Source organism: Citrobacter sp. 50677481 (assembly GCF_001463265.1).
GTDB lineage: Bacteria > Pseudomonadota > Gammaproteobacteria > Enterobacterales > Enterobacteriaceae > Citrobacter_A > Citrobacter_A sedlakii.
Genome location: NZ_LNHZ01000051.1, coordinates 1 through 115343, shown reverse-complemented (window position 1 = coordinate 115343; position 115343 = coordinate 1). Strand labels below are relative to the sequence as shown.

Annotated in this window: 101 protein-coding genes and 1 pseudogene (1 of these 102 running past the window's edge); 42 read left to right on the top strand and 60 right to left on the bottom strand. The window is 56.1% G+C overall.

The features are described from left to right. Window positions 1-686, top strand: the 3' portion of a protein-coding gene (gene dppD / locus APU02_RS13130) for a dipeptide ABC transporter ATP-binding protein (protein ID WP_042286777.1). It extends 298 nt beyond the left edge of the window; only the last 686 of its 984 coding nucleotides appear in the window; the start codon falls outside the window, past its left edge; its stop codon occupies window positions 684-686. After that, window positions 683-1696 carry a dipeptide ABC transporter ATP-binding subunit DppF gene (gene dppF / locus APU02_RS13125; RefSeq protein ID WP_042286774.1) on the top strand — a complete coding sequence of 338 codons (1014 nt, stop codon included), beginning with the start codon at window positions 683-685 and terminating at the stop codon, window positions 1694-1696. Before dppD ends, dppF begins: the two co-directional genes overlap by 4 nt. A 50-nt stretch (window positions 1697-1746) precedes the next feature. On the opposite strand, the gene APU02_RS13120 is transcribed toward dppF, so the two are convergent. Continuing rightward, window positions 1747-2934: an amino acid permease gene (locus APU02_RS13120; RefSeq protein WP_239692869.1), complete on the bottom strand. Its 1188-nt coding sequence runs from the start codon at window positions 2932-2934 to the stop codon at window positions 1747-1749. A gap of 459 nt (window positions 2935-3393) precedes the next feature. Between APU02_RS13120 and APU02_RS25830 the strand changes: the two genes are divergently transcribed. Continuing rightward, window positions 3394-3501 (top strand): type I toxin-antitoxin system toxin Ldr family protein, encoded by a 108-nt coding sequence (locus tag APU02_RS25830; protein ID WP_012908207.1) that lies wholly within the window; start codon window positions 3394-3396, stop codon window positions 3499-3501. A gap of 81 nt (window positions 3502-3582) precedes the next feature. Here APU02_RS25830 and bcsG read toward each other — a convergent pair whose 3' ends face one another. Genes bcsG through bcsE form a run of 3 tightly spaced genes read right to left on the bottom strand, consistent with a single transcriptional unit; the run spans window position 3583 to window position 7006 of the window. Further along, on the bottom strand, window positions 3583-5262 hold the full coding sequence (gene bcsG / locus APU02_RS13110) for a cellulose biosynthesis protein BcsG (protein WP_060570224.1): 1680 nt from the start codon (window positions 5260-5262) through the stop codon (window positions 3583-3585). Then, the gene (gene bcsF, locus APU02_RS13105) at window positions 5259-5450 is read right to left on the bottom strand and encodes a cellulose biosynthesis protein BcsF (RefSeq protein ID WP_042286766.1); all 192 of its coding nucleotides are present in this window, start codon (window positions 5448-5450) and stop codon (window positions 5259-5261) included. Before bcsF ends, bcsG begins: the two co-directional genes overlap by 4 nt. Beyond that, window positions 5447-7006 carry a cellulose biosynthesis c-di-GMP-binding protein BcsE gene (gene bcsE, locus APU02_RS13100; RefSeq protein WP_042286763.1) on the bottom strand — a complete coding sequence of 520 codons (1560 nt, stop codon included), beginning with the start codon at window positions 7004-7006 and terminating at the stop codon, window positions 5447-5449. Before bcsE ends, bcsF begins: the two co-directional genes overlap by 4 nt. A 287-nt stretch (window positions 7007-7293) precedes the next feature. Between bcsE and bcsR the strand changes: the two genes are divergently transcribed. From bcsR to APU02_RS13055, 9 genes are all read left to right on the top strand, one after another. Continuing rightward, window positions 7294-7482, top strand: coding sequence for a cellulose biosynthesis protein BcsR (gene bcsR, locus APU02_RS13095; RefSeq protein ID WP_042286759.1), 189 nt, complete (start codon window positions 7294-7296; stop codon window positions 7480-7482). A gap of 11 nt (window positions 7483-7493) precedes the next feature. After that, window positions 7494-8246, top strand: a complete 753-nt coding sequence (gene bcsQ / locus APU02_RS13090; protein WP_060570223.1) for a cellulose biosynthesis protein BcsQ — start codon at window positions 7494-7496, stop codon at window positions 8244-8246. After that, a complete protein-coding gene (gene bcsA, locus APU02_RS13085) occupies window positions 8243-10864 on the top strand; it encodes a UDP-forming cellulose synthase catalytic subunit (RefSeq protein WP_060570222.1) in 2622 nt (873 codons plus the stop codon). Before bcsQ ends, bcsA begins: the two co-directional genes overlap by 4 nt. A gap of 10 nt (window positions 10865-10874) precedes the next feature. After that, a complete protein-coding gene (bcsB, locus tag APU02_RS13080; RefSeq protein ID WP_060570221.1) occupies window positions 10875-13226 on the top strand; it encodes a cellulose biosynthesis cyclic di-GMP-binding regulatory protein BcsB in 2352 nt (783 codons plus the stop codon). Between the two features lie 6 nt (window positions 13227-13232). Continuing rightward, window positions 13233-14339, top strand: a complete 1107-nt coding sequence (gene bcsZ / locus APU02_RS13075) for a cellulose synthase complex periplasmic endoglucanase BcsZ (RefSeq protein WP_060570296.1) — start codon at window positions 13233-13235, stop codon at window positions 14337-14339. Then, window positions 14321-17818: a cellulose synthase complex outer membrane protein BcsC gene (bcsC, locus tag APU02_RS13070; protein ID WP_060570220.1), complete on the top strand. Its 3498-nt coding sequence runs from the start codon at window positions 14321-14323 to the stop codon at window positions 17816-17818. The genes bcsZ and bcsC overlap by 19 nt, the downstream gene beginning before the upstream one ends. A gap of 164 nt (window positions 17819-17982) precedes the next feature. Continuing rightward, a complete protein-coding gene (gene hmsP / locus APU02_RS13065; RefSeq protein WP_060570219.1) occupies window positions 17983-19971 on the top strand; it encodes a biofilm formation regulator HmsP in 1989 nt (662 codons plus the stop codon). A gap of 175 nt (window positions 19972-20146) precedes the next feature. Next, window positions 20147-21433: a C4-dicarboxylate transporter DctC gene (dctA, locus tag APU02_RS13060; RefSeq protein WP_042286745.1), complete on the top strand. Its 1287-nt coding sequence runs from the start codon at window positions 20147-20149 to the stop codon at window positions 21431-21433. Window positions 21434-21654: 221 nt separating this feature from the next. Continuing rightward, window positions 21655-23148 (top strand): pitrilysin family protein, encoded by a 1494-nt coding sequence (locus APU02_RS13055; RefSeq protein ID WP_060570218.1) that lies wholly within the window; start codon window positions 21655-21657, stop codon window positions 23146-23148. A gap of 54 nt (window positions 23149-23202) precedes the next feature. Here the strand turns inward: APU02_RS13055 and APU02_RS13050 are convergent, their stop codons facing one another. Further along, window positions 23203-24132 (bottom strand): sugar kinase, encoded by a 930-nt coding sequence (locus APU02_RS13050; protein WP_060570217.1) that lies wholly within the window; start codon window positions 24130-24132, stop codon window positions 23203-23205. 229 nt (window positions 24133-24361) lie between these two features. Here APU02_RS13050 and pdeH point away from each other — a divergent pair, with 229 nt between their 5' ends. Together pdeH and APU02_RS13040 are read left to right on the top strand one after the other, a co-directional pair. Continuing rightward, window positions 24362-25129, top strand: coding sequence for a cyclic-guanylate-specific phosphodiesterase (gene pdeH / locus APU02_RS13045; RefSeq protein WP_042286736.1), 768 nt, complete (start codon window positions 24362-24364; stop codon window positions 25127-25129). Window positions 25130-25205: 76 nt separating this feature from the next. Then, window positions 25206-27266, top strand: a complete 2061-nt coding sequence (locus APU02_RS13040; protein WP_060570216.1) for an AsmA family protein — start codon at window positions 25206-25208, stop codon at window positions 27264-27266. A 102-nt stretch (window positions 27267-27368) separates the two neighbouring features. Here APU02_RS13040 and APU02_RS13035 read toward each other — a convergent pair whose 3' ends face one another. The 3 genes from APU02_RS13035 to APU02_RS13025 form a co-directional block, all read right to left on the bottom strand. Beyond that, the gene (locus APU02_RS13035) at window positions 27369-28691 is read right to left on the bottom strand and encodes an MFS transporter (RefSeq protein WP_060570215.1); all 1323 of its coding nucleotides are present in this window, start codon (window positions 28689-28691) and stop codon (window positions 27369-27371) included. A 308-nt stretch (window positions 28692-28999) separates the two neighbouring features. After that, entirely contained in the window at window positions 29000-30028 is a 1029-nt protein-coding gene (gene yhjD / locus APU02_RS13030) for an inner membrane protein YhjD (RefSeq protein ID WP_042286727.1), read from the bottom strand. A 48-nt stretch (window positions 30029-30076) separates the two neighbouring features. Next, window positions 30077-30976, bottom strand: a complete 900-nt coding sequence (locus APU02_RS13025) for a LysR family transcriptional regulator (RefSeq protein WP_060570214.1) — start codon at window positions 30974-30976, stop codon at window positions 30077-30079. A 119-nt stretch (window positions 30977-31095) separates the two neighbouring features. Between APU02_RS13025 and APU02_RS13020 the strand changes: the two genes are divergently transcribed. After that, window positions 31096-31854, top strand: a complete 759-nt coding sequence (locus APU02_RS13020; protein ID WP_060570213.1) for an SDR family oxidoreductase — start codon at window positions 31096-31098, stop codon at window positions 31852-31854. Between the two features lie 358 nt (window positions 31855-32212). Then, window positions 32213-32812 (top strand): response regulator transcription factor, encoded by a 600-nt coding sequence (locus APU02_RS13015; protein WP_042286718.1) that lies wholly within the window; start codon window positions 32213-32215, stop codon window positions 32810-32812. 12 nt (window positions 32813-32824) lie between these two features. On the opposite strand, the gene APU02_RS13010 is transcribed toward APU02_RS13015, so the two are convergent. After that, complete coding sequence (locus APU02_RS13010) at window positions 32825-33379, bottom strand: GNAT family protein (RefSeq protein ID WP_060570212.1); 555 nt, start codon at window positions 33377-33379, stop codon at window positions 32825-32827. Between the two features lie 151 nt (window positions 33380-33530). Between APU02_RS13010 and APU02_RS13005 the strand changes: the two genes are divergently transcribed. Further along, window positions 33531-35114: an STY4199 family HEPN domain-containing protein gene (locus APU02_RS13005; protein WP_060570211.1), complete on the top strand. Its 1584-nt coding sequence runs from the start codon at window positions 33531-33533 to the stop codon at window positions 35112-35114. A 47-nt stretch (window positions 35115-35161) separates the two neighbouring features. On the opposite strand, the gene APU02_RS13000 is transcribed toward APU02_RS13005, so the two are convergent. Next, the gene (locus APU02_RS13000; RefSeq protein WP_042286711.1) at window positions 35162-36811 is read right to left on the bottom strand and encodes an alpha,alpha-trehalase; all 1650 of its coding nucleotides are present in this window, start codon (window positions 36809-36811) and stop codon (window positions 35162-35164) included. A 421-nt stretch (window positions 36812-37232) separates the two neighbouring features. On the opposite strand from APU02_RS13000, the gene APU02_RS12995 reads away from it, so the two are divergent. Next, the gene (locus APU02_RS12995) at window positions 37233-38627 is read left to right on the top strand and encodes a cytochrome-c peroxidase (protein ID WP_042286708.1); all 1395 of its coding nucleotides are present in this window, start codon (window positions 37233-37235) and stop codon (window positions 38625-38627) included. 34 nt (window positions 38628-38661) lie between these two features. On the opposite strand, the gene APU02_RS12990 is transcribed toward APU02_RS12995, so the two are convergent. The 7 genes from APU02_RS12990 to APU02_RS12960 all read right to left on the bottom strand — a co-directional run bounded on the left by APU02_RS12990 (window position 38662) and on the right by APU02_RS12960 (window position 47872). Continuing rightward, the gene (locus tag APU02_RS12990; RefSeq protein WP_131729043.1) at window positions 38662-39840 is read right to left on the bottom strand and encodes a fimbrial protein; all 1179 of its coding nucleotides are present in this window, start codon (window positions 39838-39840) and stop codon (window positions 38662-38664) included. Between the two features lie 68 nt (window positions 39841-39908). Then, window positions 39909-42446: a fimbria/pilus outer membrane usher protein gene (locus APU02_RS12985; protein ID WP_072197115.1), complete on the bottom strand. Its 2538-nt coding sequence runs from the start codon at window positions 42444-42446 to the stop codon at window positions 39909-39911. 112 nt (window positions 42447-42558) lie between these two features. Continuing rightward, window positions 42559-43263 carry a fimbria/pilus periplasmic chaperone gene (locus APU02_RS12980; protein ID WP_060570209.1) on the bottom strand — a complete coding sequence of 235 codons (705 nt, stop codon included), beginning with the start codon at window positions 43261-43263 and terminating at the stop codon, window positions 42559-42561. 81 nt (window positions 43264-43344) lie between these two features. Next, on the bottom strand, window positions 43345-43902 hold the full coding sequence (locus APU02_RS12975; RefSeq protein ID WP_060570208.1) for a fimbrial protein: 558 nt from the start codon (window positions 43900-43902) through the stop codon (window positions 43345-43347). Between the two features lie 321 nt (window positions 43903-44223). Beyond that, entirely contained in the window at window positions 44224-44838 is a 615-nt protein-coding gene (locus tag APU02_RS12970; protein ID WP_060570207.1) for a hypothetical protein, read from the bottom strand. A 767-nt stretch (window positions 44839-45605) separates the two neighbouring features. Then, on the bottom strand, window positions 45606-46958 hold the full coding sequence (gorA, locus tag APU02_RS12965) for a glutathione-disulfide reductase (protein ID WP_042286705.1): 1353 nt from the start codon (window positions 46956-46958) through the stop codon (window positions 45606-45608). Between the two features lie 71 nt (window positions 46959-47029). Then, window positions 47030-47872, bottom strand: coding sequence for a 23S rRNA (adenine(2030)-N(6))-methyltransferase RlmJ (locus APU02_RS12960; RefSeq protein ID WP_042286702.1), 843 nt, complete (start codon window positions 47870-47872; stop codon window positions 47030-47032). Between the two features lie 214 nt (window positions 47873-48086). Here APU02_RS12960 and prlC point away from each other — a divergent pair, with 214 nt between their 5' ends. Together prlC and rsmJ are read left to right on the top strand one after the other, a co-directional pair. Further along, entirely contained in the window at window positions 48087-50129 is a 2043-nt protein-coding gene (gene prlC, locus APU02_RS12955) for an oligopeptidase A (RefSeq protein WP_042286700.1), read from the top strand. Window positions 50130-50136: 7 nt separating this feature from the next. Further along, window positions 50137-50895, top strand: a complete 759-nt coding sequence (gene rsmJ, locus APU02_RS12950; RefSeq protein WP_042286698.1) for a 16S rRNA (guanine(1516)-N(2))-methyltransferase RsmJ — start codon at window positions 50137-50139, stop codon at window positions 50893-50895. A gap of 24 nt (window positions 50896-50919) precedes the next feature. On the opposite strand, the gene APU02_RS12945 is transcribed toward rsmJ, so the two are convergent. Then, complete coding sequence (locus tag APU02_RS12945) at window positions 50920-52122, bottom strand: NAD(P)/FAD-dependent oxidoreductase (protein WP_060570206.1); 1203 nt, start codon at window positions 52120-52122, stop codon at window positions 50920-50922. 219 nt (window positions 52123-52341) lie between these two features. On the opposite strand from APU02_RS12945, the gene APU02_RS12940 reads away from it, so the two are divergent. Next, window positions 52342-52845 (top strand): Rrf2 family transcriptional regulator, encoded by a 504-nt coding sequence (locus APU02_RS12940; RefSeq protein ID WP_042286691.1) that lies wholly within the window; start codon window positions 52342-52344, stop codon window positions 52843-52845. A gap of 87 nt (window positions 52846-52932) precedes the next feature. On the opposite strand, the gene dtpB is transcribed toward APU02_RS12940, so the two are convergent. Further along, window positions 52933-54405: a dipeptide/tripeptide permease DtpB gene (dtpB, locus tag APU02_RS12935; protein ID WP_060570205.1), complete on the bottom strand. Its 1473-nt coding sequence runs from the start codon at window positions 54403-54405 to the stop codon at window positions 52933-52935. 234 nt (window positions 54406-54639) lie between these two features. Beyond that, window positions 54640-55074, bottom strand: a complete 435-nt coding sequence (gene uspA, locus APU02_RS12930; RefSeq protein WP_000323571.1) for a universal stress protein UspA — start codon at window positions 55072-55074, stop codon at window positions 54640-54642. Between the two features lie 398 nt (window positions 55075-55472). On the opposite strand from uspA, the gene uspB reads away from it, so the two are divergent. After that, entirely contained in the window at window positions 55473-55808 is a 336-nt protein-coding gene (uspB, locus tag APU02_RS12920; RefSeq protein ID WP_042286682.1) for a universal stress protein UspB, read from the top strand. Between the two features lie 146 nt (window positions 55809-55954). On the opposite strand, the gene pitA is transcribed toward uspB, so the two are convergent. Next, entirely contained in the window at window positions 55955-57454 is a 1500-nt protein-coding gene (gene pitA / locus APU02_RS12915) for an inorganic phosphate transporter PitA (RefSeq protein ID WP_042286680.1), read from the bottom strand. Between the two features lie 230 nt (window positions 57455-57684). On the opposite strand from pitA, the gene APU02_RS12910 reads away from it, so the two are divergent. Then, window positions 57685-58893: an NAD(P)/FAD-dependent oxidoreductase gene (locus APU02_RS12910; RefSeq protein WP_060570204.1), complete on the top strand. Its 1209-nt coding sequence runs from the start codon at window positions 57685-57687 to the stop codon at window positions 58891-58893. Here APU02_RS12910 and APU02_RS12905 read toward each other — a convergent pair. From APU02_RS12905 to APU02_RS12885, 5 genes are all read right to left on the bottom strand, one after another. Then, a complete protein-coding gene (locus tag APU02_RS12905) occupies window positions 58883-60766 on the bottom strand; it encodes a sigma 54-interacting transcriptional regulator (protein WP_060570203.1) in 1884 nt (627 codons plus the stop codon). The genes APU02_RS12910 and APU02_RS12905 overlap by 11 nt on opposite strands. 81 nt (window positions 60767-60847) lie before the next feature. Next, window positions 60848-62011, bottom strand: coding sequence for a metallo-dependent hydrolase (locus APU02_RS12900; RefSeq protein WP_042286672.1), 1164 nt, complete (start codon window positions 62009-62011; stop codon window positions 60848-60850). 11 nt (window positions 62012-62022) lie between these two features. Further along, a complete protein-coding gene (locus APU02_RS12895) occupies window positions 62023-63417 on the bottom strand; it encodes a DASS family sodium-coupled anion symporter (protein ID WP_042286947.1) in 1395 nt (464 codons plus the stop codon). A gap of 65 nt (window positions 63418-63482) precedes the next feature. Next, on the bottom strand, window positions 63483-64181 hold the full coding sequence (locus APU02_RS12890; protein ID WP_042286670.1) for an RraA family protein: 699 nt from the start codon (window positions 64179-64181) through the stop codon (window positions 63483-63485). Window positions 64182-64191: 10 nt separating this feature from the next. After that, the gene (locus APU02_RS12885; RefSeq protein ID WP_042286667.1) at window positions 64192-65145 is read right to left on the bottom strand and encodes a hydroxyacid dehydrogenase; all 954 of its coding nucleotides are present in this window, start codon (window positions 65143-65145) and stop codon (window positions 64192-64194) included. Window positions 65146-65779: 634 nt separating this feature from the next. On the opposite strand from APU02_RS12885, the gene APU02_RS12880 reads away from it, so the two are divergent. From APU02_RS12880 to APU02_RS12860, 5 genes are all read left to right on the top strand, one after another. Continuing rightward, window positions 65780-66847 carry an HlyD family efflux transporter periplasmic adaptor subunit gene (locus tag APU02_RS12880; protein WP_060570202.1) on the top strand — a complete coding sequence of 356 codons (1068 nt, stop codon included), beginning with the start codon at window positions 65780-65782 and terminating at the stop codon, window positions 66845-66847. Continuing rightward, window positions 66844-69588: a ribosome-associated ATPase/putative transporter RbbA gene (gene rbbA / locus APU02_RS12875; RefSeq protein WP_060570201.1), complete on the top strand. Its 2745-nt coding sequence runs from the start codon at window positions 66844-66846 to the stop codon at window positions 69586-69588. Before APU02_RS12880 ends, rbbA begins: the two co-directional genes overlap by 4 nt. Continuing rightward, window positions 69588-70712 (top strand): ABC transporter permease, encoded by a 1125-nt coding sequence (locus APU02_RS12870; RefSeq protein ID WP_042286658.1) that lies wholly within the window; start codon window positions 69588-69590, stop codon window positions 70710-70712. Before rbbA ends, APU02_RS12870 begins: the two co-directional genes overlap by 1 nt. Window positions 70713-70836: 124 nt before the next feature. Then, complete coding sequence (locus APU02_RS12865) at window positions 70837-71112, top strand: type II toxin-antitoxin system HicA family toxin (protein WP_042286656.1); 276 nt, start codon at window positions 70837-70839, stop codon at window positions 71110-71112. Continuing rightward, window positions 71109-71468, top strand: a complete 360-nt coding sequence (locus APU02_RS12860; RefSeq protein ID WP_060570200.1) for a type II toxin-antitoxin system HicB family antitoxin — start codon at window positions 71109-71111, stop codon at window positions 71466-71468. Before APU02_RS12865 ends, APU02_RS12860 begins: the two co-directional genes overlap by 4 nt. An 81-nt stretch (window positions 71469-71549) precedes the next feature. Here APU02_RS12860 and nikR read toward each other — a convergent pair whose 3' ends face one another. The 7 genes from nikR to APU02_RS12825 form a co-directional block, all read right to left on the bottom strand. After that, window positions 71550-71951, bottom strand: a complete 402-nt coding sequence (nikR, locus tag APU02_RS12855; protein WP_042286649.1) for a nickel-responsive transcriptional regulator NikR — start codon at window positions 71949-71951, stop codon at window positions 71550-71552. A gap of 12 nt (window positions 71952-71963) precedes the next feature. Beyond that, window positions 71964-72764, bottom strand: a complete 801-nt coding sequence (nikE, locus tag APU02_RS12850; protein WP_060570199.1) for a nickel import ATP-binding protein NikE — start codon at window positions 72762-72764, stop codon at window positions 71964-71966. Next, the gene (nikD, locus tag APU02_RS12845) at window positions 72761-73525 is read right to left on the bottom strand and encodes a nickel import ATP-binding protein NikD (protein ID WP_042286643.1); all 765 of its coding nucleotides are present in this window, start codon (window positions 73523-73525) and stop codon (window positions 72761-72763) included. The genes nikE and nikD overlap by 4 nt, the downstream gene beginning before the upstream one ends. Then, entirely contained in the window at window positions 73525-74358 is an 834-nt protein-coding gene (nikC, locus tag APU02_RS12840; protein ID WP_042286641.1) for a nickel ABC transporter permease subunit NikC, read from the bottom strand. Before nikC ends, nikD begins: the two co-directional genes overlap by 1 nt. Continuing rightward, window positions 74355-75299: a nickel ABC transporter permease subunit NikB gene (gene nikB, locus APU02_RS12835; RefSeq protein WP_060570198.1), complete on the bottom strand. Its 945-nt coding sequence runs from the start codon at window positions 75297-75299 to the stop codon at window positions 74355-74357. The genes nikC and nikB overlap by 4 nt, the downstream gene beginning before the upstream one ends. Continuing rightward, window positions 75299-76873: a nickel ABC transporter substrate-binding protein gene (gene nikA, locus APU02_RS12830; RefSeq protein ID WP_060570197.1), complete on the bottom strand. Its 1575-nt coding sequence runs from the start codon at window positions 76871-76873 to the stop codon at window positions 75299-75301. The genes nikB and nikA overlap by 1 nt, the downstream gene beginning before the upstream one ends. Window positions 76874-77000: 127 nt before the next feature. Next, the gene (locus APU02_RS12825) at window positions 77001-77861 is read right to left on the bottom strand and encodes a LysR family transcriptional regulator (protein ID WP_060570196.1); all 861 of its coding nucleotides are present in this window, start codon (window positions 77859-77861) and stop codon (window positions 77001-77003) included. Window positions 77862-77960: 99 nt separating this feature from the next. On the opposite strand from APU02_RS12825, the gene APU02_RS12820 reads away from it, so the two are divergent. Continuing rightward, window positions 77961-78467, top strand: coding sequence for a phenolic acid decarboxylase (locus APU02_RS12820; protein WP_042286629.1), 507 nt, complete (start codon window positions 77961-77963; stop codon window positions 78465-78467). Here the strand turns inward: APU02_RS12820 and acpT are convergent. From acpT to APU02_RS12720, 20 genes are all read right to left on the bottom strand, one after another. Beyond that, window positions 78464-79048 carry a 4'-phosphopantetheinyl transferase AcpT gene (acpT, locus tag APU02_RS12815; RefSeq protein ID WP_042286624.1) on the bottom strand — a complete coding sequence of 195 codons (585 nt, stop codon included), beginning with the start codon at window positions 79046-79048 and terminating at the stop codon, window positions 78464-78466. The genes APU02_RS12820 and acpT overlap by 4 nt on opposite strands. A gap of 1 nt (window position 79049) precedes the next feature. Beyond that, window positions 79050-80279: a beta-ketoacyl-ACP synthase gene (locus APU02_RS12810; RefSeq protein WP_042286622.1), complete on the bottom strand. Its 1230-nt coding sequence runs from the start codon at window positions 80277-80279 to the stop codon at window positions 79050-79052. Beyond that, window positions 80276-81007: a 3-ketoacyl-ACP reductase FabG2 gene (locus APU02_RS12805; protein WP_060570195.1), complete on the bottom strand. Its 732-nt coding sequence runs from the start codon at window positions 81005-81007 to the stop codon at window positions 80276-80278. The genes APU02_RS12810 and APU02_RS12805 overlap by 4 nt, the downstream gene beginning before the upstream one ends. Beyond that, window positions 81004-81480: a 3-hydroxy-fatty acyl-ACP dehydratase gene (locus APU02_RS12800; protein WP_042286614.1), complete on the bottom strand. Its 477-nt coding sequence runs from the start codon at window positions 81478-81480 to the stop codon at window positions 81004-81006. Before APU02_RS12800 ends, APU02_RS12805 begins: the two co-directional genes overlap by 4 nt. After that, a complete protein-coding gene (locus tag APU02_RS12795; protein ID WP_060570194.1) occupies window positions 81477-82646 on the bottom strand; it encodes a beta-ketoacyl-[acyl-carrier-protein] synthase family protein in 1170 nt (389 codons plus the stop codon). The genes APU02_RS12800 and APU02_RS12795 overlap by 4 nt, the downstream gene beginning before the upstream one ends. Window position 82647: 1 nt before the next feature. After that, window positions 82648-83223, bottom strand: coding sequence for a DUF3261 domain-containing protein (locus APU02_RS12790; protein WP_060570193.1), 576 nt, complete (start codon window positions 83221-83223; stop codon window positions 82648-82650). Further along, window positions 83220-85538: an MMPL family transporter gene (locus tag APU02_RS12785; protein ID WP_060570192.1), complete on the bottom strand. Its 2319-nt coding sequence runs from the start codon at window positions 85536-85538 to the stop codon at window positions 83220-83222. The genes APU02_RS12790 and APU02_RS12785 overlap by 4 nt, the downstream gene beginning before the upstream one ends. Then, on the bottom strand, window positions 85507-86112 hold the full coding sequence (locus tag APU02_RS12780; protein WP_042286603.1) for an outer membrane lipoprotein carrier protein LolA: 606 nt from the start codon (window positions 86110-86112) through the stop codon (window positions 85507-85509). Before APU02_RS12780 ends, APU02_RS12785 begins: the two co-directional genes overlap by 32 nt. Continuing rightward, window positions 86109-86531 carry a thioesterase family protein gene (locus APU02_RS12775; protein WP_042286599.1) on the bottom strand — a complete coding sequence of 141 codons (423 nt, stop codon included), beginning with the start codon at window positions 86529-86531 and terminating at the stop codon, window positions 86109-86111. Before APU02_RS12775 ends, APU02_RS12780 begins: the two co-directional genes overlap by 4 nt. Before the next feature lie 3 nt (window positions 86532-86534). Then, window positions 86535-88226 (bottom strand): glycosyltransferase, encoded by a 1692-nt coding sequence (locus APU02_RS12770; RefSeq protein WP_060570191.1) that lies wholly within the window; start codon window positions 88224-88226, stop codon window positions 86535-86537. Beyond that, complete coding sequence (locus tag APU02_RS12765; RefSeq protein WP_042286593.1) at window positions 88217-88570, bottom strand: hydroxymyristoyl-ACP dehydratase; 354 nt, start codon at window positions 88568-88570, stop codon at window positions 88217-88219. Before APU02_RS12765 ends, APU02_RS12770 begins: the two co-directional genes overlap by 10 nt. Next, the gene (locus APU02_RS12760) at window positions 88557-89915 is read right to left on the bottom strand and encodes an AMP-binding protein (protein ID WP_060570190.1); all 1359 of its coding nucleotides are present in this window, start codon (window positions 89913-89915) and stop codon (window positions 88557-88559) included. The genes APU02_RS12765 and APU02_RS12760 overlap by 14 nt, the downstream gene beginning before the upstream one ends. Then, on the bottom strand, window positions 89912-90493 hold the full coding sequence (locus tag APU02_RS12755; protein ID WP_042286588.1) for a hypothetical protein: 582 nt from the start codon (window positions 90491-90493) through the stop codon (window positions 89912-89914). Before APU02_RS12755 ends, APU02_RS12760 begins: the two co-directional genes overlap by 4 nt. Window positions 90494-90498: 5 nt before the next feature. Beyond that, window positions 90499-90750: an acyl carrier protein gene (locus APU02_RS12750; protein ID WP_042286585.1), complete on the bottom strand. Its 252-nt coding sequence runs from the start codon at window positions 90748-90750 to the stop codon at window positions 90499-90501. An 11-nt stretch (window positions 90751-90761) separates the two neighbouring features. Continuing rightward, window positions 90762-91019 (bottom strand): phosphopantetheine-binding protein, encoded by a 258-nt coding sequence (locus APU02_RS12745; RefSeq protein ID WP_042286581.1) that lies wholly within the window; start codon window positions 91017-91019, stop codon window positions 90762-90764. Further along, entirely contained in the window at window positions 90994-91833 is an 840-nt protein-coding gene (locus APU02_RS12740) for a lysophospholipid acyltransferase family protein (protein WP_192841981.1), read from the bottom strand. Before APU02_RS12740 ends, APU02_RS12745 begins: the two co-directional genes overlap by 26 nt. Beyond that, entirely contained in the window at window positions 91812-92534 is a 723-nt protein-coding gene (locus tag APU02_RS12735; protein ID WP_042286575.1) for a beta-ketoacyl synthase chain length factor, read from the bottom strand. Before APU02_RS12735 ends, APU02_RS12740 begins: the two co-directional genes overlap by 22 nt. Before the next feature lie 54 nt (window positions 92535-92588). Further along, window positions 92589-93650, bottom strand: a complete 1062-nt coding sequence (locus tag APU02_RS12730) for a methyltransferase (protein WP_042286572.1) — start codon at window positions 93648-93650, stop codon at window positions 92589-92591. Window positions 93651-93723: 73 nt separating this feature from the next. Then, entirely contained in the window at window positions 93724-94101 is a 378-nt protein-coding gene (locus tag APU02_RS12725; RefSeq protein WP_131729044.1) for a hypothetical protein, read from the bottom strand. A 376-nt stretch (window positions 94102-94477) separates the two neighbouring features. Continuing rightward, window positions 94478-95527 (bottom strand): AI-2E family transporter, encoded by a 1050-nt coding sequence (locus APU02_RS12720; RefSeq protein WP_060570294.1) that lies wholly within the window; start codon window positions 95525-95527, stop codon window positions 94478-94480. 89 nt (window positions 95528-95616) lie between these two features. On the opposite strand from APU02_RS12720, the gene APU02_RS12715 reads away from it, so the two are divergent. Next, entirely contained in the window at window positions 95617-96876 is a 1260-nt protein-coding gene (locus tag APU02_RS12715; RefSeq protein WP_072014968.1) for an MFS transporter, read from the top strand. Between the two features lie 4 nt (window positions 96877-96880). Here the strand turns inward: APU02_RS12715 and APU02_RS12710 are convergent, their stop codons facing one another. Both APU02_RS12710 and APU02_RS12705 read right to left on the bottom strand, forming a co-directional pair. Then, a complete protein-coding gene (locus APU02_RS12710) occupies window positions 96881-97438 on the bottom strand; it encodes a DcrB family lipoprotein (protein WP_060570187.1) in 558 nt (185 codons plus the stop codon). A 72-nt stretch (window positions 97439-97510) separates the two neighbouring features. Beyond that, a complete protein-coding gene (locus APU02_RS12705) occupies window positions 97511-98176 on the bottom strand; it encodes a 7-cyano-7-deazaguanine/7-aminomethyl-7-deazaguanine transporter (protein WP_042286562.1) in 666 nt (221 codons plus the stop codon). Window positions 98177-98418: 242 nt separating this feature from the next. Here APU02_RS12705 and tusA point away from each other — a divergent pair, with 242 nt between their 5' ends. The 6 genes and pseudogenes from tusA to APU02_RS12675 all read left to right on the top strand — a co-directional run bounded on the left by tusA (window position 98419) and on the right by APU02_RS12675 (window position 103449). Next, window positions 98419-98661, top strand: coding sequence for a sulfurtransferase TusA (tusA, locus tag APU02_RS12700; RefSeq protein ID WP_042286560.1), 243 nt, complete (start codon window positions 98419-98421; stop codon window positions 98659-98661). Between the two features lie 412 nt (window positions 98662-99073). Next, window positions 99074-100221 (top strand): annotated as a pseudogene (gene tssD / locus APU02_RS12695) (type VI secretion system tube protein TssD). Then, on the top strand, window positions 100205-100456 hold the full coding sequence (locus tag APU02_RS12690) for a hypothetical protein (RefSeq protein WP_060570186.1): 252 nt from the start codon (window positions 100205-100207) through the stop codon (window positions 100454-100456). The pseudogene tssD and the gene APU02_RS12690 overlap by 17 nt, the downstream one beginning before the upstream one ends. 191 nt (window positions 100457-100647) lie before the next feature. Next, the gene (locus tag APU02_RS12685; protein WP_060570185.1) at window positions 100648-101619 is read left to right on the top strand and encodes a TRAP transporter substrate-binding protein; all 972 of its coding nucleotides are present in this window, start codon (window positions 100648-100650) and stop codon (window positions 101617-101619) included. 23 nt (window positions 101620-101642) lie between these two features. Beyond that, window positions 101643-102152 carry a TRAP transporter small permease gene (locus APU02_RS12680; protein WP_060570184.1) on the top strand — a complete coding sequence of 170 codons (510 nt, stop codon included), beginning with the start codon at window positions 101643-101645 and terminating at the stop codon, window positions 102150-102152. A gap of 10 nt (window positions 102153-102162) precedes the next feature. Next, on the top strand, window positions 102163-103449 hold the full coding sequence (locus APU02_RS12675; RefSeq protein WP_060570183.1) for a TRAP transporter large permease: 1287 nt from the start codon (window positions 102163-102165) through the stop codon (window positions 103447-103449). A 75-nt stretch (window positions 103450-103524) separates the two neighbouring features. Here the strand turns inward: APU02_RS12675 and zntA are convergent, their stop codons facing one another. Next, the gene (zntA, locus tag APU02_RS12670) at window positions 103525-105723 is read right to left on the bottom strand and encodes a Zn(II)/Cd(II)/Pb(II) translocating P-type ATPase ZntA (protein WP_060570182.1); all 2199 of its coding nucleotides are present in this window, start codon (window positions 105721-105723) and stop codon (window positions 103525-103527) included. Between the two features lie 76 nt (window positions 105724-105799). After that, window positions 105800-106426: a lysoplasmalogenase gene (locus APU02_RS12665; RefSeq protein WP_042286542.1), complete on the bottom strand. Its 627-nt coding sequence runs from the start codon at window positions 106424-106426 to the stop codon at window positions 105800-105802. Between the two features lie 141 nt (window positions 106427-106567). On the opposite strand from APU02_RS12665, the gene APU02_RS12660 reads away from it, so the two are divergent. Further along, window positions 106568-106933, top strand: coding sequence for a DUF2500 domain-containing protein (locus tag APU02_RS12660; protein WP_060570181.1), 366 nt, complete (start codon window positions 106568-106570; stop codon window positions 106931-106933). A 20-nt stretch (window positions 106934-106953) separates the two neighbouring features. Here the strand turns inward: APU02_RS12660 and APU02_RS12655 are convergent, their stop codons facing one another. Both APU02_RS12655 and rsmD read right to left on the bottom strand, forming a co-directional pair. Next, the gene (locus APU02_RS12655; RefSeq protein ID WP_042286536.1) at window positions 106954-107223 is read right to left on the bottom strand and encodes a DUF1145 family protein; all 270 of its coding nucleotides are present in this window, start codon (window positions 107221-107223) and stop codon (window positions 106954-106956) included. Beyond that, window positions 107213-107809, bottom strand: a complete 597-nt coding sequence (gene rsmD / locus APU02_RS12650; RefSeq protein WP_042286534.1) for a 16S rRNA (guanine(966)-N(2))-methyltransferase — start codon at window positions 107807-107809, stop codon at window positions 107213-107215. Before rsmD ends, APU02_RS12655 begins: the two co-directional genes overlap by 11 nt. A 125-nt stretch (window positions 107810-107934) precedes the next feature. Between rsmD and ftsY the strand changes: the two genes are divergently transcribed. The 4 genes from ftsY (at window position 107935) to rpoH (ending at window position 112255) form a co-directional block, all read left to right on the top strand. Further along, window positions 107935-109425 (top strand): signal recognition particle-docking protein FtsY, encoded by a 1491-nt coding sequence (gene ftsY, locus APU02_RS12645; protein ID WP_060570180.1) that lies wholly within the window; start codon window positions 107935-107937, stop codon window positions 109423-109425. Between the two features lie 2 nt (window positions 109426-109427). Further along, a complete protein-coding gene (ftsE, locus tag APU02_RS12640) occupies window positions 109428-110096 on the top strand; it encodes a cell division ATP-binding protein FtsE (RefSeq protein ID WP_012908291.1) in 669 nt (222 codons plus the stop codon). Next, the gene (ftsX, locus tag APU02_RS12635; RefSeq protein WP_060570179.1) at window positions 110089-111147 is read left to right on the top strand and encodes a permease-like cell division protein FtsX; all 1059 of its coding nucleotides are present in this window, start codon (window positions 110089-110091) and stop codon (window positions 111145-111147) included. Before ftsE ends, ftsX begins: the two co-directional genes overlap by 8 nt. Window positions 111148-111400: 253 nt before the next feature. Next, a complete protein-coding gene (gene rpoH / locus APU02_RS12630; protein WP_042286526.1) occupies window positions 111401-112255 on the top strand; it encodes an RNA polymerase sigma factor RpoH in 855 nt (284 codons plus the stop codon). A 51-nt stretch (window positions 112256-112306) separates the two neighbouring features. On the opposite strand, the gene APU02_RS12625 is transcribed toward rpoH, so the two are convergent. Then, entirely contained in the window at window positions 112307-113803 is a 1497-nt protein-coding gene (locus tag APU02_RS12625; protein ID WP_060570178.1) for a PLP-dependent aminotransferase family protein, read from the bottom strand. 118 nt (window positions 113804-113921) lie between these two features. Here APU02_RS12625 and APU02_RS12620 point away from each other — a divergent pair, with 118 nt between their 5' ends. Beyond that, complete coding sequence (locus APU02_RS12620; protein ID WP_042286522.1) at window positions 113922-115187, top strand: 4-aminobutyrate--2-oxoglutarate transaminase; 1266 nt, start codon at window positions 113922-113924, stop codon at window positions 115185-115187. Window positions 115188-115343: the final 156 nt, after the last annotated feature.

Sequence of the window (115343 nt, the reverse complement as noted above, 5' to 3'; positions counted from 1 at the left end):
CCAGCCTGAACCCCTGCTACACCGTCGGTTTCCAGATCATGGAAGCCATCAAGGTACATCAGGGCGGCAACAAGAAAACCCGCCGTCAGCGGGCCATCGACCTGCTGACACAGGTGGGGATACCGGACCCGGCGTCGCGTCTGGACGTGTATCCGCATCAGCTTTCCGGCGGGATGAGCCAGCGCGTGATGATCGCGATGGCCATTGCCTGTCGGCCAAAACTGCTGATTGCCGACGAACCGACGACGGCGCTGGACGTGACTATCCAGGCGCAAATCATCGAGCTGCTGTTGGAACTGCAACAGAAAGAGAACATGGCGCTGGTGCTGATTACGCACGATCTGGCGCTGGTGGCGGAAGCGGCGCATAAAATCATCGTGATGTACGCCGGTCAGGTCGTGGAAACGGGCGATGCGCACGATATCTTCCGCGCGCCGCGTCATCCGTACACCCAGGCGCTGCTTCGCGCGCTGCCGGAGTTCGCTCAGGACAAAGCGCGGCTGGCGTCTTTGCCGGGTGTGGTGCCAGGGAAATACGACCGTCCCACGGGCTGTCTGCTCAATCCGCGCTGCCCCTATGCCACCGATCGCTGCCGCGCAGAAGAACCTGCGCTGAACCAACTGGACGGCGGACGTCAGTCAAAATGCCACTACCCACTCGATGATGCCGGGAGGCCCACACTATGAGTACGCACGAGGCCACCTTGCAACAGCCGCTGTTGCGGGCCATCGACCTGAAAAAACATTATCCAGTGAAGAAAGGGATCTTTTCTCCTGAACGGCTGGTGAAAGCGCTGGACGGCGTGTCGTTCACCCTTGAGCGCGGTAAAACGCTGGCGGTGGTGGGCGAGTCCGGCTGCGGGAAATCGACGCTCGGTCGTCTGCTGACGATGATCGAAACGCCGACCGGCGGCGAGCTGTACTATCAGGGGCAGGATCTGCTCAAGCACGACCCGCAGGCGCAGAAGCTGCGTCGGCAGAAAATCCAGATTGTGTTCCAGAACCCGTATGGTTCACTGAACCCGCGTAAGAAAGTGGGGCAGATTCTGGAGGAGCCGCTGCTTATCAATACGTCGCTCAGCAAAGCGCAGCGTCGCGAAAAAGCGCTGGCAATGATGGCGAAAGTGGGGCTAAAAACCGAACACTACGATCGCTATCCGCATATGTTTTCCGGCGGCCAGCGTCAGCGTATCGCCATTGCCCGTGGTCTGATGCTGGACCCGGACGTGGTGATTGCCGACGAGCCGGTCTCTGCGCTTGACGTTTCTGTCCGCGCGCAAGTGCTGAACCTGATGATGGATTTGCAGCAGGATCTGGGGCTGTCCTACGTCTTTATCTCCCACGACCTGTCGGTGGTTGAGCACATTGCCGATGAAGTGATGGTGATGTATCTGGGCCGTTGCGTCGAGAAAGGGACGAAGGAGCAAATTTTCAACAACCCGCGCCATCCGTATACGCAGGCGCTGCTCTCCGCCACGCCGCGTCTGAATCCGGACGAGCGTCGCGAACGTATCAAACTGACCGGCGAGTTGCCCAGCCCGCTGAATCCACCGCCCGGCTGCGCGTTCAATGCGCGCTGCCGCCGTCGCTTCGGCCCGTGCACCCAGTTGCAGCCGCAGTTGAAGGAGTACAACGGTCAACTGGTCGCCTGTTTTGCTGTCGATCAGGACGAGAATGGGCAGAAGCCGGTGACATAACCTTCCCGCAAGGCCGGATGGCGCTTGCGCTTGATCCGGCCTTTTCTCTGCTACTCAATCAATTTCAGCAGCGGCGACAGGCACAGCAGTACGCCGTACAGCAGTATCAGCCAGGTTTTCAGGCCACGCAGTTTTTCCAGTTGCGCGACCTTGTATATCAGGAAGCAAGGGATCAGGCAGGAGACAATGCCGTATAGCGGGCTGCCGAGCTGGAAGAACACCAGCACCGACACGCGAAATGAGACCCAAATCACCAGCGTCGTCACGATAAACGCACAGATCCCAAGCGTGATCATGCGCGAAGGAATGCGCTCCACGTTGACGATACGACCCAGCAGATTCAGCACAATCCCTTTCATTGCCTCGTGGAAGCCGAGATAAATACCAAAAAACGCGGTCAGGACGGCGAAGATATTCAGTACCGTCGAGGTAATATGGATCACCGGACCGGGAATAACCTGAGCCGCCAGCGCCAGGGCGGAGATGTTTTGCTCGAATGCCGACACCGCTTCTTCGTGGCTGATGGAAAAGGTAAACGAGAAAGAGAAAAACAGAATCACCGCAATCAGCGTGATATAGCTGATGCGGTGGGTGCGAATTGCCATCCGGGTTGCCAGCACCCTGTCGGCCTCGCGCTTGCGATAGGCGATGTTCATCGGATTCAGCACCTGAATAAACACTGCCGAAAAGAAGCAGAACGGAATAGTAAGCAAGACGTCGCGAAAAAACACCGATGCCTGGGGAAAGGCGGTGATATTGGCGAAATTCCAGTGTGGAATCATCGCCAGGCCAAATACCACGATGATCCCCACTTTTACCACCACCATCGGCCCGGAGATTTTGAACAGCAGTTTCTCGCCGCCCGAGGCGATAGCGACCAGCGCTGCGAAGATGGCCGCTTTAAAAAGCAGCGACTGGGAGAGATCGGTCTGGGCCAGGCCAAAGGTACGCAGATAAGACGCGCTGTCGAATACCACGGAAAGCGAATAAATAAAGATGCCGTGGATGATCATCAAAAAATAGATCACCCCGAGAAAAACGCCCCAGTTTTTGCCGAGATAATGGCTAATGACGTCGGTATAGTCATGGCAGGTTTCGCTTTGCGAAAGCGTTTTGAGATACACGTCCTGTACGATCCAGGTCGCCGGATAAGCGATAAGCGACGCGGTGATAAATACCCAAATCCCTTTAAGTCCAATCTGCACCGGCATCAACACCGTACCCGCGCCAATCGCCATACCAATGCACAGCAATACCCAACCAAAGTCGTAGCGGGTAAAAGGAAGTCTGCGCGAAACCTGTTCGCCTGAGCCGTTAAGATGAGAAAGTGATGTGTCGTGCTGCAGAAGTCCCCTGCCAGAAATAGCCTTCACGGCGTCATGGCCGCAAGGGGACGCAATTCTACAGAAGCGCAGGAGACACTGCCAGCCGATTGAGGATTTGCGAGACGCCACGCAGAGTAAAACACGGGCGGATGTGTAGGCAAACCGCTTGCCGTAGAATCCGCAGCAAGCCGGGGCAACCCGGTGAGGCGCAACGTTGCGGGGGCTTGATCCCTGGCGGCGTTTGTTGCTGGATAAAGAGAAAACCCCCGCACGTTGTTCGGTAAAAACCTGGCAACAAAACGGGGGCTAATCTTGAACCTCAACAATTCAAGGATAGCCGCGAACGGTTGCCATTGCAACACAGGCGGCTATATGACGCTGATTCAGTTAGGCATTGCCTTCTGGCACGATTTAGCGGCTCCAGCCATCGCGGGTATAATCGCGGGAATGGTTGTGAACTGGTTACGTAGCAGGAAGTAATCCTCTGACGGGCGTCTGCCTGCCGCAGTGGCAACATGCGCCCGAACCGGGCCGCAGGGATATCCTTGCGGCCTTTTTCGTTTACTGTGGATACGGCACCCAGTCGCCGCCGTTCAGGCGCACGTAGGGTTTATCCTGGTACTGAATCACCACCGCGTTGGCGTTTTCCGAGACCGCCGCGGTTTGCGGCAGATTACTGGTGAGCTTCGTCCAGTCAACCGGATCTTCGGAGAAGATCTTGCCGTCGAGCACGCGCACCACCAGTTCTGAGATGGCCAGATAGCTGCTCGGTTGGGTGATTTCAATCGGCGCGCCCTGATGCGGCGCTTTCATGCCAAAGAATTTCACCCCGGCGGGGACGTTGGTGATCGACGGGCTGGGGATATCGCGCAGACCGGAGACCTGCATTCTGTCGCCTTTCAGCGCCCCGCCATGTTCCGGCACCACCACCACCATGACTTTACGGCCAGACTTCTCGAGCTGCGTAAAGAACGCATCCAGTTCATCGAAGAATTTCTGCGCACGCGCTTTGTAATCCGCCGTTTTGCTCACGCCAGGATAGTGGTTGCCATCGTGTAGCGGCAGGGTGTTATAGAAGGTTGCGCTGCGCGAATCTTTGTCCTTTTCGGTGGTTTCAAGCCAGCGGTTAAGCACTGCCGTATCGTCATAGACTGGCGAGCCGTCAAAGCCCAACAGCGGCACCGGTAAACCACTCTGATCCATCAGCTCAGCCTGCATACCGCCGTTTTCGCGCACTTCTTTCAGGAAGCCGCCGAACTCACCGTTGTGTCCCATCATCAGATGCTGGGCGAAGCCCAGTTTCGACAGATTATCAAACAGATAGCATTCATTGCCGGCTGGTTGATACAGATTGGTATGTGACGGCTGACCGCAGCTGGCGCGCAGCAGGCGAATCGCCGCCGGACCGCTGTAAGAGGTCGCCGAGTTAAAGTGCTTAAACTGAATATCAAAATGCGACCACAGCGGATGCGACATCAGCCCCGCCGCTTCGATATCGGACCACGAAAGCGAGCAGATGTTGATCACCAGCAGTTCAAACGGCTGGGCATCTTCCGGCAGCGCCGCCGGGAAGGGCGTTTTACGTTTTGCTTCCGCGTTGTAAAAGGTGTTCAGCCAGGCGTTGAGGTTGGCGGACGTCGGTGGCGCGGTTTGCGCCGGGATATCACCGACAACCGGCGCGCCTTCAGCGGTGGCGATCGTGGCCGCCGCGGTACCGCCGGTGGTCGTGACGGTGTTGGTCGGCTGACCGGCAGGCCACAGTGAAAAACTCGGCCCCGCCAGCGTCAGAACGTTTAGCCAGACCATTATGGCCACCACAAAAACGGTGACGCGAACCCACTGCGCCAAAAACAGCCACGCCACGAGCAGCACGAACACCGCGCCGATCATTTGCCAGTTAATAAAGCGGGTGACCAGATCGAGCATATAGTCAGTGCTGAACGCCGCGACCTGGGAGCCCTGGCTCATTATACTCTCTGGCCCTGGCAGCCAGGTATCGTGCCAGAACAGGGCAAAACCAATCGGAATGGCGATCCAGTGGCGAAGGCGATGCAGGCTGTAGCGCGGAATCGGCATCAGCAGGAACGCCATGAACACCAGGTTCATCAGGGCGTGGAAGTTAAGATAGCCTGCCCAGAGCAGACCAAATTTCACCAGAAAATAGAAATTCCAGCCCGAAAGTCCGCGCCAGTATTGCCAGAGAGGCGAAGGCGGCGAGGCGTGTTGAGTATGTTGAGTCATTTTTTGGTCGCTCTGGGAATTACCGTGCGGCGCAATGTTCCGGCCGGTTTGACATAACGAGGTTTAGCAAATAGCAGACGGGCGGTGTTGCTGAGACGGCGCAGAGAATGACGCGCCAGATAGCCCAGTGGAAAAAAAATCAGCGCGCAGACGACGATGATTTGCAGAATATCGCTGATGGTCATCATGATGAACGCTCCATTTCATCGTCCAGTAAGCGCAGCGGCTGAGGAATTCGACGCCAGACCTTACCATCGTGTTCAGCGTTCAGTACGGGTTTGACCTCCTGGGTGAGCGGCAGCGGCTGACCCCACAGCTCCGGCGACAGCAGACGCATTTGCACCAGTTCGGCGCTGATCTGATTGTCCTCGAACCACACCATGCGGTTAGAGAACAGATCGCCGGTCGGCAGCGGAAAGATGTGATTCAGGGCGGTGTCGAGATCGTTGACCCGGCAGAACGACAAAAACAGCACCAGTCGGTTGCCGCCAATGGTCACAATATCGCCGGTACGGTGTGGGCGGCAAAGCGTTAATGCCTGTTCCACGCGAATACCTGGCACTGGACGCAGCGCCACCATCACCCCTTTGCCGTCGGCGGGGAGCAGGGTATTGCTCATCATATTATTCACCGCGTCACAGAAGACATCCCACTTCTGAAAGCCGCGCAGCTTCATCGGCTGGGTCATCGACAGCAGGGTGGTGATATCTTCCGGCACATAACGGCTGAACTGTTGGCCCTGCACGCTTTCAATCAGCGTCAGGCAGCGGGAAAGCGGGGCGTTCCACGGGATCACCATATTGGCGCCGCAGCCCAGCAGCAGACGTTCGTCGGTGGCGCGCAGGCTGGCGATATTTTCCCGCACAAGAATTTTTAGCGCGCTGCCGCGCTGGCGGCGCAGGGTGTGGATGCTGCGCGCCAGCGGTTCAATCTGACGATTTTGCTGGAGAGAAAAGACCAATGTCGCCGCCTGGGCGGTACGGGCCTCATTGAATAATGCTTCATTACTGTCGAATAATTTCCAGTGCTCCGACAGCGGCGGCGCACCTTCGAGTACGGTCACGTTACTGAGGATCCGCTTTTCGTCGCTGCGGGGCTGGATGTCGGCTTCGGCCTCTTGCGCCAGTTCCCAGCGACCCTGGCGATGGCGAATGGTCAACTGTTGGCGGGCGCTGACTCCTTTCTCGTTGCACCAGAAGGCGATATCCAGCAGGTGCTGGTCGCCCTGAAAACGCATGCTGGCAAGACCAGACAGCGAGCGATATTCCCCCATTAACAGCGAGAACTGTTTGTCATTATTATTCCCAGGGTTAAGCACCAGAACAGAACAACGATGAAGACGTGTCCATTTATTCATTTTATCCAGCCACTGACGCAATCGTTCCGCTGGAATATTTTGCCACGCATTATTTGCGCATATAAGGATGAATAAGTAATGGGTAGGATCAACTGAGCAGAGTATATCGCGGGACATAAAGTATAGTCCCTTCTCTGAATCTGGCATCGAAAATAACTGAATTTTTTCCGGACCTTGCGTTTCGTCTAATTTGAAAACTTTCCCTGGATCGCTGCCCATACTCATCGCCGCGACTTTTGCAGTCCCGGTTTGAAAAGCAATCGTTTGATTCGCCAGGCTGATAGCATCTTCACTGCGATCAGTGTTAACCCACCAGACACCGCCAGTTGGCATATGGCGAAGTTCATCCCATAATGATGAGATACCTATTGAAAATACTGGGTCCACAGCGTTCCTCGGGTCGCTATTTGTCTGCTTATCAGTTTACTAGCGAAAGCGCAGAAATAAACCTAACATTGAAATTAAAACGTATCAGATTTAGCATGTGAATCAATTTGGCTGGCAGGAAGCCTCTTTACGTCGGCCTTTCCGATTCCATGACTCGTATTCTTTGAGTGATGAAAAATCAGAAAATGCGCGGATTCTGACGCCATCAATTTTCGTTGGGAAGGGGGCTGAATGCAAACAGAAAAAATGTCTGAAGCATGGCGAGTATATTCAAAGGGATAAAAAATATGTCTGACAACGAACCCGATACGCTGCCTGATTCAGCTTTAGGCTATACCTTTCAAAACGATTTCCTGGCCCTGAGCCAGGCTTTTTCATTGCCTGAATTCGATTACACCGATATATCCCAACGTGAACAGCTTGCCGCTGCGATTAAACGCTGGCCGCTGCTGGCTGAATTTGCGCAACAAGAATAAGGGAGTCGTGGATGGCTATTCTGGGACTTCAGGGCATCCGTGGTGGCGTAGGCACGACGTCTATCACTGCGGCGCTGGCCTGGGCATTACAACTGTTAGGTGAAAACGTCCTGGTGGTGGATGCATGCCCCGATAATTTGCTACGCCTGTCATTTAATGTCGACTTTGTGCATCGCGACGGCTGGGCCAGAGCGCTGCTGGACGGGCGTGACTGGCGCGAAGGCGGAATGCGCTATACCTCGCAGCTCGATTTGCTGCCGTTTGGCCAGCTCACGGCGCAGGAACGTGACTATCCCGATCAATGGCAGGAACGGCTCGGCGAGATTGTCCCTGGCCTCCAACGGCTAAAAGAGAGCGGCAGGTATTCCTGGATTTTACTCGATTTGCCCACCGGCGCCGCGCCGCTCACTCGCCAACTGGTCAACGCCTGCGATCGTACGCTGGCGGTCGTCAAAGCCGATGCCAACTGCCATATTCGCCTGCATCAGCAGGCGCTGCCCGCCGGTTCGCATATTTTGATTAACGATTTACGCATTGGCAGCCAGATGCAGGACGATCTTTACCAGGTCTGGCTCCAAAGCCAGCGTCGGCTGCTGCCGATGGTCATTCATCGCGATGAAGCCCTGGCCGAATGCATGGCGGCGAAACAGCCACTGGGAGAATACCGCAGCGATTCGCTGGCCGCCGAAGAAGTGTTGACGCTGGCGAACTGGTGTTTATTGCATTATTCAGGCCGCAAAGACGCCGCCGGGAGCGCAACATGAGTATCCTGTCCCGGTGGTTGCTTATCCCGCCGGTCAGCGCGCGCCTGAGCGAGCGCTATCAGGGCTACCGTCGTCATGGCGCGCCAGCGTTTAGCGCGGCCCTGGGCTGTTTTTGGGCCGTTCTGGCATGGGTATTCATCCCGCTGGAGCATCCGCGCTGGCAGCGGATCCGCGCTGCGCACAAGGCGCTTTACCCGCATATCAACGCCGCTCGTCCGCGCCCGTTAGATCCCGCCCGCTACGTTATTCAAACGCTCTGGCTGATGGCGACCGCCTCGCGTCGACAAACGGCCCAACCGCGCTGGCAGACCTTTTCCCGCCTGGAAGGCGTCCGGGGCCGTTATCATCAGTGGCTGGATAAACTGCCTGAACGGGTCACGCAAAACACAACCCATCTTGATAAGCAAAAGGAACTGGGGCATCTGAGCGCAGGCGCGCGCCGTTTAATCATTGGGATTATTGTCACTTTCTCGCTGATACTGGCGCTGATCTGCGTGACGCAGCCGTTCAACCCGCTGGCGCAGTTTATCTTCCTGATGCTGCTATGGGGCGTTGCGCTGATTGTACGGCGGATGCCGGGGCGTTTCTCGGCGCTGATGCTGATTGTGTTGTCGCTGACCGTATCATGTCGCTATATCTGGTGGCGCTACACGTCCACCCTGAACTGGGACGATCCGGTAAGCCTGGTTTGTGGACTGATCCTGCTGTTTGCCGAAACCTACGCGTGGATTGTGCTGGTACTGGGCTACTTCCAGGTGGTCTGGCCGCTCAACCGTCAGCCGGTGCCGTTGCCCAAGGATATGACGCAGTGGCCGTCGGTGGATATTTTCGTTCCGACCTACAACGAAGAGCTGCACGTAGTGAAAAACACCATCTACGCGTCGCTGGGCATCGACTGGCCGAAAGATAAGCTCAACATCTGGATTCTCGACGACGGCGGGCGGGAAGAGTTTCGCCAGTTTGCCCAGAATGTCGGGGTCCACTATATCGCCCGCACCACCCATGAGCACGCCAAGGCCGGGAACATCAACAATGCGCTGAAGTACGCCAAAGGCGAATTCGTGTCGATCTTCGACTGCGACCACGTGCCGACGCGCTCGTTCCTGCAAATGACCATGGGCTGGTTCCTGAAAGATAAAAAACTGGCGATGATGCAGACGCCGCACCACTTTTTCTCGCCGGACCCGTTCGAACGTAACCTTGGCCGCTTCCGCAAAACCCCCAACGAAGGCACGCTGTTCTATGGGCTGGTGCAGGACGGCAACGACATGTGGGACGCCACCTTTTTCTGCGGCTCCTGCGCGGTGATTCGCCGTAAGCCGCTGGATGAAATAGGCGGTATTGCCGTCGAAACCGTCACCGAAGATGCGCACACCTCGCTGCGTCTGCACCGTCGCGGTTACACCTCGGCTTACATGCGTATTCCGCAGGCGGCGGGGCTGGCGACCGAAAGTTTGTCCGCCCATATCGGCCAGCGTATCCGCTGGGCGCGCGGGATGGTGCAAATTTTCCGCCTCGACAACCCGCTTACCGGGAAAGGGCTGAAATTCGCCCAGCGGTTATGCTACGTCAATGCGATGTTCCACTTCCTGTCGGGGATCCCACGGCTCATCTTCCTGACCGCGCCGCTGGCGTTCTTGTTGCTGCATGCCTATATCATCTACGCGCCCGCGCTGATGATTGCGCTGTTCGTACTGCCGCATATGATTCACGCCAGCCTGACCAACTCGAAGATTCAGGGAAAATACCGCCACTCCTTCTGGAGTGAGATCTACGAAACGGTGCTGGCCTGGTACATCGCGCCGCCGACGCTGGTGGCGCTGATTAATCCGCATAAGGGCAAATTTAACGTCACCGCGAAAGGCGGGCTGGTGGAAGAAGAGTATGTCGACTGGGTGATCTCCCGTCCGTATATCTTCCTGGTGCTGCTTAACCTGGTCGGCGTGGCGGTAGGCATCTGGCGTTATTTCTACGGGCCGGAAAGCGAAATGCTCACCGTCATCGTCAGTATGGTGTGGGTATTCTATAACCTGATTATCCTCGGCGGCGCGGTGGCGGTGTCAGTGGAAAGTAAACAGGTACGCCGTTCTCACCGCGTGGAGATCTCAATGCCAGCGGCGATTGCTCGCGAAGACGGTCATTTGTTCTCGTGTACCGTGCATGACTTCTCCGACGGCGGTCTGGGGATCAAAATCAACGGTCAGGCGCAGGTACTGGAAGGGCAAAAGGTGAATTTACTGCTCAAGCGTGGACAGCAGGAGTATGTCTTTCCCACCCAGGTGGCGCGCGTATGGGGTGAACAGGTGGGGTTACAACTGATGCCGCTGACCACTAAACAGCATATCGATTTTGTGCAATGTACGTTTGCCCGTGCGGATACATGGGCGCTCTGGCAGGACAGCTATCCGGAAGACAAACCGCTGGAAAGCCTGCTCGATATTCTGAAACTGGGGTTCCGCGGCTATCGCCATCTTGCGGAATTTGCCCCAGCGTCGGTCAAAGTAATTTTCCGGTCTCTGACGTCTCTGGTTGCCTGGATTGTGTCGTTCATTCCTCGCCGTCCGGTGCAGGATGATATGGCGGTGCAACCACCGGCTCAGGTTATGGCTCAACAATGATGATAACGCGATGAAAAGAAAACTTTCCTGGATTTGTGCGATGGCAATGGGGGTGAGCGCTATCCCCAGTTTCATGTCGAATGCGGCGCCAGCAATACAACCGCAGACAGCGGCTGAGCCAACCGCGGCCCCGGCCATTCCCGTTCAGGCGGACGACAATCAGCCTGTGGGCCAGGTGATGCCGGGCGTGCCGGGAGCGGATGCGCCGATCGTCGCGCAAAATGGTCCTTCGCGTGATGTGAAACTGACGTTTGCGCAAATCGCGCCGCCGCCGGGCAGTATGGTGCTGCGCGGCGTTAATCCGAACGGCAGCATTGAATTTGGCATGCGCAGTGATGAAGTGGTCACGAAGGCGATGCTGAATCTGGAATACACGCCGTCGCCATCGCTGCTGCCCGTTCAGTCCCAGCTCAAGGTCTATCTGAATGATGAGCTCATGGGCGTGCTACCCGTCACCCAGGAACAGCTTGGCAAAAAGACGCTGGCGCAGATCCCCATCAACCCGCTGTTTATCACTGATTTCAACCGCGTACGGCTGGAGTTTGTCGGCCATTACCAGCAGGTATGTGAAAACCCGTCCAGCAGTACGCTGTGGCTGGATGTAGGTCGCAGCAGCGTACTCGATCTCACCTACCAGACGCTGGAAGTGAAAAACGATCTCTCGCACTTCCCGGTTCCGTTCTTTGATCCGCGCGACAACCGTGCGATGACGTTGCCGATGATCTTCGCCGGCGCGCCCGATCTTAAACTGCAGCAGGCCGCCTCTATCGTCTCGTCATGGTTTGGTTCCCGCTCAGGCTGGCGCGGGCAGCACTTCCCGGTGCTGTATAATCAACTGCCGGATCGGAATGCGATTGTGTTCGCCACTAACGACAGCCGTCCTGACTTCCTGCGCGAGCAGCCGCCGGTGAAAGCGCCGACGATCGCGATGATCGACCATCCGGAGAACCCCTACGTAAAACTTCTGGTGGTGATGGGGCGTGATGAAAACGATCTGCTGCAGGCGGCGAAAGGTATTGCGCAGGGCAACATTCTGTTCCGCGGCAGCAGTGTCGAAGTGAACGAGGTAAAACCGCTGCTGGCGCGTAAACCGTACGATGCGCCGAACTGGGTGCGGACCGATCGTCCGGTGACCTTTGGCGAGCTGAAAACCTATGAGCAGCAGTTGCAGTCCAGCGGCATCGAGCCCGCCGCCATCAACGTTTCCCTTAACCTGCCGCCGGACCTGTATCTGCTGCGCAGTACCGGTATTGATATGAACCTCAACTACCGTTACACCACGCCGCCGACCAAAGACAGTTCGCGCATGGATATCAGCCTGAATAACCAGTTCCTGCAAGCCTTTAGCCTCACCAGCAACGAAAAGAACAACCGTCTGCTGCTGCGTCTGCCGGTGCTGCAAGGGCTGCTGGATGGTAAAACCGACGTCTCGATCCCGGCGCTGAAGCTGGGGGCGGTGAACCAGTTGCGTTTTGACTTTGAGTACATGAACCCAATGCCTGGCGGTACGGTGGATAACTGTATTACCTTCCAGCCGGTGCCGAACCATGTGGTGATCGGCGACGACTCGACCATCGACTTCTCGAAGTACTATCACTTTATTGCGATGCCGGATCTGCGCGCCTTTGCGAACGCGGGTTTCCCGTTCAGCCGAATGGCCGATCTTTCTGACACCATTGCCGTGATGCCGAAAACGCCGAATGAAGCGCAGATGGAAACACTGCTGGAGGCGACGGGCACGATTGGCGCGCAAACCGGCTTCCCGGCCATCAACCTGACCATCACTCAAGACGGCAGCCAGATTCAGGGGAAAGATGCCGATATCCTGATTATTGGCACGATTCCGGACAAGTTAAAGGATGAGAAGCGTATTGACCTGCTGGTGCAGGCGGCGCAGAGCTGGGTGAAAACGCCGCTTCGCCAGAGCGCCTTCCCGGGGATCATGCCGGATGAGGCCGACCGCAAAGCGGATGCGCAGGCCACTGTCACGTCGAGCGGCCCAATGGCCGCCGTGGTGGGCTTCCAGTCGCCGTTTAACGATCAGCGCAGCGTTATCGCCCTGCTGGCGGACAGCCCGCGCGGTTATGAACTGCTGAACGAAGCGATTAACGACAGCGGCAAACGTGCGGCGATGTTTGGTTCGGTGTCCGTCATTCGCGAGTCGGGCGTCAACAGCTTGCGGGTGGGTGATGTTTATTACGTCGGACATCTGCCGTGGTTTGAACGTCTGTGGTATGCGCTGGGAAATCATCCGGTGCTGTTAGCGGTGTTGGCGGCCATCAGCGTGGTATTGCTGGCATGGGTGTTGTGGCGCCTGCTGCGCATCATAAGCCGCCGCCGTCTTGATCCAGACCATGAGTAACGCATGATGAACGCGCTGCGTAGTGGAATCGCTGTTGTCCTGATGTTGGCCGCCCTGACCGTTCAGGCGGCCTGTCATTGGCCCGCCTGGGATCAGTTCAAAAAGGATTACATCAGCAAGGAGGGCCGGGTGATTGATCCGAGCGACGCGCGGAAAATCACCACCTCGGAAGGGCAAAGCTACGCCATGTTCTTTGCCCTCGCGGCTAACGATCGTCCGGCGTTTGATACGCTTTTGGCATGGACCGAAAACAACCTGGCGCAAGGCTCGCTGAAAGCGCATCTGCCCGCCTGGCTGTGGGGACAAAAAGATCCAGCGACCTGGGAAGTGCTGGACAGCAATTCAGCTTCTGACGGCGATATCTGGATCGCCTGGTCGCTGCTGGAAGCCGGGCGTTTATGGCAGGAGCCGCGATACACCGATATCGGTAAAGCGCTGCTGAAGCGGATTGCCACTGAAGAAGTGGTGACGGTGCCAGGGCTGGGGTCGATGTTGCTGCCGGGCAAAATCGGTTTTGCCGAAGAAACCCGCTGGCGCTTCAACCCGAGTTATCTGCCGCCGCAGCTGGCGCAGTACTTTACCCGTTTCGGCGCGCCGTGGACCACCCTGCGGGAGACGAATCAGCGGCTGCTGTTAGAAACCGCGCCGAAAGGCTTTTCGCCGGACTGGGTGCGTTACGAGAAAAACAAAGGCTGGCAGTTAAAACCAGAAAAAACGCTGGTCAGCAGCTACGACGCCATTCGCGTCTATCTGTGGGCCGGGATGATGCATGACGGCGACCCGCAGAAAGCGCGGCTGCTCACTAAATTCAAACCGATGGCTACCCTGACAACCCAAAACGGCGTTCCGCCGGAGAAAGTGGATGTCGCCAGCGGCAAGGCGCAGGGCAACGGCCCGGTAGGCTTTTCCGCTTCTTTACTGCCTTTCCTGCAAAACCGCGACGCACAAGCGGTGCAGCGACAGCGCGTTGCAGACCACTTTCCTGGCAGCGATGCCTATTACAGCTACGTGCTGACCCTCTTCGGACAAGGGTGGGACCAGCATCGTTATCGCTTCACCGTCAAAGGTGAGTTACTACCTGACTGGGGCCAGGAATGCGCAAGTTCACACTAAGTTTTCTTGGGGTATCGCTCGGTATTGCGCTGATGCCCTTCGCGGAAGCCGCGCCGTCGGCGCAACAATTGTTACTCGACCAGGTTCGGCTGGGCGAGGCCACGCACCGCGAAGACCTGGTGCGTCAGTCGCTCTACCGGCTGGAGCTGATCGACCCGAATAACCCTGACGTTATTGCTGCCCGTTTCCGCTATATGCTGCGTCAGGGCGACAACGACGGCGCTCAAAAGCAGCTCGACAGGCTTGCTGAGATCGCGCCCAATTCGGCGGCGTATAAATCGTCGCGCACCACCCAACTGCTGGCGACGCCGGATGGCCGCCAGGCGCTGCAGGAAGCGCGGTTACAGGCGACGACCGGACATGCGGAAGAGGCCATCGCCGCTTACGATAAGTTATTCAAAGGCGCGCCGCCGGAAGGCGAGCTGGAGGTGGAGTACTGGAGTACGGTGGCGAAAGTGCCTGCCAGACGCGGTCAGGCGATCAACCAGCTTAAGGCGATCAACGCCCGCAGCCCCGGCAATACCGGGTTGCAGAATACCCTGGCGCAACTGCTGTTCGATAACGACCGTCCGGCTGAAGGTTTTGTCGTACTGGAACAAATGGCGAAATCCAGCGCCGGACGCAACGCGGCGGCAACGCTCTGGTACGCCCAGATAAAAGATTTGCCGGTCAGCGACGCCAGCGTAAAAGCGTTGCAAAAGTACCTCACCGTGTTTAGTGAAGGGGACAGCGTGACGGCGGCGCGCAGTAAGCTGAACGAACAGCAACAACAGCTTGCCGATCCGACGTTCCGCGCCCGTGCGCAGGGGCTGGCGGCGGTAGAGGCCGGGCAGGGCGGCAAAGCGGTTGCCGGGCTGCAGCAGGCGGTGAAAGCGAATCAAAACGACAGCGAAGCCGTTGGCGCGCTGGGTCAGGCGTATTCACAGCGCGGCGATCGCGCCAGCGCGGTGGCGCAGTTTAAAAAAGCGCTGGCGATGGATCCGCAAAGCCCGAGCCGCGACAAATGGGAAAGCCTGCTGAAGGTGAACAGCTACTGGCTGGCGATCCAGCAGGGCGACGCCGCGCTGAAGGCGAATGATATCGACCAGGCCGAACGGTTTTATCAACAGGCAAGACGCATCGACAATAGCGATAGCTACGCGGTGCTGGGGCTGGGCGACGCGGCAATGGCACGTAAAAACTACCCGGCTGCCGAGCGTTACTATCAGCAGACGCTGCGTATGGACAGCGGCAACACCAACGCCGTGCGCGGCCTGGCGAACCTCTATCGCGAGCAGTCGCCGGAGCGAGCCAGCGCTTTTATCGCCACGCTTTCCGCCAGCCAGCGCCGCAGTATTGATGACATTGAACGCGGGCTGGAAAACGATCGTCTGGCGCAACAGGCTGAAACGCTGGAGAGCCAGGGCAACTGGGCGCAGGCGGCGGAGCTGCACCGGCGTCGTCTGGCGCTGGATCCGGGCAGCGTCTGGATAACCTACCGTCTGTCGCGCGATCTGTGGCAGGCCGGTCAGCGTAGCCAGGCCGACGCGCAGATGCACGCGCTGGCGCGTCAGAAACCTGGCGATCCCGAGCAGGTCTATGCTTACGGGCTGTACCTGTCCGGCGCCGATCGGGACCGCGCGGCGCTGGCGCATATCAACGCGCTGCCGCGCAGCCAGTGGAACCCAAATATTCAGGAACTGGCCGACAGGCTGCAAAGCAACCAGGTATTGGAAACCGCTAACCGTCTGCGCGAAAGCGGCAAGGAGCGTGAAGCCGAAGCGCTGCTACGTCAGCAGCCTGCTTCTACCCGTATCGACTTAACCCTCGCCGACTGGGCGCAGCAGCGCCGGGACGCTACGGCCGCGCGCGGATATTACAGCGGCGTGCTGGCGCGCGAACCGGATAACGTTGACGCGCTGCTTGGGCTGGCGGAGAACGACATCGCTCAGGGCGACAACGCGGCCGCGCGGGCGCGACTGGCGGCACTGCCGACGACCAACGGGTCTTCAATGAATATGCAACGTCGGGTGGCGCTGGCGCAGATGCAACTGGGCGATACCGTGGCGGCCAGACAGACATTCGATAGCCTGATTCCGCAGGCGAAATCGCAGCCGCCGTCGATGGAAAGCGCGATGGTGCTACGTGATGCCGCCAGGTTTCAGGCCCAGAGCGGCGAGCCGCAGCAAGCGCTGGAAACGTATAAAGATGCCATGGTCGCCTCTGGCGTCACCCCGACGCGTCCGCAGGATGACGACACTTTTACCCGTCTGACCCGCAACGATGAAACAGACGACTGGCTGAAGCGCGGCGTGCGCAGCGACGCGGCGGATCTGTATCGTCAGCAAGATTTGAACGTAACCCTCGAACACGATTACTGGGGATCGAGCGGTACCGGCGGTTATTCCGATCTGAAAGCGCACACCACCATGCTGCACGTTGATGCGCCCTGGTCCGATGGGCGTATGTTCTTTCGCACCGACCTGGTCAATATGAATGTCGGCAGCTTCGCAACCGATGCCGACGGGCGTTATGACAACAACTGGGGCACCTGTACGCTGGAAGACTGTAGCGGCAACCGCAGCCAGTCGGACGCCGGGGCGAGCGTGGCGGTGGGCTGGGCAAACGACACCTGGCGCTGGGACATCGGCACCACGCCAATGGGCTTCAACGTGGTTGATGTGGTTGGCGGCGTCAGCTACAGCAGCGATATCGGGCCGTTAGGGTATACGCTTAACGCGCATCGTCGTCCCATTTCCAGTTCGCTGCTGGCGTTTGGCGGCCAGAAAGACGCGCAGAGCCATAACGGCGACAGCGATGCGATTAACACCGGTAAAAAATGGGGCGGCGTACGCGCCGACGGCGGCGGCATCAGCCTCAGTTACGACAAAGGGGAAGCGAATGGCGTCTGGGCTTCGCTCAGCGGCGACCAGTTAACAGGGAAAAACGTGGCGGACAACTGGCGCGTGCGCTGGATGACCGGGTACTACTACAAGGTGATTAACGAGAATAACCGCCGCGTCACTGTCGGTCTGAACAACATGATCTGGCACTACGACAAAGACCTCAGCGGCTATTCGCTCGGTCACGGTGGTTACTACAGTCCGCAGGAATATGTGTCGTTTGCGGTGCCGGTAATGTGGCGTCAGCGTACGGAAAACTGGTCCTGGGAGCTGGGCGGTTCCGTGTCGTGGTCGCATTCACGCACGAAAACGATGCCGCGTTATCCGTTGACGAACCTCATTCCGGCGGATTACCAGGAGGCGGCGCGCGATCAGACCAATGATGGCGGCAGCAGCCAGGGCTTTGGTTATACCGCCCGGGCGCTGGTGGAGCGGCGTGTCACCTCCAACTGGTTTGTCGGCACCGCTATCGATATCCAGCAGGCGAAAGATTACACCCCAAGCCATTTCCTTCTTTACGTGCGTTATTCCGCCGCAGGCTGGCAGGGCGATATGGATTTACCGCCGCAGCCGCTGGTGCCTTACGCCGACTGGTAATCGCCAGGGTCGGATGGCGCTGCGCTGGCGTGAAAGCCAGATAAGACAACGCCGCCATCCGACGACCTGAACTCAGAAAAGTCCTTTTCAGATACGGCCTCTCTTAATGCCGCTGCAATCGGGTATACTCGGGCGGCAATTTGGGATATCCGGGGGAGACAATATTGCGCGTGAGTCGCTCGTTAACAATTAAGCAGATGGCAATGGTCGCGGCCGTTGTCATGGTGTTCGTTTTTATTTTTTGCACCGTTTTGCTATTCCATCTGGTTCAGCAGAACCGCTATAACACGGCTACGCAACTGGAAAGTATCGCCCGCTCCGTTCGTGAACCCTTGTCTGCCGCCATATTAAAGGCGGATCTCCCCGGCGCGGAGGCGATTCTCGCCAGCATAAAACCGGCTGGGGTGGTTCAGCGCGCCGATGTCGTGCTGCCAAATCAGTTTCAGGCGCTGCGCATGAGCTTCATTCCTGAACGCCCGGTGCCGGTCATGGTCACCCGACTTTTTGAATTACCGGTGCAAATTTCCCTGCCCGTCTATTCGCTCGAGCGTCCGGCGAACCCACAGCCGCTGGCCTATCTGGTGCTACAGGCGGATTCGTTCCGTATGTATAAGTTCGTCATGAGCACCCTCTCCACGTTAGTGACTATTTACTTACTTTTGTCACTCATGCTGACCGTGGCGATTAGCTGGTGCGTAAACCGCCTTATTCTGCACCCGTTGCGCAAAATCGCCCGCGAGCTGAACGATATTCCGCAACAGGATCTTATCGGGCATCAGCTGGCGCTGCCGCGTCTGCACCATGACGATGAGATCGGGATGCTGGTGCGCAGTTATAACCTTAATCAACAGATGCTTAAACGCCACAGCGAAGAGTTGACGGGGAACGCGATGCGTTTTCCGGTTTCCGAGCTGCCCAACAAAGCCTTTCTGATGGGGTTGCTGGAGCAAGTGGTGGCGCGACAGCAGACCACCGCGTTGATGATCGTCACCTGCGAAACGCTGCGTGATACCGCAGGCGTGCTGAAAGAGGCGCAGCGGGAAATCCTGCTGCTCACGCTGGTGGAAAAACTGAAATCGGTGATTTCCCCGCGAATGGTGCTGGCCCAGATCAGCGGCTACGACTTTGCGATTGTCGCTCACGGCGTGAAAGAGCCGTGGCACGCCATCACGTTAGGTCAGCAAGTGCTCACTATTATTAATGAGCGGTTGCCGGTCCAGGGGATCCAGCTACGCCCGAGTTGCAGCATTGGCGTGGCGATGTTTTATGGCGACCTCAGCGCCGAGCAGCTCTACGTTCGTGCCGTTTCGGCGGCGTTTACCGCCCGTCGGAAAGGCAAAAACCAGATTCAGTTCTTCGACCCTGAACAAATGGCGCAGGCGCAAAAAAGGCTGACCGAAGAGAGCGACATTCTTACCGCGATGGAAAACCACCAGTTTGCGCTCTGGCTACAGCCGCAGGTGGCGATTGCCAGCGACAAGGTGGTGAGCGCGGAAGCGCTATTGCGTTTGCAGCAACCGGACGGAAGCTGGGCGTTACCGGAAGGGCTGATTGAGCGCATCGAGTCCTGCGGCCTGATGGTCACCGTGGGGCGCTGGGTGCTGGAGGAGTCTTGCCGTCTGCTTGCCGCCTGGCAGGAACGCGGAATGGCCATGCCGCTGTCGGTCAACCTGTCGGCGCTGCAACTGATGCACCCGACCATGGTGTCGGACATGCTTGAGCTGCTGGCCCGTTATCGCATCCAGCCGGGTACGCTGATTCTGGAAGTGACCGAAAGCCGCCGTATCGACGACCCGCACGCCGCGGTGGCGATATTACGACCATTGCGAAACGCTGGCGTGCGCATTGCGCTGGATGATTTTGGTATGGGTTACGCGGGGTTGCGTCAGCTCCAGCACATGAAGTCGCTGCCGGTAGACGTACTGAAAATCGACAAAATGTTTGTCGACGGTCTGCCGGAAGATAACAGCATGATCACGGCGATTATTCAGCTGGCGCGCAGCCTGAATCTGCAAACGATCGCCGAGGGCGTTGAGAACGAGGCGCAGCGCGACTGGCTGGCGCAAGCCGGTGTGGATATCGCTCAGGGCTATCTTTTTGCCCATGCCGTGACGGCTGAAACCTTCCAGGAACAGTATCTCACGCACAAGTGACGTAATTACAAAACTTTAAAAAGGCCCGGCTTATGCGAGCCAGTTCAAAGTTTTTAACATTTTTGTTTCAATTATGATCCAGGTGCATTTCTGTCGTGTTGTCCGGGTGTTATTTTAAGGCCGCAGGTTAATCATAACCTTACAAGACCTGTGGTTTTTACTTCAAGGACACCCTATGAAAACCTCTCTGTTCAAAAGCCTTTATTTTCAGGTCCTGACAGCAATTGCCATTGGTATTCTCCTTGGCCATTACTACCCTGAATTAGGCGCACAAATGAAGCCGCTTGGCGACGCGTTCGTCAAGCTGATAAAGATGATCATCGCTCCTGTCATCTTCTGTACTGTCGTGACCGGCATTGCAGGCATGGAAAGCATGAAGGCCGTTGGCCGCACCGGTGCGGTAGCGCTGCTTTACTTTGAGATCGTCAGTACGATTGCGCTGATCATTGGTCTGATTATCGTTAACGTCGTGCAGCCAGGAGCCGGGATGAACGTTGATCCCGCGACTCTCGATGCGCAGGCGGTGGCGGTTTACGCCGAGCAGGCGAAAGATCAGGGCATTGTCGCCTTCCTGATGGATGTGATTCCGGGCAGCGTCATTGGCGCGTTTGCCAGTGGTAACATCCTGCAGGTGCTGCTGTTTGCGGTGCTGTTTGGCTTTGCCCTGCATCGCCTGGGCAGCAAAGGCCAGCTGATTTTCAACGTCATTGAAAGTTTCTCGCAGGTCATTTTCGGCATTATCAATATGATCATGCGCCTGGCGCCTATCGGCGCGTTCGGCGCAATGGCCTTCACTATCGGTAAATATGGCGTCGGGACGCTGGTGCAACTGGGGCAGCTTATTATCTGCTTCTACATCACCTGTATCCTGTTTGTGGTGCTGGTACTGGGTTCTATCGCGCGGGCGACGGGCTTCAGCATTTTCAAGTTTATCCGCTATATCCGCGAAGAGCTGCTGATCGTGCTGGGTACCTCCTCTTCTGAGTCCGCGCTGCCGCGTATGCTCGATAAGATGGAGAAGCTGGGCTGCCGCAAGTCGGTGGTTGGGCTGGTTATCCCCACCGGGTATTCCTTCAACCTTGACGGGACGTCGATATACCTGACGATGGCGGCGGTGTTTATCGCCCAGGCGACCAACAGCCATATGGATATCTTCCATCAGATCACGTTGCTGGTCGTGCTGCTGCTCTCCTCTAAAGGCGCGGCGGGGGTAACCGGAAGCGGCTTCATCGTGCTGGCGGCGACCATCTCTGCGGTAGGCCATCTGCCGGTGGCGGGCCTGGCGCTTATCCTCGGTATCGACCGCTTTATGTCGGAAGCCCGTGCGCTGACTAACCTGGTTGGCAATGGCGTGGCGACGGTCGTGGTGGCGAAATGGGTGAAAGAGTTGGATTCCCAAAAGCTCGACGATGTCCTGAATAATCGTGCGCCGGACGGCAAAACGAACGAAATATCCTCATAATCTCACGACTTATGACCGCAGTCCCTTGTGGGGCTGCGGGCTCCTGCGCATAATTGACCCCTGCACCTTAATCCTTCAACATGAAGGCATTGGGTTTATTTCACTTCTGCCGTGACATTTCCATGTTCTTGCGGTCTAACACGAAGTGTTTTTACGTCATATTCAGACTGGCCTTCGCAGGGCTGTCTTTTTATTACCAGGATTGTTGATCAGGGGTTCACATGCAGGGCACAAAAATTCGACTTATAGCGGGCGGTTTGCTGATGATGGCCACTGCCGGCTATGTGCAGGCAGATGCGCTCCAGCCTGACCCGGCATGGCAACAGGGGACGCTGGCGAATGGATTACAGTGGCAAGTGTTAGCCACCCCGCAGCGCCCCAGCGACCGCATTGAGGTCCGCCTGCTGGTAAATACCGGTTCGCTCACTGAAAGTACGCAACAGAGCGGTTTCAGTCATATTATTCCTCGTATTGCATTAACCCAGAGCGGCGGACTGGACGCCACCCAGGCGCGTTCGCTTTGGCAACAGGGTTTCGACCCCAAGCGTCCGATGCCGCCCGTTACCGTCTCCTATGACTCCACGCAATACAATCTCAGCCTGCCCAACAACCGTAACGATCTGCTGAAAGAGTCGCTGACCTATCTGGCGAATACGATGGGCAAACTGGCGATCACCCCGGAAACGGTGAACCATGCGATCAATAGCGAAGATATGGTCACTACGCTGCCGGTCGATACCAAAGAAGGCTGGTGGCGCTACCGGCTGAAAGGCTCCGCGCTGCTGGGTCACGATCCCGCTGAACCGCTGAAGAAGCCGATCGATGCGGCGAAAATTCACGATTTTTACCAGAAATGGTATACCCCGGACGCGATGACGCTGATTATTGTCGGTAACGTCGACGCGCGGACGGTAGCTGAGCAAATCAACAAAACGTTTGGCGAACTGAAGGGCAAACGCGAAACGCCTGCGCCAGTGCCGACGCTGTCGCCGCTGCGCGCTGAGGCGGTGAGCATCATGACCGACGCCGTGCGCCAGGATCGTTTGTCAGTCATGTGGGATACACCGTGGCAGCCGATTCGCGAGTCATCCGCGCTGCTGCGCTACTGGCGCGCGGATCTGGCGCGTGAGGCGCTGTTCTGGCACGTACAGCAGGCGCTGAGTAAGAACAATGCTAAAGATATCGGCCTCGGCTTTGACTGCCGCGTGCTGTTTCTGCGCGCTCAGTGCGCCATCAATATTGAATCGCCGAACGATAAGCTCAACGCCAATTTAGGCACCGTGGCGCGCGAACTGGCGAAAGTGCGCGATAACGGTTTGCCGGAAGACGAGTTCAACGCGCTGGTGGCGCAGAAGAATCTGGAGCTACAAAAGCTTTTTGCCACCTATGCCCGCACTGATACTGACATTTTAATCAGCCAGCGCTTGCGTTCGCTGCAAAATCAGGTGGTGGATATCGCGCCGGAGCAGTATCAGCGTCTGCGTCAGGACTTTCTTAATGGTCTGACCGTGGAGATGATGAACCAAAGCCTGCGTCAGCAACTGTCCCAGGAGATGGCTTTGATTCTGCTGCAGCCGAAGGGAGAACCGGAATTTAACATGAAGGAACTGCAGGCCACGTGGGATCAGATTATGGCCCCGGTGAGCACGGCGGCAGCGACGGTTGAAACGGATGATGCGCATCCGGAAGTCACGGATATTCCGGCCGCGCAGTAACCTGCAATTCTGTTGGCCCGGTAAGCGTAATGCTACCGGGCAACGGTGAATGGCTTACTGCGGCATTGCGTCGCGCGGGATAATCGCCCCGCGATGCTGTATTACCGTGCTGGCGGTCAGGTGTCCGCGCTTCGCAGCCGCTACGGTATCGCCACCGGTCAGGCGAATGGCCAGATATCCTGCGCTGAACGAGTCCCCTGCGGCGGTGGTGTCAATGACGTTCTCTTTCGGCAGTTTTACCGCCGGGACGTCAATCAGATCTTGTCCCGCAACAGACACCAGGCAGGAATCTGCCCCGCGTTTCACCACCACTTCCTCTACGCCCGCGGCGTGCGTCCGCGCAATCACTTCTTCTACGGGTTTGACGCCCCACAGCGCGTCTTCGTCATCCAGCGTCAGGAAGGCGATATTGGTGCAGTCGAGCATCTGCTGATACACCTGCTGCGTTTCTTCTTTGCTTGCCCACAGACGCGGACGGTAGTTGTTGTCGAAAATGACTTTGCCGCCGTTAGCGCGGCACTCGCGCAGCAGGGACAACAGCTTTTCACGGCTGCCCGGGCTGAGGATCGCCAGGCTAATGCCGCTCAGGTAGAGATAATCAAACGTCGCCAGTTCTTCACAGATCGTCGCAGACTGCTCGCTCTCGAGCCAGAATTTCGCCGCGGCCTCGTTGCGCCAGTAGTAAAACGTGCGTTCGCCGCTGCTGTCGGTCTCAATGTAGTACAGCCCCGGCAGACGGTTTTCCATACGCTGGGTCAGCGAGGTATCGACGTTTTCACCGTGCCATGCGTCCAGCATCTGCTGGCTGAAACTGTCCGTGCCCAGCGCCGTGACGTAGTGAACGGAAAGCGCCGCAGCGTCAACCTGGCGGGCAATATAAACGGAAGTATTCAACGTATCGCCACCGAAGCCGCGCTGAACGTCAGCGCCTTTCTGTGACAGTTCGATCATGCATTCGCCAATCACGGCAATCTTTTTGGACATAGTCGTGAACCTACCTGGAAAAATTAACGTTAGTGTGCGCTGTGGGTGTTTGGTGGTCAATCATATTAAAACAACGTTCCATTATTTTTTTGAGCCAGTCCGTATTCTGCGTTGTTTTTTCCTGACTGTTGTCGTTTTTGCGTGTGACGCAGCATAAAGTTCTTCGCGCGAAGGCCGATAACCCTTGACGAGTCCGGGCAGCCACACACTTAATCACGGGACATCGGCGATGATAAACCAGATTATCCAGCAGCTAAGCACGTCCGCAGCGAGCCCTGAATGCTTGCAGGAGCGTCGCTACTGGCTGCAGTGTGAGCGCGCTTACACTTTTCAGCCTATCTATCAGACCAACGGGCGTCTGTTGGCGGTAGAGCTTCTGACGGTGGTCACGCATCCGGATAATCCCGCGCAACGCATTGCGCCCGACCGTTATTTTGCCGAAGTGGCGGTACGCCAGCGTATTGAGGTGATAAAAGAGCAGCTCTGCTTACTTGAACAAAAGGCAGACTTTTTCCAGCGTCACGCGCTTCTGGCGTCCGTCAACGTTGATGGCCCGACCTTAATCGCTCTGCGCGAGTATCCGCAGATCCTTCAGAATATCGAGCGTATGCCCTGGCTGCGCTTTGAGCTGGTGGAACACATCCGTCTGCCAAAAGAGGCTTCGTTTGCCTCGATGTGCGAGGCAGGACCGCTGTGGCTGGATGACTTCGGCACCGGGATGGCTAACTTTTCCGCCCTCAGCGAAGTGCGCTACGATTTTATTAAGATAGCCCGCGAGCTGTTTGTGTTGCTTCGTCAGACGTCAGAAGGGCGTAACCTCTTCACCCAACTGCTACAGCTGATGAACCGCTACTGCCGTGGCGTTATCGTAGAAGGTGTCGAGACGCAGGAAGAGTGGCGAGACGTACAGCGCTCGCCCGCGTATGCCGCTCAGGGCTATTTCCTCTCTCGTCCGCGACCTTTTGCCTGTCTGGATGAGGTGAATTTGTCGCATTAAATCAGGCTGTTTCCGGTAAATCCGCCTGGCTGGACTATCTTTAGGACAGGCAAGGGAAGAAGTGAGGAAGCAGAACATGACCAGAGCAGGCAAAATTACCGCCGCTGTAACAGGGACTTTCTTGTTGTTGATCGTCGTGCTCATTGTCCTGATCGCGACATTTGACTGGAACCGACTCAAACCGACCATCAACCAGAAAGTCTCTGCGGAACTGAACCGTCCATTCGCCATTCGCGGCGATTTAGGCGTGGTGTGGGAGCGTCAGAAACAGGAAACCGGCTGGCGAAGCTGGGTGCCGTGGCCGCACATCCACGCCGAGGATATTATCCTTGGCAACCCGCCGGATATCCCCGAAGTGACGATGGTGCATCTGCCTCGTGTTGAAGCGACGATTGCCCCGCTGGCATTGCTCACGAAAACCGTGTGGCTGCCGTGGATCAAGCTGGTGAAGCCCGACGCGCGGCTGATTCGTCTGACGGAGAAAAACAATAACTGGACGTTTGATCTCGCCGGGGATGAACAAAAAGATCCCAACGCGAAGCCGTCTTCCTGGTCTTTCCGCCTCGACAACATCCTTTTCGATCAGGGGCGGATCGCCATTGATGACAACGTCAGCAAGGCGGATATTGAGATCCTTGTCGATCCGCTGGGTAAGCCGCTGCCGTTTAGCGAAGTGACGGGAAGCAAAGGTAAAAATGAAAACGCCAACGTTGAGGATTACGTTTTCGGCCTGAAGGCGAAAGGGCGTTATAACGGCGAACCGCTCAGCGGGACGGGGAAAATTGGCGGTATGCTGGCGCTGCGTAGCGCTGATGCGCCATTCCCGGTGCAGGCTGATTTTCGTTCCGGAAATACCCGCGTGGCGTTTGTCGGAGTGGTGAACGACCCGATGAAAATGGGCGGCGTCGATTTACAGCTTACGTTTTCCGGCGATTCGCTGGCGGAACTGTATGACCTGACCGGCGTCCTCTTGCCGGATACGCCGCCGTTTGAAACAGATGGCCGTCTGGTGGCGAAAATCGACAGCGAAAAATCCTCGGTCTATGACTACCGCGGCTTCAACGGACGGATTGGCGACAGCGACATTCACGGCTCGCTCACCTATACCACCGGTAAACCGCGTCCGAAGCTGGAAGGGGATCTGGAGTCTCGCCAACTGCGTCTGGCGGATTTAGGCCCGCTGATTGGCGTCGATTCCGGCAAAGGAGCCGAACAGACCCGGCGTTCAGAACAGAAAAAGGGTGAAAAAAGCGTCCAGCCTGCGGACAAAGTGCTGCCCTATGACCGTTTTGAAACCGATAAGTGGGACGTCATGGACGCCGACGTGCGCTTCAAAGGACGGCGCATTGAGCACGGTAGCAGCCTGCCGATTAGCGATCTCTCTACCCATATCATCCTGAAAAACGCCGATCTGCGTCTGCAGCCGCTGAAGTTTGGCCTGGCAGGCGGCAGCATCAACGCCAACATCCATCTGGAAGGTGATAAAAAGCCTATGCACGGACGGGCGGATATTCAGGCGCGCCGTCTGAAACTGAAAGAGCTGATGCCGGATGTTGAACTGATGCAGAAGACGCTGGGTGAGATGAACGGTGACGCCGAGTTTCGCGGCACCGGGAACTCCGTAGCGGCGCTGCTTGGCAACAGCAATGGCAACCTGAAACTGCTGATGAACGACGGTTTAATCAGCCGCAACCTGATGGAGATCGTCGGGCTGAACGTCGGTAACTACATTGTCGGGCAGATTTTTGGCGACGATGAGGTACGGGTGAACTGCGCGGCAGCCAATCTGGATATCGTTAACGGCGTGGCGCGCCCGCAGATTTTCGCTTTTGATACCGAGAATGCGCTGATCAACATTACCGGAACGGCGAGCTTCGCGTCTGAGCAACTCGATTTAACCATTGATCCGGAAAGTAAAGGGATCCGCATTATTACTCTGCGCTCGCCGCTGTACGTGCGCGGCACCTTCAAAAATCCGCAGGCCGGGGTGAAGGCGGGGCCGCTGATCGCGCGTGGGGCCGTCGCCGCTGCGCTGGCGACTTTGGTCACCCCAGCCGCTGCGCTGTTAGCGCTGATTTCGCCCTCTGAAGGCGAGGCGAATCAGTGCCGAACGATTTTGACCCAGATGAAGAAATAATGTCCTTCGCCGCGTTGCCCGGCGGCGCTATGCTTGCCGGGCTGTCGGGAAGGCACACAGGAGGGTGACCGGATAAGACGATGCCGGCATCCGGCCAATGACTCACAGCGACTGATGACGCGTCTCGTGCGTTAACAGCAGCGCAATCAGCGTCAGCGCGGCCATTGATGCCAGATAAAGACCCACGGCGGCCAGCCCATAGTTTGACTGCAACCATGCGGCGATATACGGCGCCACCGACGCGCCAAGAATCGACGACACGTTATAGGAGAACGACGCGCCGGTGTAGCGTACTTCCGTGGGGAACAGCTCCGGCAGCAGCGCACCCATCGGGCCAAAGGTCAGCCCCATCAGGCTCAGCCCCAACAGCAGAAAAGCAAACACCAGCACCGGGTTTCCGGAACCGAGCAACGGTTTAAACGCGAACAGGGCAAAGAGGATGATCAGGCTGGTAATAATCACCATGCTCTTACGACGCCCAAACGCATCCGCGAGCAGACCTGCAACGGGGACCATTACGCCGAAACCAATGACCGCCATCATCAGCATCCACAGCACCTCATTACGCGGCATGCCCAGCCCAACGGGAGCGGCTGCGGTACTGTAGGTCATTGAATAAACAGTCATAATATAAAACAGCGTGTAGGTCGCCAGCATGATAAAGGTGCCGAGGATTGTCACGCGCACATGTTTAGTCAACAGCGTGCCGAGCGGGATCTTGACCTGTTTTTTCGCTGCGGCGACTTTGGCGAAGACCGGTGTTTCATGCAGCGACACGCGAACGTACAGGCCGATGATCACCAGCACTGCCGAGAAGATAAACGGCACGCGCCAGCCCCAGGTCATAAACTGCTCGTCGGTCAGCAGCCAGGAGAGCAGCAGGAAAGTGCCGTTGGCAAAGAAGAAGCCAATCGGCGCGCCCAACTGCGGAAACGAACCGTACAACGCGCGCTTGCGCGGCGGCGCGTTTTCGGTGGCCAGCAGCGCTGCGCCGCCCCATTCGCCGCCGAGTCCCAGACCCTGACCAAAACGCGCCAGCGCCAGCAGCAGCGGCGCGAAGATACCAATGGTGGCATAGCCTGGCAGCAGGCCGATGATAACCGTTGAAATCCCCATGGTTAGCAGCGACGCCACCAGCGTCACTTTACGCCCCACCCGATCGCCAAAGTGACCAAACAGCGCGGAGCCGATGGGACGCGCGACAAAGGCGATGGCGAAGGTGGCGAGCGACTGCAGCGTGGCGGCTGTCGGGTCGCCCTGCGGGAAGAAGATATGTGGGAAAACAATCACCGCGGCGGTGGCGTAAATGTAGAAGTCGAAGAACTCAATGGCGGTGCCAATGAGTGAGGCGACGACGACTTTATTACGCGAGTTGACCGGTGTGTGTTCCTGTTCATTGTCGAGTGTGGTGGCTGTTGCTTGCATACAATTTTCTTATTTTTTGGCGAACGAAAGGCCATATTACGCACAGCAAAAGCGACATTTCAATCTGTAACAACGTAGTGGGATGGCTAAAAAATGGGCAAAAAGCGGATAATTTTTACGCCTGAGATTTCACGTCCATGAAATGCTTCACATAATTGTAAAATTAGTGGATAAAACTGGTTTTCGGTTAAATAAAAGTTACGGCCTGGATTTATATGCTGAATCAATGAGTGCTGGCGGAAGTCCATGCCTGGCCGGCCTTAGCTGGCCGGATGAGCGAGTCGCTATCCGGCACGTCGATACCGCCTCTAGCGGTGGCTTTTGCCCGGCATACGCGGGTCGTCTTTGTATTCGGCGGTGGCGATCCACGCGGCGCAAAACAGCGTCAGGCGGGCGAAAAAGTAAAAGAACGCCATCAGCCCCAGCACCGAGCCAAATGCGGCGCCGGACGGCGATTTCACCAGCGCGGGCAGGGTGTAGGTCATGATGATTTTGATCACCTCAAAGCCAATCGCCGCAATAAACGTTCCGCGAATTAGCGCTTTTTTACGCGGACGATGGCGCGGCAGACGCCAGAAAATCCAGAAGAACAGCAGGTAGTTGGCGAAGATAGAGATCGTCAGGCCAATCAGACGCCAGGCCGGTTTCAGCCATTCAATGTTGTCCAGATACAGCGCCGAAATAATCATTTGTTGCGCCGAACCCGCAACCGAAGTTATCGACAACGTAATAATCAGCGCGACCAACAGCCCGATGAGCGAGATAAAATCGCGCAGGTACTTTATCCAGATTTTTTCCTGATCCTGCGGCGTGCGTTCCCACACGTCACGCGACTGCGCGCGTATCGCCTCACGCAGGTTACCCATCCAGTTCACCCCCGAATAGAGCGCCACCGCCAGACCCACCAGGCCAACGGTGGTACGCTGCTGCACCGCGGTATTGATGGTGCTTTTCAGCGTGGCGGCCAGCGTCGGGTCGCTGACGTTCATCAGGATCTTATTAAAGATATCCTGCAACAGCGTGGGATGGGAGACGAGGATAAAACCGGCGGCGGCAAACGACACCATCAGAAGCGGAATCATCGACAGAAACGAGAAGTAGGTGATGGCCGCGCCAAACTGATTGCCCAGGCGGTCGTTAAAGCGCTCAGTCGCGCGGATCAGATGCGCAATCATCGGAATGCGCTGGATCTGTTCCACCGTGGTGGTCAACTTTTTCAGCGTCGGGTTGCTGCTTTCCTGCTTCGGGGTCTCAATGGCTTCAGTCGTGTCGACCTTTGGGATCGGCTGGTGTTCAAGTTCCTGAGTGGGGCGTTTTACGTCGTTATCCTGCGTCATCAGGTCGGTCGTCCTTCTTTTGTTCATGTCTGCACAGAGTATAGCTTCTCAGTCCACGTAGTCCCGCATAACGCCGGATAACCATTCCATAAACAAATGGACCCGCCGCGAAAGATTCCGCCGATGGGGATAAAGTAGCGACACCGGCATCGGCGCGGCGCGGTACTGGGGCAGGATTTCGATCAGGCTGCCGCTGCGTAATGCCTCCCGCACGCCGACCCGCGGCACCTGTATGATGCCCAGACCCGCCAGACAGGCGGCGTGATAGGTTTCGGTGCTGTTTACCGTCAGCGTGCCGCCGGTTTTTATCCAGTGTGTGCTGCCGGCGCTGGCGATCTCAAAGCCGGGCGGGCGCGTCCCGAGATTCAGCGAATAATGCACCACGGCATGTGAGGCGAGATCGTCGGCGCTTTCCGGGTAACCAAAACGCTCCAGATACTGCGGACTGGCGCAGTTGATCACCGTCAGCTTACCGAGAGGACGGGCGATCAAACCGGAATCCTTAAGCGTGCCGACGCGCACCACGCAGTCAAACCCCTCGCGGACCAGATCCACCAGTCGATCGCTGCTGCTCAGCTCCAGCTCAATGCCGGGATACTGCTGTAAAAAGGCGGGCAGGCGCGGGATCACCAGATTCCTGGCGACGCCTACCGGCATATCGATCCGCAGCTTGCCGCTGATGCTGGTCGGGTCGTGTTGAAACAACCCGTCCAGCTCATCGAGGTTGCTCAGCACATCTTTTGCCCGCTCGTAGTAGACCATGCCGTCCTGGGTCAGTTGAACCCGACGCGTGGTGCGGTGCAGCAACTGGGTGCCGAGATGGTTTTCCAGTGCCTGGATCTGGCGCGATACGCTACCTTTAGGTAGGCCCAGGGTATCGGCGGCACGCGAAAAGCTTTCCAGCTCCGCGACGCGAAGGAATAACTGCATTGCATGAATTTTATCCATTCGATTGACCTATTGTTGTTCTGGATGAAACAGTCATGCGCAATTCGCGACATTTATTGTTTTTCTATCACCTAATAAGCTTTGTCTCAATCTTCACAAGCGCAGAAATGAGGTTTCTTATGACGCAACGTATCGCATTGGTGACTGGCGCAAGCCGTGGACTGGGTAAAAACGCCGCGCTTAAGCTGGCGGACAAAGGAACGGATATCCTCATTACCTACAATAGCCAGCAGCAGGCGGCGCTGGATGTTGTCGCCGAAATTGAAGGAAAAGGCAGAAAAGCGGCGGCAATTCAGCTAAACGTCGCCGATACATCCGGCTTTTCCGACTTTGCGCAAACGGTAAAAGAACAGCTTCAACAACACTGGCATCGCGAGACATTTGATTATTTAGTGAACAATGCCGGTATTGGCGTGTATGCACCTTATGTCGACACGACCGAAGCGATGTTTGACGAACTGATGCGCATTCATTTTAAAGGCCCCTTTTTCCTGACTCAGCATCTGTTGCCGCTGCTGAAAAATGGCGGACGCATTCTCAATGTGTCAACCGGGCTGGCGCGTTTTGCCCTGCCGGGTTACGCGGCCTACGCTGCGATGAAAGGGGCAATGGAGGTCCTGACGCGCTATCAGGCGAAAGAACTTGGCGAACGGGGCATTTCCGTTAATGTTATCGCGCCCGGCGCAATTGAAACGGATTTCGGCGGCGGTCGTGTGCGGGACAATCAGGCGCTGAACGCGTGGATCGCGTCGCAAACGACGCTTGGCCGCGCAGGGCTACCCGATGACATCGGTGACGCTATTGCCGCGTTGCTCAGTGACGATCTGGCCTGGATGACCGCACAGCGTATTGAGGTGTCAGGCGGTATGTTTTTATAACCGCGGTTCAGCGGGCGAAAGTCCGCTGAATTAACTTAAAATGCGAATTTTTATTATGTTACATATTGCGGGTTTTTCACTTCTTTCCCTTTCTGCGCGCTTTCGATAATATTTTGATAAATAATATTATAAATCATTACCTCACCACGAATTTATAAGGATATCCTTAATTTGGCGTCGGTATTTTCGTCAAATGTGTAATTTATGGGGCTGAGCTGTAACTATTCGTCTTTTTTTCTTCTCTCCGTGCGTGATATCGGTAGAATGGCCCCCGCCAAAAGGCGAATTCTTATTTTACCCCCCGGGTAATACCCTTTCACTCCTTAATGCGATTTTGGAAAACGGTGGAGAGAGAGTAATGAACATCATCATGTTTGACAGGCAGTCAATATTTATTCATGGAATGAAAATCAGTTTAGAACAGCGAATTCCAGGAGTAAGTATTCAGGGCGTCAGTCAGGCGGATGAACTCTGGCAAACGCTGGAAAACACCCCGGACGCCCTGCTGATGCTGGACGGCGACCTTGACGGCGAGTTTTGCCGCTGGTTATTACAGACTCTGGTCCAGCGGTTTCCGCAGGTGAGGACCTTGATTTCGGTGACAGACTGCAGCAAAAAGTGGCTTCAGGAAATGGTGCAATATAACGTGCTGGCGATTGTGCCGCGTGATTCTGTCGCCGAAAAATTCGCCCTTGCCTTAAATAGCGTCGCGATGGGAATGTTATTTTTACCCAGTGAACTGTTAACAACTCCATCACCTGAATATCGCGATATAAACGCATTAAGTAGCCGACAACGAGAAATTTTAACAATGCTTGCGGCGGGCGAATCAAATAAAGAAATTGGCCGCGCGTTAAATATCAGTACCGGAACGGTTAAAGCGCATCTTGAAACGCTTTATCGCCGCCTCGACGTGAAAAACCGTACGCAGGCGGCCATGCTGTTGTTTCAGCCATAAGGGAATCGCTTTTTATTTCGTGGCCAGAGATGTGCTGGTCGCGAAATAGTCCCGCTTCAGTAGACCGAACAGCCAGTCATTTTGCCAGCGCTGTTCGAGCCAGTAGCTTTCCCGCAGCGTGCCTTCCAGTACAAATCCTGTTTTTTCCAGCAAGCGCCGCGAGGCCTGGTTTCCTTCTGTGACGCAGGCCGTCAGGCGGCGTAAGCCGCCCGTTGTGAAGGCGTAGTCGCAGACTGCGCGCAGGGACTCCATGCCATACCCTTTCCCCTGCGCCTCCGCTGCCAGCAGGAACCCCACTTCCGCGCTTCCTTCATCATGCTGAATATACCCCGTCACGCCCAGCGGCGTCTGCGTCGCCGTGTCGCACACCACCAGGCACAGCCAGTGCGCTGCGCCAGGCTGCCATGCCGGCAGGCGGGCGTCAAAGGCGTCACGGATCTGTTTTTCGCTGCGCGCGTCAGCAACGTAACGCATCACCGACGGGTGTCGCTGGAGCGCGAGAAAAAAGGGCCAGTCGTGGGAGACGATGGGGCGACAGGTCAGGCGGTCGGTCGTTAACACGGGCACGGGGCACACTCCTGAAAATTTCTCGATGTTCACACAGCGGTCACTGTATTAATGTTTAAACATGTTATATCTATAAAAAGTAATAATTAAAACAATGCACTAAAGCAAAATTTATTTCCCGGTGGGGTGGACTTTCTGGTGAAGGAAGAGAATGACGATTAGCGTTTTACAGACCACACGCACGACGTTTGAACACTGCCTGGGAATCATCCGCCAGGCTTCCGTTGAAATCCTGCTGTTGTTGGGGGTACATGCTTCTGAAGGCAAAGATCCGCGCTGGTTTCTTGAACAACTGGATCAGGCCCGACTGAATCTGGGGGGCTGGAGCGCGGTCGCCCGGCGGCTGCATCTTAACGATGCGCAACTGAGCCAGTTGACGCTGCAACTTCGCCACCTTCAGCAGTGCGTGCCGCAATACGACAGTGGACAAGAGGTCAACGAGAATCAGCTTATTGCCGCCCTGCGGGTAGTGAATGCCCTTGAACGACTGCGCCAGCATCAGCCGTTGCTGAATTACAAGACAGACATAGAGCAAACCGATGCAAGCCAGCAGATGCGCGCCGAGCGCCAGCTGCGCGCGATTGAACTGACGTTAATCGCCCTGATTGCGCAAATGTGGCCGGACAAGAGTCAGCTCAACAACTATCTCAGACAGAGCTTTGGCGCCGATAAGCTCAGACGCTGGATTAAGCAGGGTGAAAAGCAGGATCCGCTGAGCGGAATGCGCTTCAGCGAACTGGCGCTAATGGTGGTCGATAAGAAAACCTTTAGCCGCCATTATGCCGGGATCTTTAACGATGCATCCGTGTTGACGCTGTTTGTAGAACCTCGCCTCACACTACGCGTGTTTCTTGATGACTGCCGGCAGGCGCGTAACAGCGTACTGGCCGGCGTTCCCTTATCATCGGCGCAACTGACGCTACTGGCCTGCCAATTTCAGCATATTGTCCGCCCCGTACAGCGGGCTTACGAACAGGGACGAGGGCGGGTAAACCCGACGGCGTTCATGATCGTGGAAGAAGGAAAACTGGCGCAATACTGGGACGATGCGCGGCATAAAGACCATCAGGCAGGCGGTGACGCGCAGGAGATCGGCGAATCCATTGATCCACCGCGCAAGCGGCCGCAGCGCACGGCGGAAGAACGCGAGCAGCTGATTTCCGGCGTGCTGTGGGGCGCCGTCGGCGTGATGGTCTTCGCCATGCTCGGCGGCGGCGCGTGGCTGGTCAGCTCCCAGCCGCCAGCGCCAGCCCCAAGCGTGGCTATCGTGCAGAGCGAACCCAAGCGTGAAATGCCCTCTGCACGGGAGACGGTCAGCCAGATGGGCATCACCTGGGATGCGTTTTCACTTCGGGCGGCCATCGATCGTAACGATGTGCGGGTCACCAGCCTTTTTTTACAAGGCGGAATGAACTGGCAGATTGCCTGGACGGAGACGGCGTTTGCCCGCGGACACGACGACGTTTTACAGCTGCTGCTGCGCTATCCCTCCCGGATGGACGAAAACAAGCCCTGTCGACGGTTCATCAACACGCTGGGTCACGCCATGTCAGGCGGCGCGACGATGACCAGTGAACACAAAGCCTACCTGCAACGATTTTGCACCGTGCCTGCGGTGGTGAAGCGCCAGCAGTATGATATGGAGCAGGCGGAACGGCGCTTGCGCGCCGACCCCAGCGCGGATAATAAAAAGTGGCACAGGATCCAACGCGCCATTTATGACGCCATCAGGTAATGCGGTAGGCCGGAGAAGGCGCTTCGCGCCGCCATCCGGCACTCGCTTTAAGGTTCGCCGTACAAGCCAATCAGCCGACGCACCACGCCGTTCGTCCAGCCGAAGCCGTCCTGCAACGGATATTCACCACCGCCCCCTTCACGCGGGGTGCCGCCAGCGATGTGATACTTCTCGATCAGCTTGTGGTGCTGTTGATAAAAAAGATTCACCGTTTGCAACCAGCTATGCGCTATCTCATCGCCAAGCGCGTCGTCGCCGTACATTTTGAAGCCCTGAATCGCCATCCACTGGAGCGGCGCCCAACCGTTGGGTTTATCCCACTGCTCGCCGGTTTCATACTCGGTGGCGAGGATCCCGCCAGGCGTCAGCAGGCGGTTACGTACCGCGTCGCCGAGGCGATCGGCCTGTTCGTGCGTCGCCATGCCGACATACAGCGGCACGATGCTGGCGGCGGAAAACAGCGCCATCTCTCCGCGTCGCCAGTCATAGTCGCGATAGCAGCCGTTTTCTTCATCCCACAGATAGCGGTTTACTGCCGCCCGTCGGTCGCTGGCCTTCTGGCGAAATTCCGCTTCCACCTCGCGTTCTCCTTTCAGCGCCGAAATATTGGCGATAGCGCTTTCCAGCTTAAACAGGAAGGCGTTGAGATCGATCGGGATAAACTGCGTTGTGCGAATGCTCGCCAGACGCGTGGCGTCGCGCAGCCAGCGGGAAGAGTAGTCCCAGCCAGAGGCCGCGCCCGCACGCAGGTCGCGATAGACCTCATTTGGCGGACGCCCGGAGTGCTTGGCGGTTTCCACATCTTCCAGCCACGACTCGTCGCGCGGCGTGTCACGATCGTCCCAGTAACGGTTGAGCAGCGAGCCGTCCGGCATGCGAACCACGTGACGATAGGCCTGGTTAAGCACCAGGGACTCCGCCCCGTCCATCCAGAAGGCGTACTCCATTTTCAAATGATCGAGATAACGTCGCGCGCCGCGTACGCCATCCTCTTCGAACAATTCGACCATCAGGGCGAAGACCGGCGGCTGCGAGCGGCTCAGATAATAGGTGCGGTTACCGTTAGGAATGTGACCGTATTTCTCGATCATCCACGCAAAATTATCCGCCATGCATTTCAGCAGATCTTCCCGGCCGCTTTCCGCCAGGCCCAGCATGGTGAAGTAGGAATCCCAGTAGTAGGTTTCACTAAATCGGCCGCCTGGCACGATATAAGACTGCGGCAACGCCAGCAGCGAGGACCACGGGATATGATCCTGCGGTTCGCGGGTAAGCACCGGCCACAGACGGTCAATGTGTTCTTTAAGCGTATTTTCAGGGTCTGAGACATATTGGCTGTCGTACACTTCCGGCAACCAGAAGTGGTTTTCGACAAACTGTCGCAAATCGAAATCCCGATGACGTCTGACTTTACGGTAGCGGATCAGAATATCGAGCGGATCCATTTTCGGCGCGCAGTCCGGGAACGTTTTGCTGTCGGGAAACAGCTTTACGGACTGCACGTGCTCAAACAGTTCAAGATAACGATCGGCTGGCGTCAGGGCGTCAGAGGCGGGGAGCCCCTCAATCATCTCAGGTTCCGGTTCTGCCTCGATCATCTCATCCAGCTTTAACTCGCACGGATCCGTTTCGTACATCAGATCGACATCGATCGTGAGTTCCTCTGACGGGACGTGTTGTAGGTTCTGGTTGATCATAATGAGAAGGACCTCCGGATTGCGTCGTAAATGATACGGGTGTTGCCCGGCTGTTTTTTAAGCGTAGACATTCGCTTCGGTCTGTGCGGTGCAAAGTGTGCGGTCGATCACGTTTCGATATTTCCTCTTTTATCATATAAATAATTTATCTGTTTGAAAGACAGCGATATTCTGAAAAATGATGTCGTGTCGACCGTCGCTATTTTCGGAACATTCGATTGCAACGAAGTATAAATAGCAAAAAATAAAAAACCCGTTAAATAATAGGGATAAGCTATCTCAACGATAGTTACCGCCCATGTTATTGCTTGATACTTATCAATCCCCGCTTCAGCGTCTTTTTTATTATGACTGGGTCTTTACAAGACACGTCATTTTATCTTTCTGGGACCCACTAACTCACTACCGTGAGGGTAAAATAATGAAAATCATTACCCGTCTTACCGCGATAGCCATCGCGGGCATCGTTCTATGTTATTTCGGCTTATCCGCTTACGTCTGGTACCACGAAAAGCAGCGTAGCCAGACCGCATCCGTTCAGGCCTCTGCGCTGAAGGAAAATAACCAGGTGTTGGGGTTTTTAAGAGAGAAGGGATGCGATTATTGCCATACCCCCTCCGCTGAACTTCCTTTTTATTCTTCTTTCCCCATCGCCAGGCAATTGATGAATTATGATATTCAGCTTGGCTATAAATCTTTCAATCTGGAGGCCGTTCGCGCCGCGCTGGTGGCCAACGAGCCTGTTTCCCAGAGCGATCTGAATAAAATCGAGTGGGTGATGCAATACGAAACCATGCCACCGACGCGCTATACCGCGCTGCACTGGGCGGGGAAGGTGAGCGACGAGGAACGGAAGACGATTCTGGACTGGATCGCGAAGCAGCGTGAGCAGTATTACGCCAGCCATGACACCGCCGCGCAGCATCGCAATGAGCCGGTGCAGCCGATTCCAAAAGTCTTACCGACCGATGCGCAAAAAGTGGCGCTGGGCTTCACGTTGTATCACGATCCGCGTTTATCCGGCGATAGCACGATTTCCTGCGCCCATTGCCATGCGCTGAACGCGGGCGGAGTGGATGGTCGTAAAACGTCGATCGGCGTGGGCGGCGCGGTAGGGCCAATCAATGCGCCGACGGTGTTTAACTCCGTCTTTAACGTTGAGCAGTTCTGGGACGGACGCGCGCCAACGTTACAGGCGCAGGCCGGTGGACCGCCGCTGAACCCGATCGAGATGGCCTCGAAATCCTGGGATGAGATCATCAGTAAGCTCGACAAGGATCCTGTGCTGAAGCAGCAGTTCCTGGCGGTTTACCCGCAGGGTTTCAGCGGAGAGACGATCACCGACGCGATTGCCGAATTCGAGAAAACGCTGATCACCCCAGACTCCGCGTTTGACAAGTGGCTGCGCGGCGACGAAAACGCGCTGACGGCACAGCAGAAGCACGGTTATCAGCTGTTCAAGGATAACAAGTGCGCGACCTGTCATGGCGGCGTGATTCTCGGCGGTCGGTCGTTTGAGCCGTTGGGTTTAAAGCGGGACTTTAACTTTGGTGAAATGACCGCAGCGGATATTGGGCGTATGAACGTTACCAATGAGTTGCGCGATAAACTGCGCCAGAAGGTGCCGGGTCTGCGTAATGTTGCGCTAACCGCGCCCTATTTCCACCGGGGCGATGTGCCGACCCTGGACGGCGCGGTGAAGCTGATGCTGCGTTACCAGGTCGGAAAAGAGATCCCGCAGGAAGATATCGATGATATCGTCGCCTTCCTCGAAAGCCAGACCGGGGTGTATACGCCGTATATGCAGGGCAAGTGATAAAAATCAGGCCGGAAATCCGGCCTGTTAATTATCAATTGTAGGTGATCGTAAAAACCGCTGCGCCGTTGGCGATGCCAGCTTTTACTTCGGATTGATATTGTACATAGCGTGCTTTAAGCGGAATGATATAGTTTGCGCCGTCTTCCGTCGGTAAATTTTGCAGGTTAAATCCGACCGAACCATCAAGATTAAGCAACGTAGCGCTATTTCGTTCTGACACTTCGATACCAATGCCTTCGGCTGCCGTCGGTCCGCTTTCCAGTTTAGCGATTTGCGGATTGTTCTCTACTACACCGTGAACGCTGTTAAAGGTGATAGCGACCTGGTTTGGGGCGTTGGTGCCCGTTGTCTCGCCGGTTGATTCTCTGTAAGAGTGATTGCCATAGCCGACAAATGCCGGACAATCCCGCAGCATAATATCAAACTCGCTCCACGGCGCGACGGTGCCAATACCGGTGAAGTCAGCGCGTTGATGGCGGCCCAGCTCGACATCAACGACTGATGTAGCCAACTGACAGGTTTTGGTATACATGGTCGTGGCGCCGCTGAAATTGAGTGTTACAAACACATGATCCACAACGATTGGCGAATGTGATCCAGATGTAATCTGGAACGTCGGAAAAGACGATCCCAGTACCTGATGAGTACCTGGCGCAATTGGACCTGTCTTGATTAATTCGAGCTCAACCCATGATATCTGTCCCAACCCCTGCGATGTCTTCCCATATCCGATCTCAAATTTCCTTTCCCAAATAGCCGGGAATTTCGAATTTTGGAATGACGATCCCGACAGGTAAAAGATGACGCCAATGCCGGGCACGTTGGTTGGGAAAATGGCTTTTTCCTCTGAAAGCGTCGGCGCACCCGATGGTGTGGCGATGATGTCAATTTTGTTATAAACATGCATTGTCTGTACGCTTTCGCCAGCTTCAATATCTTCTACATTGATATCGCAGTAATAACTGGTTGCCCTGGCGGTACCCATAAACCGTCCTCTGTAGATAACCTGACCCACGGGAACATCTTCACCAACGGTTGACATACCCGGTCCGACAACCGGAATGGTCAAATTTTCGTGAAAGATATTATCGAATCCGCAGGTATACGCCTGAGCCTGTAGCGCCGTAAGCGCCAAAACGCCGCAAATCATGCGCCTCAACGACCCGAGGGAAAGGCGGAGCCGGGGCGGTAAGCGCAGAGCTAATTTCATGTTCATATTCCTTTTTGTCCGTTACCGTTGTATCCGGTTGTGCATTCAGCGATGCTACGGTACTGTCGTTACTCGCAGCGCGAGTTAAATTTGATGGCGTTGCTTTTTTCCAGATCTGCATTGGCGGGCAGCATATAGCGCACCTGGCACTGCTGGTCCGGGCCTTCGCCCCAGACAACCTTGATCTTGCCTTCGGTTGACGGCACGCGGGCAAATAGTCTGCCGCCCTGGCCGACAACCCCGATGTGTCTTCCGTCGCTGTCAAAGGCTTCAGCGCCAAACGGCAACGGTTTTCCATTCGCCATTGGCGCGCCGATCAGGGCGGGATAACCCACCGTAGTGTCGTATTTCACTTTCACTACTGCTCCGCTATAGGGCGCCACTTTCTGGCTGGTCAGATTCAGTTCGACGTTGTTCGATAACCCCTTCGGACTGATCTCCACTTCATTAAGTTGATACGCTGTCAGATAAGGAATGACGGCATAGCCGAAGCGATCCACTTTAATGCCTGGATAACTCACCATGCTTGCCCCTTTTGCGCCTTTCGCTTCAACCAGCGCATAGGTATCGCCGCTGTATGGCGAGAGCGTCAGTCCGCCGGAGTGAGCTACCATCGCGCCGCTGAGTCCCGCAGACCAGGTTACATAATGTTTACCGCCGCCCGCCAACGCGTTCAGCGTGGTGTATGGCGTACGAGCAGAACCGTTCATCACCAGGCTGCTGCTGTTTTCCCCGCTCTGCCGGGTATGCCCAGCCGTCACGCTATAGTTGTATTGGTTTTCGTCGCCTGCCGTGCCGGAAGCAAACAATTGTTCATTGAGGGTGTTGCCAGGACCATGCGTCAGGGTAGAACCCATCTGGCTGAAGCCCAGTAAATCGTTCAACGGCAGTGTCAGGTTGAGCATGTAAGAGTTCTGAAACCGGCCAAACGCGTCCTGATTGCGATTAATACTCAGGCTGTAGCTGAGCTTTTTGAACCGGTTGTTATAACCGAACTGGTACTGGCGGTCGGTTGCCGCATCATTCCAGTAGGCCTGTTGCCAGGCACTGACATAAAATTGCCCCCAGCCGGTAGGCAGGGGTTGTGACGCACTGACCAGCACCCTGTCTTTAGCGCGTCTGGCGGTTCTACCGCTACCGTTTCCAGAATACAGCTCGTCGGTGGTCATGGCGGTCATGAAGTCCATATAACCATCAGTAGAGTAGCGATACGCCGCGACAGAAAGATTACTGCCGGTGCTTTGTATGACATTGCTGTACTTAAGCTGATAACTTTCGCCAGACATTTTTCCCCAGCCCGTTCCCAGTCTCGGGCGCGAATGTGTCACATCCAGTGAAAACGTACCAAATGCGGTGCCGAAGGCCGCGCCGCCCTGGATTGCCTGATAGGCGCCGTTACCTTGCATGCCGCCATAGAGCGTTAGCGCATTATTTATCCCGCGCCGATAGGTCGCCTCCGCAAGGGTGGGCTCTTCACGCAACTGAGTTGAGCGTATTTTGCCTATGGTCAGGCTGTAATGGTGCGTGCCGGGGCGCAGCAGGTTGCTGGTGGCCGTATAGGGAATTTGAAAATTCTGCTGTGAGCCGTCCGCTTCTTCGATAGAAATATCCAGGTTGCCGCCATAGCCGGTTGGGTAGAGATCGGCGATTTCAAAGGGGCCGGGAGCAACCGAACGTTCGTAGATAACATTGCCGTTCTGCCGAATAATAACGCGCGCGGCTGTGCGGGCGTTGCCCCTAACAACCGGTGCGTACCCTCGAACGGAGTTAGGTAACATCTGTTCTTCGTTAGCGATTTGCGCACCGCGAAATGAAAGGGTGTCGAACAACTCTCCTTTGGTATTGGCATCACCCAAAAGCAGGCGTCCCTGAATAGCGGGAATATCGCGCTGTAAGTAGGTATTGATATTGTTGTAAACGCTATCGGTATCTGTCGTTTTGGTGTAAACGCCGTTGTGGCGGAAGTACCAGCCGCCGAGGTTAAAACCGCCCTGGAAACTGCTATACAACATGTCGTTGTCTTTGCCGTGGTAACGGGTGCTTCCGGCGTTCACGTTATAGCCCAGCGTGGCCGCCGTGATGCCTGTATCCCATTGTTCAGGATTAACATAACCTCTGGGGCGATTAATGAGATACACCTCCGGCAGCGTCATGTTCAGCGATTGTTCGTTAGCGTCGAAAGAAACGCTGTTGACTGGCAACAGGCGGTTCAGCGCCAGACAATGATCGTCGTTGTTGGATTCTTGATGGGTCGCAATCATTTTTTGCGCTTCAGGTGTAAGCCGCTTGAGGTTGATATCCAGCGCGTCCAGCGTCGACAATTTTACGCAAATATCCACTTCAGGCAGTCGTTTACCGCTGACGGTTCTGTCTTGTACCGTTACGTCATCGCGACCGATACGGCGATCGTTAACGATAAGCTCAACGCTATACCGACCCGCAGGAGCGAGATCCTGATTGTAGCGAGACAGGTCGATCCGGCTCTGGCTTCCCGGACTCATAAAGTGGGGGTTAAACTCAATATCATTATTGGCTGCGCTCTCGGTTGCGGTAGCAAGCAGAACAGCGGCAGTCAGCGGAGACAGCAAATGATGGAAAGAGGACATGTGAGTTCCTTTCACTTTAGCGACGTGACGCGGTTGAACACAATTAAGCCCGGTATTCGGTCTTTTTTCTTTTTTGCCCGCCCGTACACGCGGGGATGCCGGACAGCGATGGCTACGGCGCTACCGACTGTGGCACAGGGGTTATCCCACCAAAATCATTGATATATGAGGGGTAAATTGTTGAGGGGCGCTTATTTGTCACAAAGAATGTCTTCCCGCCGGGAGCAATCATTCCACCGTTACCAATCGGTTTTTTACCTTCTTCATCTTCCGCAATGTTGGCGAGTGAGACGAAGTATGGTGTCGGGTTTGTACCCTCAACGCCCCCATCCACCTTTTTCCAGCTAACGAATTGTCCGGCCAGGTTTGCATCCCCCACCAGACCTGAAGGACGAAAGAAAATTTTGATTCGCGAACGAAACGCCATCTGTAACTGGTTTTGCTTTTCTTTGCTCATTGGCGGTACTTCAAGCACGTTCAGCCAGAATACAGATTCCTTATCCTTCGGAAGCGCTTCTCCGGTATATATCAGACGCAGCGTCTGACCTTTTCCCGGATTGATTCGATTCACAGGAGGTGTGATAGTAAACGGCGCGTTCGCTGTTTCCGGCGTGGCGCCTGCATCGCCGTCGTCGACCCAACTTTGCGCAAGGACCGGTTTATCTCCGCGGTTATCAATTTTAACTGTGACCTCTCGTTCTCCTGCCGGGTAAACGACGCGTGTACCGGTGATAACAATTCCCGCCATTGCAGGGGCCGCTAAAGCGAAAGATAAAACGAATGCGGCGGCATTAAGGTAAACGGTACGATGTTTCATGCTGATTTCTCCCTGAATGCGGGGAGCGAAATGTCGCTCCCCGCATATCGCTCCTCACTACCCGGACTGTTGCGAAACAGATTAGAAGTAGTTAATGGTGAAGTTGACTGAGCTGGCCACCAGGCCCGGGGTCGCTGCATCGGTCGCGTAGTATTCAACGGCGTACGGCAGTGTGGCGGAGCCTGATGTCAAATCATAAGTCGACGACGAGGCGTGCTGATCCGGACTACCGACCTTAATGGCATTGCCGGTCGGGGCGTCAACCAGCTGCAGCTGGACGTTGGTCGCTCCTGTTCCATCGGTGATGGTGTTGTTCAGTCGGTAGCCGATCGGATCAACGGTTGAACCGTTTTCAAAGAATGCCGCTGCGCTGGAGACAGACGCGGAACCAGAGCAGTTGCTCAGTTCAATATTGAAACCTGTCCGTTTTGCGGTTGCGCCGGCGGCACTCAGTTGGCTTTTGTCGACTGCTTGCAGCACCACTGTTGCCGGGCTGGCATTACCGTCGATGGTGACATCACAAGTTTTGTCCAGGACTTCACCGGTAAAGTTGACGGTACCGTTAGAGGCGGCCTGAACGCTTGCTACGCTAAAGGTTGCTGCGATTGTGATAGCTAATAACTGCTTTATCACCTTCATAATAAACTCCATGTTGTACTTGCATATATTGAAGAAAAAGGGAACCTTACCGCGATAAAAGGCGGGTGTTCGTGTGGTGTTTTTTTCATAATCTGTAAATAAAAGTTCTCTTTTTATTGCGTTAGCTATCACTCCTTCCTGAATTTTATAAGCCAGATAGTAATCATCAATGTCGATATGGTTTTATAGCGTGACTAAATATAATTCGGATCTAGCGCGAGAAAGAAAATTTCGGGCTTTCAGAATTCTTTTTGATATAACTTTATGCCTCTTTTATCTGTCTTTAATGTACAGCTACGTATTAAGCATAAAGCTGATTGTTTAGTAAAATGCAATATTGCTTTCAAAAGTAAATCGATTCAAAACAGGTTGTCTTTTATTATACGTTCTCATCTCCGCGATATCCCGGCATAAAAGAATACCTGTGGCAGAGTTACAATGTAAAAGACCAAGACTAATGTTGATCTTACGCCTTAATGCGTAGATGTACTTACTGGGCAAGCCCATTATCTCCGCGACTTCATCATGCGAAAGTCCGGCACCAAGGTAAGAAAAAAGCTCAGCTTCTCTGGCAGAAATCTGGTGCATCTTAAAACGATTTATTTGCAGTGTTTGCAGAGCATTAATAAGCTCTTCTTTGGTTAAACACTCTGAGACAAGCCACGGGATAAAGATTCCCCTTGGGATTACACGCGTTCCAGTTCTCTCCATAATCGCCAGCCGGCAAAGCGCAATTTCTGGGATATGCAAAACCCTTCGGCGCACGCAAACATTTGAGATGGCGAGAATGACAATGTCATCTTGTTCTGGTGTCGTGTAAAACTCATCTTCATTGATATTGACGTAAATGGAATGCTCGCCAATAGAAGTTCCTCTTAAAACATGCTTTAACCCGTCAATAAAGTAACTATTGTCAGAAATGAAATAACATTTCACTGATCCACACCTCCACCTCCCTTTGAGAAAATCTGCGTTAAAACTTCTTACCTTTCAGAACGGAAAGAGAGAAATAAACCTTTTGCAGAATAATCTTTTACCAATCCTTTTGCTAATTTTTAACGAATGATTCATTTCATTTAAAATCGTTTTTAACTATCACAATTGGTTTTAATGATAGTTAAATCCTATTTAAAGGAAAATAAGATTATTCACTAGAAAATTAAAAATTAGTACCAATCACATAATTTTGAATATTCTTAAAATGGAATTTTGGAAATGTAAATTCGCTCAAGATCATTTTAAAAACTAAAAATCGAAGAATAAGGCGGAGTTAAGGCCTATAATATTTCTGCGATCTAATATGCGCTGACTTATGCTTACAAAACCATACTAAAAATCCTGGATAAGATTCCCATTTTATAGCGGACATTTAATTTGGTTCAAAAAATCTTAGCATGTGACAAAATGCAAAATAGCCCGCCAAAAAAAATGACATATATTTGATCTGGATCAAATATATGTCTTGCATCATTGCAACTAAAAGTAAGTAAAGAACAAAAATCAGTATAAGGATGGTCCACAATGTTAACGCAGCAATTGTTGATGTTAACGCGTTAGCGGGAAGGCAGAGTAGAGCGTCTTAACGTATTGGACAGGCAAAAACGTAGTATGAAAAAGGCCGAAGCAGTAAAAAAACAAGCAGGGACAGAAGGGGAAACAGGGCGTTCTGCCGGACAGCTCAGTGCCGTCCGGCATGTTGTCGCTTAACGCATCGTCACAAATTCTTCCGCGGCGGTTGGGTGAATCGCTACGGTGTTGTCGAAGTCTTTCTTGGTGGCGCCCATTTTCAGCGCAACCGCGAAGCCCTGCAGCATTTCATCCATGCCGAAGCCAATACCGTGAATACCGACAATCTTCTCTTCCTGACCGACGCATACCAGCTTCATGCGGCACGGCTGGCGGTGAGAGGTAACGGCGGTATACATGGCGGTAAACGATGATTTGTAGACTTTCACCTGGTCATCGCCGTACTGCTCGCGCGCCTGCGGCTCGGTTAAGCCAACGGTGCCAATCGGTGGATGACTGAAGACCACGGTAGGGATGTTGCTGTAGTCCAGATGCTCGTCCGGCTTGTTGTTAAACAGGCGTTCAGAAAGACGACGACCCGCCGCCACCGCGACCGGCGTCAGTTCGACCGCGCCGGTGTTGTCGCCTACCGCGTAAATCCCTTCCACGTTCGTGTTCTGGTATTTATCAACGATGATGTAGCCTTTTTCATTCGTTTTCACGCCCGTTGCCGCCAGATTAAAATCATCTGTCGCCGGTTCGCGGCCAATCGCCCAGATCAGACAGTCAACCGTTTCGCGGCGACCGTCTTGCAGTTCCAGCGTCAGGCTGCCGTCGGCGTTTTTTACCACCGCTTTCGGAATGGCCTGGGTGTGCAGCGTCGGGCCTTCAGCGTTCATCACCTCGACCAGCGTCTCGGTGATCATCGGGTCAAAGCTGCGCAACGGCGCGTGTTTACGAACAAACAGGTGCGTTTGCGCTCCCAGACCATTGATCACGCCCGCCAGCTCGACGGCGATATAGCCTGCGCCAACTACCGCCACGCGTTCCGGCAGCGCGGGAAGTTCAAAGAAACCGTCAGAGTCGATGCCGTATTCCACGCCCGGAATATCCGGATGGCTTGGGCGGCCGCCCGTGGCGATCAGAATATGGTCGGCGGTCAGGGTTTCGCCGTTAACTTCGATGGTTTTTGCATCGACAAAGCGGGCAAAACCCTTGATCACATCAACATTATTTTTACCCAGCACGTTATCGTACGAGGTGTGAATACGGTCAATATAGGCGGTACGGCTGGCAATCAGCGTGTCCCAATTGAAATTATTGATGGTGGTATCAAAACCGTAGTCCGGGCCGTACAGATGGATCGCTTCGCGAATCTGCGCAGCATGCCACATCACTTTTTTCGGCACGCAGCCGACGTTGACGCAGGTGCCGCCCAGCTCTTTGGCTTCAATCAGCGCACACTTCTGGCCGTACATCGCTGCACGGTTAATCGAGGCGATACCGCCGCTGCCACCGCCGATAGCGATGTAGTCATAATGTTTGCTCATAGGTCTTATCCTTCCGTTCAGATTGCCGCGATTGTATACCTGAAATCAATTGGTTCCACCAATGGCTGCGATTACTCCGGCACGATCCAGTTCACCGATGTATGTCCGGTTCCGGCGGGAACCAGTTTGCTATGCAGCCATGGCAGCACGTTGTTCATTTGCGCTTCCAGCTTCCACGGCGGGTTGATCACAATCATTCCGGAGGCGGTCATGCCGCGCTGGTCGCTGTCCGGGCGCACGGCCAGTTCAATTTGCAGGATCCTTCGGATGCCAGTGGCTTCCAGGTCGTGGATCATGCGTTTGACTTGCTGGCGGAGCACCACCGGATACCACAGGGCGTAAGTGCCGGTGGCGAACCGTTTATAGCCTTCGCTGATGCCGCTGACCACGGCCTGGTAGTCACTTTTGATTTCATAAGGCGGGTCAATAAGAATCAGGCCACGGCGGGAAGCCGGAGGCAGCTTAGACTTCAACTGCTGATAGCCGTCGGCGCGCGCCACACGGGCGCGGCTGTCTTTCTGAAATTCGCCGCGCAGCAGCGGAAAATCGCTCGGGTGCAGCTCGGTCAACTGTAAGCTGTCCTGCTCGCGCAGCAGCTGACGGGCGATCAACGGCGAGCCCGGGTAATAACGCAACTGACCGCTGCGGTTGAAGTGGCTCACTACGTTAATGTACGGCTCCAGCTCGGCGGGCAGATCGTCCTGCTGCCAGATGCGGGCGATGCCTTCCAGGTATTCTCCGGTGCGCTCGGCATGTTCACTGCTCAGCTGATAGCGACCTGCCCCGGCATGGGTGTCCAGATAAAGAAACGGTTTTTCCTTCTCTTTCAGCGATTCAATGATCAGGCTCTGAACGGTGTGTTTAAGGACGTCGGCGTGGTTGCCTGCGTGGTAGCTATGGCGATAACTGAGCATGGATGAAAGTATTCCAGATAATAAACGTAGACCCAAAAGCTGCGCGCCATCGGGCAAAAATAGAGCGTATCGCCACAGTATACAGAAAAGTTCCCCCTGCCGCGAAAGCGCAACGCCCGGTATTGAAATCCTCTACACTTATCCCCATTGTACAGGGATATTGCACAGCGCCGGATGCGCGCTTCATACACTTCTTTCAAACAGGACAGCGTTTATGACTAATCCTTTACTGACGCCCTTCGAGCTACCGCCGTTTTCCCAGATTCAGCCTGAGCATGTTGTTCCCGCCGTCACCAAAGCGCTGAACGACTGCCGTGAAAATGTGGAACGTGTGGTCGCGCAGGGCGCGCCGTACACCTGGGAAAATCTGTGTCAGCCGCTTGCCGAAGTTGATGATGTGCTGGGTCGCATTTTTTCGCCGGTCAGCCACCTGAACTCGGTGAAAAACAGCCCGGAACTGCGCGAAGCCTACGAACAAACGCTGCCGCTGCTGTCTGAATACAGCACCTGGGTAGGGCAACATGAAGGACTGTACAAAGCGTACCGCGACCTGCGCGACGGCGATCATTACGCCACTCTGAACACCGCGCAGAAAAAAGCGGTAGATAACGCCCTGCGTGATTTCGAGCTGTCCGGCATCGGCTTGCCGAAAGATAAACAACAACGCTACGGTGAAATCGCCACCCGTCTGTCCGAACTGGGCAACCAGTACAGCAACAATGTCCTCGACGCCACCATGGGCTGGACGAAGCTAATTACCGACGAAGCGGAGCTGGCGGGTATGCCGGAAAGCGCGCTGGCGGCGGCGAAAGCCCAGGCCGAAGCGAAAGAACAGGACGGTTACCTGCTGACGCTGGATATTCCGAGCTATTTGCCGGTGATGACCTACTGCGACAACCAGACGCTGCGTGAAGAGATGTACCGCGCCTACAGCACCCGCGCTTCTGATCAGGGGCCAAACGCCGGAAAGTGGGACAACAGCCCGGTGATGGCGGAAATCCTCGCCCTGCGTCACGAACTGGCGCAACTGCTTGGCTTTGACAGCTACGCGGATAAATCCCTCGCCACTAAAATGGCAGAAAACCCACAGCAGGTGCTCGACTTCCTGACGGATCTGGCGAAACGCGCCCGTCCACAGGGAGAAAAAGAGCTGGCGCAACTGCGTGCGTTTGCCAAAGCGGAATTTGGCGTTGATGAACTGCAGCCGTGGGACATCGCGTACTACAGCGAGAAGCAAAAACAGCATCTGTACAGCATCAGCGACGAGCAACTGCGTCCTTACTTCCCGGAAAACAAAGCCGTTAATGGCCTGTTTGAAGTGGTGAAACGCATTTACGGCATCACCGCCAAAGAGCGCAACGACGTGGACACCTGGCATCCGGACGTGCGTTTCTTCGAGCTGTATGATGAGAAAAACGTGCTGCGCGGCAGCTTCTACCTCGACCTGTACGCCCGCGAAAACAAACGCGGCGGGGCGTGGATGGACGACTGCGTCGGCCAGATGCGTAAAGCGGATGGTTCCCTGCAAAAACCGGTCGCCTATCTGACCTGTAACTTCAACCGTCCGGTGAACGGCAAACCTGCGCTGTTTACCCACGATGAAGTGATTACCCTGTTCCATGAGTTCGGCCACGGCCTGCATCACATGCTGACCCGTATTGAAACTGCCGGAGTTTCGGGGATTAGCGGCGTACCGTGGGATGCGGTCGAGCTGCCAAGCCAGTTTATGGAAAACTGGTGCTGGGAGCCGGACGCGCTGGCGTTCATCTCCGGTCACTTTGAGACCGGCGAGCCGCTGCCGAAAGCACTGCTGGATAAAATGCTGGCGGCGAAGAATTATCAGGCGGCGCTGTTCATCCTGCGCCAGCTGGAGTTCGGCCTGTTCGACTTCCGCCTGCATGCGGAATTTGACCCGCAGCAGGGGGCAAAGATCCTTGAAACGCTGGCAGAGATCAAAAAGCAGGTGGCCGTGGTGCCATCACCGCACTGGGGCCGCTTCCCGCACGCGTTTAGCCACATCTTCGCCGGCGGGTATGCGGCGGGGTATTACAGCTACCTGTGGGCAGACGTGCTGGCGGCAGATGCCTACTCCCGCTTTGAAGAAGAGGGGATTTTCAACCGCGAAACCGGACAGTCGTTCCTTGATAACATCCTGACCCGTGGCGGTTCTGAAGAGCCGATGGAACTGTTCAAACGCTTCCGTGGCCGCGAGCCGCAGCTGGACGCAATGCTGGAACATTACGGGATAAAAGGCTAATCCCGACGTGAAAATCTGCTTAGTTAATGAAACAGGCGCCGGAGACGGCGCCTTATCTGTTCTGGCGTCCCGCTGGGGACTGGAGCACGATGAAGACAACCTGATGGCGCTGGTGATGACTGCCGCGCATCTGGAACTGCGTAAGCGCGACGAACCCAAACTGGGCGGTATCTTCGTTGATTTTGTTAGCGGGGCGATGGCGCATCGGCGTAAGTTTGGCGGCGGTCGCGGCGAAGCGGTAGCGAAAGCGGTCGGCATTAAAGGCGACTATCTGCCCGACGTTGTTGACGCCACGGCGGGGTTAGGACGCGATGCGTTTGTGCTGGCCTCGGTGGGCTGCCGCGTGCGGATGCTGGAGCGTAACCCGGTGGTGGCGGCCTTACTCGACGATGGCCTGACGCGCGCCTATGCCGATCCGGAGATTGGCGGCTGGTTACAGGAACGCTTACAGTTGATCCACGCGTCCAGCCTGTCGGCGCTGACGGACATCACGCCGCGTCCGCAAGTGGTCTATCTCGACCCGATGTTTCCTCATAAGCAGAAAAGCGCACTGGTGAAAAAAGAGATGCGGGTGTTTCAGTCGCTGGTGGGGCCGGATTTAGACGCCGACGGTCTGCTGGAACCGGCGCGCCAGCTCGCCACGAAACGTGTGGTGGTCAAGCGCCCGGATTATGCGCCGCCTCTGGCGAATATCGCCACGCCCAACGCGGTGGTGACCAAAGGGCATCGGTTTGATATTTATCCCGGGACGCCGTTGGACGCGTGACGAAGCCCCGGATGGCGCTTCTGCTTACACAAATGGTGCGTACGGATCCGCCATTTTAAACGCGGCTTCTTTTTCTGCTACCGGCGGGTAAATTAATTCGCGGGTGATCGACTGCTTCACTTTTTTCGCCTCTGCGCGCGTCAGTTTCACCTGCTGGTCCCATCCTTCGGTATAGACAGCACCCCAGGCGCCGAGATCCAGACAGGTGACATACATTTCCTGGCGATACGGTAGCGCTTCGATGCCGAGCAAATCGGCTGCAGCGTTATTACCCGCAAATTTGCCCAGCAAAATCGCGTGCTGGCAGGTCATGAGGGCGTGATTGCCTTTATCGTCGGTGGCTGCGTAGGCCACATCGCCAGTGGCGAAAATATGCTCGTGTCCAGGCACCTGAAGTTTGCTGTTGACGTGCAGACGGCCCTGGCGATCGCGCGGCGCATCAATTTGCGCTGTCAGGGCGTTTGCCTGTACGCCAGCCGTCCAGATTACCGTTTGTGAAGGGATGGCGCGTCCATCTCTCAGCGTTACGCCACTGGCATCGACTTTTTCAATCTCACTATTCACCAGCCATTCCACGCCAAGCTCAGCGGAAGCTTCGATGATAGTGTTTCGCAGGGCTTCGCTGTAGCGTGAGCCGGGCGTCGGTCCACGTTCAACTACGACTACTCTGGTCTTAGCATTCGCGCCGAGGATCTCACGCAGCCGTCCCGGTAGTTCCAGCGCCATCTCGATACCGGTAAAACCGCCGCCGCAAACGACAACGGTATTACGCGCGTCACTTTCCACCTGGCGCGGCAGTTCGTTCAGGTGCCGCTCCAGGACCGCGGCGCTCTCCAGTTGGTCCAGATCGAACGTATAAGTTTGTGCGCCCGGCACGAGTGAACGGTTGACGTGGCTTCCGCTGGCGAGAATCAGACGGTCATAGTGATGTAAGTGTGATTCACCGTTGGTGTCAGTCCAACTGACCTCCTTTGAGGCGGGCAGAATTTGAGTGACCGTTCCGCGCAGGAAATTTACGCCCGTAACGTCGAACAAAGGCTGTAAAGGGGCAACCAATGTTTCTACGGCATTTTCATAGAAGCGGGGACGCACACGAAGCTCAGGCTGCGGGGCAATCACCGTAATATCAATAGACTGGCTGTCATTTTTATCCACCAGACGAGCGGCGCTCAGGGCTGCCCACATTCCGGCGAAACCCGCACCAACGATCAAAATTTGTTTACGCATTGCTTACCTGCTCCGTTAACACTGATTTATTTACTCGGATTTTATTGGTCGTAGTTTGAAAAAGCAACGCGAAAAATCATGACGGTCAATATTTAGTTATTATCCTCTTGATTAATAGTTGGTTATTTTTGCTATCATCGCTGATATAAAGGGAGGGAGTGGAATGATAAGGGCGAAAAAGCTACAATAACTCAGAATTAATTTGGCTGAGATAAAGGCATGGCATTCTACAGTTCCGGGGTTGAGTATGGCATCCACAGCTTGATGTGTATGGTGGACAGCAAAGGCGATGCCCGCGATATGAGCGTGCGCGAAATAGCTGAGTTACAAAGCGTGCCGTATGACTACCTGGCTAAAATCTTTACCCGACTGTCGAAGGCGGGACTGGTGCGCAGCATAGAAGGAAAGGGGGGCGGTTTTCAGCTTGCCAGACCCGCCGAACACATTACCGTGCTGGATGTGGTTAATGCCATAGATGGCGACAAGCGTATTTTCGAATGTCGCGAGATCCGCCAACGTCTGGCAGTATTTGACGAGCAACCGCCGACGTGGGCCTGTGAAGGCATTTGTGGCGTGCGTTCAGTGATGGATATGGCGCAGCAGCGAATGGAAGAGGCATTGGGCCAACATACCATTCTCGATTTGGCGCGTAAAATGTACCGTAAAGCCCCGGATACATTTGTCGTCGAAGTGCAGGCGTGGATCGACGCGCGTAAAGGGTAAATCGGATGAATGGCCCGATGGCGTTGCGCTATCGGGCCTGGAGTCCGGTGCGGAAGGCGAGACTGCCCTCCGGCACAAGCAGTACGGTTACTTCTCGCTGTCCGGCGTATTGATCATCCGGTTCAGCCACGGCACCATCAGCGCCATCACCACCGTTACGCCCAGCGTCACCAGTCCGATTTTACTGAATACCCCGGTATAAATGGGCAGCGTCAGTAGCGGGTCGGTGATATTTTCCGGCACGGCGGTAAAGGTGGCCACGTAGCCGCCCAGCAGAAACGCCGCGGCCTGCGTCAGGAACCACATCCCCAGAATAAAGCCCATCAGGTGCTGCGGCACCAGCGCCGCGACCATCGCCAGTCCCAACGCGCTGATCAGCAGTTCGCCCAGACTCTGGAACAAATACACCAGTACGATAAACCACGGCGACGTCAGTCCCTGCGCGTCGGCAAACCACATGCCTGCGGCGGCGGCGGTTAAAAAGCCCAGCGAGCATAAAAACATCCCGAGGGTAAATTTCATTGGCATCGTCAGGTCTTTGCCTTTGCTGCCCAGACGGGTGTAGATCGCCGCCAGTACCGGGCTGGCGATGACTACCCAGAACGGGTTCAGCGCCTGGAAACTCACCGGGTTAATGGTGAAGCCGAGGATCTCATGGTGGACGTTATTAATGGCGAAAAAGTTCAGCGAGGTTGGCATCTGTGCGTAAAGAATGTAAAACAGCACCGCTTCAAGCATCAGGATGAACGCCACGAACATTTTGTTGCGCCCGGTTTTATCCAGCTTAAACGCCTGGCGGAAAAAGATAATCGTCACCGCGATGGACAGAACGATCAGCACCAGGTTGGCGACCTGTACGTTATGCATCAACCAGGCGCAGAGGAAAATCATCGCCACTGTGCCAATCAGCACAAACAGCAGATTCCGCATACTGAGCGGCCGATGGTCCGGCTCGGAGCCAATATTCTTTACCATCCCCCGGCAGGCGAAATAGACCAGCAGCGCGACAATCAGCCCCGCGCCGCACAGGTTATAGGTGACGGCATAGCCAAACTTTTCCGCAATCACGGGCGCCAGGGAAAGCGACAGCAGCGAACCGATGTTGATCGACATGTAAAACAGGGTGAAAGCGCCATCCAGACGCGGATCTTTCGGGGGATAACATTTCGAAAGCAGGCTCGCCGGGTTGGCTTTAAATAAGCCGTTGCCGACAGCGATGGTTCCGAGAGCGATAAATATCAGGTCGGGCTTCAGTAACGACATCCCGGTCATGAAGTAGCCGATTGCCAGTACAATCGCCCCCAGCACCAGCGTTCGCTTAGTGCCAAGCAGGTGATCGCCCACGTAACCGCCAATGGAGATCAGGCCGTAGACCAGCGCAGCGAAGGCGCCAAAGGTGATAAAGGCCTGTTCCTGCGAGAAGCCAAGCTGTTTGACGAAGAAAACGGCCAGGATGCCCTGAACGCCGTAATAGCCGAATCGTTCCCATAATTCGACAAAAAAGATCATGAAGAAGGGGCGGGGTTGTTGTAGCAAACCCGTCGGTGCAGATGTGTTCATATTTTTTCGCCTTTCGATGCCATCCCAAAAAGTATGACGCGTAAAACAAAACGCGCCGAAAATGTATGACTCTGTTATAGACTGCGGTCATTAACCGAATGAGTAGATTATTATACAGATAGACTTCGATCTAATTAGCCGATCACACTAATTATGTTTTGTGGGATGGAATGATGTCCTGAGGGAGAAATAAAAACGCCCGCAAAAGCGGGCGTGGGATCTGGCAGGGAAAACTTACTCTTCTTCGTCGCGCAGAGGAACGATCAGCATGTCAACGTGAACGGTGTTGATCAACTGGCGCGCTGAAGACATCAGCTTGCTCCAGAAGTCCTGATGATGACCACATACCACCAGGTCCATGTCGTATTTCTTAATCGCGTCGACCAGCACCTGGCCCAGGTCGCCGCTACCGCTCAGGGTTTCGGTGATAGGGTAGCCTGCGTTAGTGGAAAGCTCGGTCAGCGCATGGTGAGTTTCTTCAGAAATGCGCTTTTGCATATCGCCCAGATTAACGTCAATCAGGCCGGTATAAAGGTCAGAGTAGTTTACATCTACGTGGATCAGGGAAACTTTTGCGTTGTACGGGCGCGCCATAGAGACCGCTTTTTCTACCAGCACTTTACTTTCCGGAGAAAGATCAACTGCGATGAGAATGTGTTTGTAAGCCATAGTATTACTCCTTCCATAAAGTTGTCGATGACCAGCCAGCTGGCGTTTCTTGTGCCGTCGCGTCACCCGCGTCCTGCGAACTATGCGATTTTGTCTACGCGGGGCCAGCTCAGCCGCGATGAATTGTTGAGACGATCCTTACAGTATAGCGACCAGGATAATCCGTCAATCCGCCTTGCTTACCAGTTAGTTAAACAAATTTTTGCGTTAATTGCATTGATAGTGATTAACCTTCTGGCAAAAAAATTAACTGATCTCCTACACTATTAATAAAGCCGCTCGGATTTTATGCACCATCGTGGGCGGTTTCGTCGTACTCTTTCATTGAACTGTCTGGCAAGTTTGGGGAGCGGTAGTCCCGGAGAGGATCTCCGTGGGCGGGTCGCCGGGGAGGTCGTATGATAAGCACCGTCGCATTGTTCTGGGCGTTATGTGTCGTATGCATTGTTAATATGGCGCGCTATTTCTCATCGTTACGCGCACTGTTAGTGGTACTTCGTGGTTGCGATCCTTTGCTTTACCAGTATGTGGATGGGGGCGGCTTTTTTACCTCGCACGGCCAGCCCAACAAGCAGGTGCGGCTGGTGTGGTATATCTATGCCCAGCGTTACCGCGATCACCATGATGATGAATTCATTCGCCGCTGTGAGCGGGTGCGCGGTCAGTTTATTCTGACCAGCGCGCTGTGCGGCCTGGTGGTCATCAGCCTTATCGCGTTGATGATTTGGCACTGAGCAAAAAAAAGCGGGCCAGTTTCCTGACCCGCCCGATACGGTTTATTTCGCATCCCCTTACCTGAAAGCGCTTCGCTTACCGGGCCAGAGTGCTTCGTTTATCTGTAGGCCGGATAAGGCGTTGCCGCCCTCCGGCACAGTGATGTTTAAATCAGCTTCAGCGAGATCCAGTACAGCGTACCGGAAAGCAGGATCGCGGCTGGCAGCGTGAAGACCCACGCCATCAGAATGCTGGTTACCGTTTTACGCTGCAAACCGCCGCCGTCAACCACCATCGTCCCCGCCACAGAGGAGGAGAGTACGTGGGTGGTGGAAACCGGCATACCGGTGTAGCTGGCCAGACCGATAGAGACAGCCGCCGTCATCTGCGCGGACATCCCCTGTGCATAGGTCATGCCTTTCTTGCCAATCTTCTCACCGATAGTGGTCGCCACGCGGCGCCAGCCGATCATGGTACCAATACCCAGCGCCAGCGCGACCGCCATGATGATCCAGACAGGCGCATACTCAATGGTGCTCAGCATATCGGTTTTCAGTTTTTTCAGCAGACGCTGGTCGTCTGTGCTCACGCCTGGCAGCTTCGTCACTTTATCAGTGGTGTCGGAGATGCACAGCATGATGCGACGCAGCTGGCTACGTTGCTCAACGCTCAGTTTGTCATAGCTTTCCACGTTGTTCGCCAGCATGGCCTTCGCACGCTCAAGCGCGTTGATGGTGTTTGCCGGGTGGCAGTGGAATTCCGTTGGCTGGGTGGCGACCGGTTCCGGGGAAGGAATCAACTGGTCGACGCCTGTCACTTTCTTCAGCAGGTCAGGGTGCTGCTGGAAGTAAGTTTCGACGTTATTGATCGCATCGCGGGTACGGGTAATTTCATAACCTGAGGCGTTCATATTCACCACGAAGCCCGCCGGAGCGACGCCAATCAGAACCAGCATCACCAGACCAATGCCTTTCTGACCATCGTTCGCGCCGTGAGAGAACGCCACGCCGATAGCGGAAAGAATCAGGGCGATACGGGTCCAGAACGGCGGCTTTTTCTTACCGTCTTTCTTTTCACGTTCCGCTGGCGTCAAGTGAATACGGGCGCGCTTTTTGGTGCCGCTCCAGTAACGACGCAGAATGAAAATCAGGCCTCCCGCGACCACCAGACCGACGATCGGCGAGACGATAAGCGAAGCAAAAATGCCGATAACTTTCGGGATGTTGAGCGCGTCGACAACTGACGTGCCGGTCATCAGGGCATTGGTTAAACCGATACCGATAATCGCGCCAATCAGCGTGTGGGAACTGGATGCAGGCAAGCCAAAGTACCAGGTACCGAGGTTCCAGATGATCGCCGCAAGCAGCATGGAGAAGACCATCGCAAGTCCATGCGTGGAGCCCATGTTGAGTAGCAGGTCCGTCGGCAGCATATGCACGATGGCATAGGCTACGCTGAGTCCGCCCAGCAGCACACCTAAGAAGTTGAACAGCGCAGCCATCACCACCGCCAGCTGCGAACGCATCGCGCGGGTGTAGATAACGGTTGCGACTGCGTTGGCTGTATCATGGAAGCCATTGATCGCTTCGTAGAACAGCACAAAAGCCAGAGCAAGTAACAATAAAAGCCCGGTATGTAAATCCAGGCCAGCAAACAAATGTAGCATAGGACGTTACGCCATCTTGAGGACATGAACGCGGCGCATTATCAGTGACTTTGGCGGCGCGGGCAAAGTGAAATATAGACTTTTTTTGATTTAACGTCGGCATCCTGAGCTGCCTCTAAAGAATTATCTTATAGATTTCAGACAAATACTCCTTACTGAGGATTTTGGCGCTGGTGCGACCACTTAGATAACTTTACAATTCACGCCCGGTTTTGAGAGAGGAACGCAAAGTGGAAAGGTTTGATGCCGTTATTATAGGCGCTGGCGCGGCAGGTATGTTTTGTGCGGCGCAGGCAGGACAGGCGGGGTGCCGGGTGCTGCTTATCGATAACGGTAAGAAACCGGGTCGCAAGATCCTCATGTCCGGCGGCGGGCGCTGCAACTTTACTAACCTCTATGTTGAGCCTGCGGCCTATTTGAGCGAAAACCCGCATTTTTGCAAATCGGCGCTGGCGCGCTATACCCAGTGGGATTTCATCGATCTGGTCGGCAAGTACGGCATCGCATGGCACGAAAAAACGCTCGGACAGCTTTTTTGTGATGACTCTGCGCAGCAAATCGTCGACATGCTGGTGGCCGAATGTGAAAAAGGCAATGTTACCCTGCGGTTACGCAGCGAAGTGCTGAGCGTGACGCGGGACAACGACGGTTATACGCTGGCGCTGAATGGCATGAACGTTGGCGCAAAAAAACTGGTGATCGCCTCTGGCGGGCTGTCGATGCCGGGACTGGGCGCCACGCCGTTTGGTTATAAAATTGCCGAACAGTTTGGCCTGAAGGTGTTGCCGACGCGTGCAGGTCTGGTGCCTTTCACCCTGCATAAACCCCTGCTGGAGCAGCTTCAGGTGCTTTCCGGCGTTTCTGTGCCGTCAGTCATTACCGCCGAGGACGGCACCGTCTTTCGCGAAAATCTGCTGTTCACTCATCGCGGTCTGTCAGGCCCGGCTGTTTTACAGATATCCAGCTTCTGGCAACCTGGCGAATTTGTTACCATTAATTTGCTGCCGGATGCCGACCCCGACGCTTTCTTAAACGAGCAGCGCAGCGCACATCCCAATCAAAGCCTGAAAAATACGCTGGCGATGCTCCTGCCGAAGCGGCTGGTGGAATGTTTGCAGCAGCTTGGGCAAATTCCCGACGTTTCGCTTAAGCAGCTTAACGCACGTGAGCAGCAGACGCTGGTCGACACCCTCACCGCGTGGCGTATACAGCCAAATGGCACTGAAGGTTACCGCACGGCGGAAGTGACGCTGGGCGGCGTCGATACCAACGAACTGTCATCGCGGACGATGGAAGCCCGTAACGTACCAGGGCTCTACTTCATTGGTGAAGTGATGGACGTGACCGGCTGGCTGGGCGGCTACAACTTCCAGTGGGCGTGGTCGAGCGCCTGGGCCTGCGCGCAGGATTTAACGTCTCATGAGGACGCTAAACGCTAATGCGATGTTCTTTAAGCTTACGCCACAATGTGGTGGGGCTTATTCCGAGCATTGTCGCGGCTTTGGTACGGTCGCCTGCCGTGGTTTCAATGACGCGGGTAATGAGCTGTTTTTCCTGTTTCTTAAGCAGGTTGGTAGCGTCCACCGTCATTTCGCTTGTGGGGAGGCGCGAAACCTCCTCCGGCGAAACGGAGGACATCTGGCACAACTGCTGAAGATCCGCTTTGCTCACCACATCCGTTTGTAATAACACAACGAGCCGATAAACCACCGCCTGCAGCTCACGAATGTTGCCCGGCCAGGTATACGCGTTTAAAAACGCCTGGGCTTCCGGGGTAAATATCAGCGTTTTGCCTTGCTGCGCCAGCAGGTGCTGCACGATCAGCATGACGTCGCCGGGGCGCTCGTGGAGCGCGGGCAACGCCAGTTCGAGAATGTTGATGCGGTACCAGAGATCCTGACGAAATTCACCCGCGTCGACCTGCGCCTTCAGCGGTTTATTACTGGCGGTAATAAGGCGGAAGTTGGCGGTAATCAACGAGTCGCCGCCGATCCGGGAAAACTGTTTTTCCTGTAATACGCGCAGCAATTTTACCTGCACCGATAACGGCGCTTCGCTGATTTCATCAATGAACACCGTGCCGTCTTTCGCCATTTCGAAAATGCCGGGTTTGCCGCCTTTACGGGCGTTGGTAAATGCGCCATCGGCATAGCCAAACAGTTCGCTTTCCAGCAGGCTTTCCGGGATGGCCGCGCAATTGATGGCGATAAAAGGACAATGGCTGCGTGCGCTATGGTTATGGATGCTCTGGGCGAAAAGCTCTTTCCCCGTCCCGGTAGCACCGGTGATATTGACCGGTAAATCATGTTGGGCGCACAGCTTTGCTTTCGCAATGACGTCAAGGATTTGCCGCGACTGGCCGATAATATCGTCAAAGTGATACGATGTGGTAAAGCCGCGCAGTTTGCTTTTTTTATTCGCCACGGAATGCCAGAGCGCATTATCCTGGCTTAAACCGGTGATAATCGAAAACGAGTGTCGACGGTTGGCAAAATGTTTGATCGAGACGTAGACCAGATTTCCGTTAATTTCCGTCGGCTGTTCCTTCAGGCTTATTTCATTAATAATGCTACCGTACAGATCTTTAAACGCCTCTTTTTTGAAGAGTTTATCGCCTGGATGGCACTGAAACAGGGTCATACCGGTGGCATTAACGCTAATGACTTCCCCCATCTGGTCGATACACATAATGCCTTCACGCGACTGATTCAGCGCCGACTGGCTCATTAACAGTTTTGTGTTTTCCTGATTGATATATTTCAGCAGACTCCAGGCTTCGTTAATGGCTTGTTCGATGGAGATATTATCGGTATCGCCCATGACCGCATTTAAGCCGTACTTTTTCGCCATTTCAGCCACTGTCAGGCCGCCAATCACCAGCTGATAGTCATTTTCGGCCAGATTTTTAACCACGTTTTCAATATCATAATGGTTATAGACCTGGCAGATCTTGAACTCTTCGTTGGTCATATTTTGATAATGGCGCAGCGCATTACAAAACTGAGGAAAACCAATAGCGGCGATTTTCTGCGACTTGTGTTTGGCTTCCTGCAGGATGCGATAAACGCCGTGAAAATCATGGGCGATCTCGATAACCGGAATGGTCATATTGCTGCGCAACAGGGCGGCGGTGCCACCGCGGCTGATAATAATTTTTGTGCCGGCGCGAATCATCTCATCCGCTTTTTCCAGCACGTCAGAATAATGAAATTCGTATACGGGAATATCCAGTTTGCGTTCTATTAACACATTGGCGATGCGCTGAGTGATGGTGCTGGAAACAGAAAAGATAACAATCTCATTATTCTTCATTTATTCATCACTTACGGCTGGCGTCCTGATTTATAAAAAGAACCTTACACAAACCATTGTGTAAGGTTCAACAGGCAATGCTCAGAAATGAAGACGACGATAAACAATCTGACCGTTGCAGAGTGTGGCGCAGTTATCGATATACCGATCGCCCTCTATTTTTACGCCGCGGGTATCTTCAAAGACGATCCGCTCCTTGCGTAGCTTCACAAGGGAAATATCGGCAAACGCGCCAGGCTTTAACGTGCCGATGTCTCCTTCCATTTTCATCAGGCGGGCTGGCGTGGTGGTGACTGCGCGCAGGACGTCAAAAAATGACATGCCCATGTTGAGATATTTCGACATTACGTGCAGCAGGCTGTACACCTTATCCGTCCGCAGGCTATTTCTTTGCGTCAGGTCAGTGCTGATGATATCCGGGTAAAAACCTTGCTCCATCGCATTGCTGGCCACGTTGAAGTCAAAATGCGCCACCCCGTTGGAGCAGTCGAAAATCACGCCCCGCTTTTTGGCCTGTTTCACCGCCGGGTAAACTTCGCCCTGCGCGTTCAGTATCGAGTGACCCGTACCGTGGAAGCAGTGGGCGTATATATCGTTTGCCTGAAAATGACCTATCAGCTCATCGGCGGGCAGCAGGGCATCTGTAACATGAACGCAGAGGGAAGTGTTCAGCTCACGCGCCAGCGCGACGGTGGTAAGGAAAGGATCGCTGGAGTACGCTTTTCCCTTCGCAATATCCTGGCTGTAACGCAGCTTCAGACCAAGGATATTGTCGCTGTTTTCCGCCAGCGTCCGGGCAATGCGTTCCACGTTGTAATTCGCGGGATTGGTGTTTTCCAGATAACCGGTTGGCCCGCCCCCGAGCGTGGAAAGCCCGACGTTCACCACGTTGAGATAGCTTTTTATCTTTACCATTGAAGATGCGATCACGCTGTGACGAAACAACGCGTAGTTCACCCACCCGCTGCTTCCCGCATCCACCACGCTGGTGACGCCATTCGGCAGGCAGATAATATCCGGGTTCACGCTGATTGCCGTACCGCCATGAAACACATGGGCATGAAAGTCGATCAGACCCGGCAGGACGAGACAGCCAGCGGCATCGATCACCGTTTCCGCCTGGGTGGCGTCGACGTTATCCAGATCGACAATGCGGTTGCCAATAATCCCGATGCTGCGATTCAGGTATTCATTGCTTTCGACATCGGCAATCAGGCCATTTTTGATCAGAATATCCAGTTTCATTGCTATCTCCTTTAAATACCGATGAATTTCCAGTAAGGAATGCCGATCAGGAAGTAAACCAGAACGTTAATCACCACCATAATGGTACCTAACAGCCAGAAGGTTTTTTGCGGGACATAGCCGCTGGAGAAGGTAAAAACCCCCGCGCCGTTGCCGTAGTGGGTCAACAATGCGCCATAACCTGCTGAAAACGCTAAAGACAGCGCCACATACATCGGGTGCGCCTGGGTGGTCATGCCAAGAGTAAACAGCACCGGGTAGAACGAGACGACAAAAGCGCTGTTAGAGACGAAGAAGTAACGTACCGCGAGGCTGATAAACACCAGCACCGCGATGGCGCTGAATTCGCTCAGGTGCGATAAATCAAGATAGTTTTTGATGACGTCGACGAGGAAGACATAAAAACCGCCCTTTGACAGCGCCACCGCGCAGCCATAGAACGCGCCGTACCAGACAAAGGTTTGCCAGGCGGATTTCTCACTGACCACATCGTTCCAGCTTAAAACGCCAAACAGCAACAGACAGGCAAGGAAAGCCAGTCCCACAGGTATAAAGGCGATGCCGGTGAGCGAGCCCGTCATCCAGCCCAGTACGCCGAGGATGAAAAAGACGATCAGCAGTTTTTCTTCCCGCTTCACCGGCCCCAGCTCACGCAGGCCTTTTTCAGCGATGTCGTTCACGTTGGCGATTGTTTTTAACTCTGGCGCGTAGATTTTATACAGGATCCATGGCGACAGCAGCAGAACCAGTCCGGCGGGCACGATGGCGGCCTTAAACCAGGTCATCCATTCCAGGTTGACCTTCATAATTTCGTTCGCCAGCGACACGGTAATTGAGTTGGTGGCCATCCCGGTCAGAAACAGGCTGGAGGTGCCCATTGAGACGACATACATCAGGATAGTCAGATAAGCGCCGATTTTGCGGCTGCCCTCATCCGGCTTTGAGCCCAGCGCTTCGGCAATGTTGCGGAAAATGGGGTAGGTGATGCCGCCGGAACGGGACATGTTTGAGCCGGTGGCGGGCGCGAGAACGGTATCGGTTACCATCATCAAATAGCCGAGCGTCAGGGTATTCTTCCCGTAACGCTTAAGCAGCATATAGGCGATGCGCTTGCCGAGGCCGGTGATCACAAACGCTTTGCAGATGATAAAGGCGCTGATAATAAACCAGACCATCGGACTGCCGAATCCGGCAAACAGCGGACCGGGATCGAGCACCAGAGACGCGAATCCCAGAATAATCAGCATGATCACCGCATCGGTAAACGGGCGCAGCACCAGGCCGCACAGCATTGCCAGATAAATCCCCACCATATGCCAGGTGGCGGCGGAAACGCCTTCAGGATTAGGTATTATCCAGAACAAGACCGGGAAAAAAATAATGGGTAAGAGTTTTAAATAAAGCATGTTAATTACCTTTGCTTTAAAGCCGCGGCTCATCAGACGTCGCGGCGTTTTATTATTTATTCGTATTAACGGTAAGTGTCGTCGATGAACTCAACGCCTTTGTCTTCAAGCGTCTTCTTAACCCACTGACGGTTCGCGGCGCCGTTTTTAGCCGCTTCGACCTTACTTGCGTCAAATTTTGAATACTCTTTTGCTTTCGCCAGCAGCGCTTCGGCGTCGCCAAGCGGCACCACGATGACGCCATCGGCGTCGCCGACAATCAGGTCGCCCGGATTCACCGCCACACCGCCGACGGCGATCGGCGTATTCACTTCGCCCGGCCCTTCCTTAAAGGGGCCTGCCGGGTTTGCGCCGGTAGCAAAGAGCGGGAAGTCGAGGACGGAAAGCGCGTCGATATCACGGATGGGGCCGTCGAGCACAATTCCGGCGATTTTTTTGCAGCAGTGCGCGTAGGCCACCATGATCTCCCCCATCAGCGCGCGGGAGCGGTCGCCTTCATTAGAGACCACAATCACGTCGTTTTCCGTCGCCATATCCAGCGCCGCATGCAGCATCAGGTTATCCCCGGCGCGCGCTTTCACGGTGATAGCAAAGCCTGCCATAATCGGCTTCTTCGGCGCGGAAATACGCTTTATGCCGTTGCCGAGTACCGCGATACGGTTCATGGTGTCGGCAATATTTGCCGCCGGAAGCTGTTCATACGCTTTGAGCAGTTCAGGATTGCCTTGCGGGCGTTGTAAAAAAATACGGTTGCCAATAGACATGTTTTTCTCCTTAAAAACCCGGAACCGGCCAGGACGGTTTTTTACCGGACAGGACTTCATCAATCCCGATGGCGGAATGCAGTGAAGCGCGATCGGTCGCTTCGATCGTGGCGGCGCCGATATGCGGCCCAATCACGATATTGCTCAGTGAAAAAATGGGATCGTTGGCGTCGAACGGCTCTTTTTTCAGCACATCGATGCCTGCGCCCGCGATGGTGTTACTGGTGAGCGCGTGATAGAGCGCTTTTTCATCCACCAGCTTGCCGCGCGCGGTGTTGATGAAATAGGCCGAAGGTTTCATCAGGGAGAACTGTTTTTCACCGACAAAATCGGTGGTTTCGGCGGTGGTCGGACAATGCAGCGAAACAAAGTCGCTCTCTTTAAAGATGCGTTCGAAGTCATCCGTCATCTGGACGCCCTGCGGCACTTGCTGCTGGGTTTTATACGGATCGTACGCAATGACTTTCATGTTGAAGCCGTGCAGGGCTTTCAGGGCCACGCGGGAGCCGATATTCCCCACCCCGATCAGGCCGAGCGTTTTGCCATCCAGCTCCACTTTGGGGGTACGCAGTTTGGCCCAGTAGTAATCTTCAAGCATTTTTTCTTCGACCAGCTTAAAGTTACGCGAGCAGTGCAACATGTAGAAAATCGTCAGTTCGGCAACCGACATGCTGTTGGCGATAGGCGCGTTAAGAACCACCACGCCGTGGCGTTTGGCTGATTCAAGATCGACAGTGTCGTAACCCGCGCCGTGACGTGCGACCACCTTCAGCTTTTTAGCCGCTTCAAAGACGCGATCGGACATTTTGGACAGGCGAACGATAATACCGTCGCAATCCGGGATATCGCGGATAATGTCCTCTTCTTCCATGCCTGAGCCGGTAATCAGCTCATAACCGCGGCTTTCCAGATATTCTCTCCCTTCTGCCATGATTTCCTGCGGGAGTAAAATTTTGTACGTCATTTAACTATCTCCAGTGTTGATTACACCGGTGATATTGCAGAGGGCGTGCCATAACCTTGCAGAACGCAGTGAATTTTTATAATGCATTGAAAATAATCTATTATTTTTTAAATGGGTGAGGCGGGTGAGACCTGTTCAGGTGATGTTCTTCACATTCTGGCTGGCCGCCGAAATAGCGATATTTGCAAAGTGAAAGGGGGTGAAATGCAGAATGAAATCCGAAATGGAACGCGATCACATCGTCCATGCCAGCGCCCTGCGGCGCCGCCAGAGTACGGCCTTCGTTCAGTCCGGGACAATACAGGGCGATAAGTGAATTCCGTTACGGGCGTCATTGACAAGAATTACTGAATAGACTTATTAATCGCAGGTGTTAGTATCCTATTGATAGTAGTTATGAGTATGCGTGTTTCATTTACGGCCAGGATCGCTGATGATGACAACATTACTACCCGTTTTTCGCACTTCTCCATCATTCACTTTCCTTCACGGCACGCGTCGCGCTGACGCCCGGATGCCGCACGGCTACTTTCTCGCTTTCCTTCTTATCCCGGAAGGAAGATCCCGCTGAACGCGCGTTCGGCGGGTGTTGTAACACGCATGGTTTGCTGACAGGGATTATGGCGGGTCGATTATGGACAAGAGTAAACGTCATTTGGCGTGGTGGGTGGCAGGCGTGCTGGTGGTGGTCGCGGCGGCGGCGTGGTGGATGCTGCGCCCCGCTGGCGTGCCGGAGGGCTTTGCCGCCAGTAACGGCAGGATCGAGGCGACGGAAGTGGATATCGCCACCAAAATCGCCGGACGCATTGACGCTATTCTGGTGAAAGAGGGGCAGTTTGTTCGCCAGGGCGAGGTGCTGGCGAAGATGGATACCCGCGTGTTGCAGGAGCAACGGCTGGAAGCCATCGCGCAAATTAAAGAAGCGGAAAGCGCCGTTGCCGCCGCGCGGGCGCTTCTTGAGCAGCGACAGAGCGAAACCCGCGCCGCGCAGTCGGTGGTGAAACAGCGTGAAGCCGAGCTGGCTTCGGTCTCTAATCGACACCTTCGCTCACGCTCGCTTTCCCAGCGTGGCGCGGTGTCGGCGCAGCAACTGGATGACGATCGCGCCGCCGCCGAAAGCGCCCGCGCGGCGCTGGAGTCGGCAAAAGCGCAGGTCTCTGCCGCTAACGCGGCGATCGAGGCCGCGCGTACCAGCATCATTCAGGCGCAAACCCGCGTGGAAGCCGCGCAGGCCACCGAACGTCGCATCGTCGCCGACATTGAGGACAGTGAACTGAAAGCGCCGCGCGATGGCCGGGTGCAGTACCGGGTGGCGGAACCGGGCGAAGTACTGGCGGCGGGAGGTCGGGTGCTGAATATGGTCGATCTCAGCGATGTTTATATGACCTTTTTCCTGCCTACCGAACAGGCCGGACTGCTGAAGATTGGCGGCGAAGCGCGACTGGTGCTGGATGCCGCGCCAACGCTGCGTATTCCCGCCACCATTAGCTTTGTCGCCAGCGTCGCCCAGTTCACTCCGAAGACCGTTGAGACGAGCGATGAGCGACTGAAGCTGATGTTTCGCGTCAAGGCGCGTATCCCACCGGAACTGCTCGAACAGCATCTGGAATATGTGAAAACCGGGCTACCGGGAATGGCGTGGGTGAGGTTGGATGAAAAACTCCCGTGGCCTGAGTCGCTGGCAGTGAGGCTGCCGCAATGACGCATCTGGCGCAGGTTTCCGTACCTCCCGTGGCGCACCTTGACGGCGTGAGTCAGCATTACGGGGCTACGGTCGCGCTGAACAACATCACGCTGGACATTCCCGCCCGCTGCATGGTGGGGCTGATTGGCCCGGACGGGGTGGGAAAATCAAGCCTGCTGTCGCTGATTTCCGGCGCGCGGGCGATCGAACAGGGAAACGTGAGGGTGCTTGGCGGCGATATGCGTGACCCGAAGCACCGCCGCGAGGTGTGTCCGCGCATCGCCTGGATGCCGCAGGGGCTGGGAAAAAACCTCTACCACACGCTGTCGGTGTATGAAAATGTCGACTTTTTTGCCCGCCTGTTTGGGCATAGCAAAGCCGAGCGCGAAGCGCGTATCAATGAACTGTTGAACAGCACCGGGCTGGCGCCGTTTCGCGACCGTCCCGCCGGAAAACTGTCGGGCGGCATGAAGCAAAAGCTGGGACTGTGCTGCGCCCTTATCCACGACCCGCAGTTATTGATTCTCGACGAGCCGACCACCGGCGTTGATCCGCTTTCCCGCGCGCAGTTCTGGGACCTTATCGACAGCATTCGCCAGCGTCAGACCAACATGAGCGTGCTGGTCGCGACCGCCTATATGGAAGAGGCTGAACGTTTTGACTGGCTGGTGGCAATGAACGCGGGTGAGGTGTTGGCAACCGGCAGCGCGCAGGCGTTGCGCGAGCAAACCGCCAGCGATTCGCTGGAGCAGGCGTTTATCGCCCTTTTACCCGAGGCGCAGCGGCAGGCCCACAAACCGGTGACTATCCCGCCGTATGACGCGGAACAGGCGGAAATTGCGATAGAGGCGAAAGCGTTGACTATGCGCTTTGGTAATTTCGTCGCTGTCGATCACGTTAACTTCCGCATTCCGCGCGGCGAGATTTTTGGCTTTCTCGGTTCGAACGGCTGCGGGAAATCCACCACCATGAAAATGCTGACCGGGCTGCTGCCCGCAAGCGAAGGCGAAGCGTGGCTGTTTGGTCAGCCGGTCGATCCGAAGGATATCGAAACTCGCCGCCGCGTCGGCTATATGTCGCAAGCCTTTTCACTCTACAGCGAGTTGACGGTGCGGCAAAATCTGGAGCTGCACGCCCGCCTTTTTCATATACCGCAAGCGGAGATCCCGGCGCGGGTCAATGAGATGAGCAAACGCTTTATGCTCACCGAAGTGGAAGACATCCTGCCGACATCGCTCCCGCTCGGCATTCGTCAACGCCTGTCGCTGGCCGTGGCGGTGATCCATCGCCCGGAAATGCTGATCCTTGACGAACCGACTTCCGGCGTCGATCCGGTCGCCAGGGATATGTTCTGGCAACTGATGGTCGATTTATCCCGCCGCGACAAAGTGACCATTTTTATCTCCACCCACTTTATGAACGAGGCGGAGCGTTGCGACCGCATGTCGCTGATGCACGCCGGGAAAGTGCTGGCCAGCGGCACACCGCGGGAACTGGTAAAACGGCGCGGCGCCGCCACGCTGGAAGACGCGTTTATTGCCTGGCTGGCGGAAGCGTCGGGTCCGGCCCCGACGCCGGACGCGTCGTTGCCGCTGAAGATGACGCATGAACAGGAAAAACCGCCGCGCCAGGGCTTCAGCCTGCGCCGTCTGTTCAGCTATAGCCGTCGCGAAGCGCTGGAGCTGCGTCGCGATCCGGTTCGTTCAACGCTGGCGCTGATGGGGACGGTGATCCTGATGCTGATCATGGGTTACGGCATCAGCATGGACGTTGAAAACCTGCGCTTTGCGGTGCTCGACCGCGACCAGACAGTCAGCAGCCAGGCGTGGACGCTCAACCTGTCCGGTTCCCGTTATTTTATTGAACAACCACCGCTTACCAGCTATGACGATCTCGACCGGCGAATGCGCGCGGGTGAAGTGGCGGTAGCGATTGAAATTCCGCCTGATTTTGGCCGCGACATTGCCCGCGGCACGCCGGTGGACATTGGCGTATGGGTTGATGGCGCGATGCCGAGCCGCGCCGAGACGGTGAAAGGTTATGTACAGGCGATGCACCAAAGCTGGCTGCAGGAGGTGGCGGGCCGCCAGCCAATGCCCGTAACGCAGTCCGGTTTACTGACCATCGAAACCCGCTATCGCTATAACCCGGACGTGAAAAGTCTGCCCGCTATTGTTCCGGCGGTGATCCCGTTGCTATTAATGATGATCCCTTCCATGCTCAGCGCGCTGAGCGTGGTACGGGAAAAAGAGCTCGGGTCAATCATCAACCTGTACGTAACGCCGACCACCCGCAGCGAATTTCTGCTCGGCAAACAGCTGCCGTATATCGCGCTGGGGATGCTCAATTTTCTGCTGCTCTGCGCGCTGTCGGTGTTCGTGTTTGGCGTTCCGCATAAGGGCAGTTTTCTGACGCTCAGCCTCGCGGCGCTGCTATATGTCACCATCGCCACCGGCATGGGGCTGCTGATTTCTACGTTTATGAAAAGCCAGATTGCGGCAATTTTCGGTACGTCCATTATCACGCTGATCCCGGCCACCCAGTTTTCAGGAATGATCGATCCCGTGGCTTCGCTGGAAGGTCCAGGCCGGTGGATTGGCGAGATCTACCCGACCAGCCATTTTCTGACGATCGCCCGCGGAACATTTTCGAAAGCGCTGGATCTCGCCGATCTCTGGCCGCAGTTCCTGCCGCTGCTGGTCGCCATTCCGCTGGTGTTGGGACTGAGCATTCTGCTGCTGAAAAAACAGGAGGGGTAATGCGCCGGTTACGCAATATTTTCAATTTGGGCATTAAAGAGTTACGCAGCCTTCTGGGTGATAAAGCGATGCTGACGCTGATCGTTTTCGCGTTTACCGTCTCGGTATACTCCTCCGCCACCGTACTGCCCGGTTCGCTGCATCTGGCGCCGATTGCGATTGCCGACATGGATCAATCGCCGTTGTCGAATCGCATCGTGAACAGCTTTTATCGCCCGTGGTTTTTACCGCCGGAAATGATCACCGCTGACGAAATGGACGCCGGGCTGGACGCGGGTCGCTACACCTTTGCGGTGAACATTCCGCCCAATTTTCAGCGCGACGTGCTGGCCGGACGGCAACCGGATATTCAGGTCAACGTTGACGCCACGCGGATGAGCCAGGCGTTTACCGGCAACAGCTATATTCAAAATATCATTAACGGCGAGGTGAACAGTTTTGTCGCCCGTTATCGCGACAACAGCGAGCCGCCGGTCTCACTGGAGACGCGAATGCGTTTTAACCCGAACCTTGACCCGGCGTGGTTTGGCGGCGTAATGGCGATTATTAACAACATCACCATGCTGGCGATTGTGTTGACCGGCTCGGCGCTGATCCGTGAACGTGAACACGGCACCATTGAACACCTGCTGGTGATGCCGATTACGCCGTTTGAGATCATGATGGCGAAGGTCTGGTCGATGGGGCTGGTGGTGCTGGTGGTTTCTGGCCTGTCGCTGCTGCTGATGGTGAAAGGCGTGCTCGGCGTGCCGATCGAAGGTTCGATCCCGTTGTTTATGCTGGGCGTAGCGCTGAGCCTGTTCGCCACCACTTCCATTGGTATCTTTATGGGCACGCTGGCGCGTTCCATGCCGCAACTGGGCCTGCTAATGATTCTGGTGCTGTTGCCGTTACAGATGCTTTCCGGCGGTTCGACGCCGCGCGAAAGCATGCCGGAGGCGGTCCAGGACATCATGCTGACCATGCCAACCACTCATTTTGTCTCGCTGGCGCAGGCGATTCTTTATCGCGGCGCGGGGTTTGGCATCGTGTGGCCGCAGTTCCTCACCCTGCTGGCTATTGGCAGCGCCTTCTTCCTGATCGCCTTGTTCCGCTTCCGGAAAACGATCGGCACGATGGCGTAATCCGGCCTGCTGTCGCGAACTGCGCCAGGCCGGAGAAGCGCAGCGCACCCGGTAGCGGAGGCTTGACTTCACTTTATGCTGTCATAAAATTGACGTCAAAGGATGAAGTCAAAAAGGGAATGTTATGAGGCAGCAGGTGTTATCCTTGCGGAAAAAGCAAAGGAATACGCTGGAGCAACTCTTTAAAACGCCTGTACCACAAGCAATAAAGTGGTTAGACATAGAGTCTCTGGTCAAAGCGTTAGGCGGTGAAATTAAAGAAGGACGCGGCTCTCGATGCAAATTCTTATTAAACAATAGTATTGCTTGTTTTCACCGACCGCATCCTTCACCGGATACAGATAAAGGCGCAGTGGAGAGTGTGCGCGACTGGCTAATAAGCATAGGGGTTAAACCATGATCAAACCTAAAACGCCAAACGCAATGGAAATCGCGGGGCATCCTGCCGTGATTCATTATGTGCCTGAACTAAACGCGTTTCGCGGAAAATTCCTTGGGTTATCGGGTCATTGCGATTTTGTCTCAGACAGCATTCAGGGTTTACAGGAAGAGGGCGAAATCTCTTTAAACGAATATCTTGCGGATTGCCGGGAAGCGGGAATCGAACCTTATGCACATGCGGAAAAAATGAAAACGTTTACGCTTCGCTATCCGGAATCTTTTGGCGAACGTTTAAGTTCCGCAGCGGCGGAAGAACAGGTGTCCGTCAATACCTGGATTATCGATACCCTTAGTGAACGTTTGAAACAGGCTTAATGCCTGAGCCGGCCTGCGGTCGCGAACTGCGCCAGGCCGGAGAAGCGCAGCGCACTCGATCTTTTGCCGGATGCGGCGACGTTATTCTTCTTTTGGCAGACACTGCAAATGGCCGTGGCGCACGCCGCGCTGGGCGATGACATCGTCGGCGAAATGTTGCACGTCGCCCATGTCGCCTTTCAACACCGCGATCTCCAGGCAATCGTCATGATTAATATGCACATGCAGGGTGGCAACGGAAAGGTCGTGGTGATGGTGCTGCGTGGAAACAATCCGGCTGGCTAAGTCGCGTTTTTCATGTTCGTACACATAGGAAAGCACCGCGAAGCCCTGGGTGCCGTGTTCCTGCGTGGTTTCCTGCGCCAGCGCGCCGCGCAGGATATCGCGGATCGCTTCGGAACGGTTGTGATAGCCCCGGCGCTGACTCAGGCTGTCCAGCGTCTCCAGGAGATCGTCATCGAGGGTAATGGTGACTCGTTGCATCTGTTATAAACCTCAGGCTATGGCGCGACGGCGCACGGGAAAAGCGGGAAGTACCGCGTTTTGTAACACACGTCCCGCCTCAGAGGAAAATGTTAACGTCTCGCCAACGGTCTGCGTTTCCACGATTCGCCCGTCGTCCATCACCATCACCCGCTGGCAGAAACGCTCGACCAGCCGCAGATCGTGGGTGATAAACAGACAGGCGGTGCCAAACTGTTGCTGCAATTTTTTGAGCAGACGGATCACCCCGGCCTGCAACACCAGATCGAGGTTCGATACTGCTTCGTCCAGAATCAACAGTTTCGGCTCTACCACCAGCGCTCGCGCCAGGCAGACGCGCTGCAGCTGGCCGCCGCTCAACTGCGGCGGGCGTTTGTTCAGCAGCGAAACGTCGAGATCGACCGCGTTCAGCATCTCGCGCACCCGCGCCAGTTGGTCGGCTTTCGACAGCGAGAGCAAATGACGCATCGGCTCACGGAGGATCTCGCAGACGGTTTTGCGCGGATTAACGGCGCTGATAGCGTCCTGGAACACCATCTGAATATCCCGGCGAAAGGCTTTCTGTTTCGCCCGGTTCAGTGTCGCCAGCGGTTCGCCGCGCCAGCTTACGCTCCCCTGCGTCGGTAACTCCAGCCCGACGAGCAGACGCGCGAGGGTGCTTTTCCCGCAGCCGCTACGGCCTAACAGCGCCACGGTTTCGCCGCTTTGCAGGTTCAGTGAGATATCGTTCAGTACCGCCTGATGCGGATGTTTGCCGCCGAGGTTCGCGTGCGCATACTGATGTGACAGGGCAGAGACGCTGAGTAAGGTCATGAGGCTAATTCCATTCCGTACAGGGCCAGATGCGCCGACACCAGACTGCGGGTTACGCTGTGCTGCGGCGCATGGAACAGCGTTTCCACCTCGCCCTGTTCGACGATCCTGCCGTTATCCATCACCGCTACGTCGTCGGCCAGCCGCGCCACCACGCCCATGTCGTGCGTCACCAGCAGCATACCTGGCGCGCGCTCAGCCATAATGCGTTCCAGCAGCTCGAGGATGCGCGCCTGGGCGACCACGTCAAGATCGGTCGTCGGTTCGTCGGCGATGATAAACGGCGCGTCGCACAGCACCGCCATAGCAATCATCATACGTTGCAACATGCCGCCGCTCATCTCAAACGGGTACAGCTTCAGCACACGCTCCGCGTTGTCCAACCCGACAGCATCCAGCGCCGCGATAAGCGTGGCGTCGTCGGCGGATTTCCCCAGCGCCAGGCAGGTCTCCCGCGCGTGTGTCGCCATGGTATGAAGCGGATTAAAGGCGCTGCGCGGGTTTTGCATAATAGTGGCGATTTTGATGCCGCGCAGCGTGCCGGGCGATACCGGCCTGCCGTCGGCAAGGAGGACGCCTGCCGTCTGGCGAACGCCTGCGGGCAGGATACCGAGCGCCGCCGCGCAGGTCAGCGACTTACCGCTGCCGCTGCCGCCCACCAGCGCCAGCACCCGTCCGCGTTTCAGCGTTAATGAGACGCCGTGTACCAGCGGACGGTCCGCTTCCAGGGCAAGAGTCTGTAATGCAATCTGTTGCGGCATCAGTGGGCATGCTCCGTAATCAGATGAGGATCGAGGTGATCGCGCAGGGCGTCCCCCACCATGTTAAAGGCCATCACGGTGACAAACAGCGCCAGCCCTGGCCAGAACATTTGCAGCGGCTGGGTCCAGATATACTGGCGCGCGTCGTTAATCATTACTCCCCATTCCGCCGTCGGCGCGGTGACGCCGAGGCCGAGGAATGACATACCGGCGACGTGCAGCATCATATGGCCGATATCCAGCGTCGCCAGCACCAGCAGGGAAGGGATTACCGCACCGGCCAGATGATCGATAAACACCCGCACGTGACCGGCGCCGGAAAGGCGCGAAGCGAGTACGAACTCGCGCTGGCGCAGGGAGATCACCAGGCTGCGCACCATTCGCGCATACCACGCCCAGTGGGACAGCGCGATGGCGATAATTACGTTGGTCAGCCCGGTTCCCAGTACACCGACCATGAAGAACGACAGGATCGAGGTTGGGAACGTCATAAACATATCCGCGACGCGCATCGTTATCTGATCGACGCGACCGCCCATCAGTCCGGCGCTGCCGCCAACGACCAGCCCCAGCGCCAGTACCAGCAGCAGGCAGGCCATCACTGACCCCAGCGACACCTTTGTCGCCGCCAGCAGGCGGGAAAAAATATCGCGCCCCAGATGGTCGGTGCCAAGCCAGTGCTGGCTGTCGGGGGCCAGCAGACGCGACGGTAAATCGATCGCCTGCGGATCGTACGGCAACCACCACTGACTGGTGATCGCAACCACCGCCAACAACGCGATAATGACCAGCGCCAGACGTACCGACCAGCGAGCAGAGAGAAAAAAGTTCACGAATGCGCTCCTTCATGGCGGCGAATGCGCGGGTCCAGCGCGGCGTTCAGCAAATCTACAATCAGGTTACAGACCACAAACACCACCACCATCATCAGCGTAAAACACTGAATCACCGGATAGTCGCGGTTGAAAATCGCCGATACGGCGTAGCGCCCGACGCCGGGCCAGGCGAAGATGTTTTCAATAATCATCGTCCCGCCGATCAGCTCGCCGATGTGCATCCCCACCGCGGTGACGACCGGCAGCGAGGCGTTGCGCAGAATATGGCGACGTTCGGTTTGTTTCTCGTTAAGACCGCGCAGTCGCGCCCAGGTGACGTGGCGCTGCCCGGCAACCTCCAGCATGCTGGCGCGCAACAGACGGGCATTGATCGCCAGCGACATAAAGGCGATCGACAGCGCAGGCAAAAGAAGGTGCTGCCAGCCGCCGTAGCCCATCGCGGGTAGCCATTGCAGGTACACGGAAAAGAACATCACCAGCAGGAAAGCGAGCCAGAAGTTGGGCATTGAGACGCCGAGGAACGCGATCAGCCGCACGATGAAATCCGGCAGGCGATCGCGGTGGCGCGCCGCCCAGATACCAAGCGGCACAGAGGTGAGCAGAATTAATATCAGCGCCGCGCCCGCCAGTTGCAGGGTCGCGGGCAGGAAGTTCAACATATCATCCAGCACCGGGCGCTGAGTGGCGAACGAGATGCCGAAGTCCAGATGCAGCGCCTTCCACAGCCAGTTGCCATACTGCACGATAAGCGACTGGTCCAGCCCCAACATTACGCGCGTCGAAGCGACCATCTCCGGCGTCGGCGGCAGATTCGACAGGCGCAAGTAGTCCATTGCCGGGTCGCCGGTACCCAGACGCAACATCAAAAAGATAATCACCGAGGCGGCGAAAATCATCGGGATCAGCAGCAGAATGCGCCGCACTATGTAACGCAACATCAGGGGTTCACCGGTTTTATCTGTTCAAACGGGATGTCCGACGCGATTGGCGCGTAAGGGATTTCGCCCAGCTCAGGTTTTGCCACCACCATCATGGAGACGTAGCTGATGGGCAGATACACCGCGTCATTGTGCAAACGGGTCAGAATGTCTTTGTACAGCGCCTGACGCGTGGTTTCGTCTGTGGTTTCCAGCACTTCGCCGATCTCTTTATCGATGATCGGCTTGTCAGCCAGTCCCTGCTGCGCCTGGTAGTCGGCGTGTGAGGGGACGCGCATTGAGCTCATAAAGGCGTGCGGATCGTACGGCGCGCCCCAGGTGCGATTGAAAATCATGCCAAAGCGACCGTCACGCTGGCGGGCATAGATACTGCTCTCTTCTTCGCCGATCAGAGCGATATCGACGCCAATTTTGCGCATATCGGCCTGAATGATTTCCGCCATGGATTTGCTCAGCGCGTCGGTGCCGATAAACGACAGCTCAATGCGCAGCGGCTGACCCATTTTTTCGCGGATGTCTTTGCCCGCCGGGAGCTTCCAGCCCGCATTTTCCAGCAGCGTTTTGGCCTGCTGCGGGTCGTACTGGCGCGGCGTCAGGCCGATATTGGCGTAGGGCACGCTCGGGGCGAACAGCGTGTCGGCCACCTGCTGGGTGCCGTACAGGGCATTGTCGATCAGTGATTTTTTGTTCACCGCATAATTCAGCGCTTCACGCACTGCCAGCTCGTTGGTGGGCGCTTTGGCGGAATTCAGCGCCAGCATCACCGTCTCTATCGGCTGTGAAAGCTGAGTACGGTACGCCGGGTTCTGACTGAACCGGGCAAAGGTGTCGAGCGGCAACAGTCCTTCATTGCCGTACAGCAGGTCAACTTCGCCGGTTTCAAACGCCACCGCGCGGGTGGTTGGATCAGGGATCACCTTGACGGTGATTTGCCTGATCGGCGGCTTGTCGCCCCAGTAACGTTCGTTACGCACCAGCACGTCGTACTGGTTAAGCTTTGATTCTTTCAGTACCCACGGTCCGGTGCCGATCGGCGCTTTAATGCCGCGCAGGGTTTCATTGTCTTTAAACTGCGACGGGGCGATAAAGCGGAAAGGGCGCGGCAGGGACAGCTCTTGCAGGAACGGGTAATAGGCGCTCTTCAGGGTAATTTGCAGTTCGGTTTTGCCCAGCGCTTTGACGTCGACGATTTGGTTGGCCAGTTCAAGCCAGGCATGACGCTGGCGGTTGTCGAGCACCACGCGGAAATTTTCCGCCGCGGCAGGGGCGTCAAACGGTTCGCCATTGGAAAACGTCACGTCATCGCGCAGCGTGAAGGTCCAGGTTTTCCCGTCCGCCGTGTGGGTCCAGCTTTTTGCCAGCCACGGTTTTACCGATCCGTCCGCCTGGTATTTCACCAGCGGCTCGTACACCATGCTCTGGGCGAACATCTGATTAGGGGTATAGAGATGCGGGTTAAGCGGCCCGACGTTGACCGGCCAGGCGGTAGTGATTTCGTCAGGCGCGGCGGCGTGCGCGAAGAAGGACGCACAGGCCAGCAGCGCAAAGAGTGTGCGGCGTAGTCTGGACAAAATAGTGATCCTGAATGCTGTAGGAGTACGACTAAAGAAGTATGACGATTCTAAGGAATCATCATACTTTTGACGTGTTCTGGATCAATAGAAGGGCGGTGAAAGGCGGGAATTATACGAAAATCATATGTTATCTCTCGCTTAATAACCGCAGCAGAGTGCTGACCTGATCATCGAGCGGGGCGAGGGTATTCTTGACAATAAGATGCAGCGGCGTGGCGCGACGGGCGCCATGCGTCAAGGGCAGCCTGCGCAGTACGCCCTGTTCCAGCAAGGGTTCAATCCGTTCCTCCGGTAGCCAGCCATAGCCGACCTGATACATCACCGCGTCAATGGCGGCGTCGACGGTGGAAAAGGTCCAACCATCGCGGCCAGGCTGCTGCGGATTATCCCGGTCGGCAATGCGAATAAGCGGCCAGGCGCGCAGCGCGTCTTCATCCAGCGGTATCGTCTGCGCGCACAGCGGATGATCGCGATGGGCGACAGCGATGAAATCAATGTTCATCAGCCACTCGCCGCGCCCGGTGATATCCTGTCGGCGGGTGAGCACCATGACGTCAGCATCGGCATACGCCGCCTGCTGTTCGGGGCTGTTTTCCAGCACTTCCGTGAGGCGTACCTGGGTTTGCGGCCACGCCTGTTGAAACTGTTTGAGAATGGCAAACAGACGGCGGCGAGGAAAAATGCTGTCGACCACCAGATCCAGTCGCGTGCGCATACCGTTTTGTAACGTCGCGGCGCGGGTTTCCAGCCAGGTGAACCCCTTCAGTAACGGCTTCACCTGATTGAGCAGCAGTTCACCCGCTGGCGTTAATACCGCCCGGCGGCCTTCCGGCGCCAGCAGCGTTACCCCGAGGCGCTCCTGGAGCAGCGCGAGGTTATAGCTCACCGATGACTGGCTGCGGTGAGTGACTTCCGCCGCTTTGACAAAGCTGCCTGCCTCCACCACCTTTTCTAACAATGCCCACTGTTCCAGCGTCGTTTTGTGCATAACTCATCTAAAAATTGAATGAATGTGATGCAAACATAGCGTTATTCATCGATTTTTTGAAGCGTTATGATCTTCGCATCAACCAACAGGAGAAAGATTATGAGCACTTTCGACAAACAAGATTTAAGCGGCTTCGTTGGCAAACATCTGGTTTATACCTACGATAATGGCTGGAACTACGAAATTTACGTCAAAAATGACACTACCCTGGACTACCGGATCCACAGCGGTATCGTCGCAAACCGTTGGGTGAAAGATCAGAAGGCTTACATTGTGCGTGTGGGGGAAAGCATCTATAAAATTTCGTGGACCGAGCCGACCGGGACTGACGTCAGCCTGATCGTCAACCTCGGCGACAAACTGTTCCACGGCACCATTTTCTTCCCGCGTTGGGTAATGAATAACCCCGAAAAAACGGTTTGCTTCCAGAACGAGCATATCCCGCTGATGGAGTCGTATCGCGAAGCGGGCCCGGCGTATCCAACGGAAGTGATTGACGAGTTTGCGACCATCACTTTTGTCCGCGACTGCGGCGCTGACAATGACAGCGTGATCGACTGTGCGGCGAGCGAGCTGCCGGCGAATTTCCCGGATAACTTACGCTAAACCGTCTCCAGCCATTGCACCGACGCCGCACTCAGCGTATACGGCGTCGGCGTGCAGACGGCGAGGCTTAAGTTGTTGATCTGGCAATGGCTGACGGAAAGCGCGGAGGCCAGCGTGCTGTCGACGCTAACGATTTGCCAGGCGCTGCCGCCGCGCTGTTTCACCATCGCTTCTTTGCGCGTCCAGATACGCCAGAAAGCAGCCAACTGCTGGTCCGGGTGTTCTGCCTCAATTTCAGCGTGCTCCCCGACGCTGAAAACCGCATTTGCCAGTTCCCGCCAGTTGGTTCGCGGGCGGATGGCTTCGATGTCGCATCCCACTTCCCCTTCATCACTCAGCAGTAGCGCAATATCATCGCCGCTATGGCTCAGGTTGAACCACAGCGCGTGTTGCGGGGCAAAGGCGGGCTTTCCCTGTTCGCCGTAGACGATCTCCGGCAGCGGCGAAAGGGCATGGGAAAGCAGTACGCGACCCGCCAGCCAGCGCGCGCGGCGCGCTCCCTGAGGCGCCTGCTCTGTTAACGCCGGCGGCAAAACGCCTGTGCTCAGTGTCGATACTTTTCCCAGCAAAATCTGGTACATATCACGACCAACGTTTAATGATGATGGAGGTATTGATGCCGCCAAACGCAAAATTGTTGCTCTGTAAGTATTCGCAGTCAATCTTACGGGCTTCACCCATGATGTAATCCAGTGCGCCGCAGCTGGCGTCCGGTTGACGTAAATTTAGCGTAGGCGCAAACCAGCCCTCGCGCATCATTTGCAGACTCATCCAGGCTTCCAGCGCGCCGCAGGCGCCGAGCGTATGACCGAAGTAGCTTTTCAGCGAGGAGACCGGCACGTTGTCGCCGTAGATCGCCGCCGTTGCCTGGCTTTCCGCGATGTCGCCACGGTCGGTCGCCGTGCCGTGCGCGGAAATATAGCCCATGTCCCGCGGGCTTAAGCCTGCCATGTTTAACGCCTGCTCCATGCAGATTTGCATTGTTTCCCGCTGCGGCTGGGTGATATGCGCCGCGTCGCAGTTGGTGGCGAAGCCGACGATTTCACCGTAGATCGTTGCGCCGCGCGCTTTCGCGTGTTCCAGCTCTTCAAGAATGAGCGTCCCGGCGCCTTCGCCAATCACCAGTCCGTCGCGCGCTTCATCGAATGGCGAAGGCGTGGTTTTTGGCGCGTCGTTGCGCTGGCTGGTGGCGAACAGGGTATCGAAAACCGCGGCTTCTGACGGACAGAGTTCTTCCGCGCCGCCTGCAACCATCACTGTCTGATAACCGTGGCGAATGGCCTCCCATGCATAGCCGATGGCCTGACTGCCGGAGGTGCAGGCGCTGGAGGTCGGGATCACCCGCCCGCGCAGACCGAAAAACAGTCCGGTGTTCACCGCGGTGGTGTGCGGCATCATCTGCACGTAGGTGGTGCCGGTAATGTTATTGGTGTGCTTTTCGGTCAGCATGGTGGCGAATTCACTTACCGGGCCGGTGCTGCCGGTGGATGAACCGTAGGCGATGCCGGTCTGGCCGTTGGTTAATACCTCGTCGCCAATCAGTCCGGCCTGCTCCAGCGCCAGTTCGCTGGCGCGGGTGGACATCAGCGACACGCGGCCCATTGCGCGGATGCGCTTGCGGGTGTAGTGCTCCGGCAGGCTGAAGTCGTCGATCGGCGCGCCCAGCAGCGTATGCAGCCCGTCATACACTTGCCATTCCGGCATTTTTCGCACCGCGTTTTCATAGGCCAGTAGCCGCGCGGAGACAGCCTGCCAGCTTTCACCAAAAGCGGTCACGCCGCCCATCCCTGTAATCACCACGCGACGTGTCATAGCATCCCTCCATTGATGGAAATCACCTGGCGGGTGACGTAACCCGCAATATCCGACATTAAATAACTGGCCAGTCCGGCCACTTCGTCCGCCTGCCCCATGCGTTTCATGGGGATCATCGCCATCGCCTCTTTCAGAGCGGCGTCTTCCATGCCGATCATCCCGGTATCAATCAGCCCGGGCGCGATACAGTTGACGGTAATTTTGCGCTTCGCCAGCTCAATCGCCAGCGCTTTGGTCGCGCCGATGATCCCCGCTTTGGCGGCGCTGTAGTTGACCTGCCCGCGGTTGCCCATCACGCCGGATACCGACGACAGGGTGATGATGCGTCCGCCCTGGCGTGCGCCGATCATTGGCATGATGCAGGGCTGGATAACGTTATAAAAACTGTCGAGATTGGTGTGGATCACCGCATCCCAGTCGTTATCGCTGAGTGCTGGAAACGCGGCGTCACGGGTGATACCTGCGTTGCTCACCACGCCGTACCAGGGGCCGTGGGCGGCGATATCCTGCTCCAGCACCTCCCGGCACTGCTCGCGGTTAGCCACGTCAAAGCTGAGCAGACGGCCCGCGCCGCCAACGGCGAGGATCGCTTCCAGCGTCGCCTGCGCGCCTTGCGCGTCGCGGTGATAATGCACGCCGACCACAAAGCCGTCTGCCGCCAGCTTCCGGGCGATAGCACGACCGATACCTTTGCTGGCGCCGGTCACTAAAACTGAACGACTCATACAGACGCTCCTTGTTGAAATAGGGTGTTAAGTTCATCAGCCGTTGGCTGGAAGGTGTTGACGCGCCCGGTTGCCAGCGTCTCGTCATCCGCCGAGATAACGCACTCAAAGCTGCCGAAGCGTTCGTCCTGCATCAGCAATTTGACGTCAATGATCAACGTCTTACCGGCGGGAAGCCTCCCCGCCGCGCAGATGAGTTCCCGCGCGCCGAGCACCATGCCCAACGAAATCGCGCCCTGTCCCTGCTGGTGGCGATGCCAGCCAGACCACACGCCGACGGTTTGCGCCATCAGTTCCAGGGCGTACCAGCCGGGGAGATAGCCCATTGGATCGAGAAACGGCGCCAGCACGCCGTCGGGCGCAACCGTCACGCGGCAGATGGCGGTCTCGTCGGTCACGCTATCGACCTGCTCAAGCAGCAGCATCGGCGCGTCGTGCGGCAGGTATTCGCCGGGCGATAAATAAGGGCTCATGAAATCCTCCCGAGCAGAATACTGGCGTTATTGCCGCCAAAGGCGAAGGAATTGGAAAGAATGACCGGCCGCTCCAGCGGCTGCGGCTGCGTAATGATGCCGCAGACTGGCAGCGCCGGGTCGTGCGGCGATGCGCTAAAGTCCTGAGGGGGCAGCGGAAGGTTGCGCTGCAAAATCAACATACTCAGGGCGGCCTCGGTGATGCCCGCCGCCCCCAGCGTATGCCCGGTCAGGTGTTTTGTGGAACTGCAGGGGACGCGTTCGCCAAACAGCATGTTTACCACTTTCGATTCAATTTTGTCATTAAGCGGCGTGGCGGTGCCGTGCAGATTGATATAGCCCATCTGGTCCGCAGCGATGCCCGCGTCGTTTAACGCTTGCTGAATCGCGCGGATCGCCCCTTCGCCTTCCGGATGTGGGGCGGAAATATGGTGCGCGTCGCTGGATTCGCCGACGCCCAGCAGCGCGATGGACTGCGGCTCGCGGGTGAGCAGCATCAGTGCCGCCCCTTCGCCGATGGTGATACCGCTGCGATCGCGGGCAAACGGCTGGCACCGCGTCGGCGAGAGCGACTCGAGGCTGTGAAAGCCGTTGACCGGCATCCGGCTGAGCGTATCCGCCCCGCCAACAATCGCCACGTCCGCCAGGCCCGCCTCGATTAACCGGCGCCCGCTGATGATGGCGCGGGCGCTGGAGGAGCAGGCCGTAGAAAGGGTAAAGGCCGGGCCGTCCAGCGCCAGCCAGTGACTGAGAAAGCGCGACGGGTCACCCAGTTCCTGCTGCGGGTACTGCCATGCGGTGCTTTGCTGGCCATTCAGCGTCAGATTGACGTGAGCATCGCCTTCATCCAGCCCCGAGGTGCTGGTGCCGAGCACCACGGCAATCCGATCCCGGCCATAACGCGCGATGGCGTCGTCCACCTGCGGTTGAATTTGCGCCAGCGCCGCCAGCAACAGTTGATTGTTGCGCGAACGGTGGGCGTGAAACGCGTTTGGAATGGCTGGCAGCTCACCGTCGACGCCTGCCAGTACCGCGTCGGGATAACCCTGCAGCCAGCCCGCGCGCGACCGCATGCCGGGCGCCACGCCGCGTGTCAGGTTCGCGGCGATTGCGTCGTTATCGTTGCCCAGCGCATTGATCGTGCCGACCGCGGAAATGTAGATCATCTCAGCCACCTAAATATTGAATGGTGATGTGGTATTTAAAGACGTGCTGTTCAATGCCGATCGGCTCGCGCTTCCCGTTACGGTTCAGGTAGCTGATTTCAGTGACCAGCCTGCCGCGCGCGTTGCGCAGTTCACGCTTGTCGCCAGTGTCTGTTAACGTCCAGCCTTCCGGTAACTGTGGCTGCCAGGCGCTGACAGGCCAGTGGCTCAGCATCACGTCCGCCAACACCTGGCTGGCTGGCGGCAACTGCGGTACCACGATGGACTGCTCGGTATGCAGTCCTTTTTCATCGTAGGTGACCAGAAACAGCCGAATGCCGACGGACGACAAGCCTGCAAGGGTAATTTTTTTATTGTCGGCGTTGAGCATCACCAGCAGCGACTGGGTTTTGCCGTCAAAGCTGCCGGTAAGCAACTGCTGGGAATTTACCGCCGGAGAGATGCCCGGCGCAGGCAGCGTGACCCGCACGCCGGGTTCCAGCCACGCCTGCGGACGGCCTTCCTGCTCCCTGGGGGAGTGGCTACAGCCGGTCAGAATGAGCACGCCAAGCAACATGGCAAAAATACGTTTTATCATCGTTTTTTCTTCTCTCTTTTCGACGGCATCGCCAGCGGCGAAAGCAGGAATGCGGTGAAAATACCGCTCACCAGCACAATGCCAAAACTGCTTATTGCCTGGGTGGCGCTAAACACCAGCATGCCAAGCGTCAATAGCGTGGTTAGCATCGCCAGCGTTATCGCCAGCAGCGAGGTCAACGGCGTACCGCGCGGATTACTGAAAAACAGGGTGTAGTTAATGCCAATGCCCAGCACCAGCACCAGCGCCAGCAGGGAAAACAGATTGACCGCATGGCCGCTCAGCGACAGCACCGCCAGGGCGCAGCCGAGCGAGAGTACCGAGGGCACCAGGCTGATAAGTCCTTTTCGCCAGCCGAGCCGGGCTATCGCGCCGCAGGCGATTACCGCCAGCGCGACAAACAGCAGACCGCTCAGTATGTGGCGATACAGCGCGAACAGCGCATCAAAGGCGCTTTTCCGATCCACCCACGCCACGCCGGAATACCGCTCGCCGAGAGCGTTCAGCGCTGCGCTCTGTCTGACCCCTTCAACCGGCACCAGCACGCCGCTTTCGCCGTCCTTCAGCGTCAGCCATAAAAGGCGCCAGCCTTCGCTTGCCGGACTGGCAAGCCAGGCGTCCACCGTCACCGGCATGGCGTTAAGGTCCGGCGTAACCGTCGCCAGTCCGGCGTGGTTCAGGCTTCGGGTAACGGCAGGCGCGGCGTTTTTCAGCAAGTCGAGATCCTGCTGCTGGCGCGCCAGCGAATTGAGCGGAATGCTGCGGTAGTGGTCAATCAGTCCTTCTTTTTTAGCCTGTTCCAGCGCGGGCAGGAAGGCTTCCAGCCGCTCCAGCGTCTGCTGGGCGGAGTCACCGTAAACCACAAACCACTTCTGGTCGACGCTCTGGCCTGTCAGCGCGGTAATCGCTTTTTCCTGCGCCAGAAGGGTCTGCGGCAGCGCCTGCAACTGCGAAATGTCATCATCGACGCGCAGGGTTGCCAGTCCGGCCAGCGAGAAGACGGCGAGCGCCAGCGGGAGCCCCACGGAAAGCGCCTTGTTACGGCGCCAGGCGGCAAGCCAGCGCAGCATCAGTACCATCGCCGGTACCGGTCGCACCGGCAAACCGCGGCACAGCCACGGATGCCAGAAGATCACCGTCAGGCATGAGGCGGAAAGCCCCACGGCGGCGAAGACGGCCATCTGGCGTATGCCGGGGAACGGCGCGAGCATCATGATCAAATACGCCGCCACAGTGGTCAGCAGCGCCAGCAGCAGGGCGTTGCGCACTTTGCCGAGGCTTTGCCACGGCGTAGCGTCTGCGCCATGTACCATACGTTCGGTCAGATAATAGAGCGTGTAGTCGGCGGAAATGCCGATGATGCTCATGCTCATCACCAGCGTCATCAGGTGCAGTTCGCCAAAGAGAAGCAGGGTGACCACACTGCCCGCCAGCGCGCCGATGCTGATGGAGATCACGCACAGCAACAGCGGACGCAAGGAGCGGAACACCGCGACAATCAGCAGCAGCACGCCCAGCACCGTCGCCACGCCGAGGGTCGAAACATCCTGCTTCGCCTGTTGGCTGGCATAGTCGCTGTAGAATGCGGTTCCCCGCGACAGCAGCTGCGCCTGCGGATAGCGTGCTTTCAGGTCGCTTTCCAACGCGTTGAGTGTAGTCACCAGCCGGTGCGTCTGCTGCATGTCAAACGAGGAGCCAGCCAGTTCACCGTGCAGCAGGTACCAGTAATTCCCCTGCGCGTCTTGCGCCACCAGCCAGCCGTCCATCAGCCGCAGGCGTTGACCGTTTTTCGCCATCGCCAGCTGCGAACCGCGCATCAACATCAGCGGATCGTTTTGCAGCTCTTTACCGCTCACGCCGGAAAATGCGGAATAGAGTTGAGACAGGATCCACTGCGCCTGCGCCTCGCCGCCGTTTTGCAGGCGCGCGCGGGTGTCGGGATCCACAAGGCCGTTGCGGTGCTGCCAGAAGAACGCGCCCCACGCCTGCTGGCTGTCGGCGTCCATCGGGCCTTTCACCTCCGCCAGCGCCTGCGATTGTTTAAGCAGCGTCAGCCACGCCTGCGCCACCTGCGGGTCGGCCTGTTTGCCGGGGCTGACCAGCCAGACCAACTGGCGGTCCAGACGCTGCAGAAAGCCGTCGTTAAGGGTCGGCGGAATCGTCCCCAGCGCCTGTTTCGGCAGCATCGCCAGCACGCTGCTGTTCAGCCGCGCCTGGGGCAGCAGCGCAAGCAAGACGCCCAGCATCAGCAGGCAGGCAAAACCCCATAACAGCGCGGGGCGTTTACTGGGCGGCAAAGCGTTGGCGTTCGTCATCGGTCAGTTGTGTGGGCGTCAGTTGGTGTTGGGAGAGCGTAATGTCCGTGCGGTCGCCCTGTTTGTCGTTTAGCGTAATTCGCTCCAGATACGCATTTCCGGCGAGATCGATAGTGGCGAAAATTTTATCCAGCGGCGTGGTGATCGGGGTGAGGCGCAGCGACCAGCGGCCTTCGCCTGCATCGGTAAAGTCAACGCGGAAGTTTTGCTCCAACACTTTGCGGTCGGCTCTGAACAGCGCGCGCAGCAGATGGTTGAACTGGAACATCTGCGGATTATTGTCGGCGGTGATGGTCTGCGGCGGCTGACCATTGATGGTCTGCACCATCCGTTTGTCGTCAAGCAGAAGCTGCATCGGGAACGGCGCGGTTTGATCCCACAGCAACCCCTGGTCGCGGGCGATCAACATCTGGCCCTGGGATCGCAGCGGCTGCGGCAGATCTTTTATCGTGCGGGTCTGATCAAAATGGGCGCGTACGACCGGCTGCCCGGTAAAGCGCTGCTGTAAATCATCAAGCGTCAGGGCGCTGACGAACGGGCTGACGAGCAAGGCCAGCAGAGGCAAAAATCTCATGGCGTCACCCCCATGCGTTCAAACAGGATATCCGGGCTGACGAAGCACATTTCACGGCTTTTTTCTTCTACCGCTACCTGAATGGTGTAACCGGTGGTGGCGCGCTTACCGGTTTCGGCGTCAAAAATTTCATAGCCGATACGCAGTCGGTTTTCGAATTCCTCCAGACGCGCGCGCACGCGAATGCGCTGCTCGAAGGTCAGCGGATTGCGGTACTTCACGCGGGTATCGACCACCGGCCACAGATAGCCGGAGGCTTTCATCTGGCGGTAGCCATAGTCAAACTGGTTGAGCAGCGCTTCGCGGGCGATTTCAAAGTAGCGGAAATAGTTGCCGTGCCACGCCACGCCCATCATATCGACGTCGTGAAACGGAATCGTCAGCTCGACTTCAGCCGTAAAACGGGGATCGTTAAGCACCCTTTACTCCTTGTTTTTGGCATCCGGCAGATGCCAGAAATCGTAAAAATTAAACCAGTCGAGCGGCGACTGGCGCGCGTAATGCTCAAGGCGTTCGGCGTAGCGGTCGATGGCATGCTGCAAAGCGCGCTGGCGATCGCCACGCGGCAGGACCAGCGGATCGGCGAACGGCTCACAGTACACGCGCAGCGTATTCTGTTCGCGCAGGGCAAAGATGAGATCGACCGGGCAGCGGAGTATTGACGCCAGAATAAATGGCCCCTGCGGAAACGGCGCGGGCTGCCCCATAAAGTCACTCCAACAGACGCGCCAGTCGCCGCCGCGTTGCGGGTTCACCGCGATGCGGTCGCCAACGATGGCAATCCATTCGCCGCGTTCCAGCTTCTCTTTAAGCGCAATGGCGGTGTCCGGGCCGATGTCGGTCACCGGCATCAGGTTTAGCCCGGCCTGCGGCGCCATCTCCTGCATGATCTGTTTAAAGCGCTGGGCGTTATCGCTGAACACCAGCGCATTGATAGTTTTGCTGCCCTGACGCTGCGCCAGCGCCCGACAGGCTTCAACATCGCCAAGATGCGACGCCAGCAGTAGCTTGCCGCGTGGGTCGTCAACGTTAAGCGCCGCCTCCGCGCCAGGGGCGAACACCACGTCGCGACCCAAATGCAGTTCACCGCGCCAGCTGGCGATTTTGTCGAGCATCGCATGACCAAAGCGCAGGAAGTGCTGGTAGCTGTTCAGAGTGCGCGGTACCGGTTGCTGGCGCGCGGTCAGCTGCTCGCGTACGCGGGCGATCCAGTCTTGCGATGCGCGTCGGGCGCGGGAGGCGGTCAGCCAGTACACGCCGATCACCGGGTACAGCAGCAGTGAAAACGCCCTGCGTCCCAACAACCGCCAGACCAGCAGCATCAGACGCATGCCCCAAAGTCCTTTCACTTCGTCCTGACGCGCCCAGTGCGAGGATGGGCGGCGAAACAGCAGCGACGGTATGCGCGGCAGCATGCCGAAGAACAGCCGGGTGTGCATCAGCGAAATGCGGCAGTTGTCTTTCAGCGCGTCGAAGTGCGACAGGCCGTCTGCCGGGTAGGTCACCCGGGTCGGCACAAAATAGCTGGTGTTACCCTGCCAGTAGAGGCGCACCATGACTTCGGTGTCGAAGTCCATCCGCTGACCGAGCGTCACGCGCTGGGCCAGCTTCAGCGTGGGCGCGACCGGATAAACGCGAAAGCCGCACATGCTGTCTTTCAGTTGCAGCGACAGGGTTTCTATCCACACCCAGACGTGGGTTACCCAGCGTCCGTACAGGCGCGAGCGGGGAACAGAGTCATCATAGACAGGCTGCCCGGAAATCAGCGCGTCCGGGTGCGTCTGCGCCCGTTCGAGCAGTTTGGGGATATCCTCTATGGCGTGCTGGCCGTCGGCGTCTACCTGCACGGCGTGGGTAAACCCTGCCTGCGCCGCCGCCTGCAAACCGCGGATCACCGCCGCGCCCTTGCCGGCGTTTTCCGCCAGGCGAAGCAAGGTCAGGTTGGTGGTTTGTGCCGCCAGCCGATCCAGCTCCTGCCGGGTAGCCATGTCGCTACCGTCATCCACGACGATGCAGGGCAGGCCGAACGGTTCCAGGCGCGCCAGCACCTGCGCCATCATCGCGCCGTGGTTATAGCAGGGGATCAGTACGCATGGGGAGAAGGTCAACGACATAACCGTATCTTCCCGCTGCTGGCGGTATGACGGGCTTCACCGTCGTGACGCTGATAGCTGAACGCCAGGATCTGGCGCGCTTCCTGCCAGTTCAACGTGAGCGTGACGGTGCTGTCAGGCAGCAGCGGCGCCTGGAATTTGACGTTTTGTATGCTGTGAAAGCGCCAGCCGGGGGCGAGCAGGGTAGTGGCGTAGTGCATCACCCAGTCCATCTGCGCCACGCCGGGCAGCAGCGGCTGCACGGCAAAATGACCGCGAAACCAGAACAGGGACGGGTCGAGATGCAGTACGATCTCAATCTGGTGCGGCTGTGCCTGATGGCGCTCAATTTCATGGGGTTTCATGAAATAACTCCTGTAGTTGCGCATAGACACGCTTATTCATACTGTTGACCGGGATCTCGTCGATCACCCGCCAGTAACGAGGGACGGCAACCGGCTCCAGCCACGGCAGCAAGGCGCGTCGCCAGTTAAGTTCCTGCGCTTTGCCGCTGCGCTGCCAGCGCGCGCGGGCCTCATCCTCCAGCACCAGTAGCACGCCCACGCCCTGGCGACCGCCACGGTTCAGGGCCAATGCGGCGGCTTCGCGGACGCCTTCCAGCGACAGCAGGCGTTGTTCGACTTCGCTGAGGGATATCCGTTTTTCTTCGATTTTAACCACCCGGCCCCGGCGTCCCATCAGTCGGAACTGCCCGTTCGCCTCGAACTGCAGAATGTCGTCGAGCGCTGATCCTTTATCGTCGGCGATCAGCGGCGAAAATACGCGATATCCTTCGGCTTCTGGCATAAACCGTATACCAGGAAAGGGCAACCAACTGACGTCATCCTGCTGGCGGTAGCGCCAGGCGAGGATGCCGGTTTCGGTACTGCCGTAAATTTCATCCGGCCAGACGTTGAGCCAGGCGGCAGTTTGGGTGACGTCCTGCCAGGGCAGCATGCCGCCCGCGGAGAGGAGCATCGACACCGGCGGCGGCGTAAGCTGGGCATCGAGGCGCTTTAAAAACGCCGGACTGCTGATAAACGCGTAACGATGTTGATGGTCCAGCGCCGCAAGCTGCTCGGCGTACCAGAGCATGGCAGCATGTAGCGGCAGGCTAAGGGCCATCGGCAGGAAGATGCGAAACGTCAGGCCGTACAGATGCTGCGGCACAACGGAGGCCACGATGCGACAGCCCGCCAGCCTTTCAGCGAAACGCGCCGCCAGCAGCCCGGCTTCGCGGTCAAGACAAGCGATGGGCTTCACGATGCGCTTCGGCTGGCCGGTAGAGCCAGAGGTAAACAGTTCCACGTAAGCGTCTTCAGGGACGGGCGGGAAGGTGAAAGCCTCGTCGCGAAGGGTTTTCGCGGTGCTGACAACCCGTAGCGTGCCTTGCCAGCCAAGGGTTTTGTCGCTCAGTACGCCGTCAAACAAGGCACGCTGCTCGTCGAGCAATGAAACGCGGCTATGTCCGGGAATGACCGGCGTTTTGCCCGCATGCAGGGTGGCGAGTAACGCGACGATAAACAGATAGCTGTTTTCAAAGCACAGCGCCCAGCGAGCGCCCGGCTGTTGGCGCAACTGCGCTATCAGGTGGGCGACGTCGTGGCGCAGATGGCCCAGCGACCAGGTAAAGTCGTCCTGCCAGGCAATCGGCGTTTGTGCGGGACGCGGCGCGGTGAGCCACTCGGCAAGCGTCAGGGTTTGCTTCATCGGGGATCTCGTTTAATCATCTGACGGCGAACCAGCCATTCGCCCGCCATCAGCGCGCCCATCAGCAGATAGGCAATCATGCCGTTCCAGGCCGTCCATAGCGTCATATCGCCATAAATCGCGGTAAAGAGCGCGATGCTGCCGTTAAGAATGAAAAAGACGCACCAGATTTGCGTCACCCGGCGGGTATAGCGTACCGCAGCGTCTGGTAACTGCGGGTCGCGCAGTCTTGCCAGCCGTTCGACAAGCGGCATTGACGTCCACAGCGAACCGCCAAACACCGCGAGCATGACGCTGTTCACCACCACCGGATAAAAAAGCAGCAGCTGATGGGTTTTCAGCAGGGCGCTGCCGACGCACAGGGCGATCCCGGCCACGGCAACCACCTGGGTCACTACGCGCAGGGGACCCGCCTGTCGCCGGGTCTGGCGAAAGCGCAGAAACAGCAGCAGCGCCATCAGCGGAAGTAACCAGCGCAGGCTGTTATGCGCCAGCCCAAACCAGATAAGAAACGGCCAGGCGAGCAATAACATGCCCGTCAGCAGCTTGACGCCAGGCAGCGCGCGTGCGCCCGACATGGCGATTACGCTTCTTTCAGCAGACGTTCTACGGCGTCAACGACATCCTGCACGGTGCGCACCGCTTTAAATTCTTCCGGCTTGATTTTCTTACCGGTTTTTTTCTGCAGGTGCACAATCATGTCGACGGCGTCGATACTGTCCAGTTCCAGATCTTCGTACAGGCGCGCCTCAGGCTTGATATCCTCCGGGTCAATTTCAAACAGTTTGACCAGCAGCGCGGAGACTTCGTCGTAAATGGCTTGTTGTTCGGTCATCACGGTTCTCCTCAGGCACGTTGCGCGTGAATGAAGGACGCCAGCGTGGCGACGGAGAAGAAGTGCTGGCGCATTTCTTCACTTTCCGCAGAGAGCACCACGCCGTACTGATTTTTAACCGCCAGCCCCAGCTCCAGAGCATCGATTGAATCCAGCCCCAGGCCGTCGCCAAACAGCGCCGCCTCGGTGTCGATGTCGTCTGCCGACAGCTCGTCCAGATTCAGCGTGGTGATGATGAGATGTTTAATTTCCTGATAAAGCGCTTGCATCATTAATTCCTGAGAGAGGTAACGTACCTGGTTGTAATTTAAGTAAAAGATGCCGGTTTAGCTGTCTTGCCGCCAGCGCCGGTTCTTGTGAGTCTGCGTCATAAAACTGGTTGATCTTTACGCGCTCACGCACCTCAATGGTGAACAGCGGTTTGCAGGGCGGAACCTGATACCATTTACTCTCTTTATCGAGCATCCGCTCGCTACAGTGGATCGTCACGACCCGTAAATCGCTGTGACAGCGCACGGCGATATTGGCGGCGCCGCGCTGTAGCGTCATGGTTTCACCGGGTTTTGTGCGGGTCCCTTCGGGGAAGATCAAAATGGTGTCGCCCTGCGCCAGCCGCTGCTGGCTGGCGGGCAACAGCGCGTCCGCCTGGCTGTTAACCAGATAGTCGGCGGCACGCACGACGCCGCTAAGGAAAGGGTTCGTCAGCAGCGCGCTTTTAACCAGACAGTCCGTTTCGGGCATCACGGAGGCCAGCAGCACGTAATCAATGAGCGTGGGGTGATTAGCGACCACCAGACATCCGCGTTCCTGACGCAAAATGTCCACCCCTTCCATGCGATAGTCCAGCACGCCAAGCACCCGCGTCACCGTTAAAAAGAGACGGAAGCTGGCGGAAATGCTGCGCCTGGCAATGCGGCGACGCCGGGAATTATCCCACACGAAAACTAACAGAACGTTAAACCAGACGACAGAAAGCAGCAGGCCGCCGAGGCCAAAGAGGGCGAAGCAGAAGCCGGTCATAGCGATGCGCCATAGCCGGTTCAGAGAGGTGAAAATGCCGTTCATGCGCGGCTCCAGTGCCACTGCATGCGCTCTCCGGGGATCGTAAAGGCGTTGGCATCTTGTAAAAAGTGCTGTAAAAACAGCAGGCTTTGCGGAAGTGTTGTCTCCGCGCCCGCAAGGGCCGGACGGGTCTGGCAGTGCCAGTCATCGCCTGCTTCGCATACCAGCGCGACCGCGTAGGGCCAGGTCGGCATGTTTTCCGCCAGGTGCGGATGGTAAAATTCGGGGAGAAATCCGTCGAAATCGACCAGCAATATCCGTTGGTAACCCGCCTGCAAAAGGCAAATCACTTCACACAGACCCTGCTGGAAAGTGTCACGACCCGCTGAGAGCGAGGAAGAGACGACAGGCTGTTTGGCCGCGATAGTCAGATTGCCGACGGCGGAGTTATGCACCGACAGGGCGAAGTCGGTCGGTGAAAGCGCCTGTTCGTTCGCCAGTGCGTGCAGAATGCGATAATTGCGCTCCAGTTCGCCGTGACGACTGGTATACAGCACCGCGTCGATAGCGTGACGGCGCAGCATCGTCAGTCCGCACTCTACGGCGAGTTTGCTGCCGGAGCTGAGGCGGCGAGCGGTCATCATCGGCAGCTCGCTTAACTTGCCTTGCGCCGCGCCCGGATCGATGGCGTGCGAATGCCGTGACCATTGCAGCCACTGATTAGCTTCGCTGAGCCCTGGCGCCATCGCCCGCCAGTCGGTCATGTTTAAAGAGAATTTCATCAACGCGCGTCCGCGGTAAACCGGTGATTCCTGTAGCGTGGTGACGCTACTTTGTTATTTTTTCTTTTGGCATATCAGTAAGGTATGCCCAACGCCTAAATTGTCGTGGCGTGCTTCTACCTGGAACCCTGCCATGTCCAGATAGCCATAAAATTTTTCTGCGCTGTAGAAGCGGCTGTTGCCGTTCGCCATGCAGGTAAAATAGAGCGAAGACGCATTCAGACTGAATGAAGCGGCTTCAAAGCGCTGTGCATCCCAGAACAGCTCCATAACGCACAGCCTTGCACCGGGTTTCATGACGCGTGCAACGTTGCTGAGCAGGGCGACAATTTGTTCGGGTGAGAAGCAGTCCAGAAATTGACTCATCCACCAGATATCGGCCTCTGTAGGTAAAGGCGCATCGCCAAGCATATCTACCGCATGAAAGTCGATGCGATGAGATAATCCTGCATTTTCGATATTTTCGCGGGCAAGTGCAATTTGTTGTGGCAAATCTAATAGGGTTACCGCGATATTGTCGTCGTAGCGGCAGCAGCGGATCGCCCATTTACCCGTATTTCCACCTACATCGTACAGGGTTGCAGGACGGCTGGCGAATATCAGCGGCAGCGCCGCGTCAAATGCCCCGTCTGAGTAGTAGTGATCGAAGGCGAACCAGCTTTCACGCGCCGATGGCGGCAATTGGGATAACGCCGGATAAATCGTTGGCCAGTCGCCAAAAACTTTTAATCCTGACGGTTTCCCCTCTTTCAGTGCGTTCTCTAAAAAGAACAGACCCTGATAACAGACGTCCTGCGTGAAATCCATATTTACGCGGGTCATGGTGTCGTGCAAAAGGAAATGTCCGATTTTTCCCAGATAATACCGTCCCTCTTTATAGGTAAGAATACGTCCGCTTAATCCCATATCCAGCAGTACGCTGGCCGCATATTCATTTATCTGGCTATTTTCGGTTATCTCGGCAAGGGTCGCCCCATTTTTTCGCTGGCTATCAAGCCAGGCCAGCACGCCAGTATTTCGCAGACACAGCGCGGTTTGAAATAGCATCGGGGCGAAGGCGATACGCTGCGCTTCAGTAATCGCATCCAGTGCGCTGAGAGAGTCCTGTTCGTACATGGCGAGCACAACCTGTTAAAAGGGTAATGATAAGGTTATCGGGCCAAAACGGCCCGAATTGAATTTTTTTGAATTACAGACCCGCGCCGGCAGACAGATTCAGCTGAATGTCTTTATCCAGGTTACGTACCCAGCGGTTGTAGTTTTTATGAATTTTGCCGCCAGACGCCTGCAGATTGAGGCTGCTGTCGTATTTGATATCGTAGCTGGTCGCGGTATAGGTGATACGTACTTCCGCCACGTGGTCGCGAGACTGCTGGCGCGCTTTGATCACGCCCGGACCCGCTTCGTTCATGATCCATTTACGCTGGATGCCCGCTTTCAGGATCGCGTTTTTAACCTGATCCTGCGTGTGGCCTGCGCTCACGGTTGAGTGAACCTGATCGATTGGCGCAGTACGCGCGCAGCCTGCCAGGGCGCCCACAACGGCAATCGCCGCAAACCACTTAATGTATTTTTTCATGAAAACTCCCTATCAAAATAACTATTTATATTAACGTCGAACACATTTCTTTATTGGTTTACGCAACAATAATACCGCTCATTTTAAATGATGACTTTCGCGGATTGTCACGAAAAATCTGTAATTATTATGCGATGCAGGCGGGGAAATATCCTGCGGTACTGCATGAGATCAGTCAATTAACGCTTACTTAAATGAAATTTCGTAGTGAATTGATTTGCCTTAAAATCATTGACGCAGAGTATTTATTTTATTTTTTATGATCATCGGCGCGCTAAATGAAACATGATGATAACAAAAAGCGCGCCTTATAATACGTTCACCCGTCCGGGAATAAAACTACCCTGGTTGGTAGGTAACGTCGTTAGCCGGGTAATCGATTTTTGGGACGGCCCGGCCCAAGCAGTATTGCCAGTTTACTGCCGCCTTTGGTGGTTTCCATCCAGATTTTACACACGCTGGTCAGCGGTACGGAGAGCAGCATTCCTACCGGGCCGAGCAGCCAACCCCAGATGAGCAATGAGAGAAATACCACCAGCGTCGACATGCCAAGACGGTGCCCCATCATGCGCGGCTCCACCATGTTGCCAAGCACCATATGCACCACCAGAAACAGCGCCCCGACGAGGAAACATTCATAGAGGCCATTAAACAGCAGGGCCTGAATCATAGGAGGAACGGCGGAGATCACCGAGCCAATATTGGGCACGTAGTTCAGCAGAAACGCCAGCACGCCCCACATCAATGCAAACTGAATATCCATGAGCGCCAGACCCAACCAGATAATCACCCCGGTCCACAGGCTAAGCAGCGTTTTCAGCGCCAGATAGTGTGATACTCCTTTCAATGCCCGGTGCAGACCCGCGATGTGAATTTGAGGGTTATTCAGGGCAAAACGCATTTTGTAAGGTACATGGCGGACTTCAAACAGCATAAAGACCACGGTCATGACCAGCAGCACGACGCTGGCCATCGCGCCGGAAAGCCCGGTCATCAGGGTGGTCGTGAAGGCCATGATTTTTTCCGAATCCATCCGCTGTAGCATTCGCTCTGGCGACATATGCAGATTGAGAAAAGGCATCATCTCCTGCAGATACAATAACTTGCGCGTTAACTCTTTATTGTAGCTCGGCAGCATGGCGATAAATTCATTGATCGACGCGGCGAGCACGCCAATGAGCGCGGTGAGGGCAATAAGCATCACCACCACCACAATGGTGATCGCCACGGGTCGCTTAATGCCGCGACGCACGAACCAGGTGACCAGCGGGTTAAGGACGATAGCGAAAAAGAGCGCCAGTAACAGTTGCACAATAATATCGGCGGCAGCGTGGATCCCGGCGAGGATCACCACCAGCGAAGCCAGTTTGAGCAAAATATGCATACCCGTTTTGTCGGGCTGGGGGGTTGTCATGGTTACGTCCTGTTTATGATTTTCATTAAGTGTAGCGTCTGGCTTGCTGCCGATAATCCTAATCTTCATGCTGATTTTCCCGCCGTTGCATGGTAGAAGGGAAACACTGTGGTAAAAACGTGGTGATCCCCATGCCCGAACCTGTCGCTGACCCGGCGCTTACTGGATTGCGCCTCAATCTGCGCATTGTCTCTGTTGTCATGTTTAACTTTGCCAGCTACCTCACTATTGGCCTGCCGCTGGCGGTACTTCCCGGCTATGTCCATGATGTCATGGGATTTAGCGCGTTCTGGGCGGGACTGGTTATCAGCCTGCAATATTTCGCTACCTTGCTCAGCCGCCCTCATGCCGGTCGCTACGCCGATTTACTCGGGCCGAAAAAAATCGTCGTTTTTGGTCTGTGCGGCTGTTTTTTAAGCGGAGCGGGCTATTTTCTGGCCGCAAGCGTCAGCCCGTGGCCGGTTGCCAGTCTGCTGCTGCTGTGTCTGGGGCGTGTGATTCTGGGCATTGGGCAGAGCTTCGCCGGTACGGGATCGACGCTGTGGGGCGTGGGCGTTGTCGGTTCGCTGCATATTGGCCGGGTTATTTCGTGGAACGGCATCGTCACGTATGGCGCGATGGCGATGGGCGCGCCGCTTGGCGTACTGTTTTACGCCTGGGGCGGCCTGCAGGGACTGGCGATGATCATCATGGGCGTTGCGCTACTGGCGGTATTACTGGCGATTCCGCGCCCGGCGGTAAAAGCGAACAAAGGTAAACCGCTGCCGTTTCGCGCGGTACTTGGACGTGTCTGGCTGTACGGCATGGCGCTGGCGCTGGCATCCGCCGGATTCGGGGTGATCGCCACGTTCATCACTCTGTTTTATGACGCCAAAGGCTGGGACGGCGCGGCCTTTGCGCTGACCTTATTCAGCTGCGCTTTTGTCGGGACGCGGCTGCTGTTTCCCAACGGCATTAACCGCCTGGGCGGGCTGAACGTGGCGATGATCTGCTTTAGCGTCGAAATCGTCGGTCTGTTGCTGGTCGGCGTGGCGGTGATGCCGTGGATGGCGAAAGTCGGCGTGCTGCTGGCGGGAATGGGTTTCTCACTGGTGTTCCCGGCGCTGGGCGTGGTGGCGGTGAAGGCGGTGCCGCAGCAGAATCAGGGGGCGGCGCTGGCGACATATACGGTCTTTATGGATTTGTCGCTTGGGGTGACGGGACCGCTGGCGGGGCTGGTGATGAGCTGGGCGGGTGTCCCGGTGATCTACCTTGCGGCGGCGGGACTGGTGGTCATTGCGCTGTTGTTGACGTGGCGGTTAAAAAAACGGCCTCCGCAGGAGTCTGAGGAGGCCGCTTCATCCGCGTAGAATGTTACTGGATAACCAGCGTATTGATGATGTTCTCGGCTGTGGTTTGTGCTTTCTGCTGATCGTCCGCAGGCAGCGTGATTTGCAGAGTCAGCAATTGGTCATCGACTTTACCCAACAGGACAGAGGAATACGCCGTCTGGCCTTTTGCGGAGATAATGCTGTCTAACTGCTGCAGCGTGTGGCCTTTCAGCTCGATGGATTTGTTGGTCACCACCTGCAACTGCGGGTCACGGGCGCGCTGTTGATCTTCCAGACGTTTCGCCAGCACCGCCAGGTCTTCGCTGGTGTTGTCACCAACAATCACAATCACCGCTTTCTGTCCGGTTGAATCCGAGTAAACGTGCATGTTATTCGCCTGGGTGCCCAGCTTACCGCTTTGATCGGTCATATCCGCGGGCAGGGAGAAACTGAGTTTACCGTCGAGCAGCGTAATAGGCTGACCGGTGGCCTGGCTTTCTGCCGCCGCACCGTCTGCAGGCGCTTTCGTCTCACTATTATCACAGGCCGCCAGCCCCATCACCAGCAGGCCAATCCCGACATATTTAACCAGATTGCGCATTGACTTCTTCCTTTCGATAAACGGCCATAACGGCTCATGGGTTCATCTTAACACAACTCGGAAAACGAACCTTTAACTCGTCTGCATTGCCGGGATTTCGGATTTATCTGTCAGTCTTTTCAGCAACATATTCAGCAACACACCGTACATCGGCAGGAAGAAAATCATGCTGATAAGCACCTTGAAGCCGTAGTCGACGAGGGCAATTTCCATCCAGTGCTCGGCCATAAACGCATCCGGACTGCGCCAGAACGCGATAAAGAAGAATGCGAGGGTATCACTGATATTGCCAAACAGCGTGGACGCGGTTGGCGCCAGCCACCAGCGCTGATTTTGTCGCAGGCGGTTAAAGACATGCACGTCGAGGATCTGCCCCAGCGCGTAAGCCATGAAGCTGGCGGCGGCGATACGGGCGACGAACAAATTAAACTGCGCCAGCGCGCCGAATCCTTGCCAGGCGCCCATGTAAAACAGCGACGAGATAATATAAGAGACCAGCAGCGCCGGGATCATCACCGCGAAAATAATCCGTCGGGCCAGCGGCGCGCCAAAAATACGCACGGTCAGGTCGGTGGCGAGAAAGATAAACGGAAAGCTGAATGCGCCCCATGTGGTATGAAAACCAAAAATGGTGATGGGAAGCTGAACCAGATAATTACTGGAGGTGATCACCAGCAGATGAAATAGCGATAGCCAGAACAACGCTTTTACGCGCTGCGATTGAGAGAACGACGTCATATTGTACCTTTTTAATTTTGGGGTGAGGGAACCCAATACGTGCTTCACGCTATTTTACTTGCCATTTTGCCCTTAAGGTAAACTGGCTGCGACAATAACGCGTCTTAAACCGGGTAAAGCCGCCGCATGATACTGCTTTAGCGGGACTTTGCAATGGTTGTTTTTCACGCAATCGTTAACCTGATTGGCTTAGCGCGCAACAGGGCGTAAACTACGGCGGTTTTTATGTATATGAGACCACCATGAGCGATCTGTTTACCTCTCCCGACCACACTCTTGATGCCCAGGGGCTCCGCTGCCCGGAACCGGTGATGATGGTACGTAAAACCGTCCGCGGTATGCAGAGCGGCGAAACGCTGCTGATAGTGGCGGACGACCCGGCGACCACTCGCGACATCCCCGGCTTTTGTACCTTTATGGAGCATGAACTGCTGGCTCAGGAAACCGAGGCGCTACCCTATCGTTATCTGCTGCGTAAAGGCTAAATCATTTGCCGCTTTGAATCTGCGCCGGGCTCAGATAAAACGCGTGAGCGTTTTGAACCCCCTTCAGGACGGCCCGAAGGGGGAGCTTCGCGAAAAATGCTTTCGTATTGCGTGCACGCTCCGGTGCTTCCACATCGTCCGTATTCAACAGAGCGTGCTACTCTCGCTGACAAAGGCTTTTATCCGCAGCGGCGACATGCTGTACCTGTCCCGATAAAATAATCGCCTTCTATAATTTAAACCACTCTATTCACATTACGCATTTCATCCTGTCAGATAATCCTTATTATTGCCGATAAATTGAAAAAATTTATTATTTCGCTATACGGAATCTCTTTATCAGCGTAAAAGTTAATTTCCAGGGATATTGTTGCCACTGTTGTATTACCTCAACATGTAATAAAGGGATGAAATGAGTGATATTGTTTACCTGACGATCGCAGGGGAACAACAAGGCGCTATTTCTGACAGTTGTGGAACCGCTGATTCAATTGGGAACCGTCGACGAATCGGTCACGAGAACGAAATTTTTGTTTTTTCGCTCACGAATAGTCTTACCAGTACCGGTAATGGTTCGCAACAGCATGGGCTAAGTTTCAAGAAACTGATCGATAAAAGCACACCATTGTTGTCGAATGCGATTAATAATAACGAACAGTTATATATGGAGTTTTATTTCTACCGCATCAATGCCTATGGCCGATGGGAGAAATATTATTACCTTCAATTGCGAGGCGTTTTCATATCAAGTATCCATTATCTATTTTCGCCAGGTAATTTAGATACGGAAACTATTGTTGTAAATTATGAATATATCCTCAGCAAACATCTTATTGCTAACACGGAGTTTGGCTATCTGGCGTTCCCTGCTGACTATAACCGCTTGTTTATACCCGTCAAAAATGAAACGGCGGTCAATGCGTTAACAACGTTGAATAGCAAGTCTGTCGGTAGGCTTCTCGCTGCTGGCGGGATTTATAACGGGAATATCGACGGCTTTGAAGAGACAGCGAAAAAACTGGGAGGAGAAGCGCCTGATGGCTACAACCAGGTGATGGATAATCAGGGTTTATTGATTACTGGCGCGTCGTTGATGGCTGGATTAATGATGGGGAGGATGAAGTTTCCGGCAATTGAAAAAATGAAGTATTCTGGGGCAAAGGGGCCGGTATCAGGACGCACTTTTGACCCCGAATTAGCCGGGGGACCAATAGAGTATCTGACCACTGAAGGTGTCATCATTGACAGCGCAGGTATCGCTACGGTAGAAAAGCATATTTCTCGTTTTCAACATGATCCTGCTAATGATGTAATGATTGCTCGGTTTATAAGATAAACAAAGGTGAAATTAAACCCGAGAAAGTTGACCTCAATTATTTCACCCATGAATGTCGAGAATTTCAGCGTTACTGTAATTTAGGATGGGAGACTGGAGAGCCTAAGGGGCTCGACGGTTATATACTTTGGAATAATGCGCATGCGGCCACCCTTGCAGATTACAGAATCACAGATGCAGAATTATTCCATCCGGAGGCTTTAATAAATGATTTCAAAAATTGAGTTAGGCGTTCTGAAAGTTATGGCCCTGAAAGAGGGGGACTGGAATTGGTATGTACTGGATAGGGTGCTGTCGACCCGAAATATACCTGGATTCGGTTATGTACCAACAGTCGTGAACCGTTTAGTAGAAGAAGGATTTGTTGATGTCATAAATGATTATGAAGCTTCTCGACAGACCTTCATCGTATCTGAAAGAGGGCGTGAATTCCTAAAAAATCATAATATTGAAGAATAAAAGCTTGTGATGTTTACATCTCGGTTAACGTAACGAGATCATGTAAACATCACAGTTCTAAACCATCGTTTCAAAACTTCACAATTTTGTGAGGTGCTTCACCTCCGCTTTTCAGGGCGTAGTCTAGTTTTTAAGCGTACAAAACTAAAACACTGTTTTAACGCTTACCTCACTACCCTGGAGCCCACGAAATGAAAACGACCCTCAAGCCGTTACTGGCCGTGCTGTGCCTGTCTGCTTTTTCCTGCGCCGTTTCTGCGCAAACGATTAAAGCCGCCGACGTCCATCCCGAAGGCTACCCGAACGTGGTGGCGGTGCAGCAGATGGGCGAGAAATTAAAACAACAAACTAATGGCGAGCTGGAAATCAAAGTCTTTCCGGGTGGCGTGCTCGGGGATGAAAAACAGATGATTGAGCAGGCGCAAATGGGGGCGATCGATATGATTCGCGTCTCAATGGCGCCGGTTGCGGCAATTCTGCCCGATATCGAAGTCTTTACCCTGCCGTACGTGTTCCGCGACGAAGAGCATATGCACAAGGTGATCGACGGCGATATCGGGAAGCAGATCGGCGACAAGCTCACTGCTAACCCGAAATCGCGGCTGGTCTTTTTAGGCTGGATGGATTCCGGTACCCGCAACTTGATCACCAAAAATCCGGTAGTGAAACCGGAAGATTTGAAAGGTATGAAGATCCGCGTTCAGGGCAGTCCGGTCGCGCTGGCGACATTGAAGGATATGGGGGCGAACTCAGTGGCGATGGGCGTCAGCGAAGTGTATAGCGGCATGCAAACCGGCGTGATTGACGGCGCGGAAAACAATCCGCCGACCTATATTGCCCATAACTACCTGCCGGTCGCCAAAAACTACACCCTTAGCGGGCACTTTATCACCCCAGAAATGCTGCTCTATTCGAAAGTGAAATGGGACAAGCTCAACGCCGACCAGCAGCAAAAAATCCTCACTCTCGCCCGTGAAGCGCAGTTTGAACAGCGCAAGCTATGGGATGCCTATAACCAGCAGGCGCTGGAAAAAATGAAGGCAGGCGGCGTCCAGTTCCATGACATCGACAAGGCGGTGTTTGTGAAAGCCACGGAGCCGGTACGCGCGCAATATGGCGAAAAACATCAGGATCTGATGAACGCTATCGCGGCTGTGAAGTGATCCCACCCCGTTGCGGAGGAAATATGTCCGAACTGTACCTGAAGTGGATGGATCGCCTGTACCTGCTGGCGATGGCCGTGGCGGGGGTGTCGCTGCTGGTGATGACCACCGTCATCCCCATCGGCATTTTCTCGCGCTATGTGCTGAATCGCGGGGAGTCATGGCCGGAACCGATCGCCATTATTTGTATGGTGACCTTTACCTTTATCGGCGCGGCGGTGGGCTACCGCGCCGGATCGCACATCGCGGTGAACATGCTGACCGACCGTCTGCCGCCGGTGCTGAAAACCGCCTGCGCACGGGTGGTGGATCTGTTGATGCTGCTGATTTCGCTGATCATGTTCTGGTACAGCTATCTGCTGTGCGTCGAGCTGTGGGAGCAGCCAGTGGCGGAATTCCCAATACTGACGTCGGGTGAAAGCTACCTGCCGCTGCCCATCGGTTCGGCAATTCTGATTTTCTTCGTCCTTGAGCGCCTGTTCTTTGGCTCACAGGAACACCGTCCGGTCGTGACGATCGGCAACCACGGTTAAGGGGTGAACAATGGACGCCTTTATCTTGTTATTCACCCTCGCCATTTTGCTGGCGCTGGGCATGCCAGTGGCCTTTGCCGTCGGCCTGAGCGCCGTTGCGGGCGCGCTGTGGATCGATTTACCGCTGGAAGCGCTGATGATCCAAATCACCAGCGGGGTCAACAAGTTCACCCTGCTGGCGATCCCGTTTTTTATTCTTGCCGGGGCGATCATGGCGGAAGGGGGAATCGCCCGGCGGCTGGTCAACTTTGCCTATCTGTTCGTCGGCTTTATTCGCGGCGGATTGTCGCTGGTGAACATTGTCGCCTCGACCTTTTTCGGCGCGATTTCCGGCTCGTCGGTGGCGGATACGGCGTCCATCGGTAGCGTGATGATCCCGGAGATGGAGAAAAAGGGCTATCCGCGCGAGTACGCGGCGGCGGTCACCGCGAGCGGTTCAGTGCAGGCGATTTTGATTCCACCGAGCCATAACTCGGTGATCTACTCGCTGGCGGCGGGCGGGACGGTCTCTATCGCCACGTTGTTTATCGCAGGTGTGTTGCCGGGGCTGCTGCTCGGGCTGTGTCTGATGGGGCTGTGCCTCTGTTTTGCGCGTAAGCGTGGCTACCCGAAAGGTGAACGGATCCCGTTTCGCCAGGCGGTGAAAATCTTCATTGACGCGCTGTGGGGGTTGATGACGGTAGTGATCATTCTGGGCGGTATATTGTCGGGAATTTTTACCGCCACCGAATCGGCGGCGGTGGCCTGCCTGTGGGCTTTTTTCGTCACCATGTTTATTTACCGTGACTATCAGTGGAATGAACTGCCCAAACTGATGTGCCGGACGGTGAAAACGGTCACTATCGTGATGATTTTGATCGGCTTCGCCGCGGCGTTTGGCGCGGTGATGACCTATATGCAGTTGCCGATGCGTATCACCGAATTCTTCACCTCGCTCTCCGATAATAAGTACGTGATCCTGATGTATCTCAACATCATGCTGCTGCTGATTGGCACGCTGATGGATATGGCGCCGATCATCCTGATCCTGACGCCGGTGCTGTTGCCGGTGACCAATGCGTTAGGGATCGATCCGGTGCATTTCGGGATGATTATGATGGTGAACCTGGGGATTGGACTGATTACCCCACCGGTCGGGTCGGTGCTGTTTGTGGCCAGCGCGGTAAGTAAGCAGAAAATTGAACACGTGGTGCGGGCGATGCTGCCCTTCTACGGTCTGCTGCTGGTGGTGCTGGCAATGGTGACCTATATCCCCGCCATCTCGCTGTGGCTGCCGGGGCTTCTGGGAATGCAGTAAGACACAAAGCCGGATGGCGCTATCCGGCCTACACGTCATGCTACGCGTAGGGCCGGTAAGCGCCACCGGGCTTTTTTACCGACGACGCAACAGTTGCAGCGCGTTAGCCGTCACCAGTACCGTCGCGCCGGTATCCGCCAGCACCGCCAGCCACAGCCCGGTCATGCCGAGCAGGGTGGTGACGAGGAAGATCCCCTTCAGCCCCAGCGCAATGGCGATGTTCTGGCGAATATTGGCGTGCGTCGCCCGCGCCAGCGTCACCATTTGCACGAGTCCGGTCAGACGATTGTGGGTTAGCGCAGCGTCTGCTGTTTCCAGCGCCACATCGGTACCGCTGCCCATCGCAATCCCGATGGCGGCGGCTTTCATCGCGGGAGCGTCGTTAATGCCGTCGCCCACCATCGCCAGCGGCGACTGCTGATTCAGCGCGCTGACCGCCTGGACTTTGTCTTCCGGCAGGAGTCCCGCTTTGTAATCCAGTCCCAACGTCTCCGCGATGGCCGCCGCCGCGCGTGGGTTGTCGCCGGTGAGGATGACGCCTTTAACCCCCAGCGCGTTCAGTGCGCTTATGGCGGTACGGGCATCGTCCCGTAGCGTATCCTGGAGGGCGATAACGCCGAGCACGATGTCATTTCGCCGCACTAATACGACCGTCTGACCTGAACGTTCAAGCTGATTAATGCGCGCAGCAAACGCCTCGTCAGGCTGTTTCCCGGCGGCGCTAATCAGGACGCGCTCACCGTTGACCCGAGCCTCAATGCCGGAACCGACCAGCGCGCGCTGTCCGTCGGCGGCGGGGAGGGTAAGCGCCCGCTGTTGCGCTTCACGTACAATCGCCTGCGCCAGCGGGTGCGTCGCGCCTTGCTCCACCGCTGCCGCCTGCGTCAGCAGCTCAGTCTCGCTGATACCCGTGGCAGGATGAATTGCCGTCACGCGCGGCTTGCCTACGGTCAGCGTCCCGGTTTTATCAAACGCGACCTGCGTGACACGCCCTAGCTGTTCCAGCGCCGCGCCGCCTTTGATCAGCGCCCCGCGACGCGCCGCCGCCGCCAGCCCGGAGGTAATCGCTGCCGGGGTGGAAATCACCAGCGCGCACGGACAGCCAATCAGTAACAGCGTCAGTCCCTTATAAACCCACTCCTGCCAGCTACCGGCAAACAGCAGCGGCGGAACGAGCGTCACCAGCAGGGCGACGACCATGATGGCGGGCGTGTAAATCCGGCTGAAGCGGTCGATAAAGCGTTCGATGGGCGCGCGCCGTTCTTCCGCTTCTTCAATCAGCTTCAGGATGCGATCTATGGCGCTGGCACCCGCTTCCGACAGTACCTCCAGCGTGACAAGACGATCCACGCTGGTCGCCCCCGCCGGGACTTTCTCGCCGCTGGCGCGTTCAACCGGGATCGACTCGCCAGTCAGGGCGCTTTCGTCAAAGCTGGCGAACGCAGAAAGCAGTTTTCCGTCGGCGGGCAGGCGTCCTCCGGCGGCGACTTCAATCACATCGCCCGGTTGCAGAGTGTTGATGGCGACCTCTTCGCGTACGCCGTCGCGCAGGCGGATTGCCACCTCTGGTTTCAGCGCCATCAGCGCGCTGACCCCTTTGCGGGCGCGACTGGCGGCCCATCCCTCTAACCGCTCGCCAATCAGGAACAGCAGCAGCACCATTGCCGCTTCCGCTGTGGCGCCAATAAACAGCGCGCCGATGGCGGCGACACTCATCAGCGTTTCAATGGCAAACCAACTGCCGGATTTCATCAGGCGCAGCGCCTGGTGGGCGATGGGATACAGCCCGACCAGCGTGGTGGCGATAAACGCCAGTTGTCCGAACAGAGGGTTGAACTGCTCCAGCCCCCAACTGACCGCCATCATCACAATCAGGGTCAGTAGCGGCAGGTTCTCTTTGACGCGCGATTCGGGCGCGGCGGCGTTGGCCTGCTCGTCTTGCAGGGTATAGCCCGCATTTTGCACTGCCCGCGCGATTTGTGAACGCAGATCGCCGTCGCTGTCGACCACCAGCTTTTCGGTAGCAAACAGCACCTGAACCTGATTCACGCCGCTTATCTGGCGCACCGCGTTCTCAACTTTGCGGGCGCAGGCGGCGCAGTCCATACCGGCGATTTTCCAGCTATAACGGGCACCTTTTACCGTTTCAGCGACGGTTTCCGGCGAGTCGCAGGCACCGTCGCAGCAACAGGCATCGGCTTTCTGCGGCGCCGGGGCGAGTGTGAAGGATGAAAATTGTGGGGCTTTTTTGCCATCAGTATCGGGTGTCGACATGGCATCCTCCGGTTGATGATAATTTTCTCATTAACCGGAGGATACACTCTGGAGTCGACTCCAGAGTCAAGCACTATCAGAGATAAAGTGAGCGGACGATCAGGAAATGCCCGGCGAAGTAGCAGGCCGCAGCGATAGCGTTGTCGGCACGAAAGCGGCGGCGGTAATGACTGCCCAGCCAGACAATGTTACCCAGGAACAGCAGCGCCGCCCCCATAAACGCCGACAGCGCGGGCGCGGTGGGACGGAAAAACCACAGCTCACCGGCCAGCCAGACCATGACCAGCGTCATGGCGACGAAGGTGCATACCGGCCAGCGCAGCTCCTCAAGACGCGACCAGATTACCGCGACGAGCAGCGCGCCCAGTACCAGGAGCGCTAACGGCAATGGCCAGAAGAATGAAAGCGTCATCTGGCTGGCGAAATAGATGGTGTACAGCAGATGCGAAAGGAAAAACGCGCCAATCGCGTACAGCAGACGCTGACGTGGCAAGAGCGTTAACGCATCGCCTAACAGCGACGCACAGAGACCCGCCAGCACCAGATAACTGATAGCGTCAAACATCGGCGCTTGCCAGGCGAGCAGCAGCAGGAGAAGCAGCGTGACAGGTTTAAAGACCCAACGTTGCCAGGCGGGGCCACGGTAAGAAGCATCCACAAACAGCCATGCGGAAAGGCAGACAGCGATAAACGACCAAAGCATCTTAGTTCCTTGAATTCGTTATTTTTTCGTAAGCGGTATGCTTACGGTCTTACTCTTCAGTTTAGAGGCGGGTAAGGGCGGATGACAACACCATAACGGTCAGGGTATGCTGATTTCCGCATTTTCTGATGGGTTAAGGGTATGAGTAAGCCACCGCTCTTTTTTATTTTAATCATTGTGTTAATTCTCATTGCCGCCTCGTTTCGTTTTATGCAGCAGCGGCGGGAAAAAGCCGATAACGAGGCTGCGCCCCTGCAACAGGCGCCAATGATGGTCAGCAACAAGCGGGAAAAGCCGCTCAATGACCGCCGCTCGCGTCAGCAGCAGGTCACCCCCGCAGGCGCCAGTATGCGATACGAAGCGAGCTTTAAGCCGCTACGCGGCGGACAGGAAAAAAACTTCCGCCTGGACGCGCAGCAGTACCACGCGCTGACAGTAGGCGACAAAGGCACGCTGAGTTTTAAAGGAACGCGGTTTGTCGAATTTGTGGTTCACAGGCCGGATTAAATGCCATCCGGCTGTCAGCCTCATTTTTTGACGTTAAACTTCTTCTGCCATACCAACAGTTCAAACACGCCGAACAGGAAAATACGCACTTTTTCCCCGTTGCTCATCTGCGGCCCGTCTTTTGGCAGGGTCGATTTCAGTAGCGCCAGTTGCATACCGTGCATCAGCGCCATAAACACCAGCGCGACGTTAACAAAAATATTGAGCGGGCGCGGAAACGGTTGCACCAGATTCCAGAGTAAAAAAGCCCAGACGCAGAGCATCAGTAAACGTCCAATATTAATCAGCATCGTTTTCTCCTTGTGCCTCGCGTTGATACAAGCGATAGGCAACCTGTCCGGCAACCTTCTCGCGATACAGCGACCAGTTATTGGGCACCGGCGGCAGACCGTTTTCCACTTCGCTTTCCACGTAAATATACGCCTCGTCAGCCAGCCAGCCATGGTTTTCCAGCAGGCGTAAGGTCTCTTCCAGCAGACCCTTGCGAAACGGCGGGTCGACAAACACGACGCTGTGCGGCGTACCGGTCTGCGCCAGAAATGCCAGTGTGTTCGTGTTTACGACGTTTGCGTTGCCTGCTTTCAGCGTCGCTAAATTCTTTTGTAACTGCTGCGCGACGGCCCGATCCATTTCCAGCAGGGTAGCAGACGCCGCGTAACGCGACAGCGCCTCCAGCCCCAGCGCGCCGCTTCCGGCGAAACAGTCGAGACAACGGGCGTCGACCATTACCGGCGCCAGCCAGTTAAACAGCGTCTCGCGCACGCGATCGGTGGTGGGACGCAGGCCGGGGCTGTCCGGTACCGGAAGTTTGCGGCCGCGCCATTGCCCGCCAATAATGCGGATCTGGCCACTGCCAGAGTGATTCGGTTTTTTCATTTCTGCTGCTCAAACCGCCCTAATTCGGTCTTTCCAGGCGGTGATGTAAATTAAGTTAAGTGATAGACTATTTCATCATTTTTTTAGCTTCCATGTATATAGAGCCGCGAGGAGTGTAACCGCAGATGGCAAAACAGAAAAAACGTGGCTTCTTTTCCTGGCTGGGCTTTGGTGAAAAAGAGCAGGAACAAGAACAAAAAACCGAAGAACAGCAGGTTGTCGAGGAACAACGACAGACAGACACGCCTGTTGAAACGGCAGCTGACGTAGAAGCAGAATCCCCTGCGCACAGCAAAGAAGAGACAGACCACTTTGCACAAGAGGTGGTTGAGGTCACCGAACAGGTTCAGGAGAGCGAAAAGCCGCAGTTGGTTGAGCCTGAACCGCCCGCCGTGGCAGACGAGCCACAACCGGAAGTGGAACCGCTTGCGGTCGCCGTACGTGAAGAACTGCCGCTGCCGGAAGAGGTAAACGCTGAAGAAATCTCTCCGGAAGAGTGGCAGGCGGAAGCCGAAACCGTTGAGATCGTTGACGCGGTAGAAGAAGAGGCGCAGAACGTGCCGCCGCTGAGCGATGAAGAGCGGGAAGCGCAGGCGCTGGCGGCAGAAGCCGCAGAAGAAGCGGTGCTGGTGGTGCCGGTAGCGGAAGAAGACGCGCCGGTTGAAGAGATTGCGCAGGAGCAGGAGAAACCGACCAAAGAGGGTTTCTTTGCCCGTCTTAAGCGCAGCCTTCTGAAAACAAAAGAAAACCTCGGTTCCGGATTTATCAGTCTGTTCCGCGGGAAGAAAATCGACGATGATCTGTTTGAAGAGCTGGAAGAACAATTGCTGATCGCCGACGTGGGCGTGGAAACGACGCGTAAAATCATCACCAACCTGACCGAAGGCGCCAGCCGCAAGCAACTGCGTGATGCGGAAGCGCTGTACGGTCTGTTAAAAGATGAGATGGGCGAGATTCTGGCGAAGGTCGATGAACCGCTGAACGTGGAAGGCAAAACGCCGTTTGTGATTTTGATGGTGGGCGTCAATGGCGTCGGTAAAACCACCACCATCGGCAAGCTGGCGCGTCAGTTCGAGCAGCAGGGCAAATCGGTGATGCTGGCGGCAGGCGACACGTTCCGCGCCGCAGCGGTGGAACAGCTTCAGGTCTGGGGCCAGCGTAATAATATTCCGGTGATTGCCCAGCACACTGGCGCGGACTCTGCTTCCGTCATCTTTGACGCTATTCAGGCGGCGAAGGCGCGTAACATTGATGTGTTGATCGCCGACACCGCGGGGCGTCTGCAAAACAAATCGCATCTGATGGAAGAGTTGAAAAAAATCGTTCGCGTGATGAAGAAACTGGACGAGGACGCGCCGCATGAGGTTATGCTGACTATCGACGCCAGCACCGGGCAGAATGCGGTAAGCCAGGCCAAACTGTTCCATGAAGCCGTGGGGTTAACCGGGATCACCCTGACCAAGCTGGACGGCACGGCGAAAGGTGGGGTGATCTTCTCGGTGGCCGACCAGTTTGGCATTCCTATCCGCTATATTGGTGTGGGCGAACGTATCGAGGATTTGCGTCCGTTTAAGGCGGACGATTTTATTGAGGCACTTTTTGCCCGAGAGGATTAACAATGATTCGCTTTGAACATGTCAGCAAGGCCTATCTCGGCGGGAGACAAGCGCTGCAGGGCGTCACGTTCCACATGCAGCCGGGCGAGATGGCGTTTCTGACCGGCCACTCAGGCGCGGGGAAAAGTACCCTGCTGAAGCTGATCTGTGGGATTGAGCGGCCAAGCGCCGGGAAAATTATCTTCAGCGGACACGATATTACCCGTCTGAAGAATCGTGAAGTGCCGTTTTTGCGTCGGCAGATTGGCATGATTTTCCAGGATCACCATCTGCTGATGGACCGCACCGTTTACGACAATGTGGCGATCCCACTGATTATTGCTGGTGCCAGCGGAGACGACATTCGTCGCCGCGTGTCGGCGGCGCTGGATAAAGTCGGGCTGCTGGACAAAGCGAAAAACTTCCCTATTCAACTCTCCGGCGGTGAACAGCAGCGTGTGGGTATCGCCCGTGCGGTGGTCAATAAACCGGCGGTCCTGTTGGCGGATGAACCAACCGGTAACCTGGATGACGCGTTGTCAGAAGGGATCCTGCGTTTGTTCGAAGAATTTAACCGTGTGGGGGTCACCGTCCTGATGGCCACCCACGACATCGGGCTGATTTCCCGCCGATCTTATCGCCAACTGGTGCTAAGCGATGGACACCTGCATGGAGGCGTGGCTTATGAATAAGCGCGATGCGATGAATCATATCCGGCAGTTCGGCGGGCGTCTGGATCGTCTGCGCCGCTCTGGCGGTTCGTCAGGCGACGGTGGCCGCAATACCCCGAAGCGGGCGAAACCGTCGCCGAAGCCTAACTCGCGGAAAACCAACGTTTTCAACGAGCAGGTACGCTACGCGTTCCAGGGCGCGTTACAGGATCTGAAAAGCAAACCGCTGGCGACCTTTTTAACGGTGATGGTCATTGCTATCTCTCTGACGCTGCCGAGCGTTTGCTATATGGTCTACAAGAACGTCAACCAGGCGGCGACGCAGTATTATCCGTCTCCACAGATCACTGTTTATCTGCAAAAAACGCTGGATGACGATGCGGCGGCGGGGGTGGTGGCGCAGCTTCAGGCCGAGCAGGGCGTGGACAAGGTGAATTACCTGTCGCGGGAAGACGCGCTGGGTGAGTTCCGTAACTGGTCCGGCTTTGGCGGCGCGCTGGACATGCTGGAAGAGAACCCGCTCCCGGCGGTGGCCGTGGTGGTGCCGAAGCTTGATTTCCAGGGCACCGATTCGCTTAATACCCTGCGCGATCGTATTTCGCAGATTAACGGCATCGATGAAGTACGTATGGACGACAGCTGGTTTGCCCGCCTGGCGGCGCTGACCGGTCTGGTGGGCCGCGTATCAGCCATGATCGGCGTACTGATGGTGGCAGCGGTGTTCCTGGTGATCGGCAACAGCGTACGCCTGAGCATTTTTGCCCGTCGCGATACCATTAACGTGCAAAAACTGATTGGCGCGACGGATGGATTTATTCTCCGTCCGTTCCTCTACGGCGGCGCGCTGCTCGGCTTTTCCGGCGCGTTTCTTTCACTAATTTTATCTGAAATTTTGGTGATGCGGCTGTCTTCGGCAGTGACAGAAGTGGCGAAGGTTTTCGGAACGAAGTTTGATCTCAATGGGTTATCGTTCGATGAATGCCTGTTATTGCTGCTGGTTTGCTCGATGATCGGCTGGGTGGCGGCGTGGCTTGCCACGGTTCAACATTTACGCCACTTTACTCCCGATTAATAAAATCGTGGTATAATCTTTCCCTGCAATGGATTTCCGTTCGCAGGGAAAGAGTCTCCGTTGTCCTCTTCCCCGCTTTCATCTTCATGTCACATTTTGTGCGCAATTTATACACAACGTTGCATGGAACTTGTGGATAAAATCACGGTCTGATAAAAGAGTGAATGATAATCTCGTTGCTCATTAACGCTGGCACGGTTGTTGCTGATGACTTTCAGGTAGTGCCAGACGATAAAAAATTGAGAGGATTTGAATGACCAAAGAAATGCAAAATTTAGCTTTAGCCCCTGTTGGTAACCTGGAGTCTTACATCCGGGCTGCGAACGCGTGGCCGATGTTATCGGCTGACGAAGAGCGGGCACTGGCTGAAAGGCTGCATTACCAGGGCGATCTGGAAGCAGCTAAGACGCTGATCCTGTCTCACCTGCGCTTTGTTGTTCATATTGCTCGTAACTACGCGGGCTATGGCCTGCCGCAGGCGGATTTGATTCAGGAAGGTAATATCGGCCTGATGAAAGCCGTGCGCCGTTTCAACCCGGAAGTGGGTGTGCGCCTGGTCTCCTTCGCCGTACACTGGATCAAAGCGGAGATCCACGAATACGTTCTGCGTAACTGGCGTATCGTCAAAGTCGCGACCACCAAAGCGCAGCGTAAGCTGTTCTTTAACCTGCGTAAAACCAAGCAGCGCCTGGGCTGGTTTAACCAGGATGAAGTTGAAATGGTGGCGCGCGAGCTGGGCGTGTCCAGCAAAGACGTGCGTGAGATGGAGTCCCGCATGGCGGCGCAGGACATGACCTTTGACATGTCTTCGGACGATGAGTCCGACAGCCAGCCGATGGCCCCGGTCCTGTATTTGCAGGATAAAACCTCTAACTTTGCCGACGGCATTGAAGAGGATAACTGGGAAGATCAGGCGGCCAACAAGCTGACCCACGCGATGGAAGGTCTCGACGAACGTAGTCAGGACATCATTCGCGCCCGCTGGCTGGACGAAGACAACAAGTCCACCTTGCAGGAACTGGCTGACCGCTATGGCGTGTCTGCTGAACGTGTCCGCCAGCTTGAAAAGAACGCAATGAAAAAACTGCGCGCCGCGATCGAAGCATAACACCGCAAGCGCAGCTAAAAACGCCCCGACATTGGTTGGGGCGTTTTGCTTTCAGGCGTTCATCAACAGCACCTGCGGGCAGTTGTCACGCAAACAGTCCAGCAGCGTGGCGAATGCAGGCACCATCTGTTCTTCCGTCAGACAGGCGAACCCCAACAGCAGCCCCTGCTTGCGCTGGGCGGTCAGGTAATAACGCGAAAGCGGACGTACCAGAATATTTTGCGCATTGGCGCTGGCCGCGACGGCGACATCATCCACCTCATCCGGCAGGTTGAGGATCAAATGCAGCCCGGCATTATCGCTGAAATCCGACAGCGCCCGCGTCCCACAGTGACGTTCAATCAGCTCGGTGAGAAAGGCACGACGGCGGCTGTATAACAAACGCATACGGCGGATGTGCGCCGAATAATGTCCGCCGTTGATAAACTCTGCCAGCGCCATCTGAATCAGTGAATGCCCACCGCGATACAGCTCCGCATGGGCGCTTTTCAGGGCGTGCGCCAGCGGGCGAGGCAGCACCATATAACCCAGTCGAAGCCCCGGATAGAGCGTTTTACTGAAGGTGCCGATATAAACGACTGGCGCATCCGGCACCAGACCCTGCAACGCCGGGATCGGTTGTCCAGAAAAGCGAAACTCGCTGTCATAGTCGTCTTCCACAATCCAACTGCCGTACTGCCGGGCGAGTGCCAGCAGCCGCTGACGTCGCTCAAGACTCATCACCGCGCCCAGCGGGTACTGATGAGAGGGCGTAACGAAGATCAGACGCGGTGCTTCATCCGGCCTGTCGGGCGGCGCGAGGCCGCTGGCATCAACGGGGACAGGCGTAATGCGTAGATCGTTCATCGCCAGCACATGGCGGATCCCCCAGTAGGAGGGTTCCTCCACCCACGCCAGGTCGCCGGTATCAGCCAGCATCCGCGTCACCAGGTCGATAGCCTGGTGGATCCCCTCCGTGATAAGTATTTGATCTGCCTGACAGCGCACACCCCGGGCGACGCGCAGATAATCCACCAACGCATGTTGCAGTTCCGGCGTCCCGCCATTGCAGCTGTAGCTCAGCCGTTCCGGCTTCGGTCGACGGCTGATGCGTGCCTGTAACTTACTGAAAAGTGGATGGGGAAAGGCATTGACGTCGGGAACGCCGGGAATAAATGCTCCCCATTGTCGTGGGCTGGCGCTGACGTGCTGCAGCAAAAAATGGCCGCGCTGCGAAACGGAGGATGCCTGTGCGGCCGTCTCACTGTTTTCCACCCCGGCTGCCGCCGTTAAAAAGGTATCGGGGGTGGTTTGTGCGACGAATGTCCCGCTTCCTCGTCGGGAAACCACATATCCTTCCGCCAGCAATTGTTCATAAGTTGTTAATATGGTGTTTCTGGAAATCCCAAGCTCGCCTGCGAGATCGCGCGATGCGGGCAAGCGGCTATGCGGCGGTAAAGAACCGTCGAGAATCGCCCGGCGAAGCGCGTTGTAGAGCCGTTTGTGCAGGAATTCATCCTGTTCCTGCTGGAGTCTGACTAACAGGAGATCGCCCACTAATGCCCGCAATTGGATCCCTCAGATATTCTGAATTGGTACTCGATTATAGGGCCAACACCTGTGTAAATAAACGTCATCGTTTCGAATTTGTTGCAATAAAGTGACATTCATAACAGGAGATCCGAGGGTGAAAAGTTCAGAACTGAATCAGCGCCGCCAGCAGGCGACTCCCCGTGGTGTTGGTGTGATGTGCGACTACTTTGTCGAAAAGGCCGAAAACGCCACAATTTGGGACATTGAAGGCAAAGAAGTGATCGATTTTGCCGCCGGGATCGCCGTCCTTAACACCGGCCACCGCCACCCGAAAATTGTCGCGGCGGTAGAAAAACAGCTTCAGGCGTTTACCCATACCGCCTACCAGATTGTGCCTTACGAGAGCTACGTGACGCTGGCGGAGCGCATCAACGCCATTGCGCCGATCGACGGTCCGGCGAAAACCGCGTTTTTCACCACCGGCGCCGAAGCGGTTGAAAACGCGGTCAAAATTGCCCGCGCCCATACCGGTCGTCCGGGGTTGATCACCTTCGGCGGCGGGTTTCACGGACGTACCTTCATGACCATGGCGCTGACCGGCAAAGTGGCGCCTTACAAAATAGGTTTTGGGCCTTTCCCCGGTTCGGTCTATCACGCTGTGTACCCGAACGCGGCTCACGGCGTGACCGTCGAGGACGCGATCAAAAGCCTGGAGCGCCTCTTTAAGGCCGATATCGCCGCGGATCAGGTCGCTGCCATTGTTATTGAGCCGATTCAGGGCGAGGGCGGTTTTAACGTCGCGCCTGCGGCCTTTATGCAGGCGTTGCGTAAAATTTGCGATACCCACGGCATTCTGCTGATTGCGGATGAAGTGCAGACCGGCTTTGCCCGTACCGGCAAGGTCTTTGCGATGCAGCACTATGACGTGAAGCCCGACCTGATGACGATGGCGAAAAGCCTGGCGGGCGGCTTCCCGCTCTCTGGCGTTGTGGGGCGTGCTGAGGTGATGGATGCGCCCGCTCCCGGTGGGCTGGGCGGTACCTACGCCGGTAATCCGCTGGCGGTTGCCGCCGCGCACGCGGTGCTGGACATCATCGAAGAAGAGCAATTGTGCCAGCGGGCGAGCCAGCTGGGCGAGCATCTGAAAGAAGTGCTGAATCAGGCGCGCGAGCACTGCCCGGCGATTGTTGACGTTCGGGGACTCGGTTCGATGGTAGCGGTGGAATTTAACGATCCGCAAACCGGCGAACCGTCTGCCGAATTTACCCGCGAGGTCCAGCGCAAAGCGCAGGAAAACGGCCTGCTGCTGTTGAGTTGTGGCGTATATGGCAACGTCATACGTTTTCTTTATCCCTTAACGATCCCGGATGCGCAGTTCTCTAAAGCGCTGGATATTCTGACCCGCGCGCTACGGGGCTGACGCACCCGGACCGGCAGGCAGCGGCAGGGAAGCCTCTACGACAACTGAGTTGTTCCCGTTCAGCGTGAGTGGTTAATCACCCTGATATCACCTTTTTTCCGGCGGCGCTCGTCGCCGGAGTAAAACGGAATCTATGGTCACTCCCGTTTTTGCAAC

What these genes read in the sequence shown, in the direction of transcription:
- APU02_RS12655 (WP_042286536.1), bottom strand. Translation starts at nt 107,223, where the DNA reads ATGCTGATTAATATTGGACGTTTACTGATGCTCTGCGTCTGGGCTTTT.
- APU02_RS12730 (WP_042286572.1), bottom strand. Translation starts at nt 93,650, where the DNA reads ATGTACGAACAGGACTCTCTCAGCGCACTGGATGCGATTACTGAAGCG.
- rbbA (WP_060570201.1), top strand. Translation starts at nt 66,844, where the DNA reads ATGACGCATCTGGCGCAGGTTTCCGTACCTCCCGTGGCGCACCTTGAC.
- APU02_RS12680 (WP_060570184.1), top strand. Translation starts at nt 101,643, where the DNA reads ATGTCCGAACTGTACCTGAAGTGGATGGATCGCCTGTACCTGCTGGCG.
- dppF (WP_042286774.1), top strand. Translation starts at nt 683, where the DNA reads ATGAGTACGCACGAGGCCACCTTGCAACAGCCGCTGTTGCGGGCCATC.
- APU02_RS13020 (WP_060570213.1), top strand. Translation starts at nt 31,096, where the DNA reads ATGACGCAACGTATCGCATTGGTGACTGGCGCAAGCCGTGGACTGGGT.
- APU02_RS12860 (WP_060570200.1), top strand. Translation starts at nt 71,109, where the DNA reads ATGATCAAACCTAAAACGCCAAACGCAATGGAAATCGCGGGGCATCCT.
- zntA (WP_060570182.1), bottom strand. Translation starts at nt 105,723, where the DNA reads ATGTCGACACCCGATACTGATGGCAAAAAAGCCCCACAATTTTCATCC.
- APU02_RS12885 (WP_042286667.1), bottom strand. Translation starts at nt 65,145, where the DNA reads ATGACGTACAAAATTTTACTCCCGCAGGAAATCATGGCAGAAGGGAGA.
- APU02_RS12990 (WP_131729043.1), bottom strand. Translation starts at nt 39,840, where the DNA reads ATGAAATTAGCTCTGCGCTTACCGCCCCGGCTCCGCCTTTCCCTCGGG.
- APU02_RS12900 (WP_042286672.1), bottom strand. Translation starts at nt 62,011, where the DNA reads ATGAAACTGGATATTCTGATCAAAAATGGCCTGATTGCCGATGTCGAA.
- APU02_RS13035 (WP_060570215.1), bottom strand. Translation starts at nt 28,691, where the DNA reads ATGCAAGCAACAGCCACCACACTCGACAATGAACAGGAACACACACCG.
- APU02_RS25830 (WP_012908207.1), top strand. Translation starts at nt 3,394, where the DNA reads ATGACGCTGATTCAGTTAGGCATTGCCTTCTGGCACGATTTAGCGGCT.
- APU02_RS12890 (WP_042286670.1), bottom strand. Translation starts at nt 64,181, where the DNA reads ATGTCTATTGGCAACCGTATTTTTTTACAACGCCCGCAAGGCAATCCT.
- APU02_RS12820 (WP_042286629.1), top strand. Translation starts at nt 77,961, where the DNA reads ATGAGCACTTTCGACAAACAAGATTTAAGCGGCTTCGTTGGCAAACAT.
- APU02_RS12780 (WP_042286603.1), bottom strand. Translation starts at nt 86,112, where the DNA reads ATGAGATTTTTGCCTCTGCTGGCCTTGCTCGTCAGCCCGTTCGTCAGC.
- APU02_RS12825 (WP_060570196.1), bottom strand. Translation starts at nt 77,861, where the DNA reads ATGCACAAAACGACGCTGGAACAGTGGGCATTGTTAGAAAAGGTGGTG.
- pdeH (WP_042286736.1), top strand. Translation starts at nt 24,362, where the DNA reads ATGATAAACCAGATTATCCAGCAGCTAAGCACGTCCGCAGCGAGCCCT.
- rsmD (WP_042286534.1), bottom strand. Translation starts at nt 107,809, where the DNA reads ATGAAAAAACCGAATCACTCTGGCAGTGGCCAGATCCGCATTATTGGC.
- APU02_RS12750 (WP_042286585.1), bottom strand. Translation starts at nt 90,750, where the DNA reads ATGACCGAACAACAAGCCATTTACGACGAAGTCTCCGCGCTGCTGGTC.
- APU02_RS12895 (WP_042286947.1), bottom strand. Translation starts at nt 63,417, where the DNA reads ATGCTTTATTTAAAACTCTTACCCATTATTTTTTTCCCGGTCTTGTTC.
- nikB (WP_060570198.1), bottom strand. Translation starts at nt 75,299, where the DNA reads ATGTTGCGTTACATAGTGCGGCGCATTCTGCTGCTGATCCCGATGATT.
- bcsR (WP_042286759.1), top strand. Translation starts at nt 7,294, where the DNA reads ATGTCTGACAACGAACCCGATACGCTGCCTGATTCAGCTTTAGGCTAT.
- APU02_RS12760 (WP_060570190.1), bottom strand. Translation starts at nt 89,915, where the DNA reads ATGAAGCAAACCCTGACGCTTGCCGAGTGGCTCACCGCGCCGCGTCCC.
- APU02_RS13015 (WP_042286718.1), top strand. Translation starts at nt 32,213, where the DNA reads ATGAACATCATCATGTTTGACAGGCAGTCAATATTTATTCATGGAATG.
- APU02_RS12865 (WP_042286656.1), top strand. Translation starts at nt 70,837, where the DNA reads ATGAGGCAGCAGGTGTTATCCTTGCGGAAAAAGCAAAGGAATACGCTG.
- APU02_RS12755 (WP_042286588.1), bottom strand. Translation starts at nt 90,493, where the DNA reads ATGTCGGGCGCACGCGCGCTGCCTGGCGTCAAGCTGCTGACGGGCATG.
- bcsC (WP_060570220.1), top strand. Translation starts at nt 14,321, where the DNA reads ATGCGCAAGTTCACACTAAGTTTTCTTGGGGTATCGCTCGGTATTGCG.
- bcsQ (WP_060570223.1), top strand. Translation starts at nt 7,494, where the DNA reads ATGGCTATTCTGGGACTTCAGGGCATCCGTGGTGGCGTAGGCACGACG.
- APU02_RS12735 (WP_042286575.1), bottom strand. Translation starts at nt 92,534, where the DNA reads ATGAAATTCTCTTTAAACATGACCGACTGGCGGGCGATGGCGCCAGGG.
- dctA (WP_042286745.1), top strand. Translation starts at nt 20,147, where the DNA reads ATGAAAACCTCTCTGTTCAAAAGCCTTTATTTTCAGGTCCTGACAGCA.
- APU02_RS12985 (WP_072197115.1), bottom strand. Translation starts at nt 42,446, where the DNA reads ATGTCCTCTTTCCATCATTTGCTGTCTCCGCTGACTGCCGCTGTTCTG.
- APU02_RS12665 (WP_042286542.1), bottom strand. Translation starts at nt 106,426, where the DNA reads ATGCTTTGGTCGTTTATCGCTGTCTGCCTTTCCGCATGGCTGTTTGTG.
- APU02_RS12880 (WP_060570202.1), top strand. Translation starts at nt 65,780, where the DNA reads ATGGACAAGAGTAAACGTCATTTGGCGTGGTGGGTGGCAGGCGTGCTG.
- APU02_RS13055 (WP_060570218.1), top strand. Translation starts at nt 21,655, where the DNA reads ATGCAGGGCACAAAAATTCGACTTATAGCGGGCGGTTTGCTGATGATG.
- APU02_RS13005 (WP_060570211.1), top strand. Translation starts at nt 33,531, where the DNA reads ATGACGATTAGCGTTTTACAGACCACACGCACGACGTTTGAACACTGC.
- APU02_RS13050 (WP_060570217.1), bottom strand. Translation starts at nt 24,132, where the DNA reads ATGTCCAAAAAGATTGCCGTGATTGGCGAATGCATGATCGAACTGTCA.
- APU02_RS12905 (WP_060570203.1), bottom strand. Translation starts at nt 60,766, where the DNA reads ATGAAGAATAATGAGATTGTTATCTTTTCTGTTTCCAGCACCATCACT.
- APU02_RS12960 (WP_042286702.1), bottom strand. Translation starts at nt 47,872, where the DNA reads ATGCTCAGTTATCGCCATAGCTACCACGCAGGCAACCACGCCGACGTC.
- yhjD (WP_042286727.1), bottom strand. Translation starts at nt 30,028, where the DNA reads ATGACGCAGGATAACGACGTAAAACGCCCCACTCAGGAACTTGAACAC.
- APU02_RS12765 (WP_042286593.1), bottom strand. Translation starts at nt 88,570, where the DNA reads ATGAAACCCCATGAAATTGAGCGCCATCAGGCACAGCCGCACCAGATT.
- nikE (WP_060570199.1), bottom strand. Translation starts at nt 72,764, where the DNA reads ATGACCTTACTCAGCGTCTCTGCCCTGTCACATCAGTATGCGCACGCG.
- APU02_RS12745 (WP_042286581.1), bottom strand. Translation starts at nt 91,019, where the DNA reads ATGCAAGCGCTTTATCAGGAAATTAAACATCTCATCATCACCACGCTG.
- APU02_RS12690 (WP_060570186.1), top strand. Translation starts at nt 100,205, where the DNA reads ATGATTTCAAAAATTGAGTTAGGCGTTCTGAAAGTTATGGCCCTGAAA.
- APU02_RS12805 (WP_060570195.1), bottom strand. Translation starts at nt 81,007, where the DNA reads ATGAGTCGTTCAGTTTTAGTGACCGGCGCCAGCAAAGGTATCGGTCGT.
- bcsG (WP_060570224.1), bottom strand. Translation starts at nt 5,262, where the DNA reads ATGACTCAACATACTCAACACGCCTCGCCGCCTTCGCCTCTCTGGCAA.
- nikR (WP_042286649.1), bottom strand. Translation starts at nt 71,951, where the DNA reads ATGCAACGAGTCACCATTACCCTCGATGACGATCTCCTGGAGACGCTG.
- bcsF (WP_042286766.1), bottom strand. Translation starts at nt 5,450, where the DNA reads ATGATGACCATCAGCGATATTCTGCAAATCATCGTCGTCTGCGCGCTG.
- prlC (WP_042286700.1), top strand. Translation starts at nt 48,087, where the DNA reads ATGACTAATCCTTTACTGACGCCCTTCGAGCTACCGCCGTTTTCCCAG.
- APU02_RS12685 (WP_060570185.1), top strand. Translation starts at nt 100,648, where the DNA reads ATGAAAACGACCCTCAAGCCGTTACTGGCCGTGCTGTGCCTGTCTGCT.
- uspB (WP_042286682.1), top strand. Translation starts at nt 55,473, where the DNA reads ATGATAAGCACCGTCGCATTGTTCTGGGCGTTATGTGTCGTATGCATT.
- APU02_RS12980 (WP_060570209.1), bottom strand. Translation starts at nt 43,263, where the DNA reads ATGAAACATCGTACCGTTTACCTTAATGCCGCCGCATTCGTTTTATCT.
- rpoH (WP_042286526.1), top strand. Translation starts at nt 111,401, where the DNA reads ATGACCAAAGAAATGCAAAATTTAGCTTTAGCCCCTGTTGGTAACCTG.
- APU02_RS12995 (WP_042286708.1), top strand. Translation starts at nt 37,233, where the DNA reads ATGAAAATCATTACCCGTCTTACCGCGATAGCCATCGCGGGCATCGTT.
- APU02_RS12660 (WP_060570181.1), top strand. Translation starts at nt 106,568, where the DNA reads ATGAGTAAGCCACCGCTCTTTTTTATTTTAATCATTGTGTTAATTCTC.
- dtpB (WP_060570205.1), bottom strand. Translation starts at nt 54,405, where the DNA reads ATGAACACATCTGCACCGACGGGTTTGCTACAACAACCCCGCCCCTTC.
- APU02_RS12800 (WP_042286614.1), bottom strand. Translation starts at nt 81,480, where the DNA reads ATGAGCCCTTATTTATCGCCCGGCGAATACCTGCCGCACGACGCGCCG.
- APU02_RS12720 (WP_060570294.1), bottom strand. Translation starts at nt 95,527, where the DNA reads ATGACAACCCCCCAGCCCGACAAAACGGGTATGCATATTTTGCTCAAA.
- bcsZ (WP_060570296.1), top strand. Translation starts at nt 13,233, where the DNA reads ATGAACGCGCTGCGTAGTGGAATCGCTGTTGTCCTGATGTTGGCCGCC.
- APU02_RS12870 (WP_042286658.1), top strand. Translation starts at nt 69,588, where the DNA reads ATGCGCCGGTTACGCAATATTTTCAATTTGGGCATTAAAGAGTTACGC.
- APU02_RS12710 (WP_060570187.1), bottom strand. Translation starts at nt 97,438, where the DNA reads ATGCGCAATCTGGTTAAATATGTCGGGATTGGCCTGCTGGTGATGGGG.
- APU02_RS12975 (WP_060570208.1), bottom strand. Translation starts at nt 43,902, where the DNA reads ATGAAGGTGATAAAGCAGTTATTAGCTATCACAATCGCAGCAACCTTT.
- APU02_RS13025 (WP_060570214.1), bottom strand. Translation starts at nt 30,976, where the DNA reads ATGGATAAAATTCATGCAATGCAGTTATTCCTTCGCGTCGCGGAGCTG.
- APU02_RS12945 (WP_060570206.1), bottom strand. Translation starts at nt 52,122, where the DNA reads ATGCGTAAACAAATTTTGATCGTTGGTGCGGGTTTCGCCGGAATGTGG.
- APU02_RS12785 (WP_060570192.1), bottom strand. Translation starts at nt 85,538, where the DNA reads ATGACGAACGCCAACGCTTTGCCGCCCAGTAAACGCCCCGCGCTGTTA.
- ftsE (WP_012908291.1), top strand. Translation starts at nt 109,428, where the DNA reads ATGATTCGCTTTGAACATGTCAGCAAGGCCTATCTCGGCGGGAGACAA.
- APU02_RS13120 (WP_239692869.1), bottom strand. Translation starts at nt 2,934, where the DNA reads ATGGCGATTGGCGCGGGTACGGTGTTGATGCCGGTGCAGATTGGACTT.
- APU02_RS12940 (WP_042286691.1), top strand. Translation starts at nt 52,342, where the DNA reads ATGGCATTCTACAGTTCCGGGGTTGAGTATGGCATCCACAGCTTGATG.
- APU02_RS12675 (WP_060570183.1), top strand. Translation starts at nt 102,163, where the DNA reads ATGGACGCCTTTATCTTGTTATTCACCCTCGCCATTTTGCTGGCGCTG.
- nikD (WP_042286643.1), bottom strand. Translation starts at nt 73,525, where the DNA reads ATGCCGCAACAGATTGCATTACAGACTCTTGCCCTGGAAGCGGACCGT.
- uspA (WP_000323571.1), bottom strand. Translation starts at nt 55,074, where the DNA reads ATGGCTTACAAACACATTCTCATCGCAGTTGATCTTTCTCCGGAAAGT.
- APU02_RS13000 (WP_042286711.1), bottom strand. Translation starts at nt 36,811, where the DNA reads ATGATCAACCAGAACCTACAACACGTCCCGTCAGAGGAACTCACGATC.
- ftsY (WP_060570180.1), top strand. Translation starts at nt 107,935, where the DNA reads ATGGCAAAACAGAAAAAACGTGGCTTCTTTTCCTGGCTGGGCTTTGGT.
- tusA (WP_042286560.1), top strand. Translation starts at nt 98,419, where the DNA reads ATGAGCGATCTGTTTACCTCTCCCGACCACACTCTTGATGCCCAGGGG.
- APU02_RS12770 (WP_060570191.1), bottom strand. Translation starts at nt 88,226, where the DNA reads ATGTCGTTGACCTTCTCCCCATGCGTACTGATCCCCTGCTATAACCAC.
- APU02_RS12715 (WP_072014968.1), top strand. Translation starts at nt 95,617, where the DNA reads ATGGTAGAAGGGAAACACTGTGGTAAAAACGTGGTGATCCCCATGCCC.
- bcsA (WP_060570222.1), top strand. Translation starts at nt 8,243, where the DNA reads ATGAGTATCCTGTCCCGGTGGTTGCTTATCCCGCCGGTCAGCGCGCGC.
- acpT (WP_042286624.1), bottom strand. Translation starts at nt 79,048, where the DNA reads ATGTACCAGATTTTGCTGGGAAAAGTATCGACACTGAGCACAGGCGTT.
- APU02_RS12790 (WP_060570193.1), bottom strand. Translation starts at nt 83,223, where the DNA reads ATGATAAAACGTATTTTTGCCATGTTGCTTGGCGTGCTCATTCTGACC.
- gorA (WP_042286705.1), bottom strand. Translation starts at nt 46,958, where the DNA reads ATGAGCAAACATTATGACTACATCGCTATCGGCGGTGGCAGCGGCGGT.
- bcsB (WP_060570221.1), top strand. Translation starts at nt 10,875, where the DNA reads ATGAAAAGAAAACTTTCCTGGATTTGTGCGATGGCAATGGGGGTGAGC.
- APU02_RS12810 (WP_042286622.1), bottom strand. Translation starts at nt 80,279, where the DNA reads ATGACACGTCGCGTGGTGATTACAGGGATGGGCGGCGTGACCGCTTTT.
- pitA (WP_042286680.1), bottom strand. Translation starts at nt 57,454, where the DNA reads ATGCTACATTTGTTTGCTGGCCTGGATTTACATACCGGGCTTTTATTG.
- APU02_RS13040 (WP_060570216.1), top strand. Translation starts at nt 25,206, where the DNA reads ATGACCAGAGCAGGCAAAATTACCGCCGCTGTAACAGGGACTTTCTTG.
- APU02_RS12705 (WP_042286562.1), bottom strand. Translation starts at nt 98,176, where the DNA reads ATGACGTCGTTCTCTCAATCGCAGCGCGTAAAAGCGTTGTTCTGGCTA.
- APU02_RS12795 (WP_060570194.1), bottom strand. Translation starts at nt 82,646, where the DNA reads ATGATCTACATTTCCGCGGTCGGCACGATCAATGCGCTGGGCAACGAT.
- ftsX (WP_060570179.1), top strand. Translation starts at nt 110,089, where the DNA reads ATGAATAAGCGCGATGCGATGAATCATATCCGGCAGTTCGGCGGGCGT.